The sequence below is a fragment of the Lacinutrix sp. Bg11-31 genome, assembly GCF_002831665.1.
In the GTDB taxonomy this organism is placed as follows: Bacteria; Bacteroidota; Bacteroidia; order Flavobacteriales; family Flavobacteriaceae; genus Lacinutrix.
In genome coordinates this window covers 3,517,958-3,633,300 of the sequence record NZ_CP025118.1, presented here as the reverse complement: position 1 = coordinate 3,633,300, position 115,343 = coordinate 3,517,958, and the positions used below count along the sequence as shown (strand labels likewise).

The following is a 115,343-nucleotide window of genomic DNA, read 5'->3' as shown; positions in this document are numbered from 1 at the left end:
TATGCTTACGCTAATCCTTCAATAGAGATTGATAGTGTTATTGAAAAATTTAAAATAAATCAGAAAAACTACTTCCTAGAAGACCAACTTAATATTGTTTATGCCAAAATTCGACAAATTATCGCGCAAGACCACCACGAAAGAAATAGCTTAGATTTTGAAAACCTACTTGAAAACACTTTTAAAGACTATAATATTAGTTTAAACGACTCTATGTCTTTTAAGTCCTTGTATCAATTAATTACAATAGTTAGTTTATCGGCTTTTGTAAGCAAAGATTACTATAAAATTGAACCGTTTTTGGTAAAAACATATCAGAAACTTAAGCAATACAAAAGCAAAGAGAAGCAGTTATATTACCATATTCAGGTATTGTACTTGGTAGCAAATACATTCTTCAGAAATAAAAAATTTACCGAATCTATAGAATATTTAGAGCTCATGCAAGCCCACATGTTAAAGCAGAACAAAAAACACAATTCTGCATTTAAACTTAAACACAATCTGTTATTAGCATTAAATCTTAATTACTCTAACCAACAAACGGAAGCCATTACATTACTAGAAACTTTACTCCTTAAAAAGCATAAAGACATCGAAACAGTACTAGATATAAGCTTAAGTCTGGCTATGTACTATATTCAAGCACAGGATTACAAAAAAGCGCATACACTATTTAAATCTTTCTACCATACAGATAATTATTACGAAACTAAAACTGGAAAAGAATGGGTTATTAAAAAGAATTTAGTTGAAATTATTCTACATATCGAATTAGAAAATATAGATTTAGTAGACTCACGATTACTAAGCTTTAAACGAAATTATTCCTCCTATTTAAAAAGCATAAACCAAAAACGCGTTATTATCTACCTACAGTTTATTGAAGCTTATTATAAAAACCCTGAAAGCATAAAAACAGAATCTTTTATTAATAAAATAGAACATGCCTTTGTTTGGGTAGAAGCTAAACGTGAAGACATTTTTGTAATGAGTTATTTTGCATGGCTAAAAAGTAAAATGGAAAATAGATCTTTATACACAGTAACATTAGAGTTGGTTACTAAAGCACAATCTGTTAATTAAAGCTTAAAAATCACTTAAGCATTAAACCATTTTATTTTTTTAATGTCTTAAGAATGAATAACAATTAAAACAATATAAAGATGAAAAAAATATTAATAGTAGCATTAGCCTTATTTGCTTTACAAGTAACAGCTCAAGACAAGAAAGAAGATAGAAAAGAGTTGCGAAAAGAAAAAATGGAGCAACATAAAAACATGGACCCAATAGAAATGGCGAAAATTAATACTAAAAAAATGACGCTTGCTTTAGATCTTTCTCAAGACCAACAAAACAAAGTTGAAAAACTAAACATTAAAAATGCAGAATTACGTAAAACTGGAATGGAAAAAAGAATGGCATTAAAAGATGCTGACAAAAAATTAACTCCAGACGATAAGCTAAAAAGGAAAAACGACAAACTAGATCATCAAATTGCGACAAAAAGAGAAATGAAAAAAATCTTAACTCCAGAGCAATATGAAAAGTATAACAAAATGTCTAAAAAAAGGATAATGAAAGGAAAACGTGGTAAGATGAAGCACAAAAAAGGTGAAAAAAGAGACCATAAAATGGAAAAGGAGTAATTTTACCTAAAACCTTTAAAAGTAAAAAAGTGCCGATTATCTATTCGGTACTTTTTTATTTGCAATCTTTAACAAAATAGCTTTACTTTGAGTTATTAACGTATAACAACTATAACAATGAAAAAAATATTTACATTTTGCTTTTTTGCATTTGCAATGTTAATTGGTACTCAATCTGCATTAGCTCAAGATAAAGTTAACACTAAAGAGAAAGCTTATCTTAAGGCAAAGGAAATGCGCTCTACATTAAAATTTAATGACAATACTTTAGAGCAAGTTTACAATGCATACCATGCATATGAAAAAAACTTAGCTGCTATAGAAGATTCTAAAGCGTCTGGAAACACAGAAGTTGTATCTAAATTAAACTACTCTTTACAAGCAGATTTAAAAACGGCTTTAGGTGAAGAATTATATAACAGGTATTTAAATATTACTAATAAAAAAACAGTTGAATAACTCAACTTCATAAAGCATAAAAAAGGCGATTACTACAAATAGTAATCGCCTTTTTTTTTCAGAAAACTTTATACTACTTAAAAACAGTATTACAAGCTTCTATTGTTTTATCTAAATCTTCATAAGTTAGCGCATCTGTAATAAACCAAGTTTCAAATGCACTTGGAGCAATATAAATACCCTGATTAAGCATGCCGTGAAAAAAGATTTTAAACATGTCGTTATTACCTTTTGCAGCAGTTTTAAAATCTATAACTTTAGTCTCATCAAAATGAACCGAAATCATAGAACCTACTCTATTAATAGTATGTGTAACATTGTTATTATTTAAAACTTTTGCTAAACCTTTATGAAGGTATTCGGTTTTTTCAGCTAAACGATTAAAAACATCTTTATCATTATTTAGCGTTGTAAGCATAGCTAATCCTGCAGCCATAGCTAGTGGATTCCCACTTAAAGTTCCCGCTTGATACACAGGACCTAAAGGTGCTAAGTGATTCATAATTTCATTTCTAGCGGCAAAGGCACCAACTGGCAAACCACCACCTATAACCTTACCAAAGCAAACAATATCTGCATCTACTCCATATAATTCCTGAACACCACCTTTTGCCAGGCGGAAACCCGTCATAACCTCATCGAAAACTAATAAAATATCATTAGCATCACAAAGTGATCTTAAACCTTGAAGAAAACCATCTAATGGTGGAATACAACCCATATTACCAGCAACTGGCTCTATAATTATACAAGCAATTTCATTTTTATTCGCATTAATTAGCGCTTCAACATTTGCTAAATCGTTAAAATTAGCAAGCAACGTATCTTTTGCTGTTCCTTCAGTAACTCCAGGACTATTTGGGCTACCAAAAGTCACTGCTCCACTTCCTGCTTGTATTAAAAACGAATCGCTATGTCCATGATAACAACCTGCAAATTTTATAATTTTATCTTTTCCAGTAAAACCTCTTGCTAATCTTACAGCACTCATACAAGCTTCTGTTCCAGAATTTACAAAACGAATTTTATCAATATTTGGTACCATTGACACTGCTAATTCTGCAATTTCAGTTTCAATTTCTGTTGGCATCCCAAAAGACGTTCCTTTTCTAGCTTTCTCGATTACAGCATTAACAACAGGCTCGAAAGCATGACCTAAAATCATTGGTCCCCAAGAATTAATGTAATCGATTAAGATGTTTCCATCTTCATCGTACAAATAAGCTCCTTTTGCTTCTTTAACAAATATTGGTGTTCCTCCAACTGCTTTAAATGCTCGAACTGGAGAATTTACTCCTCCAGGAATTACTTTTTCCGCTGCTGCGAAAAGAATGCTACTACGTTTATAAATCATTATAATTAATCTTTAGGAATGGGCTTAATAAATAACACTTGTCCTACAAACAAGTCGCTAGATTCTAAGCTATTTAATGCTTTTAATTCTGGTACTGAAATATTATACTTTCTTGATAAACCAAATAAAGTATCTCCCGAAACAACAGTATGTTTGTCGTTTACACTAGACTCAACACCTAAAACGTCGTTGTCAAAACGATATAATTGGTAACGCTCTATAAGGCTTATTAATTTTTGAGGATATTTTCTATCTGTTGCGTAACCTGCAGCTCTTAAACCTTTTGCCCAAGACTCATAATCGCCTTTTCCGAGTGCAAACAATCCTGCATAACGCTTACGTTCTTTTAAAAATAGCGAATGATCTCTAAATGAGTATTTTGAATTTTTATATTTTCTGAAACATTCTTGATCGGCATCATCATCATGATATATTTTCCCACCTGTCCATCCTTTATGGCATTTAATACCAAAGTGATTATTTGCCTCTGTAGACAAACGACCTTTTCCAGAACCAGACTCTAAAATACCTTGAGCTAAAGTAATACTTGCTGGCACACCATAATTACGCATTTCGTCTTGAGCTATATCACTATATATAGCAATATATTCGTCTGTAGGCGTTGCATAACTCTCTGATGTTTCAACAATAGTAACCTCTGGTTCTATTAAATCTTTAGACTTCTTTTTCGTTTTTGTTTTAACAACACGATGCGTTTTGTTTTTAGCCTTTTTGGTCGTTACTTTTTTACTTGAGCCACAACTAGAGACTAAAGCTAGTAAGCATAAAATTACAAATATTCTATTCATCAACTATTGTATTAATGGTGAATTTTTCTGTTTTAATCTGTTATTCATTCCTGCAATCCCTTGTAATCCTCCTGTGTGAATAACTAATATTTTTGAGCCTTTAGGAAAATAGTTATTACTAATCATATCCTTAATTCCAAATAACATCTTTCCTGTATAAATTGGATCTAACCTAATATTATTTAGAGCTTTAAACTCATTAATAAACGTTACCAATTCATTATTTATTTTGGCATAACCTCCAAAATGGTAATTGGTAATTAATTTCCAATTATCTTGTTTTGCAAATTTACTAATATCTTCTTGTAAAAAGTCTCCTTTTAAGGCCGAAAAACCCAAAACTTGTTGATTAGATTTAGAGCTATTTATTAAACCAGATAATGTCCCACCTGTTCCAACTGGTGCACAAATATAATCAAAACGAGAATCAGCTTCTGTTAAAATTTCCTCACAACCTTTTACTGCTAAAGTATTTGTACCACCTTCTGGAATATTATAAAAATCGCCAAATTCATTTCTTAAACGCTCAACAAAGTTTAAATCTTCTTTATTTCTAAAATCTGTTCTGCTAATAAACTTAAATTGCATACCACAGTCTTGAGCATATTTTAGTGTAGAATTGTCATTAATTTTAGATATTAATTCTTCACCTCTAATAATACCAATGGTTTTAAAATTATAAATTCTACCAACTTCTGCAACTGCTGCTATATGATTAGAAAACGCACCTCCAAAAGTTAAAAGCGTGTCCTTGCCTTCTTTTCTAGCTGCTTCTATATTATATTTTAATTTCCTGTATTTGTTTCCAGAAATAATAGAATGTATTGCGTCTTCTCGTTTTACAAAAAGCTCTACATTCAAATTACTTGATAAATCTACACGTAGATTAACACTATTTTCTAACTTAAAAATCATGAGCACGAATATACTTTAAAAAGCTCCAAAAACGACGTTGCTTTAAATAACTAAAATTTGTTTGATTTTGATAAGATTCTCGTTCAAAAGAAATATTCATATAAGCAGTGTACCAGTTCTTATATTGAATTAATCTAACAAGAAACTCAATACTATAAAAGATATAAAACGGGATTATTAACAGTTCAATCTGCTGTCTTAAATGTATCTTTTCATGGTTTATTAAAACCATATTTGTTTTCAAATATTTACGCTTCAGAAAAACAAAAGGAAAAATAGTTATACCAGTATAACCTTTAGGTACTATATATTTAGAAATTAAAATCACAAAATATTGGTTTCAAAAATCACTCCATTATCAATGTCTTGGGAATGACAGTTTATTGGGAACCTTGGTTTTACACCAAGGAAATTTTGTTCTAATTTACATTATATTTGTAATATACTTATGAAAAAACACATTCCAATAGAAGAAGGCGACTATTATTTAACGCCTGAAGGCTACAGATGCTTCACTGAACAATACCACCTAAAACGAGGTTATTGCTGCGAAAGTGGCTGCAGACATTGCCCTTACGGATTCGATAAAAATACTAATTCAATAAAAAAAAAGAATTAACCACAATGAATTCTACTTTTAAAACACAAATTCTAGAAGGTATTCCTGAGCATTTACCAGCTCCAAAACCTTACGAAAAAAACATAAATCACGCGCCTAAACGCAAAGCTATTCTTTCTAAAGAAGAAGAGAAATTAGCTTTACGAAATGCTTTAAGGTATTTCGACAAGAAAGACCATAAAGAACTAATTTTAGAGTTTAAAAACGAGTTAGACACTTACGGTAGGATATACATGTATCGCTTACGTCCAGATTACAAAATGTATGCGAGACCAATAAGTGAATATCCTGCAAAATCTAAACAAGCAGCTGCAATTATGTTAATGATTCAGAATAACTTAGATTATGCAGTCGCACAACATCCTCACGAATTGATTACTTATGGTGGAAATGGTGGCGTTTTTTCTAATTGGGCACAATATCGCTTAACAATGAAATATTTAGCCGAAATGAATGACGAGCAAACACTAACAATGTATTCTGGTCACCCTATGGGTTTATTTCCTTCGCATAAAGAAGCACCTCGTGTTGTTGTTACAAATGGAATGATGATTCCTAATTACTCTCAACCAGACGATTGGGAAAAATTTAATGCATTAGGCGTTACACAATATGGACAAATGACTGCAGGAAGTTATATGTACATTGGTCCGCAAGGAATTGTACATGGTACAACTATAACTGTTTTAAATGCATTTAGAAAAATAAATAAAGAACCAAAGGGAAATCTTTTTGTTACTTCTGGATTAGGCGGAATGTCTGGTGCACAACCAAAAGCAGGGAATATTGCTGGCTGTATAACGGTTTGTGCAGAAGTAAACCCGAAAATTACACAAGTACGTTTAGACCAAGGTTGGATAGATGAAAAAATCACCAATTTAGATGCATTGGTAACACGTGTAAATAAAGCTAAAGCTGAAAAACAAACCATTTCAATAGCCTACTTAGGAAACATTGTAGACGTTTGGGAGAAGTTTGACGAAGCGAATGTTCATATCGATTTAGGAAGCGACCAAACCTCGCTTCACAATCCTTGGGCTGGAGGTTATTATCCAACAGGAATATCTTTTGAAGATGCAAACGATATGATGGCTAATAATCCAGAGCAATTTAAAATTGAAGTTCAAAAAACACTCTGTCGTCATGCAGATGCTATTAATAAACATACAGCAAAAGGCACTTATTTCTTCGATTATGGAAATGCTTTTTTATTAGAAGCCTCTCGTGCTGGAGCAGATATTATGGCTAAAAACGGTATCGATTTTAGATATCCAAGCTATGTTCAAGACATAATGGGTCCAATGTGTTTCGATTATGGTTTTGGGCCATTCCGCTGGGTTTGTGCTTCAGGTAAACCAGAAGACTTAGCAAAGACAGATGCTATTGCTTGTGCCGTTTTAGAAGAAATAAAGAAGAACTCTCCAAAGGAGATTCAGCAACAAATGACTGATAACATCCAATGGATAAAAGGTGCACAAGAAAACAAATTAGTTGTTGGCTCTCAAGCTAGAATATTATACGCAGATGCTGAAGGTCGTGCAAAAATAGCAGAAGCCTTTAACCAAGCCATTGCTAAAGGAGAGATTGAAACGGTTATTTTAGGACGAGATCATCATGATGTTTCTGGAACAGATTCTCCGTACAGAGAGACTAGCAATATTTACGATGGCTCTCGCTTTACAGCAGATATGGCAATCCAGAATGTTATTGGAGACAGCTTTCGTGGAGCAACTTGGGTAAGCATCCATAATGGTGGTGGCGTTGGCTGGGGAGAAGTTATAAATGGTGGATTTGGTATGGTTCTTGATGGTAGTAAAGAAGCTTCAAAACGCTTAAAATCAATGTTATTCTGGGATGTTAATAATGGGATCTCTAGAAGAAGTTGGGCAAGAAACGAAGGTGCTGTTTTTGCAATAAAACGCGCTATGGAAATCGAACCTAACCTAAAAGTAACATTGCCAAATATTGTAGATGATGCTATAATTGACTCGTTATAACCTTTAACATCTTTTTACTATGAAAAAATTAATAAAAAAAACATTACCATTTCTAGCGTTACTTATTATTGCTAGTTCTTGTACTTCGGTTCGGGTAGCTTCCGATTACGATAAAAATGCCGACTTTAATTCGTATAAAACCTTTGCGTTTTTTAAAACAGGAATTGATAAAGCAGAAATTAGCGATTTAGACAAACGTAGAATTTTACGCGCTATAGAAACAGAACTTTTAGCTAAAGGTTTTACTAAGTCTGAAAACCCAGATTTACTAGTGAGTCTTTTTACAAAAGAAAGACAAGAAGTAAACGTATACAATAATGGCTATGGAGCTTATGGTTATGGTTGGGGATGGAGTCCATTCTATAACAACTTTAATAACAATGTAAGTACCTCAACTCAAGGAAGTTTATATATAGATTTAATAGACGCTAAGAAGAAAGAACTTGTTTGGCAAGGAAAAGGCTCTGGTTACTTAAACACATCTTCTAATGTAGACAAAAGAGAAGCTAGAATTAAAGAGTTTGTTGCAGAAATTATGACAAAATATCCTCCAGGATTAGAAAAATAAAAATACACTAAAAGCGACTCTTTAATGAGTCGCTTTTTTTATGGAAGATAAACTTTAGCATGACCATTATCTACTAACCATTTATTAAGATCTAATCCATCAATAAGAATAGTTGCCAAATAACGTCCATATTTGCCCTGTTTATCTTTATAAGAATGTATTTCTACTTCTTTATCTAAAATCATTTCACGCACGATATCTCTTACCTTCTTCCCTTCTATTTTTTCTGCGCCTCGCATTTCTGGAGTATCAATACCAAAAAGTCTTAATTTCATTTCTTGAGAATGAAGAAACCCTAAATCCACAACTGCAGTAACAGTATCTCCATCGTAAACGGCTATTATTTTTGCTTTGTAATTATACATTTTTTATTTATTTTATTAAATATAACAGTTAACTAACTCATAATCAACAAAAATTAATTAAATCATTTACCTTAAGAAGGTGATTAATTATTCCTTCATTGAAAGTTGTTTGCTTTGAATACGACAAAGTGAGTAGTTTTATAAAAATTAAAATCAACAATGTCTATATTAAAAACTGTTTCAGTTCTCCTTTTTGCATTTGTATTCTTTTCATGTAATAATAAAAATAATACCACAACTGATTCTTTAGAAGAAACCGTTAGCACTTCTGAAAACGATAAATTGACAAAATCTCAGATAATTTTAAATGAAACAATCGCTGCTCATGGTGGTGATTTATATAATTCAGCACATTATTCTTTCGTTTTTAGAGATAAAATTTATCAATTTAAAAACGACGGAAACAACTATGAATATAGAAAAAACTATAACAAAGATGAGTCTACAATAAATGATATTTTAACAAACGAGAATTTTAAGAGAATAATTAATGGAAAACCTGTAGAACTTTCTGAGAAAGAAATTACAAGTGGAACCGGCTCAATAAACTCTGTTATTTATTTTGCAACTCTTCCATATAAACTAAGTGACAAAGCTGTAAATTCTAAATATATTGAAAGCACCATCATTAAAGGCAAGAGTTACGATGCTATAGAAATTACATTTAATAAAGAAGGTGGTGGAGAAGACCATGATGACGAATTTTACTATTGGATAAATAAAGACACAAAAAAGATAGGTTATTTGGCTTACAGCTATAAAGTAAATAAAGGTGGTGTTCGTTTTAGAAGTGCTTACAATACTAGGGTTATAGATAGCATAACATTTCAAGATTATATAAATTATAAAGCTGAAGTTGAAACGCCTTTAAAAGATTTACCTGCTCTTTATGAAGCTGGTAAACTAATAGAGCTTTCTAAAATTGAAACTGAAAATATAATTAATTTAAACAAAAACTAAAATGAATAAATTACTATTTATTATCGCAGTTGTATTAATGGGAACGACTGTAAATGCACAAAAATTTGCAAAAATGGACAAAAGCCCAATGGATCGCGCTTATTATCCAGATGAAGCACCACACAGAACTTTTGAAAAAAATATTGCTAAACAAAAAGCTTTATTTCCGCAAATGAGAGTTACTTATTCTCGTCCTGCTAAAAAAGGGAGAGAAGTATTTGGAAAACTTTTGAAATTTGGAGAAGCTTGGAGAATTGGAGCAAACGAATCTACAGAAATTCTATTTTTAAATGATGTGCTTTTTGGCGGAAAAGAGATAAAAGCAGGACGTTATACTTTAATTATTATTCCTACTGAAAAAGAATGGACATTAAAGTTAAACACAGAATTAGATGGTTGGGGAAATTACGGTTACGATGCTAGTAAAGATATTGCTAGTGTTACTGTACCTGTAACAAAAAGCACTAAAGAGATTGAGAACTTATCGATTGCTTTATACGAAGCTTCAGAAAAAAAGGTGCATTTAAAAATAGGTTGGGATGCAACAGTTGCCGAATTTCCTATTACTTTAAAATAAACATATTAAAAACAAAAAAGCTTCACAAATGTGAAGCTTTTTACTTAGTTACAATGTCAAGCCCTAATATAGTCTACAACAACTACTCTACTAATATTTTATACTCCCAAGGTTCTAATGTTATTGCATCTCCATTAATTTCGAATGCAGTGTTTGACATATAATCTATATACTTTCCTTTTTGTGGCAAACTTGTTTTCAAAGCTTTATCAGACATGTTCGCAAAATATATAATAGCACTTCCATTTTTACTTCGTTTAAATGCTAAAACATTTTTATTAGCAACTTCTATTTCTTCGAAGGAAGCAGCATATTTCCCTCCATGTAAAGCAGAACTAGTGATTTTAAGCTTAGCTAGTTTCTCTAACAATTTCCATGTATTTCCTTTGGTATGCGGAAAACTATCTTTCTCAAAAAATAATAATTTGTGATCTAAGTCATACTCTTGACCAGAATAAATTAATGGCATTCCTGGTGTTAAATAACTTAAAACGGTCATGGTTTCACTAGCATCACCCATACGTTCTTTTATAGTTCCATTCCAAGAATTTTCATCATGGTTGGTTACAAAGTTCATAAGGATATTATTAGCTTCATAAGTTTCATTTCTATCTTTCATATACGTTATAAAAGCTGTTGCTTTTTCTTCGCCTTGAGCTATTTTATTCATAGCATGATGTCCATCCCAAGCATAACCCATATCAAATAATCCCTTTTTAAACAATTCTGGCTCCCAAGCTTCAGCAAGCATAAAGATGTCTTTTTTAGCACGTAATTCTGGAATGGCTTGTTCCCAAAAATTCGTTGGTACAGATCCTGCAACATCACATCTAAAACCATCAATACCTTCTTTTGTTAGCCAATAACTCATATCTACAATCATTGCTTTACGCATCTCCTGGTTGTTGTAATTTAAATCTGCAACATCTGTCCAATCGGTTCCTTCTGGATGCACCACTTCACCCTTATCGTTTTGCGTGTAATATTCTGGGTTGGTTTTTAACCACATATGATCCCAACCTGTGTGATTAGGAACCCAATCCAATATTACATAAATTCCATTATCATGAGCAGTAGTTACCAAGCTTCTAAAATCTTCGATAGTTCCAAATTCTGGGTTGATTTTAGTGAAATCGGACACTGCATAGTAGCTTCCTAAATATTTACCTTGTTCTGTTTCTGGAAAGTCGGTTGCAAACTTGCTGTTTTCTCCTCCTGTTGCTTTACGTTTTGTTTCTGAAATAGGAAAAACAGGCATTAACCAAATCACTTTTACACCTAATTGTTTTAACTGCGGAATGTCTTTTGTGAATTGTTCAAAAGTTCCTTCTGGTGAATATTGTCTGATGTTTGCTTCGTAAATAACCGCAGTTTCTAAGTCTGAGTCTGATATTGGTTGAAGTGTTGTTTTTTCTTCTAAAACTTGTTTTACGTCTTCTTGTTTTTTCTCTTCTTTACAAGCCAAAATGGTTATAAAAAAAACTAATGCTATTACTTTTTTCATGGTCGTTTTTATTATTGTTTTTCTATTAAAATAATATTTGTTTCTGCTTCTATTGTAATTGTTCCATTTTTAACTTCAAGCGTTTGTCCTGAGTAAAAATCCGTGACCTGTTCTCCTTCTTTAAAAACGGAAGACACGTTAATGTTATGTTTGCCTTTTGGCAAGTCTAAACCAATAATAACTTCGTCTTTAAAATCTGCTTTGGTATAACGTCTACTAAATACGTAAGGCGTGTCATTTATCATTTTATGTTTTCCTGCTCCAACTGCTGGATGGTTGCGTCTAAACTGACCTAGTTTTTGCCAATGGATTAATAAGTCTTGTTTGTATGGCATTTCGTTCCAATTCATGAAACTTCTTAATGTTGCATCTCCAACTGTACCTTCTATGGTTAAATCTCTTGCAGACTCGTCTCCATAATATATTTGAGTTGCTCCAGGAGATAGTAATAAACGTGTAGCAGTTTCGTATGTTTTTTCTCTGTTGGCATCAAATGGTTGTCCATCGTCATGAGAGGTTAAATAGTTTAAAACTCCGTAGTCTTTTAAGTTACTATTTAAAATACTATCGTAATTTTTAAACTGCTCCTCATACGTTTGTTGTGCAGCATTCCATTTAAATTCAAAATTGATTAGACTATTAAAAGCATCATCAAAATAGTTGACTTTTTTATCTCCAAAATCGAAAGCTGTTCCTGCCGAAATTCCGTAATTATAAACTTCTCCTACCAAGTAAAAGTTAGTATCGTCTAATACCTTCTTTGGGTTGTTCTGTTTAAATTCCGCGAAAGCGTTATCACAAATAGTTTTAAGTTCTTGCCAAACGTAAGCTTCGGTGTGCTTTACGGTATCTACTCTGTAACCATCAATCCCGAAATCCTTTACGTAATCACTTAACCATTTCATGATATAAAAACGAGGTGCACGAGGATAACCTGTGGTTTTAAAAAACGCATCTAACTCAGTAACTTCTTCGTTATAACGACCTTCAGCTTTCCATTTTTCAACTAATTGTGATGGTAACTCTACAGCATCATTGCTTTCTGTTTTAATGTCTGGAAGATTTTTAACCAACGTGCAGGTTACGGTATTATCGTAATTTTTATAATTACATTGTGGTCCAGTTCTTACCCAGTCGTTTGGCCAAACAGGATCTTTATCTGTTACTGGTCCTGTGTGATTAATAACTGCGTCTAACAAGATTCGGATGCCTATTTTATGTGCAGCATCAACTAATTTTTTTAAGTCATCTTTGGTTCCTAAATTGGCGTCAATATTGGTCCAATCTTTAGTCCAATAGCCATGAAACCCGTAAGTTACTCCAGTACCTTCGTCTGTACCACCATGAATTTGTTCAACAACTGGTGACATCCAAATGGCGTTTACACCTAAATTAGTAAAATAACCATCTTCAATTTTTTGAGTAACTCCTTTTAAGTCACCTCCTTCAAAACCACGTAAAACACCTATTTCTTTGGTTCTGTCGTAATTAACATCGTTGGTTATATCTCCATTATTAAAACGGTCTGTTAACAGAAAATAGACGTTTGCTGCTTCCCAAACAAAAGGTGTTTTGGCTTCTTCTTTTGGTTGAATTTTGGCTAAATCTGGATTTGCTTTCGAATTTGTTTTACAACTGAAAGCTGATAGTATTATTGCTATTAAAAGTATGCTCTTTTTCATGTTATACTTAATATTTAATTTGTGCTTCAACGTCTTTTAACGTATTCCAATTCACTTGAAAAGTCAATATTTTTGTTGTTGAATTATAATTGAAATCTATTTTTTTTCTGTTGAATTTTATACGTTTTGGATCCTTTGGGAAATTATGAATAATAACGTCTATGCTTTTTGTTGACGTTGCATAATTAGCACCTATTTCAGCTTCAAATTCTAACTCTAAACTTTTTGTATTCGTTTCAGATTCAAACTCCAGAATTTCATATTCACCCTTTTCAAAAGCATTTCTAGTAGTACCATCGTCATTATATAATGTACGTTCACTTTCGGTAACTGCTTCATCAAAATAATAATGTAAGTCAAACGTGTTTCCGTTATATTCTGCTGTGCTTTGCATTGGTTTTGCTATCGGAATAAATGCACCGCCACGAACATAGGTTGGAATGTTATTTTCTTCTGTTTTAACAGAAAGATTTTGTCCTCCAGTTACTTTTTTATTGGTATAAAAATTAAACCAATTACTGTTTTTCGGAAAATAAACTTCAGCTTCTTTTTGATTAGGGTTTACAATTGGAGTGATTAAAAAATCATGTCCCCAAAGGTATGTTGATGCGCTATTTAATAATTGATGATTATCGTCTTCATCAAAAAATAACGGTCGCATTAAAGGTGCTCCAGTTTGATTATTTTCAAACACTAAATTGTAATTATAAGGTAATAAATTATATCGCAACTCAATAGCTTGTTTTGCTAACGCTTTGGCTTTATAGCTTCTATACACAGGTTCTGCAGGTACATCTTCCTGCGCATGTGGTCTATAAACAGGTTGAAAAACGCCATATTGCAACCAACGCGCATACAACTCGTCGTCTAAATTATTACCTGCAAATCCACCTAAATCGCTATGCATATAGGCTAAACCTTGCATTCCCATTTGTAATGCAATTTCTGGTTGAGATTGTAATCCGCCCCATGTTCTATTAACATCTCCAGACCAAGGAATCATCCCGAAACGTTGCGAGCCTGAACTTCCTGCACGCATTAAAATGAATGGTCTTGTGTTTGGGAAATTTTTACTGTACATGTCTTGCACTAGTTCTGCCCAATGATGACCATAAATATTATGCACTTCGTCTGCTGTTCCTGTGGCGTGTTGTAATCCTTTAGGATGTACTTCTGGTTCTCCTAAATCTCCCCAAACACCAGATACACCCAAATCTGATAAGTCTTTATAAATATTTTGAAACCATTGTTTCCCCTTTGGATTATAAATATCTATCAATCCTGTGTTTCCAAAATAGAAATCGAAAGTAAATGGATTTCCAATAGAATCCTTAGCCAGAACATCTTCTTTTACTGCTTCTTCCCATCGCTTAGAGGTTGTTAAAATAAAAGGTTCTGTAACCAAAACCGTTTTCACGTTGTTGTCTTTTAATCCTTTTACCATTTGTTTTGGATTAGGAAAAGAATCGCGATCAAACGCTAGGTTCCCCATAGTCCCTTGGACGGTTTTTCCAAACCAAAAGATGTCAATAATTATGGCATCTAACGGAATCTTCTCGTCTCTAAACTTCTTAACCGTTGCTTCGACTTCTTGTTGCGAATGATAACCAAAGCGACTAGAAAAATTACCTAAAGCCCAACGTGGTGGCATAGGTTGTCTACCTGTCAATTTGGTATAGTTTTTAGTTAAGTCTAACCAAGATTCTCCAACCACAACCTGATAGGTTTTTCTGCCAGAAATAGTCTCGTACGTTAACGTATTGTCTTTTTTACTATCTAAATCTAAAAACCCTATTGGTGCATTGTCAAAATGAATTAAATACTTATTGGATGACACGACGATTGGCATCGTGTAATTCATTAATTCACTTCTATCTTCATAACCATAATGTGCTTTATTGTACAATTCTAAGCGATTACCTCTTCTGTTCATGCCTAACGCTCTTGCGCCTCCACCATATAAAACTTCTTTTGGAGTTAGGTTTAATTGGATGGTTTCGAATTCGTCAGTTTTCTGATAACCATTTTTTTCTGAGGTGACTTCTTTTCCGTTATACCAATATGAAATATGAAAAGGTGCTTTAGTGATTTGCACCGTTAAACCTTTAGATTGTAATGAGATTTGAGCATTGTTTTCATTATAACTTACATCTGAAAAAGCATCTTTTAAAACTACTGCATGTGATGGTTTTAATAATTCTGTTTCACCTGCTGGAACAAATGTAGTTTCAGTAATTTCTGGCGTATAAAACTGAATTTTATATGTTCCGTCGGAAACGTTTATTTGTAATTGATTGTCTTTAAAATTCGCCTTTATAAATTCTCGTTTTTCAATAGCATCTTCAAATAACCATGTGATAGCCTCTTCAAAGTTATTTCGCCATAAGGCTTCATTATGCTTACCTTTAGGAACAACTTTAGATTGTATGTTATCCTCTGCAAAACCATTGTCTTGTAAAACAGTAATCATGTCCTCCATGTCTATTACTGTTTGGCTAATCTCATTATATCCTGCGTTGTCGCCTTCTTTTCCTCCTGCTAAAAAGTACATTTTTGTATTTTGAAGATTAGCATGTTTTTTAGTAAACTCATTTACTTCTGGAGCAAACCAAAATGCAGGTGAATACACACCAACTTTACCAAAAACATTTGGATATTTTAACGCTGCATAATGCGAAATTAAGCCTCCCATGGAGCTTCCAAAAACGGCTGTATTATTCCTGTCTTTTTTAGTATTATAATTAGTATCAATGTATGGTTTTAATGTTTTTACAATAAAATCTACATACGCTTCTCCTTCCCCTCCACCATATTTGTTGTTTACCCAAGGAGAATATTCATCTAATCGTTTAGACTCACCATTATCTACACCAACAACAATAAGTTTTAAGTTGGCTTTAAATAATTTATCTAAAGTTTCGTCTACATTCCACTCGCCATAACCAGAAGTAGTTACGTCAAAAATATTTTGACCATCGTGCATATAAACTACAGGATAATCTTGCTTTGATGTGTTATAATCTGGTGGTAAATAAATAGAAACCCGACGTTTTCTATTAAGTTGTGGTATATTAAATGTTTCCGAAATAATAGAAACATTTTTTGAAGCTGTAGAGACTTCCTTAGTGTCAAACAAATGACTCCAACCTGCAATTTTTACATGTATTGTGTCGTTAGGTTTGTTAAACTTATAAATACGATTATCTATTGTCTCACCTGTATTGCTGCTCTCTGAAGCATCCCAATTACCTAAGCTAAACTTATATAAAATACGTTGTTCTATTTTAGGAAGTGTGATTTGAAACTGTTCATTTACTAATTGTAACTGGTAGTCTTTATGTCCTCCAGACCAACCTTCAAAATCACCTGAAATAAATATAGTTGCTTCTTTTGGTGTGTCTTTTGGAAGTTCATCAATAATTATTGTGACTTGTGCAACTGTTACTTGAAAAAGTAAAAATGATAATATGTATAATAAATTTTTCATGTTTAATCTTTAAAAGTGGATTCCGCATCAAGTGCGGAATGACAAACAATTATATTTTTGTGGTTAGCAACAAACTTCCTCTTTCGTTTAAGATAATTTCATCTTGCCACTTGAAAGTTTCACCAGAAATTATATTTTTTAATATTTTTCCTTGTAATCCTACTTCTTCAAAACGTTTTAAATCTATAGTGATTGGTTCTTCATTTTTATTAATGATTAAAACAACGGTTTCTCCTTCAATAATTCTGAATAGAAAATAGGTCCCCATAAAAGGTGCAAAATGAATGGTTTTCCCATCATGCATAGCAGCACTTGATTTTCTGTAATTCAACACTTTTTTAAGAAACAATTGCATGTCCTTTTGAGCGTCTGTTAAACCTTCTGATGTAAAAGCATTTGCTGAATCCCCTTGCCAACCTCCTGGAAAATCGGCACGAATTAAACCATGATCTCCTGGTTTAGCAAAGTCATTCATTAAAATTTCGGTACCATAATATATTTGCGGAATACGCGGTAAAGCTAAGACATAACTTAAAGCTGTTTTTGTGTTTGGTATGTCGCCTTTTAATTGTGTAAAAATGCGACTCATATCATGATTATCTGGAAAAATCATTATGTCTTTAGGTGATGCATAGGCAAAATCATTAGCTAAACCTTCGTAGATTTTGACTAATCCCGTATCCCATTTTTCTGCTTCGTTTAAAGCGTCTACAATATTTTTTTGCATGGCAAAATCCATGGTTGACCTTAAATTAGATTGGTAACCATCTTTATTTTTATGTCCATCTTGCCAATAGGCAATTAGCAATGGGTTTGTACTCCACTCTTCTCCAACAACACTAAAATTAGGATATTCGGTCATGATTGCTCCAGCCCAATTTGCCATAAAAGTTTTGTCTGAATAGGGATACGTATCTTGTCTAATTCCAGTTAAATTTAAAGTTTCAATCCACCAAATACTATTTTGAATAATATAGTTAGCCATATATAAATTTCGCTGATTTAAATCTGGCATTGCAGATACAAACCAACCTTCAGCCATTTCCTTTTTATCGCGTTTTGCAGCGTACAAATCTTGATTACTTGTACGTCTATGATTGGAGTTGTTTAAGGATTGTTTATTCTCAAAACGTTCTTGTTGGTTTACCCAATCTTTAAACGGTAAATCTTGCATCCACCAGTGCTCGCTTCCACAATGATTTGCTACTTGATCCATTATTAAACCAATGCTTTTTGCTTTGGATTTATCTGATAATTCTTTGTATTCCTCTAAGGTTCCGTAACGTGGATCGACTTGATAAAAATCGGTCATTGCATACCCATGATATGACGACTCTGGCATGTCGTTGGTTAATAAAGGACACGACCAAATTTGGGTAAAACCCATCTCTTGAATGTAATCTAAATGCTGAATAATCCCTTTTATATCTCCACCATGTCTACCATAATCGTCTTGTTTGTTTATGGTTTTTTCATTTAAACTAACATTAATATCATTTGATGCATCTCCATTAGCAAAGCGATCTGGAGTTATTAAATAAATAGCATCACTGCTATCAAAACCTTGAAAATAGGAAGGGTCTATTTCTCTATCTTTTAATTGATAGGTTTGCACCAATTGTTTTCCGTCTTTAAAATTAAAGTAGATATTAAATTGTCCTGCTTTAGTGTTGTCTGAAACATTTAAATCTAAAAACAAATAATTTGGACTATCAGCTTTATGTACTTCCTTTATAGAAACGCCTTGATAATTAATGCTTGGTGATGCTTCAGAAATATTAGGATGTTTGACTAATAATTGAAATTGTGTATTTTTAAAACCAACCCACCAATTAGGTGGCTCGACTCTTTCTATATCGTTTTTAACTTCGGTAATGCCCTCAGAAACTATCGTTTTTTCTGTTTCATTTTTACAAGAAAAACTAGCACTAATTAATATGATTAATGCTATGTGTATTAATTTTTTCATCTTAATTAGTGCATTTAGTTTAAATTTTCACTAAATTATTTGGTGAAACAGTCAAGGGATTACTATTTACTATTATTTTTAAATCTATGTTGCCTTCTAACTTGAAAGTCGTTTCAGATTGTGACACATTCACTTTTAAAATTTGATCTCTAAAATTCACTTTAAACGAGTAAGCATCCCATTCTTTTGGAATACGTGGTTCAAAATTTAGCATGTCATTTTTTATACGCATACCTCCAAAACCTTCAACAATACTCATCCAAGTTCCTGCCATACTGGTAATATGCAAACCTTCTTCTACCTCTTTATTATAATCGTCTAAATCTAAGCGAGATGTGCGTAAGTAAAAGGTGTAAGCTTGATCCATTTGATTCAATTTAGCAGCCTGAATACTATGTACACAAGGTGATAATGAACTTTCGTGAACTGTAAATGGTTCGTAAAAATCGAAATGACGTTTCAACTCTTCAGTTGAAAATTGATCTTCAAAAAAGTAGAAACCTTGTAAAGTATCTGCTTGTTTAATATATGGCGAACGTAAAATTCTATCCCAACTCCATTTTTGATTTATAGGTCTATCTACTTTTGGTAAGTCTGCAACTGTAATTAATTCTTTATCTAAAAAGCCATCTTGTTGTAAAAACACTTGATGCTTTTCAGAATATGGAAAGTACATATTATCAGCTACCTTTTTCCATGCATGCAACTCTTCGTGCGTGATTTTTGTTTTACCAGCAATACGCAAGTAGTCGTCGTTATAACCTTCTTTTACTTTATCTATATTTTCTAAAGCATAATCAATACACCATTTTGCTAAATAATTAGTGTAAAAATTATTGTTGATGTTATTTTCATATTCATTTGGACCGGTAACACCTAAAATAACATACTGGTTTTTATCTGTTGAAAACGTGGCGCGTTGTTGCCAAAATCTTGCTATTCCGATAAGGACTTCTAGTCCCATTTCTGGAATATAAGTATAATCTCCGGTGTAACGATAGTAATTAAAAACTGCAAATGCTATAGCTCCATTACGGTGGATTTCCTCGAAGGTAATTTCCCATTCGTTATGGCACTCTTCACCATTCATGGTTACCATTGGATATAATGCTGCTCCGTTTTTGAAACCTAACTTCTCCGCATTTTCAATCGCTTTTTCTAAATGATTATAACGATATTTTAATAAGTTACGTGCAACTTTTTGGTCTTTGGTAGCCATGTAAAACGGTATGCAATACGCTTCGGTGTCCCAATAGGTACTTCCTCCATATTTTTCGCCTGTAAATCCTTTTGGACCAATATTTAAACTAGAATCCTTTCCTAAATAGGTTTGATTTAGTTGAAAAATATTAAAACGAATCCCTTGTTGTGCTTTAACATCTCCATCGATAGTGATGTCTGACATTTTCCAAATCGCAGTCCAAGCTTGTTTTTGATCTTCTAACAATTGAGAAAACCCTTTGTCTGAAGCAGTGTGTAATGCTTTTTTTGCTGCTGAAACTAATTGCATTTTATCATGATTACGATCTACCGTATAACCTCCAAACTTAACAACACTTGCGGTTTCGCCTGTATTGACCGAAACTTTATAAGTAAATGCAATTGAATTTGATTGCTGAGCAACTTCAGGTTTCTGATCTTGTTTTTGGTTATTTACAAAAACTGAAGACTCCATAAATGTACAGGTATGAAAACCAGTTTTCATAGTTTTTGCTTCAATAAACGCTTGTTTATCTTCTGTAGACACCTTTAAAGTGTCCCAAAATTGGTCATCCCAATTGGTATCTTCATTGGTAATACCTGAATCTAAATACGGTTGAAACTTAATTGTAGCATCACCATTTAAAGGTATTACTTGGTAGTTAATTGCTCCTAATTCGTCTAAATCTAAACTTAAAAAACGTGTTGTTTTAACTTCTACTTGTAGTTTGTTTTGAAGCGTTGCAGTAAATGATCTAGACAACCAACCCTCTTTCATATTTAGCTCTCTTCTAAAATCACCGACTTTAGCACACGTATTTAAATCTAATTGTTCTCCATTAATTTCTACATTAATACCTATCCAACTTGGTGCGTTTAACACCTTAGCAAAATACTCTGGATAGCCATTTTTCCACCAACCTACTCTAGTTTTGTCTGGATAATAAACACCTGCAATGTAACTTCCTTGAAAGGTTGGGCCTGAATAGTGCTCTTCAAAATTAGCGCGCTGACCCATTGCACCATTTCCGATACTAAATAAACTTTCTGAAGATTTTACGCGATCGGCATCAAAACCTTCTTCAATTATAGACCAATTGTCTGGTTGTATATAATCTTGATTCATTTTTATATTTTTTTGATGAAAGACACTTCGACAGTACGTAGTGAAACTTTCTACTTTCTTATCTATTTATTAATTCTTCTATGAAGCTATTTTCTATTTCAGTAAAATCTGAAAAAATATAATCTGCTTCTTGTAATACGTTTTTCTCGCCAATACCAATAGAAATCATGTTTGCAGTATTTGCAGCTTGTACACCTGCTACTGAATCTTCAAATACAATACAATCTTCTGGCTTCATTTTTAAATGCTGTGCAGCTATTAAAAAGACTTCTGGGTCTGGTTTTGCTTTACTAACATCGTTACCATCTACTATCGCATCAAACTTTGAAAGTAAATTCACTTTTTCCAAAATTGGCCGTGCATTTTTACTAGCAGAACCTAATGAAATGGGTTGTTGCTTCTTGATTAAATAATCTAAAATTTTTGGTACATCAGGTAAAATTTCTTCATCATTCATTTTTGCAATGAAGCTTAAATACTCTTCATTTTTTTTACCCATTAATGATGCAAACTGTTCTTCTGAAATGGTTTTGTTTCCCCATTCTAATATTTTTTCTAATGATTTTACTCGGCTAACGCCTTTAAGTTGTTCGTTTTGCTCGTGCGTAAAATCAATATCTATACTTTTTGCAAGGTTTTGCCAAGCTAAAAAGTGATATTTGGCAGTGTCTACAATAACACCATCTAAATCGAATATGAATCCTTTTTTACTCATCTTTTAAATTTCTTCTGCTTGGTACGTAATTGCGTTTTTGTTGGTAATTAACAAGTTACAAAGCCCTGCAATTATTAAACTAATTCCTGCAACTGTCATGGCATTTATAGCTTCTTTACCTAATAATCCTGAGATAAAATTAATACCTCCAAGTGCTGCAATAATTTGTGGAATTACAATAAACATATTGAAGATTCCCATGAACATTCCCATCTTTTTGGGATCGACAGAACTTGATAACATAGCGTATGGCATGGATAAAATACTACCCCAAGCAAACCCGATTAATGCAAAGCACCATTTTAAGTTTTCGGGAGAGGTATAATTCATTAACACAAAACCTAAACCTCCTAATATAAGCGATGCCATGTGGACATACTTTCTGTTAATTTTTTTTCTAGAGGTATAAAAGACTAATAATAAGGCAAACGCCATAGATGACAAACCGTAAACTCCCATTGCAGATCCTATTGCATTTGAAGACTCTTGAAAAGCTGTATTAATAACATTAAAAGCTTCTGCTTGAGATGGAATATTCATATTATAAGCACTTTCAATTGGAGCAGGTGTTTTAAACACATGCTCTGTTAATGCAGGATTTGCCATACTCCACATGGTGAAAAATGCAAACCAAGAGAAAAACTGGATCAATCCCAGTTTCTTCATTGTTAATGGCATGTTTCCAATATTGCTTAGAATGTCTGGAATGAATTGATTTTTCTTCGCTTTTTCTTTTTTGAAAGCTTCCATATCCTCCGGAGGATATTCTGTAGTTGTAAAAACCGTGTAAAGGATACTTACTAAAAACACAAAAGCTCCTATAGCAAAAGATAATTTTACAGACATTGGTAAGACTCCTGAGTCTGCAGAATTACTTATCCCAAAATAGGATACTATTTCTGGCAAGCTACTGGCAATCCATGTACCAATTCCAATAATTAAAGCTTGCATTACAAACCCGTAAGAGCGTTGAGATTCTGGAAGTTTATCTGCAACTAAGGCACGAAATGGCTCCATTGAAATATTAATAGACGCATCTAAAATCCATAAAAGACCTGCTGCTATCCACAATATTGGTGAATAAGGCATGAAGAATAATGCCAATGAACTTAATACTGCTCCAATTAGAAAAAAGGGCTTTCGTCTCCCCCATTTTACACTCCAAGTGCGATCACTCATATAACCAATTATAGGCTGAACGAGTAAACCTGTCAAGGGTGCAGCAATCCAAAGCATAGGGATTTCATCAGGAGTAGCTCCTAATGTTTGAAATATTCTTGTCATTGAAGTGCCTTGCAAGGCGAAACCAAATTGAATCCCTAAGAAACCGAAACTCATGTTCCAAATTTCCCAAAATCCAAGCATACGCTTTTTCATAAATAGTAAGTTTAAATTATTACTATTTGATAAGCATTTAACTTATCAAAACTTTATTACCTGAGAAGTAAAAATATAAGTTTTGAATGCCGTAAAGATATAAAAGATTTTAAATAGGCAATGTTATTTTTTTATTTTGTTGAATTCCGTTCTATCAATTCGGTCTCTATAACTATAGTTTGGTAGTGTTCTTCGTCTTCTTCAATCTCTAAATTATTAATTAATAATTCAGCAGATTTCTCTCCCATTTCTTGAGCATGCTGACTAACAGTTGTTAGACTTGGAGTTGCATGTTTAGATAAAACACCGTCTGTAAAGCCTATTACCTGTAAATCTTCTGGGATATTTAGTCCACGTTTTCTAGCCGCTTTCATTGCTGTAATTGCATATAACTCGTTTACAGCAAAAACACCATCAATATTTATATTACTTTCAAATAATGTTACAATATCTTTCTCTAAAGTTTCTAGATCATCATCTGAAACAAATGCATCATCGACTTTTAAAATAAGGCTTCCTTTTGGTTTAATATTATTTTCTTCTAAAGCTTCCAAATAACCTTGAGTTCTTAATTTACCTACACTTACATAATCTTTTGTAGTAATTATTGCTATGTTTTTACAGCCTTTTTCCACTAACTTATTTACTGCTTTTTTAGAGCCATTTAAATCATCTACAATAACTTTATCACAATTAATTTCATTTACCACTCTGTCGAACATTACAATTGGCATTCCTTGATTTATAGTTTCTATAAAATGGTGGTAATCTTGTTGCAACAGCGTTTCTTTTGATATTGATAATATAAAACCATCTATACTTCCATTAGCTAACATTTCCATGTTTATAACCTCTTTAGAAAACGACTCATTAGATAAACCTACAATAACATTATACCCTCTTTTATTAGCAACTAATTCTATGCCTCTAATCACTTTGGAAAAAAAATGATGTACAATTTCTGGGATGATAATACCTATTGTTTTAGTTTTTCTGTTTTTTAAACTTAATGCAATATTATTAGGTCTATAATTAAACAATTTAGCAAATGCTTGTACCTTTTCTCTAGTATCTTCACTAATCTCTTTGCTATTTCTTAATGCTTTAGACACAGTAGATATAGATACATCTAATTCTTTTGCAATTTGTTTAAGGGTTACTTTTCGTTTCATTTCGTTAGTTATAGGGTTGTAATAATCTCAAAAATACAAGCTTTTGTTATTCATTTAATAAAATAGACTCATAATATCTCAAAAAGTGCAAAAATTTACAATTTAAATTAGATAATCCTCAGTATTTTAAAAAGTTGTCAACACGAAAACGTTTGCGTTACCTTTAAAAACAAGACTTCTACTAAACTTAACATTTTATTTACATAGATTTATCATCGAGAAGTAAAATATAGGTATGTATTAAAAACTAACTTAATAGTATTATATGAAAACAATTTTTAATAGTTTACTGTTCGCCATTTTGGTATTACCAACATTTTTGCTTGCGCAAAATTCGGTAAGTGGAATAGTTACAGAACAATCCTCATCATCACCTCTACCAGGAGTCAATGTGATTGTAAAAGGCACAAAACAAGGAGCCTCTACAGATTTTGATGGGAAATATCGAATTACTGCTAATAATGGAGACCTTTTAGAGTTCTCTTTTGTAGGTTACGTTACCCAAGAGGTAACATACTCTGATCAAACTAGCATTAATATTGCTTTAATTGAAGATACTGCCCAATTAGACGAGGTGGTTATTATAGGTTATGGTAGTGTTAAAAAAGAAGATTTAACTGGTACTACAGATTTATTAACTAGCGAAGACTTTAACAAAGGCCCAATTGTATCTGCACAAGCACTTATAAGTGGTAAAGTTGCAGGTGTAAATGTAACTTCTGGTAGTGGTGCTCCTGGAGATGGACAAAGTATAAATATACGTGGTGCAGGATCTTTATCTTTAACATCTCAACCCTTATTTGTAGTCGATGGAATTCCATTAGATAATGGAGGTGTTGGAGGATCTAGAAATCCGTTAAACTTTATTAATCCTAATGATATAGAAACGTTTGTAGTTTTAAAAGATGCTTCTTCTACTGCTATTTATGGTTCTAGAGGTGCAAATGGTGTAATTTTAATTACAACCAAAAAAGGAAAAAACAAAGACTTCAAATTTAGTATTAGTTCTCAAACTACTGTTTATAGCCCTGTTGATGAAATTGATGTTTTATCTTCAAACCAATTTAGAACGCTAATAAATGATATTGGCACACCTGCAGAAATAGCTTTATTAGGTAATGCTAATACTAATTGGCAAGACGAAATATACAGAACAGCATTTGGGCAAGACCATAACTTTAGTGCTTTAGGTAGTGTATATGGCGTGCCAATGAGAGCATCAATTGGTTATTCTGAACATGGAGGAATATTAAAGACTGATAATTTACAACGTACTACTGGTTCTTTAAGTTTAACACCTAGTTTATTAGACGACCATTTAAATATTGAATTAAATGCAAGAGCAATGTATACTGAAAATACTTTTGCAGACAGAGGTGCTATTGGTAGTGCTGTAAGTTTTGACCCTACACAATCAATATACGATCCTAGTTCTCAATACTCTGGTTATTTTGCTTGGTTAGACTCAGGAACTGGAAACCAAAACAACCTAGCTCCAAGTAACCCATTAGCTTTATTAGATTTAAAAGATGATACTGCTGAAGTTAGACGATTTGTAGGAAATGTAAAATTAGATTATAAAATTCATGGATTTGAAAACTTAACAGCTACAATTAACGTAGGTTTTGATACTTCAAATAGTCATGGAAGAACAATTACTTCAGAATTTATTCCAACTTCTGACCCAACATTTAATGGAGCAAGAGCTAGTTACATTCAAAATTCTGACAATAAAATTTTTGATGCTTACCTTACTTATAAAAAATCTTTTAAAGATGTCCATAATTTAACAGTTGCAGCAGGTCATGCTTATCAATCTTTTGAATACGACAACTTTAGTTATGATAGTGAAGCAGAAGAAGATGGTAATCAATTTGAATTTATTGATAAATCTAAAAACGTTTTATTATCTTATTTTAGTAGAGCTAACTACGATTACGATGGTAAATACTATTTAACAGCTTCTGTAAGAGCTGATGCTTCTTCAAAATTAAATCCAGACGACCGTTGGGGAATTTTTCCTTCTGTAGCTGCTGCATGGAGTATACATAAAGAAGATTTTATGCAAGAATCATTCTTTAACGAATTAAAATTACGTGTAGGTTATGGTGAAGTAGGAAACATTAATGGCTTAGGAGACTACCAATTTTTAACAAGATACCAAGGGAGTACAGATACAGCAAACTACCAATTTGGTAATAGCTTTTACCAAACTTATAGACCAGAACCTATTAACAAAGACTTACGTTGGGAAATTGGAAGAACTTTTAATATTGGTGTAGATTATGCGTTCCTAAACAGGCGTGTTTCAGGTTCTATAAATGCTTATAAAAAAGAAACAAACGATCTTATTGCTAGCTCATTAGTTGATCCTTTTACAAACTTTGGGAACAGAATTAATGCAAACATTGGTAACATGGAAAATAAAGGTTTAGAATTTAACTTAAACCTAATACCTTTTAAAACAGATAATTTTGAATGGTCTGTTAATTACAATATTGCTTTAAATGATAATGAAATTACTAAATTATCTGTAGATCAACCTCAAGGTGGTATTTCAACAGGTGTTGGTAACAACGTTCAAGTACACAGGGAAGGAGAATCTGCAAACAGTTTTTATGTTTATGAGCAAGTTTATAGCGCATCAGGAGCGCCATTAGAAGGTGTATTTGTAGATAGAAATGGAGATGATATTATAAATGAAGACGATAAGTACATTAATGAAGATCCATTTGGAGATATACTAATGGGATTTAATACTAATGTAAGCTATAAAAATTGGGATTTCTCTTTACAATCTAGAGCTAGCTTAGGTAACTATATGTATAACGACGTTGAAGCTAGTAGAGGCATTTTAGCAAATGCAACTAACAATAGTATTCTATCTAATATTCATTCAGATTATTATAATAGTGGCTTTACTGTAATTAGCGATAGAACAGCATTAAGTGATCACTTTGTGCAAGAAGCGTCTTTCTTTAAAATAGATAATATCACCATTGGTTATACTTTAGATAAAGTAAAAAACACAACGTTTAGATTCTACGGATCTTTACAAAACGTGTTAACAATAACAGATTACGAAGGCTTAGATCCAGAAATAAATTTAGGAATAGATAATAATTTTTATCCAAGACCTAGATCATTTGTCATGGGAGTAAACATTGATTTTTAATTAATAAAAGAAAAATGAAAAAAGAACTTAAACATTTAATGGTAATCATGGCATTGTCTATAGGACTAGTATCTTGTCATGACGATCTAGATCAATCACCAATTGATCCAGATAGTTTTACTGAAGAAGACGTTTTTACAAACGCAACTGAAGCACAAGGTGCTTTAGCAAAATTATATGCAAGTTTAGCATTAACAGGACAACAAGGACCTGCTGGACAAGCAGATATTGCCGATATTGATGAAGGTTTTTCGCAATATTCTAGAATGTTATTTAATTTAAATGAATTAACAACAGATCATGCTGTTGTAGGTTGGGGAGATGCAGGTTTACCAGATTTACACGGTCAATATTGGTCTGGAAGTAACGATTTTACCGAAGCGATGTATTTTAGATTAGCTCAAGAGGTATCTTTCTGCAATTCATTTATAGAAAACGCTAGTGCATTAGCAGATTCAGAAGTGCAATATTTTATTGCCGAAGCTCGTTTTTTAAGAGCATTTGCATACTATAATTTAATAGATTTATATGGTAATGTACCTCTAGTTACATCTGTATCTACAGACTTACCACAGCAAGCTTCAAGAATAGAGTTATTTAATTTTGTTGAGACAGAGTTATTAGAAATCCAAAACAGCTTAAAATCTAGTGGAGCTAATGAATATGGAAGAGTTGACGAAGTTGCAGCTTGGGCTCTATTATCAAAATTATATTTAAATGCTCAAGTTTGGACAGGAACAGCACGTTACACAGATTGTGTTACCTACTCAAACAATGTTATAAACTCTACATATTCTTTAAATACAAATGATGCTAATGGAAACGGAACTGCTTATGATGAATTATTTCTTGCAGATAATGACACCAATGGTGCTCAAAACGAATTTATTTTTGCGTTAAATTTCGACGGTCTTAGATCTCAAACTTATGGTGGTACTACATTTTTAGTACATGCTGCTATTGGTGGATCCATGGATGCAACAGAATTTGGTGTAAATGGTGGCTGGGGAGGTTTAAGAACCACTAAAAGCTTAGTAGAGAAATTTCCAGAATTAAGTCTTAACGATTTAAATATTGCTTTAGGCACACAATCAGATTGGGGAATTGTAGGAGATGGAACACCAAATGGATGGGGAGGACCAGATACAGAAATGTACGAAACAGGAACAAACCAATTTACATTATATACAACACTTACAGATGGCTTTCTAAAATTCAGATTTAATGAAGATTGGGGAAACAATTATGGTGATGACTTAACAGATGGCTCATTAGAAGCTGGTGGAGAAAATATTCCTGTTACTGCTGGAACGTATCAAATTATTTTAAATTTAGATGCACTTACCTACTCTATCATTCCTTTTACTCCTACTAGCGATCAACGTGCAATGTTTTATGCAGATGGTCAGAATTTAGAAATTGAAGATATTTCAGAATTTACTGAAGGGTACGCTGTTACTAAATTTAAAAACATAGACAGTAATGGTAACCAAGGTGTCGATACTGCTGGTGATTTTGTAGACACAGATCTTCCATTAATTCGTTTAGCTGAAATTTACTTAAACTATGCTGAAGCTACTGTTAGAGGTGGTGGCGGTGGTGATTTAAGTTTCGCAACCACTAAAATTAATGAATTAATTGAAAGAGGAACTGGTGGAACTAATGCAAACGTTTCTAGTGGAGATGTTACCTTAGATTTTATCCTTGATGAAAGATCAAAAGAATTGTATTGGGAAGGACAAAGACGTACCGATTTAATACGCTATAATTACTTTACAACAAATTCTTACTTATGGCCTTATAAAGGAAATGATCCTCAAGGAACTTCTGTAGCAGGTTATAGAAACTTATTTCCTTTACCTACAAGTATCATAACAGTTAACCCTAACCTTTCTCAAAATGAAGGGTATTAATAACTATTAAAATGAAAAATATAATATATAAATCAATTCTTTCTTTGTTTATTACAACACTATTTGTGAGTTGTGATGATACTGAAATAACAGAAATAAACAGTAATGGAGTTCCAGAAATAACGCTTTCAGAAAACACGGTAGTTTTAACCGAAGCTAATTCAGGTCTTGATGCACTTACAGTAACCTGGACAGATCCAGATTATGGTTTTAATGCTGCTCCTATTTCTTATAAAGTACTAATAGATACTATAGATGGCGATTTTTCATCTCCACAAAGCGCAACAGCAAACATACCTTTTCAAAAGGTTTTTACTGCTCAACAATTAAACGCACTTTTAATTACACTAGAGTTAGCCCCTAATGAAGAGGCTCAAGTAAAACTTAAAATTGAAGTTGTGTTAAGTAGCGTTAATAGTATTTATTCTGAAGCAGTAGATTTAACAGTAACACCTTATCCTGCACTATCTGATATAAGTACTACTTGGGGAATTGTAGGAGATGCTACTCCAAATGGTTGGGGTGGACTAGATGTTCCTTTTTACAAAACAGATATAGATAATGTTTTTGCTGCTTATGTACATTTAATCGATGGTGAAATTAAGTTTAGAGAAAACAACGATTGGACTGTTAATTATGGAGATACAGGAGTCGATGGTACTTTAGAAGGTGGCGGAGATAATATAGTTGTAACAGCAGGCACTTACTATATTACAATGAATTTAAACAATCTTACCTATACTCTTGAATCTTCTACTGAAGATATTTGGGGATTGGTTGGAGACGCAACTCCTAATGCTTGGGATGGTCCAGATTGGACATTATATCCAGCTGGTAATGATATTTATGTAACCTATGTAGACTTGATCAATGGTCAAATAAAGTTCAGACTAAACAATGATTGGGGAGTAAATTATGGAGACACTGGAGTCGATGGAACTTTAGAAGCAGGTGGAGATAACATAGATATTACTGTGGAAGGTAAATACAAAATTACTATGGATTTGTTTAATCAAACCTATACATTAGAGTTAATACCTTAAACAAATAATTCAACTAAATAAAAAAAGCCTATTTATAATTCACAACTAAATAGGCTTTTTTGTTTAATAAATTCGAAAACTTTTTTCACGCTAAAAAAATATAAAAATGAAGAAAATACTATCTTTAGTCTTATTTCTAAGTGTATTAAACACCTATGCTCAAATATCTTGGCAAGGAGGAACAACACCAGAAGAAACAGACGCTGCTACTTTATTATTCGATAAAACTGGAACTGGTCTAGATTCATATACTGGAACTATTTATGCGCATACAGGAGTTACTATAGATGACGGTACAGACTGGCAAAACGTTATTGGTAGTTGGGGAAATAATACTACACAACCAGCTTTAACTCTAGTATCTGGAAATATATATAAACTAGATTTAACATCAACAATTAGAAACTTTTATAACTATAGCAATACTGGCTCAATAACCGCAATTAATATTGTATTACGTAGTGCAAATGGCAGCCAACAAAGTACAGATTTACAAATAGCAGTAGGCTCGTTTCAAGTAACTATGATAAATCCTAATGCTAATAATAGTACAGTAGTGGTAGACTCTGGTAGCGGAACACAAATACTAGCTCAAAATACAAACGGAAATGCTACTTACCAATTAAATGCAAACGGAATACCTATTAACACGGCAACAACTAATTTCTATAGTTATTTCTTTTCTAATATTACTGAAAACCAAAATTGCGAATTAATAGTAACACAAGGAAGCACATCGGTTACAAAACATTTTAACATATTAGTAAACAATACACAAAGCCAAGCTTTACCTAGTGGTTTAGAAAATGGAATAAACTATACCAGTAATACAACAGCTACTCTTGTTTTAGAAGCGCCAAATAAAGATTTTGTTTATGTAGCAGGAAGTTTTAACAACTGGAATCCAGATGCTACGTATGCCATGAAAAAAGATACCTCATCAGATAAATTTTGGTTAGAACTTACAGGTTTAACACCTAATCAAATTGAAACGTATCAATATTGGGTTGTAGACCAGTCGCCTATAGCAAATTCGCCTACAATGGTTAAAACCGCAGATCCATTTTCAACATTAGTACTATCTCCTTTTGACGATCCTTATATTCCTGCAGCCACTTATCCAAACATGCCAACTTATCCTTCAGAGCAAGAACGTGAAGTAACAGTTTTACAAACAGGACAAACAGATTATCCATGGGTAGTTACAAATTTCAATAAGCAAAAAAAAGAAGATTTAGTAATCTACGAGGTTTTAATTAGAGATTTTGATGCCGATAGAAACTTTCAAGACATAATAGACAAAATAGATTATTTTAAAAACCTTAATATTAACGCTATTCAATTAATGCCAATAATGGAATTTGAAGGCAATGAGAGTTGGGGATATAACACCTCTTTCCATATGGCTTTAGATAAGTTTTATGGTACAGAGGCTAAACTAAAAGAGTTAGTAGATTTATGTCATCAAAATAATATTGCTGTTATTTTAGACGTTGCACTAAACCATGCTTTTGGAAGAAATCCAATGAACAGAATGTGGATGAGTGATACAGATGGTGATGGCTGGGGAGAACCAAGTACAGAAAACCCTTATTTCAATACAACTGCTATGCACAGTTATAGTGTTGGTTCAGATTTTAATCACCAATCGACACTCACACAATATTATGTTGAACGCGTAGTAAAACATTGGGTTGAAGAGTTTAAAATAGACGGATTACGTTGGGATTTAACAAAAGGATTTACTCAAAATGCAGAAGAAAGTGATACAAATACAAATGCTTATCAAGCAGATCGCGTTGCTATACTTAAACAATATGCAGATTACTCATGGAACTTAGACCCAACACATTATGTTATTTTTGAACATTTAGGCTTTGGTGGTAGTGCTACCGAAGAAACCGAATGGGCAAATTACAGACTCAATGAAGGCGTTTCAAAAGGAATTATGCTTTGGGGGAAATTAACAAACCCATATAACCAATTAACAATGGGCTATAATTCAGACAACAGTATTGAAGCAATGGGACATATAAACAGAGGCTATAATGCTCCTAGATTAGTTGGTTATGCCGAAAGTCATGATGAAGAACGCTTAATGTATAAAAACCTTCAGTTTGGTAATGCTACTAATTCTTCTCACAATGTAACAGATTTAAACACTGCTTTATCAAGAATGTCTGCATTAGGTGCTGTAAGTTTAACTATTCCTGGTCCTAAAATGATTTGGCATTTGGGAGAGTTAGGTATGGAAAACTCAATATTTACATGTAATAACGGCACTGTTAATGATCCTAGCGGAACAGATGGAGATTGTAAATTAGATACCAAACCACAACCGCAATGGGTCGATAATTGGGAAATAGATGCTAACAGAAATCAAATTTATAACGATTGGTCAAGATTAAATTACTTAAAAGTAAACGAAGCTGTTTTTGAAGGTAATTATACTATAAACCAAGCAGATAATAGTATCACTCCAAAAATATATATTTGGGATGACGCCCTACCTTCTACTCAACTTAAAAACGTAGTGATTTTAGCTAATTTTGATGTAAACGCACAAGATATAGTTCCTAACTTCCCTTACACTGGTACATGGCACGATTTAATGGATGTAACAGGGAACACAACTATTAACGTTACAAACACTACTAATACAATAAATATTCCTGCTGGAGGATTTAAAATATTTGGAAATCAAGAGTCAACACTTTCTATTAAGAATTTTGAAACTTTTTTAAACGCTACAGTGTATCCAAATCCTGCTTCAAAATTATTTCAGGTAAATACGCCATTGGATAAAGTATTGGTTTACGATACTACTGGAAAACTTGTTAAAACATTTGAAGGGAGTTTTGATTCGAAATATAAATTTGACATCTCAAATTTCTCTCAAGGACTATATCTATTAAGATTAAGCAACCTTAATCAAACAGTTTCTAAACGATTAATTATTAACTAAAATTCTACATTATGAAAAAAAATTATTTTCTATTATTAATAGTTTGTGCATTTGGGTTAAATGCTCAAACAACTGTTAATTATCTACAAAAAAAAGCAAATTACACTATAGTTTCAGATGGTGCCGACATGTTTGATGACGGTACGGAGAACATTGGCATGTGGGCTAATAATAACAATAAACAAGTTGTAGCTTTTAGAAATTTCACCGAAACTGGACTACCAGGAGGAATTCCATCAACAATGGCAATTGGAGATAGCTTTACAATTAAACTTAATGCAACTAGAGCATATGGACAAATAGGTATTGCGCTTTTATCAAGTCCTACTTCTACGGCTACTTGGGCTGATAGGCACAATAATTATGCTGTACAAGTAAATATGAATGGTAATGGAGGTACTTATCCTCCAATAGAAGTTGTTTCTAATGGAGGAGCTATAGATGCAACTTCAATTAATGGGTCTACAACTTATACAGATTTTAACTTTAAGTTCACATTACTAAGTTCAACTACTATGCAAGTCTCCCTTAATGATGGAGTTGAAACATATAGCATACAACTAAATAACCAAAACATTACAGGCTATTCTATATATCTTGCAGATGACTGGAATGGAACTACAAATTCAAATATTTATTGGAAACCAACCACAGCATATGTGTATTCGCAAACGTTAGGAATAAAAACTAACGATTTAATTAAAGGATTAGAAATATCTCCTAATCCTGTACAAACAACTTTTTCTGTAAATAAAGATGTTTCTAAGCTTTCAATTTATGATGTCTCAGGAAAGTTAATAAAAAGTTTTATAGGCGATTATAATAAAGGTAAAGCATTTAATATAGATAACATTTCAAAAGGATTGTATTTAGTTCAAATAGAAAACAAATTAGGTGCAACTTGGACCACTAAACTTATTAAGTTGTAAAATTATTTTCTAAAAACCTTTCTGAAATTTAAAAGCTCTTCTATTTGAAGAGCTTTTTGTTTTGAATTAGTATCTAGTCATAAAATAAAGTAGACCAAAGACTTATTATAAATAAGAAAGAAGTAAAGCTATAAAGGAATATGTAATACTTTAATTCTGAAGCAATTTTAATTCTAAACACAATAGAATTATAAAATTAAATAAATACTACTTATTTAAAATATTAAGAACCTTATTATAGATTAAAATAAAACATCAGTTAATTCTAGCTATGTTATAACTAACGCACAAAAAAAGCCTCACATTTCTGTGAAGCTTTGTTTAGTAGCGGGAACTGGACTCGAACCAGTGACCTTCGGGTTATGAGCCCGACGAGCTACCTACTGCTCTATCCCGCGATTTAAATCCTAAATAATTTTCTTAGCTTTTAACTTTTGGCTCATAATACCAACCAAATTATTTGGGACTGCAAATATACAATGCTTTTTACATATTCCAAGCATTATTTAACAAAAAATTACTGTTCTATATTTAAGGCTTCAAAACCAACTAGTTCCGAATCAAAAAACTTTGGAGAAAGTTGAATTGGGTTACAACAAACCTCACAATCCTCTACATAAGTTTGATCTTTAACACTACTATCAAGTAACATTGATACTGTTTCCCAGCAATAAGGGCATTGAAAAAAGTGCTCGAACATACTATTATATGGTTTTATGTAAAAATAAAAAAGAGCCAACTATTAAGCTGGCTCTTTTTTATAATATTTTAGATTCTATTTTAGTCTCTTTCTACTACATAAGTATTATTAAACGTTACGATAGCGTTTTTTACACTTGCTCTATCTTCTACTACTGTAGCATACTCTATATCCATATTATTATCACTAACCATTAACGTACTTAACTTGGTTAATTGACTAAATTGTAATGGTAAATTTCCTGTTAACTTATTTTCAGAAAGTATTAGTTCTTCTAAATTTTTTAAATCTGTTAACTCTAAAGGTATATGCCCTTCTAACTTGTTATCTATTAAACTTAATTTCTCAAGATTAGATAATAAACCCATTTCTGTTGGTATATTACCTGTTAGAAAATTACTTCCTAATTGTAATTCTTTTAAGTTATTTAAAGTAGCAAGCTCTGTTGGAATAGTTCCTGTAAAGCTATTACTGTATAATGCTAAAACTTCTAAGTTCTTTAGGTCTCCTAAAAACGAAGGAATAGTACCTTCAAACTTATTTAAAAACAATTCTAAAGATATTAGTCCTTTTAAATTAGATATTGAAGATGGTAGATTTCCAGATAGTTTATTAAAACCTAAATTAATTTTTCTTAAAGCTATTAAGTTTCCTATTTGCTGAGGAAGTGTTCCGTTTAAGTTATTGAATTGTAGATTAAGTTCAACAACTCTACTATTTTCTATTGTTACACCATACCATGTAGTAACATCTGCACTCAAATCCCATTTTTTAGTCCATTGCTCTCCATTTGTGGAAGTATGCAATGCAACTAATGCTTCTTTTTCTGTATTAGAAATTCCAGCAAAACTTAACAGTGTTATAAAAAGAAAAACTATAGTAAGTTGTAAATTTTTCATTGTGGTTTAGTTTATTGGGACTAATATGAAGTAAAGCTAAACTAAAACACCATTAATTACAAATTTTTTCGTTGAACGGTATATGTATTTCATCGAAAATATAAAAACATCGCTAAAAAACAACTAAACAATACTAAAACACATGCTCACAGTAAATTAAAAAGAAATATTAAGCAACTCTCCACTTAACTGCAACAAATTTAATTCGGCTAATTTTGCAGAAAACTTAGCTTGATTTTTACTCAACTCAGCATTAAGTAAATTAAGCTGTGCCTGTCTAAACTCTATAGAATTAACTTGTCCTATTTTATATTTCTCTTGCGTACGATTAAAATTATTTTGAGCAGTTACAATGCTGTTTTCTTGAAGGTTATAAATCTCTAATTTGTTTGTGAAATCGTCCCAAACATTATTAAACTCTCGTGTAATACTAATTAAAATATTATCCTTTTGTAGTTGTTGTGTTTCTAAATTAATTTTAGCATTTCTAACTCGAGTAATTGTACTACCACCATCAAAAATATTCCAAGATAAATTTAAACCGGCAGACAGTCCTGTATTTGTAGAAACTGCAACAAAACTTACTGCATTATTATTGTTTTTATTCCAACCATACGTACCAACTAAACCTAGTGTTGGTAGATAAGCAGATCTATTAGATTTAATTGACAACTGGCTAATAGCTATGTTTTTTTCGGTTTGTAATAAAGCTATATTTCTTGTTTTAGCTTTTTCAAATAAACTATCTTTTTTAAATTGTAATGTAAAATCAACTTCTATTTCTACAGTAAAATCATCTTGTAAAACATCTCCTAGAACAACATTTAAATCGCGTTTAGAATTCTTTAATTGTTGTTTCGAATTTATTAGATTTATACTATCGTTTACAATATCTACTTCAGCATTTAAAACACCTAGCTTAGTATTTTGCCCGTATTCGAACTGATACTCGGCTCTCACCAATCGATCCTTAGAAATCTTTAATGTTTCTTCTAAAGCTGAAACGTTTTCTAATGATTGAGAAACATTATAATATACCGAAAATAATTGAATTACCGTATTCTCTATGGTTTCGCGAGCTTGCAATTCTGACAATTGATATTGCTCTTTTAGACTTTTGTAATTATACTGTCTACCAAGACCATCGAAAATGGTGTAATTTAAACTTAGTGAAGCATTATATCTATCGCTTTCGGCTCCGTTTAAAACAGTATTTGGTCTCCCATCTGAAAACTCAGATTCGTTATTATCTAAATTATATGTTGCACCAGCACTACCTGTAAGCGTTGGCAAATAGCCTGAGTTTAGAATACTAGTATTATTCTCTGCTACTTCAACTGCATTATTTGCTATTTTAATATCGTAGTTGTTCTCTAAAGCCAACTTTACAGCTTCTTCTTGAGTAAGTACACTTTGTGCTTTTACTAAAGAAGTAAAAAATAAGATTACTAAAACTAAACTGTATTTAATGTTCATTCTCTTCATTTTGTTCTTTAATAGCGCGTTCTACTTCTTCTTTTGTAACTTCTTTTCCTGTATACAACCATTTCCCTTTTTGCTTAATACTATTACTAAAAGACAAGAATAATGGTAAAACTAATAATGTTAATATGGTTGCATAAGCGATACCAAAGGAAATAGAGATTGCCATTGGTTTTAAAAATTGTGCTTGTCTACTTTTTTCTAAAAGTAAAGGTGCTAAACCTGCTATTGTTGTTAAAGAAGTTAAAAATATAGCTCTAAATCGAGATTTCCCTGCATTTAAAAGCGCTTCATCAAACTTTAAACCTTCTTTTAAATTAGAATTAAATTTACCTATAAGTACCAAACCATCGTTAACCATAATACCAATTAAGGCAATGATTCCTAAAAGGGATAATATATTAACTGAGAAACCAAGCATCCAGTGTCCCCAAGCAACTGCTGTTAGACTAAATGGCACTAATAAAATTAACAAAATTGGTTGACTGTAACTTCTAAAAGTAAAGGCAATTACAATATAAATAAGAAATAAAATAGGCCATCCAGCTTTACCTAAAGAACTCATTAACTTATCTTTTTCTCTATTTTGACCTTCAAAAGATGCAGAAATGGTAGGGTATTTAGATTTCAACTCAACCATTGTTATATTTTTTAAATCGTCTAAAATATCTGCTGTACTAGTATTTGGATCTTTTAAATCTGCCGAAACTTTAATTTCACGCTGTCCTTCCAAGTGATTTATAGCAACATCTCCTCTTTCAATAGTATAAAAAGCGATATCCTTTAGCGTAACACGTTCTCCTGTTGGTGTAACTATTCGCATTTCGTCTAAATCGTTAATAGATCCTCTATTACTTCTATCGTAACGTACCCAAACTCTAATTTCATCTTGTCCTCTTTGAAAACGTTGTGCCTGTGTACCAAAGAAACCAGAACGTACTTGTGCCATTACAGTACTCAAGTTTAAGCCTAGTAAATAAGCGCTTTCTTTAAGTTCTATTCGTATTTCTTTAATTCCTGCTGGATCATTATCCTCAACATCTTTAAGTAAAACATTAGATTCTAAAACTTGCTTTAGCGCTATTTTAGCTGCTTTTAATTCTTCTATATTATTACCTAAAAGTGATACAGAAACAGGGCTTCCACCAAAGTTTCCTCCAGAACCATAAATTAAACGCTCTGTACCAACAACTGGTCCAACTAATTCTCTTAATCTATTGGTTACTAATGACGATTTAATAGCATCTGGTCGTTCTTCACCAGGTAACATATTAATTTGTAATCGTGCACTAGAACTACTATTTATTGTTAAAATAGTGTTTTCGAATAATTGCTTATCTGTTCCTTTTAAATATTTCTCTGTAAACTCTTTATTAACTATAAATGATTTTTCTTCAATCATAGAAATAATAGAATCTGTAATTTTCTCGTTGGTACCATTAGGCATATCCAACTCTATAGAAACTCTATCACTTGCTACAGATGGAAACATTGTAACGCCTATAATACCGCCTCCAATAGCTCCAAAAGTTAAAATTAATAAAGCCACAAAAACACCTAAAGAGAGTAATTTAAAATTTAAAACAAAGGTAATTGCAGGTATATATATTTTATCTCGTAAAAAGTTCATGAAGTTATCTCCAGCCTTATTAATGACTCTCATTTTAGAAAAGAATTGCTTCATTTTTGAAGGATTCTCTTCTACAACAGGCTTTCTTAAAGCTTTAGAATGTGCTAAATGCGCTGGAAGGATAATTAATGCTTCTACTAAAGAAACTACTAAAGTAAGTATAACAATTACTGATACTTCACCAAAAAACTCTCCAATTCTACTATCTAAAAACAGAAATAATGAAAATGCTAAAAGCGTCGTTATAATTGCAGAAACTACTGGAGGAATTACTTCCATTGTGCCATCAATCGCTGCATCTACAGGAGATTTTCCTTTTTCGTAATGCTGATAGATGTTTTCGGCAATAACAATACCATCATCTACTAATATTCCGATAACGATAATCATTCCGAAAAGTGATAAAACGTTTATTGTAACATCAAACTGTCCTGCAAAAATAAACATTCCTAAAAACGAAATAGGTAAACCAAAGGCCACCCAAAACGCTAAACGCATATTTAAGAATAAGGATAAAAATATTAATACCAATAACATTCCTACTATCGCATTCTCGGTTAAAAGATCTGTACGTTGGTTTAGTGTTTTAGATAAATCACGAACCACATCTAATTGTACATTATTATGCTTTTGGTTATAACCTTCTATATACTCTTTTACTTTATCTGCCGAAGTAATTAAATCTTCGGTATTAGTACTTGTTACAGAAACGTTTATTGATAACTTTTGATTGAAGTATGTCGCATTTGGTGTTTCTGAAAAGCGATCACGAATAATAGCAACATCTTTTAAACGTATCACTTTACCATCGGCTGAAGCACGAACGACTATATTAGAAAGTTCATCTCCATAATACGAACGGTTATTGGCTCTAATAAGATACTCTTCAGCGTCTGTTTTTATAGTTCCTCCAGTTGTTAAAATATTAGTTCTACTAACTGCTTGAGAAACCTCATTAAATGTAAGATTAAAAGCAAGTAAACTTGTTTCGTTTACGGCAATTTCAATTTCTTCTGCTGGGTAACCAGAAATTGCTATTTGCGAAATACCATCTATGGCTCTTAAATCGTTTTCTACATCTCTACCAATTTGCTTTAAAGTAGCAAGTGGAATGTTTTCTCCACTTAAAGCAAATGAGATCGTCTCTCTAACCGCTTCTTGTTTTGCAACTACCAAAGGCTCCATTCCTGATGGAAAAGAAGGCACACGATCTACAGCGTTTTTAACTTCAAGTAACATGAAGTCAATATTCTCGTCTTTTTCTATTTCTACAGTAATAGTTCCACTGTTTTCTCTAGATACAGACGTTACACGGTCTATTCCTTTTAACCCTTTTAAATTATCTTCTATTTGAAGTACAATACCTTCTTCTATTTCTTGAGGTGATGCTCCAGGATAAGTAACGCTTACGTTAATTATTTTAGAATCTACTAAAGGGAAAAATGATGATTTTAATGATGTTACACCAAGGTAACCAAAAATACAGAAAGCAATAATAAAGATATTAACTGCTACATGGTACTTAATAAAATAAGCTATAAGTTTTCTCATGTTTACTGTTGGTCTTTAGCTTCTGGTTTGTCTTCAAAAGGCTTAACTAGCATTCCAGCATAAGCTCCAGGAACTGGCTTTTTAAGTATAACGGTTCCATTAGGCACATTTTTTAAAACCACTTTTGTATCCGAAAAATAAACAGGTTTTACATCTATTACATCTAGCAAACTATCTTTAACCACATATACTTGTTGGCTTTCTAGTAATAGATTTCTATCTATTTCTATAGCATCAACTTCTTCTTTTGCATTTAAATTCGCTTCTAAATACATACCTTCTTTTAGGCTTGCGTTTTTAACTTCAATGTATGCGGTAATTGTTTGTGTAGTAGGATCTATACTTCCGTTTATACGAGATACTTTTCCTTTATAGCTTTCGGTTTTATCCAAATTATTTAAAGCAACTTCTTCTCCTACCTTAAGTAGGTTGGCAAAGGTTTTACTAATTGCAACTTCCATTTCATAAACTGAAGGATCTATATACTCTCCAAGTTTTTGTCCACTTCTAATTAAAGTACCTTCGGTTACCAAGGCTTCTGTTAATATTCCAGAAAAAGGAGCTGAGATATAATACTTAGCTAAACGTTGTTCTTGAGTTTTAACATTGTAGTAATTAGACACGATACTTCTACCAGTAATGAAGTAGTTTTCCTTATCGGAAGTCATTTCTGGTAATTTTGGTGTTGTTTTATTTAAATCGAAACTATTAAGATAGTTTTGCCATTTATCAAAGATATCTGGAAAATCTAAACGTAAATCCGGCATAATTGCAGCTATGGAATTGTACAAGTTACTTTTTGAAGATTGTACACTTGCGTAGTATTCTGCTGCGTCAATTTTAATTAACGTTTGTCCTGCTCTATATTCTTGACCAGGTTTAAATAATTTACTTCCAGTTTTAAAAATGCCTTGAACCTCTGCATAAAGCTCTACTCGACGCTTAGCTTCAAGCTTACCATTTGCTGCTATTACTATTGGAATTGTACTATTTTGTACAGTATCTATAAATACTGTTTTTACAACTTTTGCCTGTACTGGCTTTGGTTTATTTTTATCTGCTATTAATTTTTTAGCAAATAGAAAAGAGCCTATTATTAGCAATATGCCAACAATAGATAGTATAATTTTACGCATTGGTCTGGTTTTAAATAGTAAGACCGCAAAATTAGACTATAGTTTAATCTATAAACGTTAAAGAAAACCTAAAAAGCTTTAGTTGTATTTTTCAAGTTTTAAGGTAATATCCTCCCAATTCTCCATTAATTTTTCAAGCTGATCCTTTTTTGCTTGATAGTTTTCGAAAAAATTAGGCTTAGCAACTGTCTCATCGTAGTTAATCGCTAGTTCTAAATCTATCTCTTTAATTTCTTTTTCTAGTTGACCTATTTTAGATTCAGTATTACTCAACTTATTATTAAGTGATTTTTCTTTCTTCTGGTCTTCGTAGGATTGTTTATTCTTTTCTTTTGGTATTTCTTTTACAACCGTTCGCTTTTCTACTTCACGTAAGTTATCTACTTGACGTTTGTCTAGGTAATAATCTATGTCTCCTAAATACTTCTTTAGTTTCTCATCTTTAAATTCGTAAACTGTAGATGTTAAACCTTGAAGAAAATCTCTATCGTGAGAGACTAAAATTAGCGTTCCTTCAAAACGTTGAAGCGCTTCTTTTAAAACATTTTTAGACTTTATATCTAAGTGGTTAGTAGGCTCATCCATTATAAGCACGTTAAATGGCTGCAACATTAATTTAGCTAAAGCTAAACGGTTACGCTCACCACCAGAAAGCACTCTTACATACTTTTCTGCTTCCGATCCACGGAATAAAAATGATCCTAAAATATCACGAACCTTACTTCTATTGGTTTCGTTTGCAGCATCAATCATCGTATCTAAAACAGTTTTGCTACCATCTAAATATTCAGCTTGATTTTGTGCAAAGTATCCTATTTGTACATTATGTCCCAATTTAAGAGATCCATCATGTTGAATATCACCAACTAAAATTTTAGCTAAAGTAGATTTACCTTGACCGTTTTGCCCAACAAAAGCTGTTTTTGCATTACGCTCAATTAGTAAATCGATATTAGATAAGACTTGATTCTCTCCATAGTTTTTAGAAATGGCATTAGTTTCTACTACTATTTTACCAGGCACTATAGAAACAGGAAAATTTAAAGTCATGACACTATTATCATCTTCGTCTACCTCTATTCTATCTATTTTATCAAGCTTTTTAATAAGCGATTGCGCCATAGTTGCTTTAGATGCTTTTGCTCTAAACTTTTCTATAAGCTTTTCGGTCTGCTCAATCTGTTTCTGTTGATTTTTTTGAGATGCTAATTGTTGTGTTCTTAATTCTTCACGTAAAACTAAATATTTAGTGTATGGTTTTGGGTAATCGTAAATACGTCCTAAAGAAATTTCTATAGTTCTATTCGTTACATTATCTAAAAACATTTTATCGTGAGATACAATTGCTACTGCTCCTGCATAATTTCTTAAAAAGCCTTCTAACCAAATAATAGATTCTATATCTAAGTGGTTTGTTGGCTCATCGAGTAACAATACATCGTTATTTTGAAGTAATAATTTAGCTAATTCAATTCGCATTCTCCAACCTCCAGAAAATGTGTCTGTTAATTTTTCAAAATCTTCACGTTTAAAACCTAAACCTTGAAGAATTTTTTCGGTTTCACCTTGATAATTGTAACCTCCAAGAATCTCGTATTGGTGTTGTGCTTCGTTTAAATCAATCATTATTTGATTATAACCTTCGCTTTCGTAATCTGTTCTTTCAGCAAGCTGCGTGTTTATAATCTCCATTTGAGATTCTAATGCTTTAATCTCTACAAACGCTTGGTAAGATTCCTCTAAAACTGTTCTTCCTAAAACAAAATCGATGTCTTGTTTTAAAAACCCTATTTTCAGCTCTTTATCTCCTGCTATTTGACCAGAATCTGGCTCCATCTCTTTAGAAAGGATTTTAAGCATGGTTGACTTTCCTGCTCCATTTTTCCCTATAAGTCCAACTCGGTCTCCATTTCCTAATTTAAAAGTGATGTCTTCAAAAAGGTATTCTCCTTGAAATGAAATAGATAGATTATGAATATTTAGCATTGATTTGTGACTTATGTTACACAGAATTAAACAGTATAGTTTAACTTTGTATTATTATTTAACGACTGCAAAAGTACATAAATTATATGTTTAATAAAGGATCTAAAGTATACGGAATAATTAAAGGTGTTTGCCCAAAATGCCATGAAGAATCTATGTACACAAATAAAAACCCTTATGCTTTAACATCGCTTTTTAGTATGCATGAACGCTGTAGTAATTGTGATACAAAATATAAAATGGAGCCTTCTTTCTTTTATGGATCTATGTATGTTAGTTATGGTGTAGGTATTGCTTTTGCAGTTGCAGCTTTTGTTATTAGTTATTTGTTTTTTAAAAGCTCGCTTAATGTTGCTATTATTGCTATTGTAGCATCACAAGTTGTATTCTATCCTATTATTGTTAGGTTGTCTAGAAACATCTGGATAAATTTATTTATGAATTACGATAAATCTTTAGCAAAAAAACTAAAGAACTAACAATTCTCAAATCTAACTATATCAAGATCTTCGTTCAAAGGAGATTTTTTCTCTATGTGATTATATAGTTGTTCTGCTACAAAAGGCCCAATCATAACACCTCTGGTACCTAAACCATTTAACACATATATATTATTATACTTTGGATGTCTACCAACTAAAGGTCTTCTGTCTTTGACTGTTGGTCTTATTCCTGCTACTTGATCTACTACCTCAAAATCACATGTTATTATCGTTTTTAGCTTGTTTAAAAGGGCTTCTTTTGCTTCAGCTGTAATGTTGTTGGTTTTGTCTGTTCTTTCGTAAGTAGAGCCTATTCTGTATATATCATTGCCTAACGGAATAATAAAAACGCTTGACTTTAAAACGTAATCTAATTGCAATTGAGGCGCTTTAATACTTACTAATTCTCCTTTACTACCTTCTAATGGTAAAGTATTGAAAAATGGATTCTCTTTAACACCATAACCTTCGGCAAAAACTATTTGGTTTGCAGAAATATCTTTATATTCTATTAAATTATCTTGAAATTGAATTTGGCTATAACCGATAGATTCTTCAATTAATAGATTCTTTTTTTTTAAGTCTTTTTTATATTCTAAAATCAACAATTTAGTATCTATTCTTCCAGTTTCTAAAACTTCACCAAATCCAAACTCAGAATTTATAAATGTATTAGAGTTTTTATGAATATCTAAAGACATATAATCTGAAAGTCCTTCGCGATCCGACCTTGCAAACCAATTGTTTTGTTCCTCTAAAGACATGAAACGTTTTCTAACTGGAATTTTATAGTCTAACTTTATATTTAATCTTTTTTCAATTTTAGCATACATTGGTATCGCTAAAGCAAGTTGTTCTTGACTATGCCATACTGGAGTAAATCGTTTTAAAGTAACAGGATTATATAATCCACCTGCAACTGTTGAAGATTGCTGAGAGTTATTATCGAATACTACAAAGGTTTTGTTGTTTGCTAACAATTGCTCACAAAAGGCAATTCCTGCTAATCCGCAACCTACTATAATGTAATCTACTTTCATATAGCTAATATAAAAATTAAAGTGGATTCCTGCCTTCGCAGGAATGACAAAGAAATATTAGAGTAAAGAATTTCTTGTTAAATATTCTTCGCTCTGTTTTGAATGACAAATAAAAAAACGCTCACTTTTGCAAGTGAGCGTTTTAAAATATATTAAGATATTCTTATTAGTATGACCACATATCTAATTCGAAGTTTCTAATTTTTTCTTTAATTCTTTCTGATTCTAACAATTGCATTAATGCATTTTCAGCAACATAGTCTTCAACTTTACGGTCTCCGAATACATTTTCTTCTCTTGTAATAACCGAATTAAAACGACGTGCGTTTAAAATATGGTCGAAAGAAAATGGTACAGCACTGTTTTTAGCATTGAAAGATTTTGCTTCATGTAATACTTCTCTAGCATCTGGAAAGAACACCCAAAATAATGGGTTTGGTTCGCTATTAGCTGCATCATCAGAATCTAAAAAGTTTACATCTGGAGCTGCAGGTGCAATTCCTAATAAACGATATTTTAATTCACCTTGACGCTTATCGAAGTACCAAAGTCCTTTTATAAGGTAAGCACTTACGTGAAAAGAAGAAATTTCAGTTTTAGTAATATACTCAGGATCAACACGACCTTCAGCATTAAACTGATCATAACCGTAATCTAGAGTATCTATCTTAGTTGTTATGTCTTTCATTTCTTTTGCCGTACGCTTTGCAGAAAAATAAGAATCGTTATAAACGTTTTCAATTTTACCATCAGCGATTGCCTTAGTTAAAACATCGTAAAGAGAACGTCTGTTACTTCCAATATTATTAGTATCCACAGGATAGTATAATGGGAAATTAACACGTTCATCTAAAACTACTTTTTCCCAAGTCATTTTAGCGAACATAATATCTCTATCATCAACATAACCATATTCTAATGGTTTATCGTTGTCTAAAGCTTTTTGTTCTTCAGTTCTAACACCAATCTCAGATGGAGATTTAGCATTTAGAATGTTAGCTTGAGCAAATGCGCTAGAAGAGATAAGTACTCCACATACGACTGCTAATAAAGATTTATAGTTCATTTGGTTCTTCTTTTTTTTTATTAATTTAATTACAAAGTTAATTAGTTAGCTAACTCTATAACTATTGGAGATGCAGGCTTAATTGCTGGTCCACTAGATCTTGATTTAATATCGAAAATCGTAACATCGTCACCTCTTCTTGCTTTGTTAATTGCTGCTCTAGCTTGACCACTCATTTTACTACCACTTACAGTAATACTAGGCTGTCCAGGAACTTTTACTTTAAAGCCTGTTACAGATAATGGTAATTCGAAATCAAAATCAAGTAATTCTGCTTTAACAGTACCAGCAGCAATATTAGCTCTTGGTAATTTACCGTTAGACATACCTGCTAATTGACCTGTAGGCTTAGGAATATCTTTAATTCTAAAAGTAGCTTTATCACTAACTCTAGAATCATCGTCTAAAGTAGCACTTACAATGATAGTAACCTCTTTACCTGAAGTAGGTACCATTGTATATTTACCAGATTTACCAGCTTTAGTTAAACCACTAGCACTAGCAGATACTTTATTATCTGGAACTCCAGCAAAAGAAATAGTCATTGGGTTTTTAACACCTCTATACACTACATTCATTTTATCTGCTGATATGGTTGCCGAATTTGGTCTTGGTACTACTACGTAGTTAGCATTAACGATAGGGATTTCTAACTCCTGACCATTTTCTATAAAAGTAAACTTACCTTTAATATCATGTTCCCCAACATTTCCTACATTAAAATCTAATGTAGCAGCTCCAGTAGAATCAATAGATTTAGATAAGTCAATTTCTTTACCTTGAACCACTAATTTTGTTGGTGCAACATTGGCATACTTACCAATTACAACTCTACCTTGAAATTTTTCACCTGCAAAAAATGCAGATTTATCAGCCAATACAATTGCTTTGTAATTATTTAAAGTTGTTGCTTCTGAAACAATGTTTCCTAAGAATAAACTAAACATATCAGACTCTGTTACTTTAACATCATTCTGCATCGCTGTTAATTTAGTGTAAGAAGCAATTGCTGGAAAACCTTGATAGTTATACGCTAACCAATCGATTTTTTTCCCATCTTTATTCTCAACTTTTTCTGTACTAAATGTTTTTTCAAAAGCTTGGGCTCTTCCTCTATAACTTTCGTCTGTAGAAAGAATATCATTAACTGCTTTTTTATAAGCGTTAATGTTAGTCATAACTTCATCACCTTTCTTAGTTAAACGATCTCCAGTAAACCATAGTTCATCAAGAATATCTGTTTTATCCATTGCTTCAAATGGTAATTTACCTTTCTCATCCAATACATATTCGCCTTTTTTTACTAAATCTCTTTTAAGAGTTTCGATGTATTTGTAGAATTTATCTGAAATAATTTTAACCTGTTGAGCTCGCGCTGCAGGTACTTTAAATTCTTTTGGATTCTCATCAGCTTTCCCTTCTAGCTCAGCTAACAATTTGTCATTTCTTTCGATTGTTGCTTCATTAGAATCAGCGAACTTCGCCTCCATCAGCCCAAATGCTGATAGCACTTCCTTTGACATATTCATAGCCATCATTGCGATGAATACTAAATACATCAAGTTAATCATTTTCTGCCTTGCGGATGCTTTTCCTCCTGCCATGTCTAATTAGTTTTTTAAGTTATTAATATAGTTATACTAATTAGTTTTTGTTCATTGCAGTTAACATTCCACCATAGACTCCATTTAAAGAAGATAAGTTAGATGCTAAAGATTGCATTTGTTCTTTAAGCTTGTTTGCATTTTCTACAGACTCCTCGTTAATAGTCGCTTGACGACTAGCAGATTCCATTTGTACTTTATATAAACTGTTTAAAGATTCCATTTGTGCAGCAGCAAGAGACATTTCCTCTCCATATTTTTTTGTTGCAGACATTGCATCTACTGTTGGAGATATACCTTTAGCAGCACCTTCGAAATTTTTAATACTATTACCTAAGCTAGCCATTAATTCACCATCAATTTTAGCATCTTTTAATAAGTTGTCTAATTTTTTCGATAATAAACCTTCAGCATCTTTAGGCTCTTCTATTTTTCCTTTTTTTGTTGTAGTCATTCCTCCAGCTAATTCTGGATAAACTAAAGACCAGTCTGTATCTGCTGTTTGTCTTTCGAATGCAGAATATGTAAATACTAAAGCTTCCACAATCATTCCTAACGTTAATATTTCTGAACCATAAGGCCAGTGTTGAATTTTAAACAAGGCTCCAACAATTACAATTGCTGCTCCTAATCCATAAATCATATTAGTTACTGTGATTTTACCTTTTTGTGCCATAATTTCTAAGTTTTAGTTTTTAGTTTTTTATTAATTTTAGTAAGGTTTATTTATTAACGTCTTGAGTTAGCAGTAACTTCAGTTCCCATATAATCTTGAACTGTTCTAAAGCCAATATAACTTCTTGCAGAATCTGCATATTCGTAATCTCTTGAACTTACTTGTAAGAAGTATGCAACATCTTTCCAAGAACCACCTCTAACTACTTTACGTTGGTTACTAGCTTCGTTTACACTTGGATTAATTGTAGACATGTGTTCATAAGAACTTGGATCGTAAGATGCATTTACCCATTCAGAAACATTTCCTGCCATATTATATAAGTTAAAATCGTTAGGCTCGAAAGCATCTGCTTCTACCGTATATAATGCTTGATCTGCTGCGTAATCTCCACGTAATGGTTTAAAGTTTGCCATAAAACAACCTCTGTCGTTCTTAGCATATGGTCCTCCCCAAGGAAAGGTTGCTGCTTGCAAACCTCCTCTAGCTGCGTATTCCCATTCTGCTTCAGAAGGTAAACGATAAGAGTTTACGTAATGTCTTTTCTTTTCTTTTCTGTAAGAGTTGTGAACTAGTGTTCTCCACTGACAAAAAGCTTTTGCTTGTTTCCAAGACACACCAACTACAGGATAATCTCCATAAGCATCGTGCCAGAAATAATCGTTGTGCATAGGCTCATTATAAGAATAAGCGAAATCTCTAATCCAAGCTGTAGTATCTGGATAGATTTCTACTTCTTCTTTTATAATAACATCTTTACGACGTAAGTTTTTGTTTTTTGCTGCTTTTTCAATATCCATGTAAGAATATTGGAACTTAAATTTAGTGACATCCCAAGTACGCTGACCGTTGTAAGACTCTTCTATAGGTAAATACATAGTATCCATTACTTCTACGTAATATTCGTCTGGATATTCTGCAGTATCAAAAATCAAATCTACATCATGATTTAATTTTCTTCCTTCGTAACCTGTTTCACCAAGACCACTATAGTTGTCTAACATGTATTTCTCGTAAGGAGTCATCTCCTCCTCATTTGCGTCTTTAAATGCAAATTGACCAACACCTGGTTCTCCACTCTCACCAGTTTCTCCAACTTCATCAGCTAAAATCGCTAATTTAGTTCTAATTGTAGAGTCTCTAACCCATTCTACAAATTGGCGATACTCACTATTAGTGATTTCTGTTTCATCCATGTAGAAAGCTCTTACCGTAACGGTTTTTGCAGGTGCATCTTGAATTCCAGCTAAATCATCATCAGCTTTACCCATAATAAATGCTCCTCCAGGTACCAAAGTCATACCGTAAGGCTTCTCTGGATGCCATTTCTTTCCTTTAACACCAACTAATTGACCTTTGTCTTTAGAACCACAACCGGCTAAAAGTGTTAAAACTACTGTTAATAATACAAACTTCTTCATATTCATTATAAAACTCGAGGTTAATTATATACTCCTAAATTTTCAAGAGCGTAAACATATTTATATATTATTTAAAAAACAACTTTTTAAAGGAAAATAATTACATTTAAACGTGTTAAAATTACTTTTAAACGATTAACGAACTGTTAAAATTGAGCGATTTCCAATAATTATACACTATTCTTTTGATACGCTTTATACCATCTATCTGGTATTTTACCATTACATGCCTCTAAATAATCTTTGTGCGTGCAAGGTAATAACGTATGCTTTTTTAATTTATTATTAACATTTGCTAAAAAAGGTATTTCTATCCACCATCTTCCTGTTTTAGTGCTTTTATAGAATACTAATTCTTCAGCGTCCGCTAAAGTAGTGAATTTTTGATGATTATTATCATCTAAAAAGTCGTCATCTTTTATCCTACAGTTTACACCTTCAATAAAATACCACAACATTTGCGATATTAACATTGCTGTTACTTCATCGTCATAAGACGGTTTATACTCGAATATACCAAATGTTGAAACCTTATTACTTATTCCTGCATAACGTGCCATAGCGCATATCTCTTTTCCATCTAAACCATTTGGAGAAAGCCTTTGTTTTAAACTTACTTCTGAAGCTTTTACAACGCCAAGATCTATACTTACCACATTTGCATCTCGCATAACTGGCTCTGCAATAGTGATATCGTTAGATATTTCACCTAATCGATACGCTTCAAAATATAAACGCTCCATTAAATCTATTTCTTCTTGCGAATTAAAATAGGTTTGATAACCTAAGGTTGCATAATTAAATAAATTATAAGGCTCATCTAATATCACTTTACCTATAAAACTATTATTTTTAATTGGCTTAGCCGAATCACCTATGTCGAAACGCGAATCGACATTAACAATATTAACCATTGGCATTAAATTATCGTAAGCACGATAAATGGCATAGGTTAAATCTTGGCTTCCACCTAAAATAACTGGAATAATTTTTTTCTGAACTAGAATCGAAACAGTTGTCTTTAGGGCAAAATAAGTATCCTCCACAGACTCACCTCTATTAATATCTCCTAAATCCGCAATAATTGTGTTCCAACTCCCAGGAAATAATGCATAAAAAGATTTCCGAACTTCATTAAGCTGAAATTCTTCACCTATGTAATTAACATCGTTTCTATTTTCTAAAACACCGATAATAGCAACCGAAACGCCTTCTAAATCAGGAATTCCTTGTTGTGTTGAGTGAATCCTTAATTTTCTCCCTAAAGCCTGCATTGTTAATAACTCGTTATGAGCTAAAACCGCATCTGATACTGGAGACAAGAAATTAAAGTTCATATGTTATTTCTTTTTTGCTGTAGTTTTCTTCTTAGTCGCAGGTTTCTTTTTGACTGCTTTTTTCTTCTTCTTTGGTGCGTTTTTCTCAAGAATAGCTTTCACTTCTTCTAAAGTTAAAGCTGGGGCATCTGTTGTTTTAGGTAATTCAATTTTCACTTTACCTTGTAAAATATTGAACCTTCCCCAGCGTGCTTTTTCAACACGAATACCTTCATCTTCCCAATTATGGATAACCTTATCAATTTCTTTTTGAATCTTTACTTCTATTAACTCAACAATATCAGTATCAGATAAGTTATCCCAATCATACTTTTTGTTTACATTAATAAACATGTTATTCCATTTTATAAATGGTCCAAAACGTCCTTTCCCTTTTTGCACAGGTAAATCCTTATACATGTAAATAGGAGCATCTGCTTCTTGCTTCTCTTTAATTAATACAATAGCATCATTCAGCTCTACTGTTAAAGGATCTGTACCTTTTGGTAACGAAACATAAGCTTCACCAAATTTCACATAAGGTCCAAAACGACCATTATTAACAGCAACTTCTAAATCTTCGTAAGTCCCTAAGTTTTTAGGAAGCTGGAATAAATCCATAGCTTCTTCAAAAGTGATACTTCCTAATTGTTGATCTGGACTTAGACTTGCATAAGTTGGGCCTTCTTCGTCGTCCGACATTCCCATTTGCACCATTGGCCCAAACTTACCTAAACGCACACTTACGCGCTTTCCAGATTTAGGGTCTTCTCCTAAAATACGTTCTCCAGATTCTCTTTCTGCATTTTCCTGTACATCAACAACTCTTGGATGAAAGTCTTTATAAAAAGCCTTCATTACATCTTTCCAGTCTGCTTTACCATCTGCAATATCATCAAACTGATCTTCTACATTAGCTGTAAAACTGTAATCTAAAATACTTGAAAAATGATTTACCAAGAAGTTGGTTACAATAATACCAATATCTGTTGGTACTAATTTTCCTTTATCTGAACCTACTTTTTCTGTAAGTAAATTATCTTTTACATTTCCGCTTTCAAGAACCAATTGTGTGTAATTACGTTCGACACCTTCAATCGTCCCTTTCTCTACGTAGTTTCTATTTTGAATAGTAGAAATTGTTGGCGCATATGTAGAGGGTCTACCAATACCAAGTTCTTCTAATTTCTTTACAAGTGATGCTTCTGTAAATCTATAAGGTGCTCTTGTGTAACGTTCGGTAGCTGTAATATTATTGTTTAATAATGTTTCACCAATTTTCATTGCTGGCAACATCCCTTCTTGCTGCTCTAAATCCTCATCATCTGTACCTTCTAAATAGACTTTTAAAAATCCATCGAAAGTAATCACCTCTCCATTAGCAGTAAAGGTTTGCTTATGTGCTGCAGCATTTATTTTTACATTGGTACGCTCTAGTTTTGCTTCGCTCATTTGCGATGCAATAGCACGTTTCCAAATTAACTCGTATAATCTTGTTTGGTCGTAATCTAAACCTGCAGTGTGTACTGCAAAATTTGTTGGTCTAATGGCTTCGTGAGCTTCTTGCGCTCCTTTAGACTTTCCTTTATAATTACGTTCTTTTGCGTATTCTTTTCCGTAAGCATCAATAATTTCTTTTGCTGCGCCTTGCTTTGCTTCGTTAGATAAATTTACACTATCTGTTCTCATATAAGTAATTAAACCGGCTTCGTATAGACGTTGTGCCATAGTCATGGTTTTACTTACTGAAAAATATAATTTCCTTGATGCTTCTTGTTGTAATGTTGAAGTTGTAAATGGTGCAGAAGGTGATTTCTTTGCTGGTTTTTTCTCTAAGTCTGAAACCTTAAACGTAGTATTTGCATTTTGCTCTAAAAACTTTAAAGCTTCTGCTTTTGTTTTAATCGATTTTGGCAATTTTGCTTTAAACGATTGTCCTTCTTCGTTTGAAAACTCAGCATCAATTCTATAAGATGCTTCAGCCTTAAACTCATTAATTTCTTTTTCACGCTCTACAATCAATCTAACTGAAACCGATTGCACTCGTCCTGCAGATAAACCTCCTTTTACTTTTCTCCATAACACTGGAGACAACTCGTAACCTACAATTCTATCTAATACACGACGTGCTTGTTGTGCATCTACCAAATCGTAATCTATCTGTCTTGGGTTTTCTACTGCTTTTTGTATTGCAGACTTAGTAATCTCATGAAAAACAATACGTTTGGTTTTCTCTTTAACCAAACCTAAAGACTCAGCTAAGTGCCAAGCAATAGCTTCACCCTCTCGATCCTCATCACTAGCCAACCAAACCATTTCTGCTTTTTTCGCTAAATCTTTAAGCTTTTTTACAATTGCTTTTTTATCTGAGGATACTTCGTATTTTGGATCAAAATCACCTTCTACATCAACGCCCAATTCTTTAGAAGGCAAATCGGAAATGTGCCCATAACTCGATTCTACTTTAAAATCTTTTCCAAGAAATTTTTCGATTGTTTTTGCTTTCGCAGGTGACTCAACTATTACTAAATTCTTAGCCATTTTTCATTTTTTATGAGTGCAAAGGTATAGCAAAAAAAATATATGAACCTAATTAAAATACTATACCATTATATATACACCAAATAAAAAGCCTTGAAAAACAAGGCTTTTTACAATTTATTCAATACCTATTTTCTCGACAGAATCAGCAGTATCTTCCCCTATAACTTCTTTATATATAAAGTATAATGGATGATCTGCAAAAGCTGCTGTAACAATAATTCCTATTCCACATAATAACATTCCTACCATAGAAGCTAACAATGAAGATACCATAACTAACCCAAAAGTAATTAGCCATTTTTTATGCCCTAATTTAAAGCTCAATTTAATAATTTCTGAAACTGTTAATTCCGGATTAAATGCAAAAATTACAATAAAGAATGACATTGGAACCATAACATAAAACAAAGGTAAATAACATAATAGCATTGCTACTATTGAAATTGCCATACTCGCTAACATTAATAGAGAAATATTAGTTAAATAAGGCGTTTTAAAAAAGTAAAATAACGATTTAAAACTTACCGTTTCTCCTCTATCTATTGATGCTAAATCTTTAAAAAAGGCTGCACGCATAGCGACAGTTACTACACTAAGCAGCAAAATACCTATAATAAAAACTCCCATATATAAAATAGAAAAACCTCCTAAAAGCACAGACATATCATCAGGATTCATTTGCCCATTTTCAGAGTTTGCAACTATAGCCATTACAAATGGAATATAAAAAATTAATATAAAAGGAATAATAATTACAAATGCAACCAGTTGTAACGACAACCCATGCATCCAACTTTTCTTAAACAACTCTATAGACTTGTTAAAAATTGTTCCAAAATCTAAAACCTTATTTGCTTCTATTTTCTTTTCTATTTCAGAAAAATTCATCTGCTTTATTTTATTTAATTATTAATGCTTCAAATGTAAGTTTTTTAACTATAATTTATAACTGCCACTTTGTCACTTTTATTTAAATAATCTTATCTTTGCATACTAATTGATTTGATTTTATCAATATTTATGGAGAAAACTATAGACGAAGCTAAACAAGGAGAAGCTTTAATTTTAGAGCAAAAAGAGAACAATTCTAAGAAACTTTTTATTGAAAGTTACGGTTGTGCTATGAATTTTAGTGACAGCGAAATTGTGGCTTCTATATTAGACAAACAAGGTTACAACACAACAGATACGCTAGAAGATGCAGATTTAGTTCTGGTAAACACTTGCTCTATTCGAGATAAAGCAGAGCAAACCGTTAGAAAACGTTTACAAAAATATAATGCTGTAAAACGTATTAACCCAAAAATGAAAGTTGGTGTTTTAGGTTGCATGGCAGAACGTTTAAAAACTAAATTTTTAGAAGAAGAAAAAATTGTTGACCTTGTTGTTGGACCAGATGCTTATAAAGATTTACCTAATCTTTTAGCAGAAGTTGAAGATGGACACGATGCAATAAACGTTCTTTTGTCTAAAGACGAAACTTATGGAGACATTTCTCCTGTACGTTTAAACAGTAATGGTGTTACTGCTTTAGTTTCTATTACTCGTGGTTGCGATAATATGTGTACCTTTTGTGTTGTCCCATTTACTCGTGGCAGAGAACGTAGTCGCGATCCACAAAGTATTATTGAAGAGGTTAACGATCTATGGAGTAAAGGCTACAAGGAAATTACTTTGCTTGGCCAAAATGTAGACAGCTACCTTTGGTATGGAGGTGGTATGAAAAAAGATTTTGTAAAAGCTACGGAAATGCAAAAGGCAACTGCTGTAGATTTCTCTAAACTACTTCAAATATGTGCAGAAGCACAACCAACTATGCGTATTCGTTTTTCGACCTCTAATCCTCAAGACATGAGTTTAGATGTTATTAAAATGATGGCAAAATATGATAATATTTGTAATCACATTCATCTACCAGTACAAAGCGGAAGTAACCGTATTTTAAAGGAGATGAATCGTTTGCATACACGCGAAGAGTACTTTACTTTAATAGATAATATTCGTTCAATTATTCCTAATTGTGCAATTAGTCAAGATCTTATTGCTGGTTTCCCTACAGAAACAGAAGAAGATCACCAAGACACTTTAAGCTTATTAGAATATGTGAAATATAACTTTGGTTATATGTACACCTATTCTGAAAGACCTGGAACGCTTGCAGAACGCAAATTTGAAGATGATATTCCAGAAACCACAAAAAGCAGACGATTAAGCGAGATTATTGCGCTTCAATTAAAACATAGCGAGCTTAGAACACGACAATTTTTAGGACAAACTATAGAAATATTAGTAGAAAAAGAATCTAAAAAAGCTAAAGATCAATGGTCTGGAAGAAGCCAACATAGTATTGTTGCCGTATTTCCAAAAGAAAATTACAACATTGGAGATTTAGTAAACGTAAAAATAACAGATTGTACAAAAGCAACACTAATAGGTGAAGCTGTTGGACTCTCAATGAAATAATAAAAAAACTTTCTTACATACGCAGGAAAACATATGGAATCATCAATTCAAGCAACAAAACAACGTTTCGGAATTATTGGAAATAGTCCCACTTTAAATCGTGCTATAGAAAAAGCTATACAAGTATCTCCAACAGATATTTCTGTTTTGGTAACAGGAGAAAGTGGTGTTGGTAAAGAAAGTATTCCAAAAATAATACACCAACTTTCGCACAGAAAACACAACAAATACATTGCAGTAAACTGTGGCGCAATACCAGAAGGCACAATAGATAGTGAACTTTTTGGTCACGAAAAAGGCGCTTTCACAGGTGCAACTGCAGCCAGAAATGGTTATTTTGAAGTTGCAGATGGTGGCACTATTTTTTTAGACGAAGTTGGAGAATTACCACTTACCACACAAGTACGCTTATTACGTGTTCTCGAAAATGGTGAATTTATAAAAGTTGGCTCTAGTAAAGTGCAAAAAACCAATGTACGTATTGTTGCAGCAACAAACGTAAACATGTTTGAAGCCATTAAAAAAGAAAAATTTCGTGAAGATTTATACTACAGATTAAGTACTGTAGAAATCAACCTTCCACCTTTACGTGAGCGACAAGAAGATATCCATTTACTGTTTAGAAAATTTGCTAGTGATTTTGCATTGAAATATAAAATGCCAACCATAAAGCTATCGGATGATGCTATACTTAATTTAATAAAATACCGTTGGAGTGGAAACATTAGACAGTTACGAAATGTGGCTGAACAAGTTTCAGTTTTAGAACAAAATAGAGCAATTTCTGCCGATACTTTAAGAGGTTATCTACCAACAGGAAGTAACTTACCTGCTGTAATTAAGACCACAAAATCTGAAAGCGATTTTAGTAGCGAACGCGAAATCCTCTACAAAGTATTGTTTGATATGAAAGCAGATTTAAATGATTTAAAGAAGCTTACAATGGAGTTAATGAAAAAAGGAAATGCTAAAGATGTTCAAGAAGATAATCAAGGTTTAATTGAAAAAATCTATGGTGATAACGATGACGAAGAAACTCTAGAAGACTTGCAAGTATTGGCTATTCCGCAGAAAACTGAAACAACTAAATCTTATACAGCAGAAACTAACGACAAATATCATTTTGCTGAAGAAATAGAGGAGGAAGAAACGTTATCTCTTCACGATAAAGAACTAGAATTAATAAAAAAATCTTTAGAGAGACATAGTGGTAAACGTAAATTAGCCGCTGAAGAATTAGGTATTAGCGAGCGTACACTTTATCGAAAGATTAAACAATTTGATTTATAGTTTCTCGTTATTATCAAACTTAAAAGCATTAAAAACAACAAATAAAAGATACTCACTTTCGTGAGCACAAGATGAAATACATAAAACACATTCTAATACTAATAGTAACAGTTTCAGTTTTTAGCTGTGGCTTTTATTCTTTATCTGGAACAAATATTCAAGCTGATGTAAAATCTTTTCAGGTAAACTACTTCCAAAATACAGCTGCACAAGTTGAGCCAGGAATAGATAGAGATTTTACTATAGCGTTGCAAGACTTAATAGTAAACCAAACTAATTTAGAACTTGTAAACTCTAATGGAGATTTAGTTTATGAAGGTGAAATTACAGAATATCGTATTTCTCCAACTACAGCAACAGCAGACAATACAGCTGCACAAAACAGACTTACAGTAGGAGTACGTGTGCGTTTTTACAATAAAAAGGCGGAAGATGACGACTTCGAAAAAACATTCTCATTTTTCTACGATTATGCAGGAAGTTCTTTACTTAGTGGTAGTGTAAAAGATACTGCTTTAGAAGAGATTTTCGAACGTATAACTCAAGATATTTTTAACGCATCTTTAGCTAAGTGGTAAAATGAATCAGACCAATTTTTTAAATATTCTTAAAGCACCACAGCACATTGACAAGTCTCAAACCGATGACTTAAAAAATATTGTGGAAGCCTTTCCTTATTTTCAATCTGCGAGAGCACTCTATATTAAAGGTTTAAAAAATGCTGATAGTTTTAAATACAACAATGCTTTAAAAACTACTGCAGCTTATACTACAGATAGAAGTATTTTGTTTGATTTTATTACTTCTGAAACATTTACTCAAAACGAAGTATCACAGTTTATTAAACAAAACACCGCTAATTTACTAGATATAGAGGTTCATGCAGAAAATATTTCAATTCAAAAAAGTGTAGAAATAGACACTATTTTAAAACAGCAAATTGAAGACACTAAATACACTTTAGATCCTGATTTATTTCAGCCAAAAATAGACACAGAACAAGTTGCAAGTTTTAAAAATGAAGTTAAAACCAAAAAAGCTGACGAACTAATAAAAGCAGAAGACGTCTTAAACATTGGGAAACCGCTTCAGTTTGAAAAAGTTGAGACACATTCTTTTAACGAGTGGTTAACTTTAACCCGCTTTACTCCTATTGATCGTGAAGTAAAATCTAGCAAGAGTTCTTCCGAAGAAAAAAAATCTAAAAAATCTGTTAGATCATTAGCTAAAGCTAAAAAGTTTGATCTTATCGAAAAATTTATTGAAAAGAGCCCAAAGTTAGTCGCAAAAAAAACTGCAACATCAAATCACAATATCGCTAAAGCGCAAATGATTCAGCCTGAAGCCTTAATGACTGAGACTTTAGCGCGTATTTATCTTGAACAAAAGAACTATAAAAAAGCAATTCAATCTTATAAAATATTAAGTTTGAAATATCCAGAAAAAAGTGGTTTCTTTGCAGACCAAATTAAAGCAATAAACGAATTACAAGAACAAAATAACAAGGAATAATGGGACAGTTTACAATATTTTTAATACTAATTGTTATAGTTGCCTTTTTACTAATAGTAGTAATAATGGTACAAAACCCTAAAGGTGGAGGATTATCTTCTTCTTTTGGAGGAGGTGGAACACAGCAATTAGGAGGAGTGAAGAAAACAACAGACTTTTTAGATAAAAGTACTTGGACATTAGCTACTATTTTAGTGGCATTAATTTTAGTGTCTAGCTTATCTATTCCACGTGCTGGAGCAACAGGAGATTCTAAGGCCTTAGATGAAAATGCTATAACAGTACCTGTAACACCTGCACCTGCACCAGCTGTAGACAATACAACTCAAGAAACAGAAGATGACAACTAATATCACCAATATAATATTATAAAAAAATGCCAACTTAACAGTTGGCATTTTTTGTTTCTAATAGCTACAGCATATAATCTGTAAGTTTGTCAGTTACTTTGTAATGGCACATTTTTAGCTTATCTATAAAGTATAAAAATAACGAACCGCCTGTATTCTAAACAGGCTAAATAAAAATAACATGAGCAAAATAAACATTAAACCACTAGCAGATCGTGTACTAGTTGAAGCACTTCCTGCTGAAACGCAAACTGCTTCTGGACTATATATTCCAGATAGCGCACAAGAGAAACAACATAAAGGTACTGTTGTAGCTATTGGAAACGGAAAAAAAGACGAACCACTTACTGTTAAAGTTGGAGATACTGTACTTTACGGAAAGTATTCTGGTTCTGAAATTAAGTTAGAAGGTACAAACTATTTAATGATGCGTGAGGAAGATATAATGGCAATCATTTAATCTTTTATTCCTGCTAAAACAGGAATTCATTCAACAAAAAATAATTTCAATTAACATAGATTTCTGCTTTAGCAGGAATGACAAAATAGAATAACATGGCAAAAAGCATAAAATTTGATATAGAAGCTCGCGACGGATTAAAACGTGGTGTAGATGCATTAGCAAATGCAGTAAAAGTAACTTTAGGACCAAAAGGAAGAAACGTAATTATTAGCCGTTCTTTTGGAGCGCCTATTGTTACTAAAGATGGTGTTAGTGTTGCAAAAGAAATTGAGTTAGAAAACCCATTAGAAAATATGGGAGCTCAAATGGTAAAAGAAGTAGCTTCTAAAACTAACGATTTAGCTGGTGATGGTACTACAACTGCAACTGTTTTAGCGCAAGCAATTGTAAAAGAAGGTTTAAAAAATGTTGCCGCAGGTGCAAATCCTATGGATTTAAAACGTGGTATCGACAAAGCGGTAAAAGCTATTGTTGAAGATTTAGGAAAACAAGCTAAAGAGGTTAAAAACTCTTCTGAAATGATTAAGCAGGTAGCTTCAATCTCTGCAAATAACGATGAGCTTATTGGTGATTTAATTGCTAAAGCTTTTGGTAAAGTTGGAAAAGAAGGTGTTATTACTGTTGAAGAATCTAAAGGTACTGATACGTATGTAGAAGTAGTTGAAGGTATGCAGTTTGACAGAGGTTACTTATCTCCTTACTTTGTAACAGATAGCGAAAAAATGATTGCTGATTTAGAGAATCCTTACATATTATTATATGACAAAAAGGTTTCTACAATGAAGGATTTATTGCCAATTTTAGAACCAGTTGCACAAACAGGAAAGCCTTTATTAATTATTGCTGAAGATGTAGATGGTGAAGCATTAGCAACTTTAGTAGTTAATAAATTACGTGGTTCTTTAAAAATTGCTGCTGTAAAAGCACCAGGTTTTGGAGACAGACGTAAAGCAATGTTAGAGGATATTGCTATTTTAACTGGAGGAACTGTAATTTCTGAAGAAAGAGGATTTACTCTTGAAAACGCTTCAATTGAAATGCTTGGTACTGCAGAACGTATTACTATAGACAAAGACAACTCTACAGTTGTTAATGGATCTGGAGATAAAGATTTAATTAAAAATCGTGTTAACCAGATTAAATCTCAAATAGAATCTACAACTAGCGACTACGATAAAGAAAAACTACAAGAACGTCTTGCTAAATTAGCAGGTGGTGTTGCAGTACTTTATGTTGGTGCAGCTAGTGAAGTAGAAATGAAAGAAAAGAAAGATCGTGTTGACGATGCTTTAAATGCTACAAGAGCAGCTGTGGAAGAAGGTATTGTTGCAGGTGGTGGTGTTGCTTTAGTGAGAGCAAAAGCCGTTTTAGGTAAAATTACTACAGAAAACTTAGACGAAACTACAGGAATACAAATTGTTGCACGTGCTATTGAAGCGCCTTTAAGAACAATTGTAGAGAATGCAGGTGGAGAAGGTAGTGTTGTAGTAAACAAAGTATCTGAAGGTAAAAAAGACTTTGGTTACGATGCTAAATCTGAACAATATGTAGATATGCTTAAAGCTGGTATTATCGATCCCAAAAAAGTAACTAGAATTGCATTAGAAAACGCTGCTTCTGTTGCCGGAATGATATTAACTACCGAGTGTGCTTTAATTGATATTAAAGAAGATGCTCCTGCTGGCGGAATGCCAATGGGTGGAGGTATGCCAGGCATGATGTAATAGCGAATCGCTATAGATAATTTACCCACTCTTACTTAGAAAAAATTGATATGTGGATAGATAAATTAAAAAACGCTCTCAGAATCAAATCTGAGAGCGTTTTTTCTTGGTTTTGCCTAACGTCTCGGCTATGGTTAGTACGGGAATTAAAAGCAGTTAACTTTCGATAAAGCACTTAGCCAAAACTTTTTATTTCGTTTTATCTTTTCTTTTTTAAAAGCCAAATCAAAAGATTTGACGGACTTAGTTAAAAGTTCTAAACTTAAGATTAAGTTCCAAAACCCGTATTAATTATTGCCATTGTTAGCCGCAGTTTTTATTTATTCAATTTCCCACTTTGCGTGAAGTTTTGCATATTTCGCTTTTAACACATCATCTTCTTCTTCCCATTCTGCTCCAATAATTTTAAAAATTTTCTTTTATTCCATTCGGCATTTCATCTCCACCAGTTTTTTTCTCATAAACATCCCTTGGTGCATAACTCAATCTTTCCCAATCGTCATTATCCATTCGTGTTCAAGTTGAACAAGAGTCTCTATATTTTGCATCGCATTTTCAAATATTTCCTTTCCTTAATCAATTAGCCAACCTCAAAAGTCTGAAAAACAGTCATCAAAGCATCCTCCCATAATATAAGCAGCAGCCCACAAATCCCAAGTGTATGCTTGTCCTCGAAGTGTTCGAAATCTATTGTCAAATTCAAGAACCTCCAGTGCAGAATGTTTTGAAAGTTCCTTATTTAATTCAGTTTATTGCTTTTCATAATTACCAGAACTATTGGATTTAGATATTTTTATAATTCTCCAAAAAAATATTTTCGTCCATTAGTTTGTCCGAATCCTGAATTGCTTCTTTTTTCCCAAATAGTTTGTCAAATATTCTCATTTCTATTGTTTCTATATTAATAAGATATGTATGAAAATTTCTAATCGTATCATTTTTTTCTAATTGTGGCTAATGTGTAGCGCAGCGAAATATAAACTCTAACGGTCTTGTGTATGGTTAGTTGCGTGGTTAAGTAACTGATTTAGTAAACAAATACGAACAAGAGAAAATTCCGAAGGAATTTTCAAAATAATCACTTGCCATAGCAATTAATTATACAATAATTGCTATTTGTAATAAGCTATTAAAACAAACTTTTGCTATTTCTAAACTAGGATTAATATACAATGAAAGCTATAGAGGTACTTTAGTGAAAAAGTAATGAAATTTTACTTGTTTTTCAGCACAGTACTTTGTTTCCCACAGTATTTATCAAAATGGGACTGAGGTAGTTAATTCTAGTAGAGATATTATTTCACTGAACTCAGTTATATCTCTCCAAGCGAAGATTACTACATTAACCTTCGGGGAAACCATTGAAGTACGGTGGAAAGTTAATTCTGGTGAAGCAACCTTTGACAATAGAGGCTTATTGTTTGTTCGTTCTGAATATTAGCTATTGATTATATTTACATTAAATTTACATTATTCGTATATTTTATCGATAAAAAGCATAAAAATCAGGATTAACACCGTTTTTTAGTATAGCTTACCCCAAATACTTAAAACTTATCTTATGAAATTTATTTTAAAATGCTTTGTTGTACAATTATTCTTATTGCCTTTAGGCAGTATTTATGCTCAAGTCGGTATAGGAACAACCACACCTGATACCTCTTCTATTCTAGACGTTTCTTCCTCCAGTAAAGGGCTTTTAATGCCACGATTAACCACAACAGAAAGAGATAATATCACACTCCCTGCGACAGGATTAATTATTTTTAATACGACATTGGTTGACGGTCAATTAAATACTGGATCACCTTCCTCGCCTAATTGGATAGGTATCAAAAGATATGAAGGATCTATGATTGATTCTGCTATTTCTGGTGACATTATTAGTACCACATCCACTACTGCTATGTTGGTGCCAGGCATGACAAAGGCACTTGAAATTGGTACTTATTCAGTTTCATTCAATGGTCAGCATTTAACCAGTGCAGTCAATCAAGAATTTAATACTAGCGAAGGTATCATTGATATTGACTTAATATACCAAGACCTAATTACTTTAACTGCCACTAACACATCACACTCTCTTGTTTTTGGCAATGGAGAGCATTTGGCTCCAGGTGTCTACGATATAGTTGGATCTACATCAGTTGCTGGAACATTAACTCTTAATGGTGGTGGAGACCCAAATTCTGTGTTTATTATCAGGAGTACCGGTCCATTAACTACGGGAGTTGGCACCAGTGTAATTTTGACCAATGGAGCAAGCGCAAATAATGTATTCTGGGTGTCTGAACTTCCCATGTCTACAGGTGCAAATTCAATTTTCAAGGGGTCCTTGGTTTCTCGTGCTGGAGCGATTTCGTTAGGAGTTAGCACGAGCATGGAAGGAAGGGTGTTTACAAAGTCAGGAGCATTAAGTGTAGGGGCGAGTTGCATTCTTACAGAACCATCGGGTGTTTCTCCTATTGATTTAAGGAGACTTTCATCATTTGTTATGTTTACTACTAGTGGTGCGGTATCATCTGATGTAAGTTCTACGATATCTGGAGATATTGGTACTGGAATAGGAGCTCTAGCAATTGCAGGTGTACATTATGGAGAACTATACCCTGCCGGTACAACATCTACCTCCGAAACTACTACCACTTACAGTATTTATCAAAATGGAACTGAGTTAGTTAATTCTAGCAGAAAAATTACATCACTTAACTCAGTTGTATCTCTCCAAGCAAAGGTTACTGCTTTAACCGCTGGGGAAGTTATTGAAATACGTTGGAAAGTTAGTTCTGGTCAAGCAACCTTAGACAATAGAGACTTATTATTTATTCGTTCTGAATAATTAATTGTTACTATCTACCCATCATACTATATTGGTTATGAAAAGTATAGCTTATGAGAAATTTTTTTAGAATAACAGATATAGTTCAATAATCTATACCTGTTATTCTTAAAGAAATTTTCTATCATTCTCCAACTTAGTTTCCAGATTTCAACCTCAGATAATTCAGGCTCTTCATTTTTCTTACAAGAGATTATTAGAGTAAAACCAAAAATTAGAAGTATTAATGTTTGTCAATTCATATTTGTTTTTTCGCATGTCTAGTCCTAAAATACGGCTACAGATTTAATTTTATGCTGATAATTGATATACCATATTTGGTGTTTTAAAGTCTAAAGATAGGTGTGATTTTATTTCATTATACATTTTGATTGCATTTTTTGCTGCTCTTTTAACGTGGGCTACATTCATAAAGGTTTGATCCAAATAAAATTCGTCTTTTAAAATGCCGTTTATACGCTCTGCCATTGCGTTTTCGTAACAATGATTTTCTTCTGTCACACTAATACCTATCTTTTTTCTTTTTAGTATTTGCGTGTATACATTGCTACAATATTGTATCCCTCTGTCCGAATGACGAATAAGTTCTTTAATATTTTTTTTCTTGACATACTGCTTTATTTAGAGCTCTTACACTCCCTTAGAGTTCTAGACTGTTTAAGGTCATATCCAAAAATTTATCTTGAATACATATCAGTTATTAGAGTGAAATAACAAAACTAGACATTCCACAATACTATAGAATTTTCCTAATTGACTCTTGGTGTATTTACCAGTAACTAAGTTCGGATAAAATTTTTAATTTGAAAGGTTCGCTATAACGTCTAGTTACTCTGTCATTTTTATACATATACTTGTGGTTTAGTATATACATATTTCAGGACGTGACTTTAATGGCAATAAAAAAGCCTTATCGATTTCGATAAGGCTTTTATTTTTTTTATGAAACTCCTGATAATATCATGAGATCACGAAACAAGTTCTGGATTAGATAATTAACATCGCATCTCCATAACTATAGAACTTATACTTTTCTTTAACAGCTTCATCGTAAGCACGCTTAACAAAATCATGACCTGCAAAAGCAGAAGTCATCATCATTAATGTAGATTTTGGTGTATGAAAATTAGTAATCATAGCATTGGCTATACTAAAATCGTAAGGAGGAAAAATAAATTTATTTGTCCAACCATCAATCTCATTTAAAGTATGGTTTGAAGATACAGCACTCTCAACAGCACGCATTGCAGTTGTACCTACAGCACAAATACGTCTTCTATTTTTAAGCGCAGTATTAATTTTCTCTACTGTTTCTGGCCCAATAGTTACTTCTTCACTATCCATTTTATGCTTAGATAAATCTTCTACCTCTACAGAGTTAAAAGTACCTAAACCAACATGTAAAGTTACCTCAGCAAAATCGATACCTTTAATTTCTAAACGCTTTAATAAGTGCTTAGAAAAATGCATTCCTGCTGTTGGAGCTGCTACAGCACCTTCTTTTTTAGCGAAAATTGTTTGGTAACGCTCTTCGTCTTCAGGTTCTACATCTCTTTTAATATATTTAGGTAATGGTGTTTCACCTAATTCAGTTAATTTTTTACGGAATTCTGTGTAAGAACCATCGTAAAGAAAACGTAACGTTCTACCTCTAGATGTTGTATTATCTATTACCTCAGCAACAAGTGTTTCGTCATCACCAAAGTATAATTTATTTCCAATTCTAATTTTACGTGCTGGATCTACTAAAACATCCCAAAGGCGTTGTTCTTCGTTTAACTCACGTAATAAAAACACTTCAATTCTAGCACCAGTTTTTTCTTTGTTTCCAAATAAACGTGCAGGAAAAACCTTTGTATTATTAAGAATCATGACATCGTCTTCTTCAAAATAATCAATAAGATCTTTAAATTGTTTGTGCTCTATAGTTTGTTCTTTTCGATTTAAGACCATTAAACGAGACTCGTCTCTGTTTTCTGCTGGATATTCTGCCAATAACTCCTCAGGTAATTCGAAGTTAAAGTGTGATAATTTCATTTTCATGCTTATCGTATGTTTTAAGTATTAGAAAGTTGCAAAGATACAATCTCAAGATAGGCGTTGTCAAGTAAATGACTGTTTATTATTATTTATTTTATATTAAACTGAAAACCGAGTTGCTTTAAATCGTCCCAAAAGGTTGGATACGATTTTGAAACCACCATATAATCTTCAATTTCAAGAGGTGTTTTTAAAGCCAAAGGCGCAAAAGCCATTGCCATTCTATGGTCGTTATATGTCGCTACAACAACATTTTCTTTAATTCTGCTAGATTTTTTAAGATGAAGACTTTTGTTAGTAATCTCTACTTCTCCACCAAGTTTTTCAATTTCAGTTTTTAAAGCTTCCAATCTATCAGTTTCTTTAATTTTAAGCGTGTGTAATCCTGTTAAATTAGATTCTAAGCCTAAAGCAAATGCTGTAACAGAGATTGTTTGTGCAATATCTGGCGAATTTGCCAAGTCAAAATCTATTGCAGTTTTAAAATCTACGTTCGTTGTTTTTTCAATTAATACCGTATTTCCTTTAAAAATAGTGGTAACACCAAAGCTTTTATAAATTTCTGACAAAGCTGAATCTCCTTGCAAGCTATCTTTTTTGTAAGATGAAATTTCAATTAAAGTTCCAACTTCAGCTAAAGCAACAATACTATAAAAATAAGAAGCCGAAGACCAGTCTGACTCTACAATTAATGTTTTAGGCTCTACCTTTTCTTGTAATGGTTTTACAGTAATTACATTACCCTCAAATTTGGATTCAATATTTAGCTCATTTAACAAACTTAAAGTCATATTAATATAAGGCACAGATGTTATTTTCCCATTTAAGGTTAACTCTAATCCGTTTTCTAATTTTGAAGCTATAAGTAATAATGCCGAAATGTATTGACTACTTACATTAGCATCTAACGAGACTTTACTTTTAGTTAATTGTTTTCCTTTTATTAAAAGTGGCGGATAACCTTCGTTTTCTTTATATAAAATATCTGCTCCTAATTGATTTAAAGCATCCACCAATATTTTAATTGGTCGCTCTTTCATACGCTTAGAGCCAGTAACTATTGTTTCTCTATTATTTTGAGTCGCAAAATAAGCCGTTAAAAAACGCATTGCTGTTCCAGCATGATGGATATCTATTACTTGTTCTTTAGACGCTAAAGCCTTTGTCATTAATTGCGAATCGTCACTGTTAGACACATTCTCAATATTAATTTCTGGGTATAAGGCTTGTAATAACAACAATCTATTAGACTCACTTTTTGAACCTGTAATTTGTATTGCTGACTTCTTTTTAATTGAAGATTTTTGTAAAATTATATTCATATTTAAAAGAGTGGATTCCTGCATTACTTATTAATTCTTATTTTCTTTTATTGAAATCGTGAATCTTCGATTTCGCAGGAATAACATTACGGATTAAACAATTATTTAAAATTTCCGTCTTCGCGGAAATGAAAAAAAGAAAAACTATTTAAGCTTTTCGTTATTATGATGACGATCGTGGTCGCGTTTTGTTTTAATATCTAATTTTTTATCGAAAGCCTCTTGCAGGTCTATTCCTGTTTGGTTTGCTAAACACAAAACTACAAACATAACATCTGCTAGTTCCTCGCCTAAATCTTTATTTTTATCACTTTCTTTCTCGCTTTGTTCTCCATAGCGTCTGGCAATAATTCTGGCTACTTCTCCTACTTCTTCTGTAAGTTGTGCCATGTTAGTAAGCTCGTTAAAATAACGAACGCCATGGTTTTTTATCCAGTTATCTACTTCTAGTTGTGCATTTTTAATGTCCATTTTACTTTCCTGTCTTTCGACTACGCTCAAGATAAACTCCAGCGGTAATCTTTTAAATTAAATTTTTGTTGTCTTTCTTTTAAAATGTAAAAATAATAAAACTATCAAGCATGGAATACCTATATACTTTAATTCGCTTAAAATCACTTGCACTCCCCAACTTGAGAAGAACTTACTAATACCTATTGGTGACACTTTTATTACTTGCCAAGGAAAGAAAAAGCGCTCATTATTAAACGGTATAAAAAAACCGATTCCCTTTCCTCCTGTTGTTAAAGCATCTAAAACACCATGTGATAATGTTGATAGAAAAAGAACTACAAAAAATAATTTACGTTTTGTTTTTGTAAATATAAAAGCTAAGATAGCTGCCCAAATAATAGCAAAAACTATAGAATGCGTAAATCCACGATGCCCAAATGGATGCGTGTACGGTATTTTACCAAAAGTAACAACATCTAAATCGGGAAGTATTGCGGAGACAATAGCCAAAAACAGTAGTAATTTACACGTTTTAGAACTCGCAATTTTAGTTAATGTAAAACCAACTAAACCATGCCCAAATAATGATGCCATTTACATTTTTTTAAGTACTATTTGTTCTGTCTCCTTTTTAATTACTAAATCGAAAAACTTTTTAAAGTCTTGATAATATACTGGTAAAATAATTGACTTATTAATATCTAGATTTGTTATTATTTGTATTAAATCATTTTTATGACTAATTGCATATGTAAACTCAGCATCTTTTAAATTGTATTGAATTTTAGCACTTTCAGGAATAGATTCCACTTGATATCCTTGAGGTATTTTAATATTAATAACATGTTTTTCTGAAATTGGATATGCAAAATCCACAGGATATTCTCTAGTTTCTTGTTTAAATGGGTTTTCTTTTTGAGCAAAAAATAACATAGAAGAAAAATATAATTTATCTGCTATTTCTTCTATTCCGTTTTGCAAACTGTACTCGTAAGAAATTAAAATAGGTTTACTTAATTCGTCTTTAGACTTTACATCTATATTACTTACTTTAATATCTCCTTTTCCTTCTTCTATAGATAAAATATGATCTTCGTTATTTATAGCATTAAACTCTTCTCTATGTGCTAATGCTAAATGATTGGTTAACTGCTCTCTTGCTTTACCATTTATTGACAAATCTTCATTAATAGTAGCATTTAAAAAAATTATTTGTTTAGAGGCTTGGCTTGGTTGAAGATTTATCCATTTAGAACTATCATTTTCTCTTATTAATCGTCCTTGCCAATTTAATAAGTTTTTAGGTAATACATTTGCAGTCGAAAATTTGTTTGAAGCATCTAATAATACAACTTTATCCATTAATTCTACAGCTGCAATTACATAATTAAAACCTGTTTTGGTTGCCGTAATTGGCACACCATTACTTCTAGTACTCACTAGTACTGGATTTGCTTGAAGACCACTATATCTCAACATTGCAACAAGCATTAAATTAATATCTGCAACATTTCCAACACCTTCTTTATATGCTTTTGAGACACCTAGATCTGAGTAATACCCAATTAATCCATTAGATTTTACTTTAGATTTAACATAGTTATAGATTGCACTTATTTTTTCTTCTGGAGTTGTTAATCCAGAAAGAATAGCGTCTACATCTTTTTGAAAGTAATAATCCTTATTTAATTGCTTACCAAAATCTTCATTCTTGTAGATAGATTCTGTTACGTCTTCCCAAGTACGTGAAAAACTTTTTGTTGGCTGATTTGGATATTCTATAGAATGCAACTCCATTACTAATTTTGCCTGATAGTTAGAAAGATTATCTACAAGAACTTCATTTTTTAAGGCAGGAATATTAGTTAGGTTAGAACTAATAATGTCACTTTTGTAATCAATCTTAGATTTGTTAAAAGATGTTTCAGTATTACTACCTTGATTAATACCCACAGGACTTGTTCTACTAGTTTCATTAATAGAAAAACTAGATTGTCTAACAGTTTTATTTAATTTGGGGAGATAAGCCGCTTTTGGATTTAATAAAGCCTTATATTTAAAATACTCTGGTGTTGATACTTTAAAATCTAATTTATTAATAGGCAATAGTTCTTGAAAAGCAATATCGTCTATTCCTAATAGCTGCGATACTACTGTGTATCTATACTCTATAATACAGCCATCTCCAACATTAGGCATGGTGAATTTTGTTTTTTTCCAATAGCGATTTGTTTTTTCTTCAAAAATTCCATCTTTTTTTAGTTTAGATTCTACAATCTTACCATTATTTAAATTGTAGGTGTAGGCTTTAAAACTAATTAATTTATCTTTTGTATCATTCCCTTCATCGTAAAGCTTTATGGTTTTTGTTGCATAATCATAACCATCTTTATTATAAATTTTGATGCGTTCTTGAATTTCATTTTTTTGAACAAAACCTTTTTCTTGTACATAGTCGAAAGAAATATTCTGGCTCCTATATAAAACTGCAGCATCTGCATCTGGCTCTAATGCATGTTGTGTTTCTTCCAGTTCCGCTTTACTAACTTTGCCAAATTTAAAATCTTGAGAAAATCCTAACTGCGCTAATAACAATGCAATAATTAATACTGTTTTCTTCATTTTTTATTTTTTAATACTATTTTAGATTTATCATGCTTAACTATTTGCAATAAAAAATCCCTAAACTCTTTATAATCTTCTTTGTTATACTGTCCTTTTTTTAATTTTAGTTTTCTTTGAAACACTAACGTCTTTTTATCTTTTTCCGTGATTGAAAAATGATACTCACCAAACTTATTAGTTATTGTAACAGCATCTTGTAGCGCTTCTACTTGTAAGGTTTCTGGAATTGTTATCTCAAACGTATTTATAGTTACTTTACCTCTATTAATTTGAAAAGGTAAATTTCTTTTTTTATAACGTGGAGGAACATATTCTTCTACATTAAAAATATTTGGTTTTAACAATATTCTTTCTCCTGCTTTAGAGGCATATCTTGTTATTTTAACGTCTAATTTTTCAGTAAATACTATTTCATCTTTATTGTTATCAAAATTAATAGCATTAATTTCTAGGTTATTAATAGTATTAAAATATTCTTTGTAATATAATTTTTGATCTTTTTCTAATTCGTTTTCAATATAATAATGGTTATCATATCTCACTCCTTGTGAAATAATTTCCACTTGCGCTTTAATATTCCCTGTTGCCTCTAATTGTACTTTTGCTTTTGTTTCTTTAGTATTTTCTTGAGCTGTATAAATTTTAGTGTGTACAATTTCGCCTCCTTCTGGAGATATTACAAAAACATCTCTATCATCGGTAAAACCTCCATTATAATTAAATGGTGAAGTTTGACTTGTACATTCTAACCAAACATTTCCTTGTGGTGTTGGTATATTTAAAATAACATGATTGGTTTGTCCTAAAAAAGTAACAAAATCTTTATTTATGTCTACTTGATTTTTTGATGATGCATAGACTCTAGTATAATTAGATTTTACATCTACCACGTCTAATAAAGCTTTAGTGTAATTTGTTAACCCTTTACAGTCTCCATATTTTACCTCATCTACTTGCGCTGCTGCTATTGGCTGTATACCACCAATGCCTTCTTGTACACTTATGTACCTTGTATTGTCTTGTACATATTTATAGACTAGTTTCGCTTTTTCAATAGGATCCTCTATTCCTTCTACAAGTTTTATTATTGTTTCTTTAGTTTTAACAGGAAGTTCTGTTCTATTTTGTAGCATTTCGTCATGCATCCATTTTCCTAAATTTTTCCAATCATCTGTTTTCCCTGTATAACCTTCGTAATGAAAATTAACTGGTGTTATAAGCACTTGCGGTGTTATGTTTTTAAGTAATGGACTTATTGCTTCATATTTAAGAGCACTCAAATTACTTGCGGTATAACTTACAAATCCTTCTTTGCTTTTATTTACAATAGTGTAGCCTTCAAAGTTTTTTTCTAGTGTATTAATCCCTACAGACACATCATAAATAACATCAAACTGATTCTTTTCTGTACTTACAGAATAGCCTTCAAGAGGTTTCCAAGACGGAATATATGCTGTATTATTTGTAGAGAACTCATATTCAAAAACTACTGTATAAGGATAGTTTGTTGGAGTATATTGCATGTATTTAACTCTACTGTCCTCATACAACGAAAAATTACTGACTGCAGAAACATCTTTAAAATCCGATTTACGAATTTTCTTTACCTGGTTTCCAAAAGCATCATAAATAATTGCTTGTAGTTTATGGATAGAAATACCACTATCATAACCAACACTTGCATCTATTTTTTTGTTTCCTTCTTCATTAATTATAGTAACAATTCTTTTTTTACTATACCTATATTTTTTAATAGAGCTTATTTCTATTTGCGTATAATCTAAACGCACTATAGCATTTGCATTTGTTTTTAATGAAATAGGAATTGTATTAGAGTTTAATAAGCTTTCATCTTGAGCATTTAGAGATAAAACAGAAAAAAGAAATAAGTAACAAGTAATAAGTAGGTTTGGTTTAATATTCATTTAAATTAATTAATAGGCTTCAATGTATTACTTTTAAATCATGTAGGAAAATATTTTCAATTTTTTATACTTTATTTTTAGAATCTATAACAATTGTTACTGGTCCATCGTTTAAAAGCTCCACTTGCATATCTGCTCCAAAATCTCCTGTTTGAACTGGTTTATTAAGCACAGATTCTAATGTCGCATTGAATGCTTCGTATAACGGAATAGCAACTTCTGGTCGTGCTGCTTTTATATAACTTGGTCTGTTTCCTTTTTTTGTACTTGCTTGTAGTGTAAACTGGCTAACAACAATGGCTTCTCCATTGGTATCTATAAGAGATTTATTCATTACACCTTGTTCGTCTTCAAAAATGCGAAGGTTCGCAATCTTGTTTGTTAACCATGTAATGTCTTCCTGTGTGTCTTCAGTAACAATTCCTAGTAAAATTAAAAGCCCATGGTTTATTGAAGCTACTTTTTTGCTTTCTATAGTTACGCTTGCCTTACTAACTCTTTGAATTACTATTTTCATGCTCCTTTCCGCGAAAGCGAAACGTTTATTACATTTTCACTACTCTTTATCCCAAATATCTGTTCTGTAATGTTGATCGTCTCCTTCAATTATTTGAACATAACTTCTGTAACGAGAAGCAGCAATTTCATCTCTTTCTAAAGCTTCTTTAACTGCGCATTTAGGTTCTTCTATATGCATACAATTATTGAATTTACAATCTTGACTCAACTTAAAAAACTCAGGAAAATAACCACTTATTTCTTCCTTTTCCATATCTACAACTCCAAAACCTTTAATTCCAGGTGTATCTATAATTTTCGCATCGAAACTTAAATCAAACATCTCTGCAAAAGTTGTTGTGTGCTGTCCTTGAGAATGCTGTGTAGAAATAGACTTCGTTTTTAAATCTAAAGTTGGCTCAATAGTATTTACTAAAGTAGATTTACCAACTCCCGAATGACCAGTAAAGACACTAACTTTACCTTCCATCAACGCTTTAATTTTATCTATATTTTCTCCGGTTTTAGCCGAAACTCTAACACTTTCGTAACCTATATTTCCATAGATATGTTCTAAGTAACTAACCTCTAAAATAGTGTCTTCGGTGTAGGTATCTATTTTATTAAAAACCAATACTGTTTTAATAGAATAAGCTTCTGCTGTCACTAAAAAACGGTCTATAAAACTAGTAAATGTTGGTGGATTGTCTATAGTTATTAAAAGAAAAACCTGATCTATATTTGAAGCAATAATATGTGTTTGCTTAGATAGGTTTACAGATTTTCTAACAACGTAATTTTCGCGATCATGGATCTTGTTAATTACACCTGTTTCTTGATCACTTTTGGTATCTAGCTCAAAATCCACATAGTCACCAACCGCAATTGGGTTGGTACTCTTTATGCCTTGTAAACGAAATTTACCTTTTATTCTACACTCGTAAGTAGTACCAAGTTCGTTTTTAACTGTGTACCAACTTCCTGTAGATTTATATACTAGTCCTGTCATTCATTAAATTGAAGTACAAAATAACGCATTTTAAATTTAAAACCTTAACCTCTTATTGCTTTTTTAGTCGGTAATTGTTTTCCATCTGCAATTATGTTTATTAAAAAAATTCCTGAAGGATATTGAGACAAATCTATGGTCACTTTATTTAATACATTCTGAAATACTTTAGATTGAATTGCTTGTCCCGAAATTGAATTAACAACTACTTTAATTTTATTATATTTTTCTTTAAAATTTATTTGAAAAATCCCATTAGCTGAAGGATTTGGGAACAATTTTGTGTCAATTTCTTTTTGGTCTGAAACATTTTCTATTGGAATACCTTTTGCTCTGCATAAAAAACCGCATCCTATTATTGTTCTAGAACAAGTAGATTTTGAATAACAAATTGTTTTCTTCTGTTTTAATGCAATCAACTCAACTGCTTCTAAAACATAAATAATTGCAGACTCTTTATTAGTTTCTGTTTGGCTGTAAGAAATAACAGAACAGCTTAATGCCAAAAATAATAGTAAAATTCGTTTCATGTGTTTTGATTTTTAAAATTGAATCAAATCTATATTTAATTCAACTTCTATAAAATCGACAATGAGTGAACGCAGCTTTTGGGTGAGTGAAAATTAAAAAAAAGAGCTTCAAAAATTTGAAGCCCTTTTTTATGGTATAAATGTCGTCGAGAATATTTTTTTACTATGGTTAGATCGCATTTCGACACGCTAAACATAACAAATAGATATTATTCAAAATAAGCTCTATCCTTTTAAAACCTTTTCTTGATGATTAATAGATTCTTGGTGAACTGCTTTAAATAATTTTAAAATAAACTCTTCGCTCAATCCTTTTTCGTCGCCTTGAAGTACCATTTTACCTAAAATCTCGTTCCAACGTTTGCTTTGTAAAACGGCAACGTTTTTTTCTTTTTTAAGTTTACCAATACCATCTGCAACATTCATACGCTTACCTAATAAATCTATTAGCTGATTATCGACAACATCGATTTGAGCTCTTAAATTAGTAAGTTCTTTATTGTATTCTGCTTCTGGGTCGCTAATTTTTCTAATTTTTAAATCCTCCATCATTTTCACTAATACAGTAGGTGTTACTTGCTGTGCAGCATCACTCCAAGCATTATCTGGATCTGTATGTGTTTCTATCATTAATCCATCGAAATTAAGATCTAAAGCCGTTTGAGACACATCGAAAACCATATCGCGCTTTCCTGTAATATGCGATGGATCGTTAATTAATGGTAAATCTGGAAATCTGTTTTGAAACTCGATAGCTATTTGCCATTCTGGAATGTTTCTATATTTAGTTTTCTCGTAAGTTGAAAAACCTCTGTGTATTGCTCCTAAATTTTTAATACCAGCAGTATATAATCTTTCAATTCCACCTAACCATAAAGCTAAATCTGGATTTACTGGATTTTTAACTAAAACAATCTTATCTGTTCCTGCTAAAGCATCTGCTAATTCTTGCATGATAAATGGGCTTACTGTAGATCGTGCACCAATCCAAAGTAAATCTACATCATTCTCGATTGCTAACTTTACGTGTGCTGCATTTGCAACTTCTGTACAGGTTTTCATTCCTGTTTCTTCTTTTACTTTTTTAAGCCAATTTAAACCTAAAGCACCAACACCTTCAAACATTCCTGGACGTGTACGTGGTTTCCAAATACCTGCTCTAAAATAACTAACATCTGTGTTTTTAAGCTCGTGAGCTATTTTTAAAACTTGCTCTTCTGTCTCTGCACTACAAGGTCCAGCGATTACTAATGGATGATCCAACGCCATGTCTGTCAACCAGTTTCTCATTTCTTTTTTATTCTCCATAATCCTACTTTTTATTGTACTTATAAGGCTAACTACTAAAACGAGTTTAGTACAGTAACCTTACAAGAAATTGATGTTATTTTATTCCGTTTAATATTTGTTTAATATAATTTGTGTCTTTCATTTCGTTAAAAACACCTTCAAAATCATCGTTTTCCATCATGTTTTTAAACTGCGTTAAATTCGCGATGTAATCTTCTAAAGTCTCTACAACATTAGCTTTATTCTGTTTAAAAATTGGCGTCCACATTGCTGGAGAACTTTTTGCCAATCTTACTGTGCTTTCGAAACCAGAACCTGCCATATCGAAAATATCGCGTTCGTTCTTTTCTTTTTCTATTACTGTTTTACCCAACATAAATGCACTAATGTGCGATAAATGCGACATGTATGCAATATGTTTATCGTGTGCTTCTGGGTTCATGTAACGCATTCTCATTCCTATTTCCGAAAACAGACCTAATGCTTTTTCTTGAAGCTTAAAAGCTGTTTTTTCTACTTCGCAAATAATATTTGTTTTATGCTGAAACAAATCTAAAATAGCTGCTTTTGGTCCAGAAAACTCTGTTCCAGCTATAGGATGCATGGCTAAGAAATTTCTTCGTTTTGGATGGTTTTCTACAACTTTACAAATGTCTAATTTGGTAGAACCAACATCTACAACTAACCCAAAATCTGATACTTTATCTAAAACTTTTGGCAATAACGCTACAGCAGAATCTACTGGAATAGATAATATTACTAAGTCTGCTTTATCCAAATCTTCAAAAGTTGCTTTCGCATCTATAACATTTAACTCTATAGCTTCGTTTAAATGCTGCACGCTATTATCTATACCATAAATAGTTGCGCCTGGTCGTTTTTTCTTTATATCTAAAGCTAAACTTCCGCCTATTAAACCAACTCCTATTATGTAAATATTATTTATCATACTCTTGCAATTGCTTCTTCTAATTCTACGATTGTTGCGCATAACGAAAAACGCACATAACCTTCACCTTGACTTCCAAAAATGGTTCCTGGTGTTATAAAAATATTATGTTCTTTTAATAGCTTGTCTATAAATTCTTCTGATTTAAAAAATGGTGGCAATTTTGCCCAAACAAATAATCCTGTTGCATTCTCATCGAAAGAACAATTTAGTTTAGTCGCTAATTCCCATACGAGTTTACGACGTTTCTCGTAGATACTGTTTAAGCTTACAAACCACATTTTTGATGAGTTTAAAGCCTCTACAGCTCCTTTTTGTATACCATAAAACATACCAGAATCCATGTTGCTTTTTACTTTTAAAACTGCATTTAGCAACTCGTGATTACCTAGTAACATCCCTACTCTCCAGCCAGCCATGTTAAATGTTTTACTTAAAGAGTTTAATTCTAAACACACTTCTTTTGAGCCTTCGATACTTAAAAGACTAAGAGGTTCTTTATTTAAAATAAAACTATATGGATTATCATTCACCAATAAAATATCGTGCTTTTTAGCAAATGCAATTAAGGTTTTAAATATTTCTTTTGTTGCTTTTGCTCCTGTTGGCATATGTGGATAATTTAACCACATAATCTTCACTTTACTTAAATCTTGCTTTTCAAGCTCTTCTATATTTGGACACCAGTTATTGGCTTCGTCTAAATTGTAAAATATAGGCTCTGCTTGTAATAGTTTAGTAACCGAAGTATATGTTGGATAACCTGGATTTGGTATTAAAACCGCATCGCCTTCGTTTAAAAAAGCCATAGAGATATGCATAATACCTTCCTTGCTTCCCATTAATGGTAACACTTCTGTTGCTGCACTAACACTTACTTGAAAATGCGTTTTATAAAAACCAGCAATTGCTTCGCGCAACTCTGGCAACCCTTGATAGCTTTGGTATTTATGAGCTCTTGGGTCTTTAAAACTGTCTGAAATTGCAGAAATTACTTTTCCAGGTGGTTGTAAATCTGGGCTTCCAATACCTAAATTAATAATAGGCTTGCCTTGGGATATTAGAAAGTTAACTTCCTTTAATTTCTTAGAAAAGTAGTACTCTTCAACGCTATGTAATCTTTTTGCAACTTCCATTATTTTTTTGCGTTTTTATATTCGCCTAACACTTTTAAATGTGTTGCCATAATCTCTAGTATTGCTTTAGCTTTATCAAAATCCTTATAATCATCGAAAGTAACATCTACAAAAAAGGCATACAACCAAGGTGTTTCAATTTTTGGTAAGGATTGTATTTTGGTTAAGTTTAGTTTACAGTCACTCAAAACATTAAGAATTGCAGCTAAACTTCCGCGTTTGTGATCGAGCTCGAATTTAATAGACGCTTTATTAATTTCAGCTTTATTAATTTCAGAATTATTTTGCTTTACAATTGCAAAACGTGTTTCGTTGTGCTTAATGGTTTGGATGCTTTCTGCTAAAATATCTAATTCGAATATTGAAGCAGCCAATCTACTTGCTATTGCTGCAACACCTTTAAGTTTTTTGTCTTGAATTCGTTTTGCAACATCTGCAGTATCTTTATCTTCTACTAACTTTATATGTGGATAATTTTTAAAGAATGCTTTACATTGCAATAATGCCATTGGGTGCGAATACACTTCTTTAATATCCTCGATACTTTGGTTTGGCAATGCCATTAAATTATGCTGTATGTCTAAATAATGCTCACCAACTATATGAAGATTATAATTATCTATCAACGCATAATTTGGTATAATTGAGCCAGCAATAGAGTTCTCTAAAGCCATAATTGCTACTTCGGTTTTACCAGAAAGTAAGGCATCTACAGTTTCATCGAAAGACAAGCACTCGTTTACAGCTGTATGTTCACCAAAATAGTCTTGAGACACGATGTGGTGAAACGATCCTTTAATTCCTTGTATAGCTACTGTTTTAATCAAATTTTATTTCTTTTTTTAAATCCCAACTTAAGTTGAAATTATTATATAAAAAAAGTCCCGATAAATTATATCGAGACTTAGTTTTAAATATATGTTTGTTAGAATTACATATACGCAGTCTCGTTCTTTTTGCTAAAAAAGAAATAGAAGCGGCTAAAATATGTGTTCTGTATTGTTTTCATTATAATTTGCGAAAGCACTAAATTAATTATAATGCTAAAGTAAATAATTATTTCACAAATCAAAATACTAAAGCATGTATTTTAAGCTTTTAGCTAAAGATTTAAAGATTTCTAAACAAAGTCTTGTTTAAATTACAGAATGTTTATTTTTGAAGAAAGAATATAAGATGTCTATAAAGGTTGAAAATATAACGAAGGTTTATGGTGAGCAAAAAGCACTTAACAATGTGTCTTTTGAGATTAAAAAGCCAGAAATAGTTGGGTTTCTTGGTCCAAATGGAGCAGGCAAGTCTACAATGATGAAAATATTAACCACTTTTATTAGCCCAACCAAAGGTGAAGCAGCTGTAAATGGATACGATATTTTATCTCAAGCTAAACAAGTGCAACAAAGTGTTGGCTACTTACCAGAGCACAATCCATTATACTTAGAGCAATACGTTCGCGAATACTTAGCCTTTAATGCAGATGTTTATAAGGTTAGTAAATCTAGAATTGAAGACGTTATAGAACTTACAGGTTTAGCTCCTGAGGCTCATAAAAAAATGAGCCAGTTATCTAAAGGTTATAGACAACGTGTTGGTTTAGCAAATGCTTTATTACATAATCCAGATGTTTTAATACTCGATGAACCTACTACTGGTTTAGATCCTAATCAATTAGTAGAGATTAGGAATTTAATAAAATCTATTGGTAAGGAGAAAACTGTTTTTCTATCTACGCACATTATGCAAGAAGTGGAAGCCATGTGTGATCGTGTTATAATAATTAATAAAGGAGAAATTGTTGCCAATAAAAAATTAACCGAGCTTCGCGATGGACAAGAGCAAACCGTTATTGTTGAATTCGATTATAGAGTTGAAGATGCTTTTTTATTAAAGTTACCTAACGCAAAAAGCGTTAAAAATACACACGATTTTATTTACGAAATTATCTTTTCTACAAAAGAAGATATGCGTTCTCATGTTTTTGATTTTGCCCATGATAATGAGTTGAAGATTCTTCAACTAAATCAAAAAAATGCGAGCTTAGAGAGCATGTTTAGAGAACTGACGGCTTAAAACAGTAAGTTTACATTTTAAACTAAAGCAAATAAGTAACACTATAGATACTGAAATAAAAAAATTATCTTTACGAGATAACAGTAACTATAAAGTTACCATAACCCGACTTATTTCCCGGATATCAGGAATAAAAGTTATTATATAATGAGTTACCCAACATTTGAAGAAACATTGAGAAAACGAAAAATTATAGGAATACATCTATTGTCATTTATCATTTTGACAACAATACTGATTTTCTCATCTGAACCTTTATTGAATAGATTTGCTTCGGGAATACATAATGTTGGAATGTGGCTGAATTTAATAATTTATGGAACAATCGGAATTCTAATTTTGACAATTGTTTCGTGTCTGATTTTTATAAAACGTAGTAATTAAACTCTTGAAAAAAATCACAAAAAATAATCTCGAACAGAATTTGAAAGAAGCTACTTCTACTCTATTAGAAATGGCGAGAAATTCCTGTTGGAATAAAATTTCGGGCAATACGAGTTACATAATTTCGGAAATAATAAATGACGAGCGGAATTTTTTTGACAAACGAATTGAACGTAAAAAAGCAAACGAAAAGAAAAAATCCAAATCGCTTGAGCAAATAACAGCGGAATTAAAAGACATTTATGAAAATCTGTACGATATAAACTTGTACATATATAAAAGCGAAAAGGAAAGCTCAATAATTGAAATTCAATACTATCCAAAATCATCACTCGAATCGGAATTTTATGAAACCGTAAAAGACAATGACCCAATGTTGCATATGAAAATCGGAATTCCACCTTACGTGAATAATAAAACCGAAAAATATGACGTGAATTGGGAATTGGGTGGAATTATATACGAATGGAATTTATTTTGGAGTCGATTGAAATTCAAATGGAAATATAGAAACCGAATAAAAAACGTTGGGTAACACCGTATATAATTTATTGCTAGTTCTAGCCTACTTACGAAAGTCCTCGCGGACTTTCTTGGTCGGTAAATATTTACTAAATTAGGTGCTTGAAACACGCAACAAACCATATACAACAACGTTAGCACCAATTTTGACCCGTCCTGAAATAAGGCTACATAATTTTAAACATTATGTATAGAAATGACAAAGTAATTAGATGTTACAGCGAACCTTTTAAATTAAAAATTTTAGCCGAGCTTACTATCGGAAAACACACAAAGAGCGAGCTTTGTAAACTCTACTCTATTGCACCTACAACAGTAAATGTGTGGATCAAAAAATACAATCGTAAAGACTTAATGAACACCAGAGTAAAAGTGGAAACTAAAGACGAAATATCAAGAATTAAAGCACTTCAAAAAGAAATTGAACAGCTCAAGAAACTAATACTAAAAAAGGACCTTGATGCTATGGTAGAAGAATCTTATCTAGAAGTAGCTGCTGAAGATCTTGGTTATAAATCTATTGCTGAACTAAAAAAAAAGCTAAGTATAAAGCCTTAATCAAAGCTAAAGAGAAGTCTAAGGGATTTGCTTCTTTAACGACTATAACCCATTGTTTTGGGCTTAAACGTGATGCTTATTATAAGCATAAAAATAGAGCTGATAAGCGTTTAAAACTAGAACAACAGATTATTAATATAGTCAGAAAAAGACGCAAATCTCTTCCTAGAGAAGGCGTAAGAAAACTTGTAAAATCATTAAATGTAGATTTTAATAAAGCCAATATTAAAGTTGGTAGAGACACACTATTTAATATTCTCAGAAGACACCAAATGCTAACACTTAGAAGGAAAACCAGTGCTATAACCACTAACTCTTATCATCGTTTTTATAAATATAAGAACATTATAAAAGACCTAGAAGTTACAAGGTCCAACCAAGTTTGGGTGAGTGATATAACTTACATTAGAACCGTAAAAGGCTTTTGTTACTTGGCGTTAATAACTGATATGCATTCCAGGAAAATAGTTGGATATGATCTTAGTGACAGCCTAGAACTAAAAGGTTGTGTAAGAGCGCTTAATAAGGCAATCTATCAAGCTAAAGACATTAAACAACTTATTCATCATTCAGATAGAGGAATACAGTACTGTAGCAATGTATACACACAAATACTTAGAAGAAAAAAAATAGATATTAGTATGACTGAAGAAAATCATTGTTACGAAAATGCAATGGCAGAACGTGTAAATGGTATTTTAAAAGATGAATTTTATCTAGACCAAACCTTTGATAGCGTAGATCACGCAAAACGTGCTGCAAAAAATGCAATTAATTTATACAACGAAATAAGATTACACTTATCTTTAGATTATAAAACACCTAATATGGTATATAAATTATCAGCTTAATTCAATTTTAACCTGTAGCCATATTTCAGGACAAGACATTATGACAAACCACTAATCAATGATAAAATTCTTTCGGAAAATTCGCTACGACCTTATGGGAAAAAATAAAACTGGGAAATACTTTAAGTATGCAATAGGAGAAATTATACTTGTCGTAATTGGAATTCTGATTGCTTTATCAATAAATAATTGGAATGAAAAAGAAAAAAGTAGAGATAGCGAAAAACTACTCTTAACTAGTTTAAAAGAAGAATTTAATTTTAATCTAATTCAATTAAAACAAACCAAAAATCAAATAGATAATTCAACGGGTCAATTGGTGAAACTAATTAATCTATTTGGCACAAAGACTGATACATTAGGTATTGATTACTTAAATAAACTGATAAATGATGGCCTTTGGGGACCTATGTTGAAATCTAATCAAGATATCTTCAATAGTATATATGATAATGGAAAAATGGATTTGGTAAGCAATCCCGAACTAAGAAAAATGCTACTTGCTTGGGGAAGCCAACTAGAACATTTTGAACATACCCAGAAAAACATGTCGATTAATCTAAATCGCAACGTATTGCCGAAAATGGAAAAATTAATTTCTCTTCGTAATTCTGATAATTTTGGCATTGTTAAAGGTGTTGAAGGAGGCTCTAAAATAATGACTGACAATAGAGTTATACTGTCTAATCTAGAGGCTGAAAACGTATTTTTTGATCATGTGTGGGAATTGGAAAATGTTGCAAGTTTATATCCAAGTCTCTCGATTGCAATTGAAGAAATTATTATACAATTAGAAAAATAGAACCTATGAAAAAGTATTATTCATTAATATTATCACTTTTATTCATTACACTTTGCTCATGCAAACAAAATAACAAACATAATTATTCAAAGTACAGTTCTAAGACTATAGAATTAATTAGCATTGTAAACTCAAACCCTGAAATTAAATCGTTGCTTTTAGCCTCAATAGAACAGGCAAAAAAAATCAATCCAGATAAACAAACTAATCCTGCTCAAACATTAGAAGAGTACTATCAATTTGTCTCATGGACAGAAAATGTTATGCCTTGGCAATTCTTGGAAGTTGATTATGCAAATTCACTTTATGATAGAATCGATCAAAGTTTGTGCTACTTTTTCTTTATAAATGATCAACCTCTTGAAGCACTTGAAGAAAAAGATTATTTCAATAACTCACTTCAGTATCATGAACCATACAAGTCATGGTTAACAAGTTTCAATAAAACATATGGCGAGTTTATGGATTCGGAGTCTTCTTGGAATGCCGACTATTACCAAATTGCTCTTGCAGATGGAATTTTTGGTCTTCAAAATGATTGGTATGAAGATCCTTCCAATTGGAAAACTTTTAATCAATTCTTTGCAAGAAACCTTAAAACCCCTAAGCAAAGACCTATAGTTGAACCAGATAACAATAAGATAGTAGTATCAGCAGCAGATGCTCAACCTCAAGGAATTTGGGCTATTGATGACAATTCAATGATTGTTGAAAAAGAAGGAGTTGTTGTTAAATCTGGGACTTTATACGATGTGAAAAACCTAATCGGAAAGGAAAGTGAATATGCAAATTCATTTACTAGCGGAACATTTACGCATTCATTTTTAGATGTAGGTGATTATCATCGATATCATTTTCCGCTGAGTGGAATTGTGAAAGAAATACGAATTATTCCTGGCGAAAGTGTTTCAGGTGGTTATACCACGTGGGACCCTGAGAATAAAAGATACAAATTTGATGCATCATCAGTTGCTTGGCAAGCAATTGAGACACGCGGATGTGTGATTTTAGATACTGAAGAATTTGGTTTAGTTGCACTTCTACCAATAGGAATGTGGCCAGTATCTTCCGTTAATTTCGAAGATAATTTACACGTAGGAAGTACAGTCTCTAAAGGGGATATGTTAGGTTACTTTCTATTTGGAGGTTCTGATTTTATTATGATATTCCAAGAGAAAGCACAATTTATTTTGGATGCACCAAAGAAAGAAAAAAATGACGGTTATAAACATCAGTTAACCGGAGAACGATTAGGTTCTTTAGGCAATAACAACAAATAACGAAAGCACAACAACGTGTATAATTCATTGCTAGTGCAATGATTACTTGGAAATTCCTTTGGAATTTCCTCTGGTTCGTTTTCTTTTACTAATTTAGATCTAGCCAACGCAACTAATCATACACGTATTCCAAGATCAATTCCTAATAAATATTCTATTTTTTTTTAAGCTGCATGCTGTTGTAAAACAACATAAGGTGTTCCTCTTTTCACAACAGCAAAAGCTCTTGCAATTAGTTTGTTTCTAACATTATTTATGGCTAACATTTTATCTTTTCCTTCTGCTACTTTTCGCTTATAATATTGTCTTAATTCACTATCATGTTGTATTGCAGAAACGCTTGCCATACTTAATAAGCTTTTCATTTTTCTGTCTCCTAAATAATGACATTGTTTTCGCTTATAGATACTGGTTCCAGAACGATGCTCGAATGGCGCTGTTCCACAATAACTAGAAAAAGCACGCCAACTTGCAAAGCGTGTAAAGTTTCCTGTATGGTAAATTAATTGACTAGCAACTACTAAACCTACTCCTTTTAAACTCGATAATAATTCATAATTTTTTTGCATCGATTCATCTTGAGAAATAATCTCTTTTATCCTATCCTCTACTGATTTTACTTGCTTAGATAAATAGTCTATACTGCGTTTTAAGCTTATGCAACCAGAATCTGTGGTTGGACTAGATAAAAGTATTTTCATTTCTTTTAAAGTACCTTTAAGACCTGCATTATTTCTAACTAATTGATCCCGTAAAGCTAACAGTCTTCCAAGCTCTAAATGAGACATACTTTTTACTGTACTTGGTTCCAACTCTTCTCTATAAAGCCAAGCATAACGTGCTATTAAAGCCGCATCAAGCTTGTCTGTCTTTTCTTTTACAATTCCCGATGAACGTTTTATTTTTAAAGGACTTTCTTCTACATAAACTATAGATTGACTAGCGAAATAAAGCGCTAATTTTAATGAGTAATATCCTGTATTCTCAAAACAATAAAAAACGTCAATTTCATTGGTATACTTTGAAACCCATTTTAAAAGACTTTTATAACCTACTACATCGTTAATAAACTCCTTATGTACTTCTGCTTGATAACAAAAGGCATCTATTGTTTTTTTTGAAACATCGATTCCAACGACTTCTTTGTAATTTTTCATATTTTTACAATTAGAGTGAATAAATATGTTGCGTTAACTACTTCCTTTATCGGGAGATTTTGACTCCTGGTATTCCAAATGGTTCTTGGCAACTGTATAGAAAGAGAGGACTCGTACGTGTAAGGGAACGTTATTCTAAAACACGTTATAGTTCTCCTCTTTTTCTATCTAAAGATATTTATTACAAACTAAAGAAACACGTTGGCAGTAAGCTTTCAAAAAACGACATGAATAACGGAATAATACTCATTATTGCATTTTCTTTCCCATTATTACTTCTGATAGTGTACTATTTCTGGTTATCAAAACGAAAAAAAAGACACGCGGAATCATTAAAGTCTGATTGGGTTAAATTTGAAAAAGCAATATCTCAAAAACACATTAACGGAATTATAAAATACGGAACCGAACTTATATGGAACGAAAATTTGACGGATTCCCAACTAAAAAAAATGAAGGAATCAGTTGGAGAATTAGTTATAGAACACTCTGAATTGGAAAACTTAAGAATTTTAATCTATAACAAGTTTTTACATTGGAATAGAGATTACGTCGGAACTGCATAATTTAGCGTTTAAGCCTACTGCCAACAACGTATATAAAAAATTGCTATATTTAGCTAAATCAAAAGGTCGTTGCACGTTTGCTACATCTGATTTTCCTTCGGAAAATCCTCGCATGCAAACACGCAACTTTCCATATACAAAACCGTTGTAGCACATTTGAGAAACAATGAAACCTGAATTAAAATATATAGAATTGAAAAGCGGATTTGGTGATACTGGACCAGCGTGGATTGGAATGGCGGAATTTTCAAAATCTGGCAGAACTGTTTATTTTAATGGAAAGGCTCTTAAAAACTCAAATGCACAAGGAATCGCAGGAAATTACTACGACATAGAAAGTGGAGACGAATATTGGGTTTCTGGAATAAAGAAAAACGGAACTGACCGACATTGGGCTGGAGGCGGAAAAGTAATGATTGATCGAAATGTTGTTGACCTTTATTTAAGTCTGGTTGACTTCAATATGTTGGATAAAAACCGATTTGATTTAGTGGACATTTTGCCAACTGAGAAACAAAAGTTTGCGGAATTAGAAAATCAGAAATTAAATTAAAACATTGTGTTGAAGAAAAATACTAACATCGTTTTAGGCTTAATTCAAATGGTATTGTCTGTATATTGGATATATGAAATGATATCTCTTTATTACAAATATCATTATACAGATATTCTTTTTGCTTTTATGTATCCTAATTGGGTTCTGTTTTTAAATATTTTATTAAGTATTATAAACTTATACTTTGGAGTAAAATTAATGACCGGAAAAATATCTAACAAACGAAGTTATTTGACAATGGTAATTTTAATAATCATTGGAGGATTGATAAATATTTTGAGTGTAGCATAAATAAAAACGTGCTACAACAATGTTTGTCGCATATTGAGAAATAAGTGATGAATAAAAGAAATTTAAAAATCATAAAACTTTACATAATTAGCTTATTCTGCATTGTCTTTTATTTCATATTAGAGAATTCTAAAATCATATCTGAACTCGTTCAAATATCAGAAAAAGGTCGTTATGGTGGATTCCCGACATTTTTTCTAACAGGGTTATTCAAATACGGATTATTAGTAATCGGAATAAGTATAATTATGAGTTTTCTGCTAATCAGAGAAAGAACAAAAAACGCTTGAATAAATAAAAACGTGCTACAACAAAGTACTGTGGCTAAAAACAAGTGAAATCCCATTAATTTTTCACCAAAACACTTCTATAGCTTTCATCATATATTAATCCTGATTTAGCAATAGCAAAAACTTGTTTTAATAGCTTATTACAGATTGCAATTAATGCTAATTTTTTACGCTTTCCTTTTGCAACTATTCTATTATATAATTCGCGACAAGCTTTATTATGTTTACTTGCTAAAAAAACTACACATAAATAATACTTTACGTGACCTTTTGTTTCCCATCTTACTTCGTTGCCTAACATGAGCATATAACCAGTAAAAATAAACAAAATGCTCTTCTAGAATTTAGATTTTGAGTAAGACAGTCGAGTAAGCGCGTTAAGGATGGAAATGGCATCCTTTTTTTATTTTTCTTAAAAAAAGATATAATGGACAGCCTGACGTTTTTAAGCTTTTTTAGCTTAAAAAGGGAACGCCATATTAAACTAAATACTGAACACGTAAAAGGGATTTGTTACTCGAAAATTACGCGACCATCAAACTGTTCTTGAACATCTAAAACTGGTGGTGTTGTTACAGAGATAACATCTCCTGTACTTAATAGATTAGCAGTAAGTTTAAGTTGAGGGTTAACAATAATATTATTTGTGCCACGATGGTAAACATTTACGTTATCGGCAATAAGGTTTCTGCCTTCAAAACGTCCATCTCCAGAAGCATGATTAACGCGTAAGTTAGTAGTAGTTCCAGAAACATAAGTTGTAGTTGTATTATTAATTACTACAAAAAGATTACTAGCATTTACTTCTAGATTAAAAATACCGTTGTTATAAAAATCGCCAGAATCGTCTTCGCTTAACAAATCTAAATTTGGATAATTTAAAGTACCATTACTACGTACTGTAAATTGGCTACTGTTTCTAATTTCTGTTAGATTTGGAGCACTTATATATACTTTGGTTAAACCGTAATCTCGCGTAAGATTGCAACCATTATTGTCGTTTATAAGCAATCTACCACTTTCTACTATAACCGAAATTTTATCCATTAGGTTTTCTCCTGTTTCGACTTTTACGCTTTGACTTGGTGCATCTGTAACAATTAATTCTATATTTTTAAAGACTGTGATTTTGGTAAATGGTGCTACTGTAAATGCTTTTTCAATGCTATCTCCTGCATTTTTAAAACAGTCTGGTGCATTTTTACTATCGCAACTTGCAAAAAGTAATACTATAAATATGTATGCTATTTTTTTCATTTTATAATCTTATTCCAATTCCTATTTCTACAGCTTCGGCTTTTGCTCCATGAGACTTTAAGGTTAATGCGCCATAGATTTTTTCTCCAAAATAGCGTTTTAAACCTATTCTATTATACACGCGACCTTCGAAATCAAAAGGATAATAAACATAGTAACCCAATTGCGTTATAAATGAGGTTTTATTAATAAAAAGTTCGTGACCAACAAAGACTCCAACACGTTTATAATCTTCGTCTCCACTTACATTATCTTCTGGGAAAGCTACTGCTTTGTATTGAATGTGTTTCTTTAAAAAGTTAGAAAAAAATACATCTGTTCCTACTTGTATTGCACTTTTTCGGTTTAAGCGTTTATCGGCAAAAGCAGACACCACATAAAAAGCGTATTGTCCTGTATTAATAACATCGCTTTCGTTTACTCCTGTTCTAAAAGCAAAATTATATTTTATTTTTTCTTTAAAATATTTCTCTTCTGTAGATGGAATGTACTCTGTTGATTTTTCGTTATCAAAAATATAATTGGCTCCAATATTAAAAACAATACTGTTAATAGAACTGTTTGGTGCTTTTACATTTCCGTTAGAATAATGAATTAGTGTTAATCCTGTTTGTAAGCCAAAATTCTTGAAAATGTTTTCTTTTTTATAGTTTAGCATTAAGTAAGTTGAACTTAATAAATGTGATCCAAAAGCATTGTTTCTAAAGTTTTTAACTTTATCATAAGGTGTTGTGTTATACGCTAGACCTTGCCCAATACGAAACATTACATTTCTCTTAAAGAAGTAGAAATTATAATGTGCAAAGACTCCATAGTTTTCGCTTAAATACTGATTATTAAATTTTTGATATACAAAAGATGCTCCATAATCTGGATAGTTAAATCTGCTTTCCCAAGCTTTTTTTCCAAACGTTTTTTGGTTATAACTTAATATAACTCCAGATGGATGTCCAGTAATTAAATGTGAGATATCAGTATTATGTTCAGTAATATTCCCATAGAAATAATTAGCATCTATTGTAAATGAATTTTTGTCTGCTTGAGCAGAAATACTAATAGAAAAAAATAATATATAAGCGTATAATATATACCTCATCAAGTAAATTTGTTAGATGGCAAAAGTAAACTAAATATTATTTATTGAGTGTAATTTATAATTGCTTAGTCAAATAAGGCAGAAGATAAGTAACGATCTCCTCTATCGCAGATAATAGCAACCACAACACCTGCGTCTATAGTCTCTATTAATTTTAAGGCAGTAGCTACAGAGCCTCCACTACTCATGCCTGCAAAAACACCTTCTTCTCTAGCCAAACGTTTAGTCATAGCTGTTGCCTGTTCTTGGCTTACTTCTATTACTTGATCTACTTTTGAAGGATTAAAAATACTTGGCACATAGTCCGGCGACCATTTTCTAATACCAGGAATTCTTGATCCATCCATTGGTTGTGCACCAATAATTTGAATGTTTTTATTTTGTTCTTTTAAAAAAGTAGCCGTTCCCATTATGGTTCCTGTTGTGCCCATTGCTGAAACAAAATGAGTGACTTCACCATTTGTATCTCTCCAAATTTCTGGACCTGTAGTTTTATAATGTGCTCTCCAGTTATCGTCGTTCTCAAACTGATTTAATAAAAGGTATCCTTTTTCGTCTCTCATTTTAAAAGCGATATCTCTGGAACCTTCAATACCTCTTTCTGCACTTGTTAATATTACTTCTGCTCCGTAAGCACGCATTGTTTTTACGCGTTCTACTGTAGAATTTTCTGGCATAACTAGAGAGATGTTTATACCAAATAAACTTGCGACGTAAGCTAAAGCAATTCCTGTATTACCACTTGTGGCTTCAACTAAGTGACCTCCTTTTTCTATGTCACCTCGTTTTACAGCTTCGGCAATCATATTATAAGCTGGTCTATCTTTTACACTTCCACCAGGGTTATTGCCTTCTAATTTTAGATAAAGTTTTACGTTTGGTTTTGAAACTAAATTTGAAGCTTCTACTAAAGGCGTATTTCCTATTTGCTTTAAAATACTCATACTTTATCTATTTGTTATTTTTATATCAGACTTGTAAGTTACAATTGAGTTTTCGGGAATGGATTTTGTAATCCAAACGTTTGCGCCAATAATACTATTTTCGCCAATTTCTACAGTTCCTCCTAAAACAGTAGCATTCGCATAAATGGTTACATGATCTTTAATTGTAGGATGTCTTTTTGTATTTGCTAATGCTTTTTCTACTGTAATACCTCCTAAAGTTACGCCTTGATAAATAACAACATGATTATGTATTACAGCGGTTTCTCCAATAACAACTCCTGTGGCATGATCTATAAAAAAAGAATGTCCAATGGTTGCTCCAGGATGAATATCTGTACCTGTTACTCCATGTGCATATTCTGAAATCATTCTAGGTAAAACAGGAATATCTAGTTGCCATAAAATATGACTTATGCGATACATAGCAATAGCATAAAAACCAGGATATGCTAAATACACTTCTCTAACACTTTTAGCAGCTGGATCGTTATTATATGCTGCTTCCGCATCTAATTGTAACTTTGGTTTTAATGCTTTAATTCCGACAACAAATTGTTCCCATTTTGTATTACAAATACCACAATCTAAAGCTTTAGATACATAAAAAAAGGACTCCTTAATATTTTTAAGGAGCACTTCTTGTTTCTCTGAAGATTCTAATGCGCAATAGAATAATTCTTTTGCGAGTTCTTCAACTTTTTCTTTAAACCTAAATGGTATTTGCAATGTCTCTTGCATCTTATAATTATTTAAACTTCTGGAGCTAATTTTATTTCTAAATTATGTAAAGCATCTGTAATAGGAATTTGACAGCTTAATCTGCTGTTATCTTTCACATTAAAAGCTTCAGATAACATAGCATCTTCTTCATCTTCCATTGCATTAATTTCGTTATCCGAATTAACATAACATTGGCACGAAGCACACATTGCCATACCGCCACAAATACCAATGGTCCCTTCTGGAGTTAACTCGTAAGAACGAATAACTTCCATAACATTCATTGCCATATCTGTAGGTGCTAAAACACTATGTTTTATACCTTCGCAATCTATAATGTGTAAAGTAACATCTTCCATTATACTATAGCCTTTACAACTGCTTTTGGTGACTCTTTTCTTGTACCATCAAACCCATCTATACCACTTACTGTTGTGTATTTTAAAACAAATTTCTTGCCTGGATTTAATATTTTATATGCAGATTGACACATTAATGTTGCTTCATGAAATCCACAAAGAATTAATTTTAGTTTCCCTTCATATGTATTAACATCACCAATAGCAAAGATACCATCTATATTAGTTTGGTAATCTACGGTATTCACTTTTATTGCATTTTTTTCGATCTCTAATCCCCAATCTCCTATTGGACCTAGTTTTGGCGATAATCCAAATAATGGAATAAAATAATCTGCTTCTAATTGTATTACTTCATCTCCTTTAGATAATGTAACACCTTCGATATGGTTTCCGCCTTTTAAACCTATTACCTCTGCAGGTGTAATTAAGTTTATTTTATTTAAAAGCTTTAATTCTTGTACTTTCTCTACGGAATCTAAAGCGCCTCTAAATTCATTTCTTCGATGTACTAAAGTAACTTCTGAAGCGACATCTGCAAGAAATATAGACCAGTCTAAAGCAGAATCTCCACCTCCAGCAATCACTACTTTTTTATCTCTATAAACTTCTGGATCTTTAATAAAGTAATTAACACCTATATCTTCGTACTTTTCAATATCTTCTAACTTAGGTTTTCTAGGTTCAAAACTACCTAAACCTCCAGCAATTGCAACAATTGGAGCATGGTGTTTTGTACCTTTATTAGTGGTTACAATAAAACTACTATCGTCTTGTTTTTCTATAGTTTCGGCACGTTCTCCTAATGTAAATCCTGGCTGAAACTGCTTACCTTGCTCTAATAGGTTACCAGTTAAATCTCCAGCTAATATTTCAGGAAATCCAGGAATATCGTAAATAGGCTTTTTTGGATATAACTCAGAACATTGACCACCAGGTTGTGGTAATGCATCAATTAAATGGCACTTTAATTTTAGCAATCCTGCTTCAAACACAGTAAATAAACCTGTTGGTCCTGCTCCTATTATTAATATATCTGTTTTAATCATACTATTTTATTTTTTCTACTAAGCCTTTAGTAAATTCATTTAATGTTTCAACTTTTTGTTCAAAATCTCCTTTTATAGTTTTTCTATAAACATTAAGATTCTTTACCAAATCGTCTATATTTTCTGGTATTACGTCTTCAAAAAACTGACGTAAACGTTTTGCTGTAGTTGGTGATTTTCCATTTGTAGAAATAGCTACCTTTACATTGCCTTTAGTTACAATACCTCCCATATAAAAATCGCAATATGGTGGATTATCGGCAACATTTACCAATTTGCTTTGTGCTCTACAATCGTTATAAACTTGCACATTTACTTCTGGAATATCTGTGGTTGCAACAACCATATGTTTTCCTTCAAGATAACTGTCCTTATAAGTATCCTTAATTCTTGTTACGCATCCTGTATTTGCCATAGCAATAGTTGCCTCTCTAAACATTGGAGAAACCATGGTTACATGTGCATCAGGACTCGATTTTAATAAAAATGTTAGTTTTTCTTCGGCTACATTACCTCCACCTACAATAAGTACTTGCAGGTTTTTCATCTTTAAAAAAATGGGATATAAATTATTCCTTTCCATAAGTTTTAAGCTGAAACTGGTTGCGAAAATTGAGGCGCTAAATTAGATTTCTCGTACATTGACGTTAAATCTACACGCTGATTGACTACTTCTCCAATAATGATAATTGCTGGAGTAGATAATTGTTTTTCTTCTACAATAGCTTCAATAGAACTAATAGTACCAATACCAAATTTCTCGTTTTCTCGTGTACCATTTTGAATTACTGCAACTGCTGTATTTTGTTTTCCTTCCGAAGAAAAAATCTTTACAATTTCTTCCAGTTTTCCCATGCCCATTAAAACAACAACCGTAGCTGTAGATTTTGCTGCTAATGCAATATCACTAGAAATTTCATGCGATTTCGTTGCGCCTGTTATTACCCAAAAACTTTCGGCTGCATTACGCTTTGTTAAAGGAATACCTTGATAAGCTGGCACTGCTGCAGACGATGAAATACCTGGAACTACCGCAACTTCGATAGCATATTCCTTAGCATACTCCAACTCTTCTGCGCCACGACCAAAAATAAATGGATCTCCACCTTTTAATCTAACAACATGACCACATCGTAAAGCACGCTCAATAATTAACTGGTTTATTTGACTTTGCTGATAAGCATAACAACCTTTACGTTTACCAACAAAAATAAGCTCTGCTGTTTTAGAAGCGTAGCTTAGTAAAGCGTCGTTTACTAACGCATCATACAAAATAACATCGGCAGATTGTATTGCTTTTATAGCCTTTAATGTAATTAAATCTGGATCTCCTGGTCCTGCGCCAACTACTGTTAATTTTGGATTTATCATACGTGCATTATTTAATATTATTAATCGGTAACTACTGCTTTTTCTCTAAAACCTCTTACTTTTTCTAGAAACTGTTCTGCATTTTCAATGTAACGAGATGCAAATTCTTCAGTTGGAGGAAATACTTTTATTTGGTACACTAAGTCTGAAAACGAAACGCCTAAGTCTATTTTTTTAGTGTCGATAAACAACTCATCAAATTGACTAATAATACCTGCTTGTGTGTTTGCTTTTATGTCTTCGGAAATTAATATCGCTTTCGCGGAATTAACCATCGATCGATACGCCTCGTAGATTGCACCAGAATATACTTTGTTGCCAAAAGATTCTTTTGCTTCTTCAATTTTCTCATCACTTTCAAGAAAAAGCGTTGCAATTAAATCGATAACAACACCTGCACATTCTCCAACACCAATGGCTTTAACATAGGCTTCTTCTGTTCCCCAATCAATAAAATCTTCTTGCGTTAGGTTATCGACATTAGATAAATCTGTTAGTAGGCTGTAAAAGTATTTCTCACCTTTTTCTTTATAGTATTCTGAAAACACTAAATCACCTCCATTTGCCTCGTAGTCATTAAGAATACGACGTAATGCTTCTGGGCCTCTTCTACTTGGTACTTTTACAACTTTATCTGCAAAATAAGCTTTACCGTTTCCTAAATTACCACCTCCTAAGAGTACTTGTAACGCAGGTGCAACCAATTTATCTTTTGTACGAATAGACATACCTTGAAAACCAATATTTGCCATATTGTGTTGCCCGCAAGCATTCATACAACCACTAATTTTAATTACTAAATCTTCGTTAGATAAATACTGTGGGTATTCTGCTTTTATAACACGTTCCAATTCTTCGGCAATTCCTGTACTACTTGCAATACCTAAATTACAAGTATCTGTTCCTGGACATGCTGTAATATCTACTGCTTTATTATAACCTGCTTCTGCAAAGCCTAATTTTTCTAATTCTGTATAGAAAAAAGCTAACAAATCTTCTTTTACAAATGGTATTAAAATGTTTTGTCTTAGAGACAAACGGATTTCTCCTGCTGCATATTTCTCTACCAAATCTGCTAACAAACGTGCTTTATCCGTATAGAAATCTCCAAGCAATACTTTTATTCCAATAGCGAAATAACCGTCTTGTTTTTGTGGAATAACATTAGTTGTTTTCCATAAATTAAAAGCAACTTCGTCTTTTATTTCAACCTTTGGAGATTCTGTAGAAACTGGTGTTGAAGCCGTATAATTTTCTTCATCTATAGTAACTGTTTTAAATTCGATTGCGTTTTGCTCTTCTTCAACTAATGCCTTAAAAGCTTCTAAACCAATATCTTTTAATAAAAATTTTAATCTCGCTTTAGCACGACTTTTACGTTCGCCATAACGATCGAAAACTCTTAAAACACCTTCCATTAAAGGAATAATTTTATCTGAAGCTAAAAACGAATAAAATTCATCTGCATGCCTTGGTTGCGAACCTAATCCACCTCCAAGCATAATTTTAAAACCTTTTACACCATTTTCAATTTTAGCTATAAAACCTAAATCGTGCATGTATGATAAACCTGTATCTTCATCTGTTCCAGAAAAAGACACTTTAAACTTTCTACCCATTTCTTGACAAATTGGGTTACGTAAAAAGAATTTAAAAACAGCATCTGCGTATGGAGAGACATCAAAAGGTTCGTTAACATCTATTCCTGCCGTTTCACTTGCTGTTACGTTTCTTACTGCATTTCCACAGGCTTCTCTAATAGTAACATCATCGCGCTCTAACTCTGCCCATAATTCTGGTGTGCGGTTTAAATCGACATAATGAATTTGAATATCTTGACGTGTAGTAATGTGTAATCTGCTTCTTGAGTATTCGTCTGAAACCTCAGCAATACGACGCAGTTGATTACCCAATACTTTACCATAAGGTAATTTTATACGAATCATTTGTACGCCTTCTTGACGCTGACCGTAAACACCTCGTGCTAAACGTAAGCTTCTAAACTTTTCTTCGTCTATTTTTCCGTTGTTAAAAAGCGCAATCTTATTTGCTAATTCTACAATATCCTTTTCTACTATAGGGTTTTCTATTTCTGTTCTAAAGCTCTGCATTACTTATTATATAATTCCTATAGATTTAATAGGATAAATTAAAATACTTTTCTCAAATTGATAAATGATTGGTTTGCTAATACTTACTGGATAAAGCCTGCGCCTACTGTATTATTAGATTTTGAATCTATTATTATAAACGATCCATTAGTTCTATGTGCTTTAAAAGCATCGTAAAAAATAGGCTTGTTTAATTTAAAAGAGACTGTTGCAATATCGTTTATTGCTAAAGTTTCTACAGTATCGTCCACACCTGAATAATCAGGATTAATTTTATGGTGAATACGCTCTACTTTAGCCATAACTTTATTAACGCCATGTTGTACAACATATTTATTACCTGCTTTTAGGTTTTGAGAATCCATCCAAGAAATTGTAGCTGTAAACTGCTTGTCCATTGTTGGCAAATCGTTTGCTCTAACAATCATGTCTCCACGGCTTATGTTTACATCATCTTCTAAAGTGATTAATACTGACGAACGACGAGAAGCTGTTTGTACTTTTTTATCATAAAAATGAATCTCTTTTATTTTAGACTTTGTTTGCGAAGGCAAAATTACAACATCGTCTCCAACACTTAATTCACCGCCATAAACTTTACCTGCGTAACCTCTAAAATCGTGAAACTCGTCTGTTTTTGGACGAATAACATATTGCACTGGAAACCTTGGTGTTCCTGCATTAAAGATATCTTGGTTATCGAGACCTTCTAAATTTTCTAATAATGTTTCACCATTATACCATGGTGTTTTTTCAGATTTATTAACAACATTATCTCCTTTTAAAGCACTTACTGGGATAAATGTTATTTTCTGATCTTGGTAATCTCGCTTACTCATTAAAGCTTCAAAATCGGCTTTAATTTCGTTATATCTTTCTTCAGAAAAATCAACCAAATCCATCTTATTAATTGCAACAATTACTGTTTTAATACGCAGTAAATTATTGATAAAAAAGTGACGATTAGTTTGCTCTATCACACCTTTTCTCGCATCGATTAATACAATTGCTACTTGAGATGTTGATGCTCCAGTAACCATGTTTCGAGTATATTCTACATGCCCAGGAGTATCTGCAATAATGTAACTTTTATTTGCTGTAGAAAAGTAAATATGTGCTACATCTATTGTAATTCCTTGCTCACGTTCTGCAACTAAGCCATCTGTTGCTAAAGAAAAATCAAGATAATCGTAACCTAATTGCTTACTCTTGTTTTCTATGGCTTCTAATTTATCTGATGTTAATGACTTTGTATCGTAAAGTAATCTTCCAATTAAAGTACTCTTTCCGTCATCTACACTTCCTGCTGTTGCTATTTTTAAAACTTCCATTTTTATCTTAACCTTCCTAAAAGAAAGGAGTTCCTTTTTTAATTCTTAATTTAAAATTGCTTCATTACATTTCCGTCTACGCGGAAATAAAAAACGGATTAAAAATATCCTTGCTGCTTACGTTTCTCCATTGCTGCTTCCGAGCGTTTATCGTCAATTCTAGCGCCTCTTTCTGATATTGAAGAGTCTCTAATTTCTTGAACAACACTAACAATATCTGAAGCTTCAGATAATACTGCTGCTGTACAACTCATGTCTCCAACGGTTCTAAAACGTACAATTCTTTCTACAACTTCTTCCTCTTCATCTCTATAAACAACGGCATCGTCTGCAGACCAAATTAAACCATCTCTTAAAAAAGTAGCTCTTGTGTGTGCAAAATAAATAGATGGAATCTCTATTTCTTCTTTTTGAATAAAAGACCAAACGTCTAATTCTGTCCAGTTAGAAATTGGAAACACACGTACATTTTGTCCTAATTCTATATTACCATTTAACATATCGAATAATTCTGGTCGTTGGTTTCTTTCGTCCCATTGTCCGAAATCATCTCTTACAGAAAAGATACGTTCTTTAGCTCTTGCTTTTTCTTCGTCACGTCTTGCGCCACCAATACATGCATCGAATTTAAACTCCTCGATAGCATCTAAAAGCGTTGTAGTTTGTAGTTGATTTCTACTCGCATATCTTCCAGATTCTTCTTTAACCTTACCATCGTCTATAGAATCTTGAACGTTTCTAACAATAAGTTCTAAACCTAACTCTTTTACTAAACGGTCTCTAAATTCTATGGTTTCAGGAAAATTATGACCTGTATCGATATGCATTAATGGAAACGGAATCTTAGCAGGATAGAATGCTTTTTGTGCCAAGCGCACTAAAGTAATGGAGTCTTTTCCGCCCGAAAACAAAAGCACTGGCTTTTCGAATTGAGCAGCGACTTCTCGCATTATATATATGGCTTCGTTTTCTAACGGATTTATGTTTGATGTATCTTTCATTTCTATCTTTTTAAGCATGTAATCCACACTCTCTATTTTCTAATTGTTTAGTTGGATCGAAGTACTTAAGCTCATTAGGCAAGTTGTTTTCTACTAAAAAAGCGTCTAGTTCTTCGTCTGTCCAATTATAAAACGGACTCACTTTTATTACGCCATTTTTACCTTGAGACACTATACTTATACTGTCTCTAAAAGCTGTCTGACCTTTACGTAAATTAGTAAACCAAACGTCTGGCTTATGCTCTGTCATGGCGCGTTTAAAAGGTTCCAATTTTACTTGTTCTGTAAATTCGGCATGTTTTGGATCTTCAATACTTGGTATACCTAAAACCACATCGCGATGCGCTGTTGTTTGTTTTGGCACATATAATTTTACATTAAGATCTAATGCTTTTATTACCTCATCTGCATGCTTATATGTGTTTGGCGTATTATAACCTGTATCGCACCAAATAACTTTTAAGTCCTTTTTAACAGCACTTGTTATTTTTAAAATTGCAGCTTCGTATGGTCTAAAATTAGTAGTTACCACAGGAGATTTAGCGATACTAATAGCCCATTCCACAACTTCTTGAGGTGTTTTATCTTCTAATTCTTTGTTTATTTTATCTAAATCTAAGCTCATTATTTTCCCCATTTAATTTTTTCCCAAGCACGTTCATGAAAGAAGTATAATACCATTTTTGATACCAACTCTATTCCTCCTATTGAAAAAGCCAAAGCCATTGTTCCTGTTATTATGTAAGATATTGCAACAGTTGTTATTGTACCTACCGCTCTCCAGCTAATCGTTTTTACTAAACTTCTTTTAATATTCTCTGAGGGTGCTTGCTCTTCTGTTTCTATGCTTACCTCCGAATGTATTACATTTCCCATATTCATTTTATTATTAAAAACAACTACCCTATAGATTTAGTAGAGTAAAGTGCAAACTTATATTATTATTGAATAAAAATCAAGAATAATATTATAAAAATGAGTGGTTATTTTTGCGAATATGCTAATTACACAAATCGAAAAGCGTAGTATTTCTAAAAATCTCTAAAGTACTATCACGTACTTCTAGCATAATTTTATTTACAGCACATGTGTTTTCATCTGGGCAGTCATCACACTTTTCGTAAAAGTTCAAACTTACGCAAGGCACCATCGCTATTGGACCTTCTAGTACTCTCATAACAGTTGTCATAGGAATATCTTTAGGATCTTTAAGTAAATAATAACCTCCACCTTTTCCCTTTTTAGAACCTAAAATTCCAGTCTTTTTTAATGAAAGCAAAATGGATTCTAAAAATTTTTGAGATATATTTTCAGCTAAAGATATTGTACCAATTTGCACAGGACTACGTTCTTCCTGTTTTGCCAAATGCACTAATGCCTTAATTCCGTATTTTGTTTTTTTAGATAACACGAAACAAATGTAATTCTTTTTTATTATTAAAAAACAGCTTGAGCTATAGCTTTTATATTATCGCTTTTTCCCATAGAATAATAATGCAAAAATGGAATTCCTGCTTTCTCTAATTCTTTAGATTGTTGCACACACCACTCGATACCAACTTGGCGAACTTGCTTATTATCTTTACATTTTATAACCTCCTTAATTAACGCTTCAGGCAAATCTACATTAAAACGATGCGGAATTATATTAAGTTGTTTTCTAGTCGATATTGGTTTTAAACCTGGAATTATTGGCACTGTAATTCCTTCTTTTCGGCATTTATCTACAAACTGAAAATACTTATTATTATCAAAAAACATTTGCGTTACAATATACTCTGCGCCATTATTAATTTTCTTTTTTAGAAAATGAATATCGCTTTCAAGACTTGGCGCTTCCATATGTTTTTCGGGATAAGCACCAACACCAATGCAAAAATTAGTTGCCGAACAGTTTTGCAGCTCGTCATCTAAATACACCGCATTATTAAGTTCCGAAATTTGAGACACCAATTCACTCGCATAATGATGCCCTTCTTTTTCTGGTGTAAAATAAGTTTCAGTTTTTACAGCATCTCCTCTTAAAGCCACAACATTATCGATATCCAAAAAATCTAAATCGATTAAAAAATTTTCGGTATTCTCCTTACTAAAACCACCGCACAAAATATGAGGTATAGCATCTACATTATATTTATTTTGAAGCGCAGCACAAATACCAACAGTACCTGGACGTTTTTTAACTACTTGCTTTTTCAATAATCCGTCGCCTAAATCTTTGTAAACATATTCCTCTCGATGATAAGTTACATCTATAAAAGGCGGTTTAAATTCCATTAACGGATCTATATTATCGAAAATCGACTGTATGTTTTGTCCTTTTAAAGGCGGTAAAATTTCAAAAGAAAACTGTGTATTTCCGTTTGCCTTTTTTATGTGATCTGTTACTTTCATAATACGTTCTGCAAAAGCAGATATCTCATTAAATTATTATTTATTTCTATTTTGGCGTTACCTAAAGGTCGGGCTTTCAGCAGTCGCTCTCTGCGAGGAGCTTCAACAAATGCTTTAATCCCTAACGCACTAATCAGCCATTTTTCAGCTTTATAAAACGGAAGTACTCACCTAAAGAGATTCTTGTCTTCGCTAGGAATTTAATCTGTTAAATTAGGATGCAACCATTTTCTTGCTTTCTCTAATGTGATGCTTTTTCTTAGTGCAAAATCTTTAACCTGATCGTCTGTAATCTTACCTAAACCAAAATATTTTGCTTCTTCATTTGCAAAATAATATCCAGAAACCGCAGCTCCAGGCCACATGGCTAAACTTTCGGTAAGTGTTACACCTATTTGTTCTTCAACTTTTAATAAGTCCCAAATGGTTTCTTTTTCTAAATGGTCTGGACATGCTGGATATCCAGGTGCTGGACGAATACCTTTATAACTTTCTTTAATTAAATCTTCGTTTGTTAAGTCTTCATTTGCGCCATAAGCCCAATGTTTTATTCTTATTTGTTTGTGTAAATATTCGGCTAAGCCTTCAGCAAATCTATCAGCAATAGCTTGTACCATAATGGCACTATAATCGTCTTCTTTGTCTTTATATTTTTTTGCCAACTCATCTGCACCAAAAATAGCAGTACAAAAAGCACCCATATAATCGGTTATTCCAGTTTCTTTAGGCGCAATAAAATCTGACAATGCAAAACTTGGTTTTCCTGCTCGCTTTTTTAATTGCTGACGTAACGTTCTAAACACAGCAATTTCTTCTCCTTTTTTCTGAATAGAGATATCATCGTCGTTTATAGTATTCGCTTCAAACAAACCAAAAATGGCTTTCGGTTTTAGTAATTGCTTGTTTATAATTTCTTTTAAAATAATCTGCGCATCTTCAAATAAAATAGAGGCTTGTTCACCAACTACTTCATCGGTTAAAATATTTGGATATTTACCATGTAAATCCCAGCTTCTAAAAAACGGACTCCAATCTATAAATGGTAAAATTTCTTTTAAACTAACCTGTGTTAAGGTTTGCACACCTAATTCTTTGGGTTTTATAATATTGCTAGTTTCCCAGTCAATTTTAAACTTCTCTTCCCTTGCTTTTTGAATACTGATGTATGACTTCTCTTTACCTCGTTTTAAAAACTTGGTTCTAAATTCGTCATAATCTTTCTTAAGTTTAGCAACGTACAGATTACTAGTTTTCGGATTTAATAAATCACTAACCACAGTTACTGCTCTGGAGGCGTCATTAACGTGTACAACTGCATTTTTATATTGTGTATCAATCTTTACAGCAGTATGTGCTTTAGACGTTGTTGCACCACCAATTAATAACGGAACAACAAAATTTTGACGTTCCATTTCTTTAGCCAAATACACCATTTCGTCTAAGGATGGCGTTATTAAACCGCTTAATCCAATAACATCTACATTTTCTTCTATAGCAGCTGCTATAATTTTCTCTGGAGATACCATGACGCCTAGGTCCACAATCTCATAATTATTACAACCCAAAACAACACTCACAATATTTTTACCAATATCGTGCACATCTCCTTTTACAGTTGCCATTAAAACTTTACCTAAAGCTTTTTGTTTTTCGCCTTTTTCGGCTTCAATAAATGGATTTAGATAGGATACTGCTTTTTTCATGACACGAGCAGATTTTACCACTTGTGGCAAGAACATTTTTCCTGCTCCAAATAAATCTCCAACCACGTTCATACCAGCCATTAAGTTACCTTCAATAACTTCAATAGGTTTATCGGCTTGTTGTCTCGCTATTTCTACATCTTCAATAATAAAAGCATCAATACCTTTAACCAATGCATGCGTAATTCTATCTTGTAAAGGATTTTCTCTCCAAGATAAATCGGCTGCTTTCTCTTTTTTAGATCCTTTAACTGAATCTGCAAAATCAAGTAAACGTTCCGTAGCATCTTCACGTCTATCTAAAATAACATCTTCTACACGCTCTAATAAATCTTTTGGAATGTCATCGTAAATCTCTAACAAGGCTGGATTTACAATTCCCATGTTCATACCTGCTTGAATAGCATAGTATAAAAATACAGAGTGCATAGCTTCTCGCACACCATCATTTCCTCTAAAAGAAAAAGAGACATTACTTACACCACCACTAACACTTGCATTGGTTAAGTTTTGTCTTACCCAACGTGTTGCTTCGATAAAATCGATTGCATTTCTGCGGTGCTCATCCATTCCCGTTGCTACAGGAAATATATTTAGATCGAAAATAATGTCTTCCGATGGAAAACCCACTTTATTTACTAACACATCGTAAGACCGTTGTGCTATTTCTATTCTTCTGTCGTAATTATCTGCCTGCCCAACTTCATCAAAAGCCATGACAATAACAGCTGCGCCATAACGCTTAATTTGTTTGGCTTCCCAAATAAATTTTTCTTCACCTTCTTTTAACGAAATCGAATTAACAACACATTTACCTTGCACCACTTGTAATCCAGCCTCAATGATTTCCCATTTAGAACTGTCTATCATAATTGGCACACGACAAATATCTGGCTCAGCAGCAATTAAATTTAAAAAACGAACCATGGATTTTACACCATCAATTAAACCATCGTCCATATTAATGTCGATAATTTGCGCACCTCCATCAACCTGATGTCTTGCAACATCTAAAGCCTCGTCAAATTCTTCGTTTTTAATTAAACGTAAAAACTTACGAGAACCTGCTACATTTGTACGCTCTCCTACATTTATAAAATTGCTGTTTTCGTTTAAAACCAAAGGTTCTAAACCAGACAATTTCATATATTTCGTTTGTTTAACTTTCATTATTTATAATGTTCTACTGTTGGAAAAGGCTCATAAAAGTGATGTAATAATGTTTTCCATTGTTTATATTCTTCCGACTGCCTAAATCCGATTTCATGATCTTCAATTGTTTTCCAGTTCACTAATAATATGTACTTATCGTCTTCTTCAACACACTTTTTTAATTGATGCGAGATATAACCTTTCATTGAAGAAATAATATCTTGAGCAACCTCAAATGTTTGTTCAAACTCTTGAGATAATCCTTCTTTAATATTTAAAATAGCGACTTCTAAAATCATGATTAAGAATGTTGTCTTGGTTTATATTTTTCAGCTATAGCTGCAATCACTATAATGTGATCAGGACTTGTACCACAACAACCTCCAATAATATTTATTAAATCCTTTTTTAAATATTCTTCTATTTGTTCTCCCATTTCTTCGGGAGTCTCATCATACTCACCAAAAGCATTTGGTAATCCTGCATTTGGATGTGCAGAAATAGCAAAATCGGTTTTACTAGCAATCGCTTCTAGATGCGGTTGTAATAAATTAGCGCCTAAAGCACAATTAAAACCAACAGATAACAATGGAATATGTGATACCGAAATTAAAAAAGCCTCAGCTGTTTGTCCTGATAACGTACGCCCTGAAGCATCTGTAATCGTACCACTTAACATAATAGGAATATCAATACTCCTTTCATCTTTAACCTCTTCGATGGCAAATAAAGCCGCTTTAGCATTTAAGGTATCGAAAACGGTTTCTACTAAAAGTAAATCTGCACCACCATCTATTAACGCTTCTACTTGTTGTTTATAAGCAACACGTAAATCGTTAAAAGTAACCGCTCTATAACCAGGGTCGTTTACATCTGGAGACATGCTAGCCGTACGATTAGTAGGTCCAATTGAACCTGCCACAAAGCGTGGTTTATGCGGTTCTTTTGCAGTAAACTCATCGGCCACTTCTTTAGCTATTTTAGCCGATTGGTAATTTAGCTCGTACACCAAATCTTCCATTTGGTAATCTGCCATAGCAATAGTGGTCCCCGAAAATGTATTGGTTTCTATAATATCTGCACCAGCTTCAAAATATTTACCATGAATGGTTTTTATAGCTTCTGGCTGCGTGATAGATAACAAATCGTTATTTCCTTGTAATGGCGATGCATAATCTTTAAAACGTTCGCCTCTAAAATCCTCTTCAGAAAATTTATAAGCTTGCAACATGGTACCCATAGCACCATCTAATACTAAAATTCGTTTTTGTAATTCTTCTTTAATATTTGCCATCCTTAATACTATATTTCAACTACACCTAAGAAAACCTTAAGTGTTATTATTTGTTCTCGATACTATTTTATTCCTTCGTCATAAAATCACTCGAAATGACGTTAATTACTTACTCTTGTCTTTTACTTCAATTTTATAATGGATTCCTGCCTGCACAGGAATGACAAATCGATGTAAACCTTTTATTATTTTAGAGATAAGACTCTACACTCTCCCAAGGTCCTCCGTTAATAACATCAATACCGTTTGCTTCTAAAATTTCTTTTGCTCTTTCGCTTCTAGCACCACTTCTACAACATGTTATTATTGGTTTTTCAAGTGCTTTTAATTGGTCTATTTCATATTCCAACTCATCTAAAACAATATGTAGTGAATTCTCTACATGACCTTCATTATACTCGCCTTCTGTTCTTACATCTAATATTACAGCACCTTTATCTAGATACTCTTGAATGTTTTTAAATTCTGAATTATTACTCATAATCTGTGTTTTATATTTTATAGCGCTAACGCTTGATTTAAATCTTTTATAATATCTTCTGAATGCTCCAATCCTACCGAAACACGCACTAAACCACCAGTAATACCTGTTAGTAGTCTTTCCTCTTCAGTTAACTTTGCATGCGTTGTTGATGCTGGATGCGTGACAATACTTTTAGTATCTCCTAAATTTGCAGACAAGGACAATAATTTTATATTATTTAAAAACTGTCGTCCTGCTTCAATGCCTCCTTTAACTTCAAAAGCAACAATATTACCACCTGCTTTCATTTGTTTTTTAGCCAACTCATGTTGTGGATGCGATTTTAAAAAAGGATATTTAACGACATTTACTTTATCATGACCCTCTAAAAAGGTCGCTACTTTTAAAGCGTTTTCACAATGTCTATCCAATCTTACCGCTAGAGTCTCTAAACTTTTAGACAATACCCAAGCATTAAAAGGTGATAATGCTGGACCTGTGTTTCTTGAAAACAAGTAGACTTTTTTAATTAAATCGGCACGACCAACAGTAACACCTCCAAGTACACGACCTTGCCCATCTATTAATTTTGTTGCCGAATGGATTACCAAATCTGCTCCAAATTGTATCGGTTGCTGTAAATATGGTGTTGCAAAACAATTATCTATAATTAAAATAAGATTATGCTTTTTAGCAAGATTCCCTAAAGCTTCTAAATCCAAAATATCTACCGCAGGATTTGTTGGACTTTCTGCATAAATTACTTTTGTACTTGGCAGAATTAGACTTTCTATTTTATCAATAGCATCGATTTTAAAATAACTTGTTGAAATATTCCACTTTGGTAAAATATTTTTAAACATGGTTTGCGTAGAACCAAACACACTATTACATGAAATAATGTGATCTCCAGCATTTAATAAAGCGGCTAATGTTGAAAATATAGCAGACATACCCGAAGCAAAAGAATAACCACTTTCCGCACCTTCCATTTTACAGATTTTATCTATAAACTCTGACGTGTTAGGATTTGAATAGCGACTGTAAATATTACGGTCTTTCTCGTCTGCAAAAGAGGCACGCATATCTTCGGCATCTTCAAAGACATAACTTGATGTTAAATACAACGGACTAGAATGTTCTAAATATTGTGAACGTTCTATTTGTGTTCTTATGGCTTGGGTTTCGAAATTATTAGAATCCATTACTGTTATTATTCTTGATTGTTCTCGATACAATTTTATTTCAAAGTCATAAAATCACTCGAACTGACAATTATTATTTAATTATTCTTTTCTGTTAGTCTTAGTATATCTCCAAAAACACCTCTTGCAGTTACTGATGCTCCTGCTCCTGCGCCTTGAATAACAATGGGTTTTTCGCCATAACTTTCTGTATAAATTTCAAAAATAGAATCGGCACCTTGTAACGCTCCTAAAGGTGATTGACTAGGTACAGACTCTAGTTTCACATCTAATTGAGCACCGTTTTCTTGTGATAAATCACCGTGTAAATCACCAATATATCTTAATACATGACCTTCTTTTTGTGCTTCTTTTTTCGTCTGAAAAACAGCATTCATCTCATCTAAAGATTCTAAAAAATTAGCCGTTTCAATTTCTCTAAGTGGTTCTGGAATTAGGTTTTCGATAGTAACATCGCTAAGCTCATTATGTAAATCTAATTCTCTCGCCAAGATTAATAGTTTTCTTGCAACATCGTTTCCACTTAAATCCTCTCTTGGGTTTGGTTCCGTAAAGCCTTTATCTAAAGCTTGTTGTAATACTGTTGCAAACGAGGTGTCTTCCGAAGAAAATGTATTAAACAAATAACTTAGCGATCCAGAAAACACGCCGCGAATACGTACAATATTTTCGCCAGAAAGATGTAATAATTTAATAGTATCAATTAATGGTAAACCTGCACCAACATTAGTTTCATACAGATAACTTTTTTGGTGTTTTTCTAAAGTATTACGCAATTGGTTATAAAACTCTAGATCGATAGTATTTGCTATTTTATTAGAAGACACTAAATCGAAACCTTGCTCCACCAACTTAATATAATTGGATACAAAATCTAAACTTGACGTGTTATCTATAGCTATTAAATTCTCTAAATGATTATTTTTTGCAAATTGAAAAACATCTTTAATCCGATAGTGTTCACCATTAGTTTCTAGTGTGTTTTTCCAATTTTTATCGATGCCATTTTTACTGAAAAGCACTTTTTTAGAATTGGCTATCGCAAAAATATTAAGCTTAATGCCTTTTCTTTTTTCAATATCTTCAGCTGAAGCAATAATTTGATTAATCAATGCGCTACCGACTAAACCATGACCAAAAATGGCTAGATTTATCTTTTTAGAAATTCCGAAGATCTCTCCATGAATAACATTCAAGGCTTTATGAAGTTCCTTTTTTCTAACTACAATACTCACATTTTCGCCAGTAATGGTATTATTAAAAAGGATAGGGATAATTTGATTTTTTATTAACGCATTAAACGGTTTATGAAACGTGCTTAACTCTTGACCAATAATTGAAATGACAGAAACATCGTCTACAACACTAATTTTATTAATGTCTTGCGAGTAAAAATCGTTTTCAAACTCTTGTTCTAAAACAATAACTGCTCTACTTGCCTTTTCTGCATCAATAACCAAACCAATACCACGCTCTGAAGAGCCTTGAGAAATAATACTAACGCTTATATTCTCTTTACTTAAAGCTGTAAAAATTCTAGCATCAACTCCAACCTTGCCCAATAAGCCACGTCCTTCGATATTTACTAATGCCACATTATCTAACACTGATAATGAACGTATGCCTTTATCTTTATTTTGTGCTGTAATTATTGTGCCTTTATCTTCCGGATTGAATGTATTTAGAATACGAAGCGGAATATTTTTCTCTATTAAAGGAATAATAGTTTTTGCATGTAAAATGGTCGTTCCGAAATTAGCCAACTCATTAGCTTCCGTAAAAGATAATCGCTCTATTTTTCTAGCATCTTCTACTAAATCCGGATTCGCCGTATAAATACCATTAACATGTGTGTAATTCTGTAACTCTTCAGCATCTAAATAATTAGCTAACAATGCTGCCGTGTAATTACTTCCATTACGACCTAACGTTGTGGTTTTACCGTCTCTATTAGACGCTATAAAACCAGTAACAATATTAACTGTAGTGCTATTATTTTGTTTAAAATAAGTAACTACATTTTTTTTAGACAATGCATCAATTGGTTTTGCATTACCAAAGGTGTCATCTGTTTTTATTAATGTTCTAGCGTCTGCTACTTTTGCATTAATATTTTTTTTTAGTAATAATGCAGTAATAAATTTAGCTGAAATTAATTCGCCTTGTGCTAAAACTTCATCTTTAATTTTCTGGCTATAATCACCTAATAATTGTACACCTGCAAACAGACTATCTAATCTGGAAAATTCGGTTTCAAAATCTACTAAAACTGTTCCTTTTTGATCCTTTTTAAAGACCTCTAACTCTACAGCATAAGATTGGCCTTTTACTGCTTTCTCAAGAATAGCCTCCAATTGGTCTGTTGCTTTACCTCTTGCAGAAACAACAACAGCTATATTTTCTTCGGCTTTAACTTTATTTTCTATAATAGAAATAACACGATTTAAACCTTCGCCATTGGCTAGAGATTTGCCTCCAAATTTTAATATCTTCATTTTCTTTTCTTTTAACTCGGGCTTAAAAATGCCTTTAATTATATTTTCGAGTTGCTCGAACTCTATTAAGAATGCATCGTGACCATGAATGGAATTAATCTCATTATAAGTCACATTTGGATGTGTTAATGCTAATTGTTTTTGCGTTTCTCGGTTTTCTTCAGCAGTAAAAAATAAATCAGAATCTACTGCAACAATTGTAATTTTAGATTGAATACCATCTAACACCTTATTATTTGATTCTCTTCCTTTAGTCACATCGATACTACGTAGTAATTGATTCATTAATTTATAAGCCGATAACTGAAAACGTTCCTGTAACTTATTACCATGATGAAGCAACCAACTTTCGACATTAAATAAATCTAATGTTTCGTTTTTAGAACGTTGAAACCTTGATTTAAAAGACTCTGGAGTACGATAACACAACATAGCATGCATGCGAGCATCGTGTACTGGATTTTTAGAATTAACCAAAAACTGTTCTTGAATTTGACAATTAGCCATTAACCAATCGGTAGCTTTCCAATCGGTAGCCACAGGAATAAAATGTGTTGCCAAATTGGGTTTTAAAACGGCCATTTCCCAAGCAATACCACCACCAAGAGAACCTCCAATTACAGCATAAACCGAGTTGATGGTTAGTTTTTCTAATCCAATAAGAAACAGCTTCGCGATATCTCTTGCTATAAAGTCTTTATAGTTTTCAATTAAAAAACCATCATAACCATTTCCAGGAATATTAAATGCTAAAACAGTATACTCTTTAGTGTCAATAACTTTTCCATCTCCAACCAAATCTGACCACCAACCATCTGTACCTGTAACATTGCTATTACCTGTTAATGCATGATTTATCAATACAATTGGAGCGGTATGTAATGCTTTACCAAAAAGCTGATAAGACAACTTTATGGTCGTTGCCTTATCGCTTTGAGTAACATAATCGATACTATCTATGTATTGTAAATCTTTCATTAATTAAGATTGTATTCTTTTTGTACTGAGATTTTTACTGATGTATTATTAGATAAATTATCTCTAACTGGACAACGCGCTTCAACAATCTCTAACCATTTAACTAATGTTTCTATACTTGCAGTAGTTTCTGGCGCTAATTTTAATTCGATATTTTTAAAACCTGCTCGCTCATTATTTGATATCCCTAGAAACTTATCTGGGTTAATGTCTCCTGATACTTCTATATTTAATTTATCTATTTTAAATCCAAGCTCTTTTGCTACTAAATGACCAACAACGTTAACACAGCCCGCAAATCCTGCAAGAATATATTCCACTGGGTTAGCGCCTTCGTCTGTACCATTTAAAGCTTCAGGCTCATCTATTACTAATTTAAACTGCCTTGCTTTACCTACAAATTGTGTCGCAGATGTGCTTACTCCTGCTACTGAAAATTTTAAATCACTCATCTTTTTTTGAATTTGAATTAAGATAACGTCTTAAGCTAAAACTGTTTTTTTAACGACTATAAAAGCTTCTTTTAAATCGGCTTTTAAATCTTCTATATTTTCAATTCCTACAGACAGTCTAATCAAGTCTTTAGTCACTCCTGTTAGTTTTTGCGCTTCATCACTTAATTGTTGATGCGTTGTACTTGCAGGATGAATAATCAAAGATTTTGTATCACCAATATTGGCTAATAGCGAGAATAATTTTGTGGTATCTGCTATTTTTTTAGCCGATTCAAAACCGCCATCAACTCCAAAAGTAACCACACCACTTTGTCCTTTTGGCAAGTACTTTTTAGCTAAACTATTATATTTACTAGTCTGTAATCCTGGATAATTTACCCAAGTTACTTCTGGTTGTTCTTGTAACCATTTAGCTAGCTCTAAAGCATTTTGAGAGTGCTTTAAAATTCTTAATTCCAATGTTTCCAATCCTTGAATAATTTGAAAAGCGTTAAACGGACTTAATGCTCCACCGTAATCTCTTAAACCTTCTATTCTAACTTTAACAATAAATGCAGCCGCACCAATAGCTTCGCTATAAACTAAACCATGGTAACCAGCAGATGGTTCTGTAAACTCCGGGAATTTCCCATTAGTCCAATCAAATGTTCCAGCATCTATAATTATACCACCAAGCGATGTTCCATTACCATTAATATATTTGGTTAAAGAATGAATTACAATGTTTGCTCCATGCGCAATTGGGTTTAATAAATATGGTGTTGCCACTGTATTATCTACAATTAATGGCACTTTTACAGCTTTTGCTTCTTTAGAAATAGCCTCTAAGTCTAAAACATCTAATTTTGGATTCCCTAAAGACTCTACAAAAATAGCTCTTGTATTTTCTTGTGCTGCTTTGCCAAAATTTTCTGAATCTGAAGGATCTACAAATGTTGTAGTAATACCATGTCTTGGTAGCGTTACACTTAATAAATTATACGTTCCGCCATACAAACTACTGGATGCCACAATATGGTCGCCTGCTTTTAACAAGGTTAATAATGTTGTAGAAATTGCTGCTGTACCTGACGCAGTTGCAACTGCCGCAATACCGCCTTCTAGTGCTGCGATACGCTGTTCTAAAATATCGTTTGTTGGGTTGTTTAAACGTGTGTAAATAAAGCCTGGAACAGAGAGATTAAATCGTCCTGCTGCGTCATCTGAATCATCAAAAACATAAGATGATGTTTGATAAATAGGAACCGCTCTAGTTCCTCCTGTTTTACTTGTGTCGTGTCCTGCGTGTAATGCTTGTGTTGCAAATTTTTGTGTACTCATTTTTCTAAGTTTTTCGAGTTAAATAAATTAATTCAAAAGTCAAATAAGCCTCATTATGAGGCATACATATTAGAAAAATGTTAAAAAGAAATACTAATTACAGATGAGTAATTAGATTTTAGTTATCTATCCAACTTCGATAAATGAATCGAAAATTAAGTAGAATTTAGCACCTTCTTAGTAAGTCTAAGGGTTGCTAAGGCTTCAGCGAGTCTATCTCTCCACCTTTCTTGATAACATTTCAGTAAGTGTTTGAACTTTGTGAGTACAAATATTGTGAAAAAAAATCTAATTAAACAAGTTAAAAAGAATATTTTTCTGAATAATTAATTTTAAAACAATAAAACAGAAAATAAATCTTTAAAGTTAATTTTAAACAAAAAATATTTCACCAAAAACAGTCTATTACTATTTTATAAAACTAATATTATTTTAAAATAAATATTGTCTTATAATTATTCCGTTTTCTAGGCTAAAGATTTAATCCTTAAAGATAAAGTTTTCATAAAATTGTAAAAAGGAATTTCTATCCATATAATTTTTTATACTTTTGTCGAAATTAATTACGAGGACGGATTTGACTGATTGCAACCTCTATAAAAAATGCTAAAGGCAGTGTAAACTTCCTTCGACGCTTTCGTCAAATCCTGTATATATAAAATTTAAAAAAAGTTATGGCGTATTTATTTACATCAGAAAGTGTATCTGAAGGACATCCAGATAAAGTTGCAGATCAAATTAGTGATGCATTAATAGACAATTTTTTAGCATTCGATAGCGAATCTAAGGTAGCTTGCGAAACGCTTGTTACTACAGGACAAGTAGTACTTGCAGGAGAAGTAAAATCTAATACTTATTTAGATGTGCAAAAGATTGCAAGAGATACTATAAACAAAATTGGTTATACTAAGAGCGAATATATGTTCGATGGTAATTCTTGTGGCGTTTTTAGTGCTATTCACGAACAGAGTGACGATATTAATCGTGGCGTTGATCGTGCAACAAAAGAAGAGCAAGGTGCAGGAGACCAAGGAATGATGTTTGGTTATGCAACTAGCGAGACAGAAAACTACATGCCTTTGGCTTTAGATTTATCTCACAAAATATTAATTGAATTGGCTGAGTTACGTCGTGAGAATAAAGACATTACTTACATAAGACCAGATTCTAAAAGTCAAGTAACTATAGAATACAGCGATGATAACACACCGCAACGTATAGAAGCTATAGTAGTTTCTACACAACATGATGATTTTGATAGTAATGACGATGTTATGCTAGCTAAAATTAGAAAAGATATTGTTGAGATATTAATACCAAGAGTAGTAGCAAAACTACCAGAAGCTATCCAAGCGTTATTTAATGATGATATTAAATATCACATTAACCCTACAGGAAAGTTTGTAATTGGTGGACCACATGGAGACACAGGATTAACTGGACGTAAAATTATTGTAGATACTTATGGTGGAAAAGGTGCTCACGGTGGAGGTGCTTTTTCTGGAAAAGACCCAAGTAAAGTAGATAGAAGTGCTGCTTATGCAACAAGACATATTGCAAAAAACTTAGTTGCTGCAGGTGTTGCTGAAGAAATTTTAGTACAAGTTTCTTACGCTATTGGTGTTGTTGAACCTATGGGAATATTTGTAGACACTTATGGTACTTGCCCATTTAATATGACAGATGGTGAAATAGCAAATAAAATTTCGAAAGTATTTGACATGAGACCAGCTGCAATTGAATCTCGTTTAAAATTACGTAATCCTATATATAGCGAAACTGCTGCTTATGGGCATATGGGAAGAAAAAACGAAACGGTTACTAAAACATTTTCTCAGCCTAATGGCAAAGACATTACTTTAGATGTTGAATTATTTACTTGGGAAAAGTTAGATTATATTGATAAAGTAAAAGCTGAATTTGGTATTTAAACTTCAGCTACATAATACGAAAAAGCCTTCTTAAACGAGAAGGCTTTTTTTTGCTCTTAAAGCTAATTTGATTAAACGAGTAACACTTCGAAAAAATTAATTTTACTTATTTTATATAACAAAAAAAGTCTGCACTTATGTACAGACTTTTCTAATTTGTGTGGGGAGAATAGGATTCGAACCTATGAAGACGTAGTCAGCAGATTTACAGTCTGCCCTCGTTGGCCGCTTGAGTATCTCCCCAAAACCGATGGCAAATATATTATAGTTTTACAAGCTTACAAACTTTTTCTATTAAAAAAAGCGAGTTAAAAACTAACTCGCTTTATTTTAACAGATTAAAGACTTACAAACTGTAAATAATTCTAAAAGTTAAAAACCTTGGCTGTATAAAGTATTCTGTTGCACTTACAGAAAAAGCGCCTGCATTTGTATTGTTTTGAGATTTTGTATCTAGCAAGTTTGTTGCTTTAACTTCATATTCAAATTTACTATCTTCATCTTTTCTATATGCTAAAGAAGCATTCCAGAATTCGTAAGTATTAAGAGAGGTTTCTTCATTTCTAAAATCGTTATACGTATAATCTGTTTTAAAAGTAAAACTTTTAAGCATTAAGGCATCGAAGCTTACAGATGGAGAGTGTGTAAAGAACTTAGATCGTGTTGCTCCTTGGTCGTTATCATTAATTGTGTAACCGTAACTAAAATCAAAATTTGGAGCGTCTCGAAAATTAGAGCTTAAACCCGCACTATATGTTTGAGAATAGCTCTCGTTAGTAGATACGTTATCGTTAATTAATTGATTGTATTTAGAATAATTAAAGTTACCTCTAACAGAAGCTTTTAATTTTCCAAACGAACGTTGAAACCTCCCAAATGCAGTCACACTTTCGTCTGCAAAATC

General features: G+C 32.4%; 96 protein-coding genes, 2 tRNA genes, 2 pseudogenes and 1 riboswitch (2 of these 101 running past the window's edge). Of the genes and pseudogenes, 31 read left to right on the top strand and 69 right to left on the bottom strand.

Features of this window, described 5'->3' with window-relative positions; translation table 11 throughout:
• The 3 genes from CW733_RS16215 to CW733_RS16205 form a co-directional block, all read left to right on the top strand.
• Positions 1-1,086, top strand: the 3' portion of a protein-coding gene (locus CW733_RS16215; RefSeq protein ID WP_100998539.1) for a hypothetical protein. Its footprint begins 426 nt before the window's first position; 1,086 of the gene's 1,512 nt are visible here — the last part of the coding sequence; the start codon falls outside the window, past its left edge; its stop codon occupies positions 1,084-1,086.
• A gap of 80 nt (positions 1,087-1,166) precedes the next feature.
• Positions 1,167-1,649 carry a hypothetical protein gene (locus CW733_RS16210; RefSeq protein WP_100998537.1) on the top strand — a complete coding sequence of 161 codons (483 nt, stop codon included), beginning with the start codon at positions 1,167-1,169 and terminating at the stop codon, positions 1,647-1,649.
• A gap of 117 nt (positions 1,650-1,766) precedes the next feature.
• On the top strand, positions 1,767-2,108 hold the full coding sequence (locus CW733_RS16205; protein ID WP_100998535.1) for a hypothetical protein: 342 nt from the start codon (positions 1,767-1,769) through the stop codon (positions 2,106-2,108).
• Between the two features lie 73 nt (positions 2,109-2,181).
• On the opposite strand, the gene hemL is transcribed toward CW733_RS16205, so the two are convergent.
• From hemL to CW733_RS16190, 3 genes are read right to left on the bottom strand one after another with little or no spacing between them, the layout of a single operon-like run.
• The gene (hemL, locus tag CW733_RS16200; protein ID WP_100998533.1) at positions 2,182-3,462 is read right to left on the bottom strand and encodes a glutamate-1-semialdehyde 2,1-aminomutase; all 1,281 of its coding nucleotides are present in this window, start codon (positions 3,460-3,462) and stop codon (positions 2,182-2,184) included.
• A 5-nt stretch (positions 3,463-3,467) separates the two neighbouring features.
• On the bottom strand, positions 3,468-4,271 hold the full coding sequence (locus CW733_RS16195) for a glucosaminidase domain-containing protein (RefSeq protein WP_100998531.1): 804 nt from the start codon (positions 4,269-4,271) through the stop codon (positions 3,468-3,470).
• A 3-nt stretch (positions 4,272-4,274) separates the two neighbouring features.
• Positions 4,275-5,186 carry a 1-aminocyclopropane-1-carboxylate deaminase/D-cysteine desulfhydrase gene (locus CW733_RS16190; protein ID WP_100998529.1) on the bottom strand — a complete coding sequence of 304 codons (912 nt, stop codon included), beginning with the start codon at positions 5,184-5,186 and terminating at the stop codon, positions 4,275-4,277.
• A gap of 448 nt (positions 5,187-5,634) precedes the next feature.
• Between CW733_RS16190 and CW733_RS16555 the strand changes: the two genes are divergently transcribed.
• From CW733_RS16555 to CW733_RS16175, 3 genes are read left to right on the top strand one after another with little or no spacing between them, the layout of a single operon-like run.
• Positions 5,635-5,805 (top strand): DUF5522 domain-containing protein, encoded by a 171-nt coding sequence (locus CW733_RS16555; protein ID WP_198520087.1) that lies wholly within the window; start codon positions 5,635-5,637, stop codon positions 5,803-5,805.
• Between the two features lie 5 nt (positions 5,806-5,810).
• The gene (locus tag CW733_RS16180) at positions 5,811-7,802 is read left to right on the top strand and encodes a urocanate hydratase (RefSeq protein ID WP_100998525.1); all 1,992 of its coding nucleotides are present in this window, start codon (positions 5,811-5,813) and stop codon (positions 7,800-7,802) included.
• Positions 7,803-7,821: 19 nt separating this feature from the next.
• Positions 7,822-8,370: a DUF4136 domain-containing protein gene (locus tag CW733_RS16175; RefSeq protein ID WP_100998523.1), complete on the top strand. Its 549-nt coding sequence runs from the start codon at positions 7,822-7,824 to the stop codon at positions 8,368-8,370.
• Between the two features lie 38 nt (positions 8,371-8,408).
• Here CW733_RS16175 and CW733_RS16170 read toward each other — a convergent pair whose 3' ends face one another.
• On the bottom strand, positions 8,409-8,735 hold the full coding sequence (locus CW733_RS16170) for a thermonuclease family protein (RefSeq protein ID WP_100998521.1): 327 nt from the start codon (positions 8,733-8,735) through the stop codon (positions 8,409-8,411).
• A 159-nt stretch (positions 8,736-8,894) separates the two neighbouring features.
• Between CW733_RS16170 and CW733_RS16165 the strand changes: the two genes are divergently transcribed.
• Both CW733_RS16165 and CW733_RS16160 read left to right on the top strand, forming a co-directional pair.
• Positions 8,895-9,695, top strand: a complete 801-nt coding sequence (locus tag CW733_RS16165) for a DUF6503 family protein (RefSeq protein ID WP_100998519.1) — start codon at positions 8,895-8,897, stop codon at positions 9,693-9,695.
• Position 9,696: 1 nt separating this feature from the next.
• Positions 9,697-10,272: a DUF2911 domain-containing protein gene (locus CW733_RS16160; RefSeq protein WP_100998517.1), complete on the top strand. Its 576-nt coding sequence runs from the start codon at positions 9,697-9,699 to the stop codon at positions 10,270-10,272.
• Positions 10,273-10,354: 82 nt separating this feature from the next.
• On the opposite strand, the gene CW733_RS16155 is transcribed toward CW733_RS16160, so the two are convergent.
• The 8 genes from CW733_RS16155 to CW733_RS16120 form a co-directional block, all read right to left on the bottom strand.
• On the bottom strand, positions 10,355-11,776 hold the full coding sequence (locus tag CW733_RS16155; RefSeq protein ID WP_100998515.1) for an alpha-amylase family glycosyl hydrolase: 1,422 nt from the start codon (positions 11,774-11,776) through the stop codon (positions 10,355-10,357).
• Positions 11,777-11,787: 11 nt separating this feature from the next.
• Complete coding sequence (locus CW733_RS16150) at positions 11,788-13,458, bottom strand: alpha-amylase family glycosyl hydrolase (RefSeq protein WP_100998908.1); 1,671 nt, start codon at positions 13,456-13,458, stop codon at positions 11,788-11,790.
• Between the two features lie 7 nt (positions 13,459-13,465).
• The gene (locus CW733_RS16145; protein WP_100998513.1) at positions 13,466-16,945 is read right to left on the bottom strand and encodes a TIM-barrel domain-containing protein; all 3,480 of its coding nucleotides are present in this window, start codon (positions 16,943-16,945) and stop codon (positions 13,466-13,468) included.
• A gap of 49 nt (positions 16,946-16,994) precedes the next feature.
• Positions 16,995-18,914, bottom strand: coding sequence for a glycoside hydrolase family 13 protein (locus tag CW733_RS16140; RefSeq protein ID WP_100998512.1), 1,920 nt, complete (start codon positions 18,912-18,914; stop codon positions 16,995-16,997).
• A gap of 19 nt (positions 18,915-18,933) precedes the next feature.
• Positions 18,934-21,240 (bottom strand): glycoside hydrolase family 65 protein, encoded by a 2,307-nt coding sequence (locus CW733_RS16135; protein WP_100998510.1) that lies wholly within the window; start codon positions 21,238-21,240, stop codon positions 18,934-18,936.
• Between the two features lie 58 nt (positions 21,241-21,298).
• Positions 21,299-21,955, bottom strand: a complete 657-nt coding sequence (gene pgmB / locus CW733_RS16130; protein ID WP_100998508.1) for a beta-phosphoglucomutase — start codon at positions 21,953-21,955, stop codon at positions 21,299-21,301.
• A 3-nt stretch (positions 21,956-21,958) separates the two neighbouring features.
• Positions 21,959-23,332, bottom strand: coding sequence for an MFS transporter (locus tag CW733_RS16125; protein WP_100998506.1), 1,374 nt, complete (start codon positions 23,330-23,332; stop codon positions 21,959-21,961).
• Positions 23,333-23,463: 131 nt separating this feature from the next.
• Positions 23,464-24,504: a LacI family DNA-binding transcriptional regulator gene (locus tag CW733_RS16120; RefSeq protein ID WP_100998504.1), complete on the bottom strand. Its 1,041-nt coding sequence runs from the start codon at positions 24,502-24,504 to the stop codon at positions 23,464-23,466.
• A gap of 265 nt (positions 24,505-24,769) precedes the next feature.
• On the opposite strand from CW733_RS16120, the gene CW733_RS16115 reads away from it, so the two are divergent.
• The 5 genes from CW733_RS16115 to CW733_RS16095 all read left to right on the top strand — a co-directional run bounded on the left by CW733_RS16115 (position 24,770) and on the right by CW733_RS16095 (position 34,529).
• Positions 24,770-27,679 carry a TonB-dependent receptor gene (locus CW733_RS16115; protein WP_100998502.1) on the top strand — a complete coding sequence of 970 codons (2,910 nt, stop codon included), beginning with the start codon at positions 24,770-24,772 and terminating at the stop codon, positions 27,677-27,679.
• A gap of 14 nt (positions 27,680-27,693) precedes the next feature.
• On the top strand, positions 27,694-29,592 hold the full coding sequence (locus CW733_RS16110) for a RagB/SusD family nutrient uptake outer membrane protein (protein ID WP_100998500.1): 1,899 nt from the start codon (positions 27,694-27,696) through the stop codon (positions 29,590-29,592).
• Between the two features lie 11 nt (positions 29,593-29,603).
• Positions 29,604-30,635: a SusE domain-containing protein gene (locus CW733_RS16105; RefSeq protein ID WP_232730375.1), complete on the top strand. Its 1,032-nt coding sequence runs from the start codon at positions 29,604-29,606 to the stop codon at positions 30,633-30,635.
• A gap of 106 nt (positions 30,636-30,741) precedes the next feature.
• Positions 30,742-33,600, top strand: a complete 2,859-nt coding sequence (locus tag CW733_RS16100) for an alpha-amylase family glycosyl hydrolase (RefSeq protein WP_100998498.1) — start codon at positions 30,742-30,744, stop codon at positions 33,598-33,600.
• Positions 33,601-33,611: 11 nt separating this feature from the next.
• Positions 33,612-34,529 carry a T9SS type A sorting domain-containing protein gene (locus CW733_RS16095; RefSeq protein WP_100998497.1) on the top strand — a complete coding sequence of 306 codons (918 nt, stop codon included), beginning with the start codon at positions 33,612-33,614 and terminating at the stop codon, positions 34,527-34,529.
• 325 nt (positions 34,530-34,854) lie between these two features.
• Here CW733_RS16095 and CW733_RS16090 read toward each other — a convergent pair.
• From CW733_RS16090 to CW733_RS16060, 7 genes are all read right to left on the bottom strand, one after another.
• Positions 34,855-34,927 (bottom strand) — tRNA-Met (locus tag CW733_RS16090).
• Positions 34,928-35,046: 119 nt separating this feature from the next.
• Positions 35,047-35,229 (bottom strand): CPXCG motif-containing cysteine-rich protein, encoded by a 183-nt coding sequence (locus CW733_RS16085; protein WP_100998495.1) that lies wholly within the window; start codon positions 35,227-35,229, stop codon positions 35,047-35,049.
• An 80-nt stretch (positions 35,230-35,309) separates the two neighbouring features.
• A complete protein-coding gene (locus tag CW733_RS16080; protein WP_100998494.1) occupies positions 35,310-36,128 on the bottom strand; it encodes a Two component regulator three Y domain protein in 819 nt (272 codons plus the stop codon).
• Positions 36,129-36,284: 156 nt separating this feature from the next.
• Positions 36,285-37,604 (bottom strand): TolC family protein, encoded by a 1,320-nt coding sequence (locus CW733_RS16075; protein ID WP_100998492.1) that lies wholly within the window; start codon positions 37,602-37,604, stop codon positions 36,285-36,287.
• A complete protein-coding gene (locus tag CW733_RS16070; protein ID WP_100998491.1) occupies positions 37,594-40,791 on the bottom strand; it encodes an efflux RND transporter permease subunit in 3,198 nt (1,065 codons plus the stop codon). The genes CW733_RS16075 and CW733_RS16070 overlap by 11 nt, the downstream gene beginning before the upstream one ends.
• Positions 40,792-40,793: 2 nt before the next feature.
• Positions 40,794-41,927 (bottom strand): efflux RND transporter periplasmic adaptor subunit, encoded by a 1,134-nt coding sequence (locus CW733_RS16065; RefSeq protein ID WP_100998490.1) that lies wholly within the window; start codon positions 41,925-41,927, stop codon positions 40,794-40,796.
• 78 nt (positions 41,928-42,005) lie between these two features.
• Positions 42,006-43,913: an ABC-F family ATP-binding cassette domain-containing protein gene (locus tag CW733_RS16060; RefSeq protein WP_100998488.1), complete on the bottom strand. Its 1,908-nt coding sequence runs from the start codon at positions 43,911-43,913 to the stop codon at positions 42,006-42,008.
• A gap of 86 nt (positions 43,914-43,999) precedes the next feature.
• Here CW733_RS16060 and CW733_RS16055 point away from each other — a divergent pair, with 86 nt between their 5' ends.
• Entirely contained in the window at positions 44,000-44,392 is a 393-nt protein-coding gene (locus CW733_RS16055) for a DUF983 domain-containing protein (protein WP_100998486.1), read from the top strand.
• Here CW733_RS16055 and CW733_RS16050 read toward each other — a convergent pair.
• The 8 genes from CW733_RS16050 to CW733_RS16015 all read right to left on the bottom strand — a co-directional run bounded on the left by CW733_RS16050 (position 44,389) and on the right by CW733_RS16015 (position 54,950).
• On the bottom strand, positions 44,389-45,435 hold the full coding sequence (locus tag CW733_RS16050; RefSeq protein WP_100998484.1) for an FAD-binding oxidoreductase: 1,047 nt from the start codon (positions 45,433-45,435) through the stop codon (positions 44,389-44,391). The genes CW733_RS16055 and CW733_RS16050 overlap by 4 nt on opposite strands.
• A 166-nt stretch (positions 45,436-45,601) precedes the next feature.
• Complete coding sequence (gldN, locus tag CW733_RS16045; protein WP_100998483.1) at positions 45,602-46,501, bottom strand: gliding motility protein GldN; 900 nt, start codon at positions 46,499-46,501, stop codon at positions 45,602-45,604.
• A gap of 41 nt (positions 46,502-46,542) precedes the next feature.
• The gene (gene gldM, locus CW733_RS16040) at positions 46,543-48,105 is read right to left on the bottom strand and encodes a gliding motility protein GldM (protein WP_100998482.1); all 1,563 of its coding nucleotides are present in this window, start codon (positions 48,103-48,105) and stop codon (positions 46,543-46,545) included.
• Positions 48,106-48,145: 40 nt separating this feature from the next.
• Entirely contained in the window at positions 48,146-48,781 is a 636-nt protein-coding gene (gldL, locus tag CW733_RS16035; protein ID WP_100998480.1) for a gliding motility protein GldL, read from the bottom strand.
• A gap of 53 nt (positions 48,782-48,834) precedes the next feature.
• Positions 48,835-50,208, bottom strand: coding sequence for a gliding motility lipoprotein GldK (gldK, locus tag CW733_RS16030; RefSeq protein WP_100998479.1), 1,374 nt, complete (start codon positions 50,206-50,208; stop codon positions 48,835-48,837).
• A gap of 164 nt (positions 50,209-50,372) precedes the next feature.
• Positions 50,373-51,539, bottom strand: a complete 1,167-nt coding sequence (locus CW733_RS16025) for a formimidoylglutamase (protein ID WP_100998477.1) — start codon at positions 51,537-51,539, stop codon at positions 50,373-50,375.
• A 3-nt stretch (positions 51,540-51,542) separates the two neighbouring features.
• Positions 51,543-54,059, bottom strand: a complete 2,517-nt coding sequence (gene topA / locus CW733_RS16020; RefSeq protein ID WP_100998476.1) for a type I DNA topoisomerase — start codon at positions 54,057-54,059, stop codon at positions 51,543-51,545.
• Between the two features lie 117 nt (positions 54,060-54,176).
• The gene (locus CW733_RS16015; RefSeq protein WP_100998474.1) at positions 54,177-54,950 is read right to left on the bottom strand and encodes a hypothetical protein; all 774 of its coding nucleotides are present in this window, start codon (positions 54,948-54,950) and stop codon (positions 54,177-54,179) included.
• A gap of 132 nt (positions 54,951-55,082) precedes the next feature.
• Between CW733_RS16015 and miaB the strand changes: the two genes are divergently transcribed.
• The 7 genes from miaB to groL all read left to right on the top strand — a co-directional run bounded on the left by miaB (position 55,083) and on the right by groL (position 61,864).
• On the top strand, positions 55,083-56,525 hold the full coding sequence (miaB, locus tag CW733_RS16010; protein WP_100998472.1) for a tRNA (N6-isopentenyl adenosine(37)-C2)-methylthiotransferase MiaB: 1,443 nt from the start codon (positions 55,083-55,085) through the stop codon (positions 56,523-56,525).
• A gap of 33 nt (positions 56,526-56,558) precedes the next feature.
• A complete protein-coding gene (locus CW733_RS16005) occupies positions 56,559-57,815 on the top strand; it encodes a sigma-54-dependent Fis family transcriptional regulator (RefSeq protein WP_100998471.1) in 1,257 nt (418 codons plus the stop codon).
• A 71-nt stretch (positions 57,816-57,886) separates the two neighbouring features.
• Positions 57,887-58,393 carry an LptE family protein gene (locus CW733_RS16000; RefSeq protein WP_100998470.1) on the top strand — a complete coding sequence of 169 codons (507 nt, stop codon included), beginning with the start codon at positions 57,887-57,889 and terminating at the stop codon, positions 58,391-58,393.
• Between the two features lies 1 nt (position 58,394).
• On the top strand, positions 58,395-59,327 hold the full coding sequence (locus CW733_RS15995; RefSeq protein ID WP_100998468.1) for a hypothetical protein: 933 nt from the start codon (positions 58,395-58,397) through the stop codon (positions 59,325-59,327).
• Entirely contained in the window at positions 59,327-59,677 is a 351-nt protein-coding gene (gene secG, locus CW733_RS15990; protein ID WP_100998467.1) for a preprotein translocase subunit SecG, read from the top strand. Before CW733_RS15995 ends, secG begins: the two co-directional genes overlap by 1 nt.
• 181 nt (positions 59,678-59,858) lie before the next feature.
• Entirely contained in the window at positions 59,859-60,137 is a 279-nt protein-coding gene (locus tag CW733_RS15985) for a co-chaperone GroES (protein WP_100998466.1), read from the top strand.
• Positions 60,138-60,232: 95 nt separating this feature from the next.
• Positions 60,233-61,864 carry a chaperonin GroEL gene (gene groL, locus CW733_RS15980; RefSeq protein WP_100998464.1) on the top strand — a complete coding sequence of 544 codons (1,632 nt, stop codon included), beginning with the start codon at positions 60,233-60,235 and terminating at the stop codon, positions 61,862-61,864.
• Between the two features lie 590 nt (positions 61,865-62,454).
• Here groL and CW733_RS16790 read toward each other — a convergent pair.
• Positions 62,455-62,595 (bottom strand): annotated as a pseudogene (locus CW733_RS16790) (DUF4240 domain-containing protein); the annotation flags it as partial.
• Positions 62,596-63,425: 830 nt separating this feature from the next.
• On the opposite strand from CW733_RS16790, the gene CW733_RS15970 reads away from it, so the two are divergent.
• Complete coding sequence (locus tag CW733_RS15970; RefSeq protein WP_100998462.1) at positions 63,426-64,703, top strand: ice-binding family protein; 1,278 nt, start codon at positions 63,426-63,428, stop codon at positions 64,701-64,703.
• 291 nt (positions 64,704-64,994) lie between these two features.
• Here CW733_RS15970 and CW733_RS16480 read toward each other — a convergent pair whose 3' ends face one another.
• The 14 genes from CW733_RS16480 to CW733_RS15895 form a co-directional block, all read right to left on the bottom strand.
• Entirely contained in the window at positions 64,995-65,210 is a 216-nt protein-coding gene (locus tag CW733_RS16480) for an integrase core domain-containing protein (protein ID WP_255411499.1), read from the bottom strand.
• 480 nt (positions 65,211-65,690) lie between these two features.
• A complete protein-coding gene (queA, locus tag CW733_RS15955; protein WP_100998903.1) occupies positions 65,691-66,740 on the bottom strand; it encodes a tRNA preQ1(34) S-adenosylmethionine ribosyltransferase-isomerase QueA in 1,050 nt (349 codons plus the stop codon).
• A gap of 92 nt (positions 66,741-66,832) precedes the next feature.
• Positions 66,833-68,065 carry a 3-phosphoshikimate 1-carboxyvinyltransferase gene (locus CW733_RS15950; protein ID WP_100998458.1) on the bottom strand — a complete coding sequence of 411 codons (1,233 nt, stop codon included), beginning with the start codon at positions 68,063-68,065 and terminating at the stop codon, positions 66,833-66,835.
• A gap of 144 nt (positions 68,066-68,209) precedes the next feature.
• A complete protein-coding gene (locus CW733_RS15945; RefSeq protein WP_100998456.1) occupies positions 68,210-68,536 on the bottom strand; it encodes a nucleotide pyrophosphohydrolase in 327 nt (108 codons plus the stop codon).
• A gap of 57 nt (positions 68,537-68,593) precedes the next feature.
• Positions 68,594-69,112 carry a metal-dependent hydrolase gene (locus CW733_RS15940; protein WP_100998454.1) on the bottom strand — a complete coding sequence of 173 codons (519 nt, stop codon included), beginning with the start codon at positions 69,110-69,112 and terminating at the stop codon, positions 68,594-68,596.
• Positions 69,113-71,140 carry a transglutaminase domain-containing protein gene (locus tag CW733_RS15935; RefSeq protein ID WP_100998452.1) on the bottom strand — a complete coding sequence of 676 codons (2,028 nt, stop codon included), beginning with the start codon at positions 71,138-71,140 and terminating at the stop codon, positions 69,113-69,115.
• Positions 71,137-73,068, bottom strand: coding sequence for a DUF3857 domain-containing protein (locus CW733_RS15930; RefSeq protein ID WP_100998450.1), 1,932 nt, complete (start codon positions 73,066-73,068; stop codon positions 71,137-71,139). Before CW733_RS15930 ends, CW733_RS15935 begins: the two co-directional genes overlap by 4 nt.
• A gap of 64 nt (positions 73,069-73,132) precedes the next feature.
• Complete coding sequence (gene dtd, locus CW733_RS15925; RefSeq protein ID WP_100998448.1) at positions 73,133-73,585, bottom strand: D-aminoacyl-tRNA deacylase; 453 nt, start codon at positions 73,583-73,585, stop codon at positions 73,133-73,135.
• Positions 73,586-73,624: 39 nt separating this feature from the next.
• Entirely contained in the window at positions 73,625-74,575 is a 951-nt protein-coding gene (gene rsgA / locus CW733_RS15920) for a ribosome small subunit-dependent GTPase A (protein WP_100998446.1), read from the bottom strand.
• A gap of 44 nt (positions 74,576-74,619) precedes the next feature.
• The gene (locus CW733_RS15915; RefSeq protein WP_100998444.1) at positions 74,620-75,105 is read right to left on the bottom strand and encodes a T9SS type A sorting domain-containing protein; all 486 of its coding nucleotides are present in this window, start codon (positions 75,103-75,105) and stop codon (positions 74,620-74,622) included.
• A 225-nt stretch (positions 75,106-75,330) separates the two neighbouring features.
• Positions 75,331-76,413: a bifunctional 3-deoxy-7-phosphoheptulonate synthase/chorismate mutase type II gene (locus tag CW733_RS15910; RefSeq protein ID WP_100998442.1), complete on the bottom strand. Its 1,083-nt coding sequence runs from the start codon at positions 76,411-76,413 to the stop codon at positions 75,331-75,333.
• Between the two features lie 76 nt (positions 76,414-76,489).
• A complete protein-coding gene (locus CW733_RS15905) occupies positions 76,490-77,341 on the bottom strand; it encodes a prephenate dehydrogenase (protein ID WP_100998901.1) in 852 nt (283 codons plus the stop codon).
• Positions 77,341-78,483: a pyridoxal phosphate-dependent aminotransferase gene (locus CW733_RS15900; RefSeq protein WP_198520137.1), complete on the bottom strand. Its 1,143-nt coding sequence runs from the start codon at positions 78,481-78,483 to the stop codon at positions 77,341-77,343. The genes CW733_RS15905 and CW733_RS15900 overlap by 1 nt, the downstream gene beginning before the upstream one ends.
• Positions 78,480-79,307 carry a prephenate dehydratase gene (locus CW733_RS15895; RefSeq protein ID WP_100998438.1) on the bottom strand — a complete coding sequence of 276 codons (828 nt, stop codon included), beginning with the start codon at positions 79,305-79,307 and terminating at the stop codon, positions 78,480-78,482. The genes CW733_RS15900 and CW733_RS15895 overlap by 4 nt, the downstream gene beginning before the upstream one ends.
• 349 nt (positions 79,308-79,656) lie before the next feature.
• On the opposite strand from CW733_RS15895, the gene gldA reads away from it, so the two are divergent.
• From gldA to CW733_RS15865, 6 genes are all read left to right on the top strand, one after another.
• Positions 79,657-80,550, top strand: coding sequence for a gliding motility-associated ABC transporter ATP-binding subunit GldA (gldA, locus tag CW733_RS15890; RefSeq protein WP_100998436.1), 894 nt, complete (start codon positions 79,657-79,659; stop codon positions 80,548-80,550).
• A gap of 388 nt (positions 80,551-80,938) precedes the next feature.
• On the top strand, positions 80,939-81,469 hold the full coding sequence (locus CW733_RS15885; protein ID WP_100998435.1) for a hypothetical protein: 531 nt from the start codon (positions 80,939-80,941) through the stop codon (positions 81,467-81,469).
• A 173-nt stretch (positions 81,470-81,642) separates the two neighbouring features.
• The gene (locus CW733_RS15880) at positions 81,643-82,014 is read left to right on the top strand and encodes a transposase (RefSeq protein ID WP_100998433.1); all 372 of its coding nucleotides are present in this window, start codon (positions 81,643-81,645) and stop codon (positions 82,012-82,014) included.
• Entirely contained in the window at positions 82,014-82,865 is an 852-nt protein-coding gene (locus CW733_RS15875; protein ID WP_157811603.1) for an IS3 family transposase, read from the top strand. Before CW733_RS15880 ends, CW733_RS15875 begins: the two co-directional genes overlap by 1 nt.
• A 94-nt stretch (positions 82,866-82,959) precedes the next feature.
• Positions 82,960-83,667 (top strand): DUF6090 family protein, encoded by a 708-nt coding sequence (locus tag CW733_RS15870; RefSeq protein WP_198520086.1) that lies wholly within the window; start codon positions 82,960-82,962, stop codon positions 83,665-83,667.
• Positions 83,668-83,672: 5 nt separating this feature from the next.
• Entirely contained in the window at positions 83,673-84,947 is a 1,275-nt protein-coding gene (locus CW733_RS15865; RefSeq protein WP_100998427.1) for a phosphatidylserine decarboxylase, read from the top strand.
• Between the two features lie 164 nt (positions 84,948-85,111).
• Here CW733_RS15865 and CW733_RS15860 read toward each other — a convergent pair whose 3' ends face one another.
• Positions 85,112-86,104, bottom strand: coding sequence for an IS110 family transposase (locus tag CW733_RS15860; protein WP_100994760.1), 993 nt, complete (start codon positions 86,102-86,104; stop codon positions 85,112-85,114).
• A gap of 227 nt (positions 86,105-86,331) precedes the next feature.
• Between CW733_RS15860 and CW733_RS15855 the strand changes: the two genes are divergently transcribed.
• Both CW733_RS15855 and CW733_RS15845 read left to right on the top strand, forming a co-directional pair.
• A complete protein-coding gene (locus CW733_RS15855; RefSeq protein ID WP_157811597.1) occupies positions 86,332-86,670 on the top strand; it encodes a hypothetical protein in 339 nt (112 codons plus the stop codon).
• 166 nt (positions 86,671-86,836) lie between these two features.
• Complete coding sequence (locus CW733_RS15845; RefSeq protein ID WP_100998421.1) at positions 86,837-87,223, top strand: hypothetical protein; 387 nt, start codon at positions 86,837-86,839, stop codon at positions 87,221-87,223.
• Positions 87,224-87,862: 639 nt separating this feature from the next.
• On the opposite strand, the pseudogene CW733_RS15835 reads toward CW733_RS15845, so the two are convergent.
• The 24 genes and pseudogenes from CW733_RS15835 to CW733_RS15720 all read right to left on the bottom strand — a co-directional run.
• Positions 87,863-88,094: pseudogene (locus tag CW733_RS15835) on the bottom strand (IS110 family transposase); the annotation flags it as partial.
• 226 nt (positions 88,095-88,320) lie between these two features.
• Positions 88,321-89,064 (bottom strand): head GIN domain-containing protein, encoded by a 744-nt coding sequence (locus tag CW733_RS15830; protein WP_100998417.1) that lies wholly within the window; start codon positions 89,062-89,064, stop codon positions 88,321-88,323.
• Between the two features lies 1 nt (position 89,065).
• Entirely contained in the window at positions 89,066-90,160 is a 1,095-nt protein-coding gene (locus CW733_RS15825) for an acyloxyacyl hydrolase (RefSeq protein ID WP_100998415.1), read from the bottom strand.
• Between the two features lie 65 nt (positions 90,161-90,225).
• Entirely contained in the window at positions 90,226-91,104 is an 879-nt protein-coding gene (gene cysM, locus CW733_RS15820) for a cysteine synthase CysM (RefSeq protein WP_100998413.1), read from the bottom strand.
• A 3-nt stretch (positions 91,105-91,107) separates the two neighbouring features.
• Positions 91,108-91,845, bottom strand: a complete 738-nt coding sequence (gene epsC / locus CW733_RS15815) for a serine O-acetyltransferase EpsC (protein WP_100998411.1) — start codon at positions 91,843-91,845, stop codon at positions 91,108-91,110.
• 11 nt (positions 91,846-91,856) lie between these two features.
• Positions 91,857-92,186: a 2Fe-2S iron-sulfur cluster-binding protein gene (locus CW733_RS15810; protein ID WP_100998408.1), complete on the bottom strand. Its 330-nt coding sequence runs from the start codon at positions 92,184-92,186 to the stop codon at positions 91,857-91,859.
• Positions 92,186-93,235, bottom strand: a complete 1,050-nt coding sequence (locus CW733_RS15805) for an NAD(P)/FAD-dependent oxidoreductase (protein ID WP_100998406.1) — start codon at positions 93,233-93,235, stop codon at positions 92,186-92,188. Before CW733_RS15805 ends, CW733_RS15810 begins: the two co-directional genes overlap by 1 nt.
• A gap of 1 nt (position 93,236) precedes the next feature.
• Positions 93,237-93,818 carry a bifunctional precorrin-2 dehydrogenase/sirohydrochlorin ferrochelatase gene (locus tag CW733_RS15800; protein WP_100998404.1) on the bottom strand — a complete coding sequence of 194 codons (582 nt, stop codon included), beginning with the start codon at positions 93,816-93,818 and terminating at the stop codon, positions 93,237-93,239.
• 5 nt (positions 93,819-93,823) lie between these two features.
• Positions 93,824-94,606 carry a uroporphyrinogen-III C-methyltransferase gene (gene cobA / locus CW733_RS15795; protein WP_198520085.1) on the bottom strand — a complete coding sequence of 261 codons (783 nt, stop codon included), beginning with the start codon at positions 94,604-94,606 and terminating at the stop codon, positions 93,824-93,826.
• Positions 94,607-94,626: 20 nt separating this feature from the next.
• Positions 94,627-96,717: a HEPN domain-containing protein gene (locus tag CW733_RS15790; protein ID WP_100998400.1), complete on the bottom strand. Its 2,091-nt coding sequence runs from the start codon at positions 96,715-96,717 to the stop codon at positions 94,627-94,629.
• Positions 96,718-96,800: 83 nt separating this feature from the next.
• The gene (locus tag CW733_RS15785; protein WP_100998399.1) at positions 96,801-98,048 is read right to left on the bottom strand and encodes a sulfate adenylyltransferase subunit 1; all 1,248 of its coding nucleotides are present in this window, start codon (positions 98,046-98,048) and stop codon (positions 96,801-96,803) included.
• Positions 98,049-98,146: 98 nt separating this feature from the next.
• Positions 98,147-99,049, bottom strand: coding sequence for a sulfate adenylyltransferase subunit CysD (cysD, locus tag CW733_RS15780; protein WP_100998899.1), 903 nt, complete (start codon positions 99,047-99,049; stop codon positions 98,147-98,149).
• 10 nt (positions 99,050-99,059) lie between these two features.
• On the bottom strand, positions 99,060-99,674 hold the full coding sequence (locus CW733_RS15775) for a phosphoadenosine phosphosulfate reductase family protein (RefSeq protein ID WP_100998897.1): 615 nt from the start codon (positions 99,672-99,674) through the stop codon (positions 99,060-99,062).
• A complete protein-coding gene (locus tag CW733_RS15770) occupies positions 99,674-99,925 on the bottom strand; it encodes a DUF2061 domain-containing protein (RefSeq protein ID WP_232730374.1) in 252 nt (83 codons plus the stop codon). The genes CW733_RS15775 and CW733_RS15770 overlap by 1 nt, the downstream gene beginning before the upstream one ends.
• 124 nt (positions 99,926-100,049) lie before the next feature.
• Positions 100,050-100,460: an Rrf2 family transcriptional regulator gene (locus tag CW733_RS15765; RefSeq protein ID WP_100998395.1), complete on the bottom strand. Its 411-nt coding sequence runs from the start codon at positions 100,458-100,460 to the stop codon at positions 100,050-100,052.
• Between the two features lie 26 nt (positions 100,461-100,486).
• Positions 100,487-101,443 (bottom strand): methylenetetrahydrofolate reductase [NAD(P)H], encoded by a 957-nt coding sequence (gene metF, locus CW733_RS15760; protein WP_100998393.1) that lies wholly within the window; start codon positions 101,441-101,443, stop codon positions 100,487-100,489.
• 200 nt (positions 101,444-101,643) lie between these two features.
• Entirely contained in the window at positions 101,644-104,316 is a 2,673-nt protein-coding gene (gene metH, locus CW733_RS15755) for a methionine synthase (protein ID WP_100998391.1), read from the bottom strand.
• Entirely contained in the window at positions 104,316-104,597 is a 282-nt protein-coding gene (locus CW733_RS15750) for an antibiotic biosynthesis monooxygenase (protein WP_100998389.1), read from the bottom strand. The genes metH and CW733_RS15750 overlap by 1 nt, the downstream gene beginning before the upstream one ends.
• Before the next feature lie 2 nt (positions 104,598-104,599).
• Positions 104,600-105,592 (bottom strand): homocysteine S-methyltransferase family protein, encoded by a 993-nt coding sequence (locus tag CW733_RS15745; protein ID WP_100998387.1) that lies wholly within the window; start codon positions 105,590-105,592, stop codon positions 104,600-104,602.
• Between the two features lie 190 nt (positions 105,593-105,782).
• A complete protein-coding gene (locus tag CW733_RS15740) occupies positions 105,783-106,073 on the bottom strand; it encodes a rhodanese-like domain-containing protein (protein ID WP_100998385.1) in 291 nt (96 codons plus the stop codon).
• Between the two features lie 17 nt (positions 106,074-106,090).
• A complete protein-coding gene (locus CW733_RS15735; RefSeq protein ID WP_100998383.1) occupies positions 106,091-107,260 on the bottom strand; it encodes a PLP-dependent aspartate aminotransferase family protein in 1,170 nt (389 codons plus the stop codon).
• Positions 107,261-107,337: 77 nt separating this feature from the next.
• A complete protein-coding gene (thrA, locus tag CW733_RS15730; RefSeq protein ID WP_100998381.1) occupies positions 107,338-110,733 on the bottom strand; it encodes a bifunctional aspartate kinase/homoserine dehydrogenase I in 3,396 nt (1,131 codons plus the stop codon).
• Positions 110,733-111,185, bottom strand: coding sequence for an OsmC family protein (locus CW733_RS15725; RefSeq protein ID WP_100998378.1), 453 nt, complete (start codon positions 111,183-111,185; stop codon positions 110,733-110,735). The genes thrA and CW733_RS15725 overlap by 1 nt, the downstream gene beginning before the upstream one ends.
• Before the next feature lie 30 nt (positions 111,186-111,215).
• Positions 111,216-112,508, bottom strand: coding sequence for an O-acetylhomoserine aminocarboxypropyltransferase/cysteine synthase family protein (locus CW733_RS15720; RefSeq protein ID WP_100998376.1), 1,293 nt, complete (start codon positions 112,506-112,508; stop codon positions 111,216-111,218).
• A gap of 119 nt (positions 112,509-112,627) precedes the next feature.
• Positions 112,628-112,748, bottom strand: a riboswitch (SAM riboswitch).
• Between the two features lie 434 nt (positions 112,749-113,182).
• Between CW733_RS15720 and metK the strand changes: the two genes are divergently transcribed.
• On the top strand, positions 113,183-114,439 hold the full coding sequence (gene metK / locus CW733_RS15715) for a methionine adenosyltransferase (protein ID WP_100998374.1): 1,257 nt from the start codon (positions 113,183-113,185) through the stop codon (positions 114,437-114,439).
• 161 nt (positions 114,440-114,600) lie between these two features.
• Here metK and CW733_RS15710 read toward each other — a convergent pair.
• Both CW733_RS15710 and CW733_RS15705 read right to left on the bottom strand, forming a co-directional pair.
• Positions 114,601-114,682: transfer RNA gene (locus CW733_RS15710), tRNA-Tyr, on the bottom strand.
• Positions 114,683-114,785: 103 nt separating this feature from the next.
• Positions 114,786-115,343: the 3' portion of a carboxypeptidase regulatory-like domain-containing protein gene (locus CW733_RS15705; RefSeq protein ID WP_100998895.1), read on the bottom strand. It continues 2,154 nt past the right edge of the window; the window shows 558 of its 2,712 coding nt (coding positions 2,155-2,712); its start codon lies off the right edge, out of view — the gene reads right to left on this strand; the stop codon is at positions 114,786-114,788.

Coding starts and splice junctions, on each gene's coding strand:
- CW733_RS16210 (WP_100998537.1), top strand. CDS start 1,167: ATGAAAAAAATATTAATAGTAGCATTAGCCTTATTTGCTTTACAAGTA.
- CW733_RS16205 (WP_100998535.1), top strand. CDS start 1,767: ATGAAAAAAATATTTACATTTTGCTTTTTTGCATTTGCAATGTTAATT.
- hemL (WP_100998533.1), bottom strand. CDS start 3,462: ATGATTTATAAACGTAGTAGCATTCTTTTCGCAGCAGCGGAAAAAGTA.
- CW733_RS16195 (WP_100998531.1), bottom strand. CDS start 4,271: ATGAATAGAATATTTGTAATTTTATGCTTACTAGCTTTAGTCTCTAGT.
- CW733_RS16190 (WP_100998529.1), bottom strand. CDS start 5,186: ATGATTTTTAAGTTAGAAAATAGTGTTAATCTACGTGTAGATTTATCA.
- CW733_RS16555 (WP_198520087.1), top strand. CDS start 5,635: ATGAAAAAACACATTCCAATAGAAGAAGGCGACTATTATTTAACGCCT.
- CW733_RS16180 (WP_100998525.1), top strand. CDS start 5,811: ATGAATTCTACTTTTAAAACACAAATTCTAGAAGGTATTCCTGAGCAT.
- CW733_RS16175 (WP_100998523.1), top strand. CDS start 7,822: ATGAAAAAATTAATAAAAAAAACATTACCATTTCTAGCGTTACTTATT.
- CW733_RS16170 (WP_100998521.1), bottom strand. CDS start 8,735: ATGTATAATTACAAAGCAAAAATAATAGCCGTTTACGATGGAGATACT.
- CW733_RS16165 (WP_100998519.1), top strand. CDS start 8,895: ATGTCTATATTAAAAACTGTTTCAGTTCTCCTTTTTGCATTTGTATTC.
- CW733_RS16160 (WP_100998517.1), top strand. CDS start 9,697: ATGAATAAATTACTATTTATTATCGCAGTTGTATTAATGGGAACGACT.
- CW733_RS16155 (WP_100998515.1), bottom strand. CDS start 11,776: ATGAAAAAAGTAATAGCATTAGTTTTTTTTATAACCATTTTGGCTTGT.
- CW733_RS16150 (WP_100998908.1), bottom strand. CDS start 13,458: ATGAAAAAGAGCATACTTTTAATAGCAATAATACTATCAGCTTTCAGT.
- CW733_RS16145 (WP_100998513.1), bottom strand. CDS start 16,945: ATGAAAAATTTATTATACATATTATCATTTTTACTTTTTCAAGTAACA.
- CW733_RS16140 (WP_100998512.1), bottom strand. CDS start 18,914: ATGAAAAAATTAATACACATAGCATTAATCATATTAATTAGTGCTAGT.
- CW733_RS16135 (WP_100998510.1), bottom strand. CDS start 21,240: ATGAATCAAGATTATATACAACCAGACAATTGGTCTATAATTGAAGAA.
- pgmB (WP_100998508.1), bottom strand. CDS start 21,955: ATGAGTAAAAAAGGATTCATATTCGATTTAGATGGTGTTATTGTAGAC.
- CW733_RS16125 (WP_100998506.1), bottom strand. CDS start 23,332: ATGAAAAAGCGTATGCTTGGATTTTGGGAAATTTGGAACATGAGTTTC.
- CW733_RS16120 (WP_100998504.1), bottom strand. CDS start 24,504: ATGAAACGAAAAGTAACCCTTAAACAAATTGCAAAAGAATTAGATGTA.
- CW733_RS16115 (WP_100998502.1), top strand. CDS start 24,770: ATGAAAACAATTTTTAATAGTTTACTGTTCGCCATTTTGGTATTACCA.
- CW733_RS16110 (WP_100998500.1), top strand. CDS start 27,694: ATGAAAAAAGAACTTAAACATTTAATGGTAATCATGGCATTGTCTATA.
- CW733_RS16105 (WP_232730375.1), top strand. CDS start 29,604: ATGAAAAATATAATATATAAATCAATTCTTTCTTTGTTTATTACAACA.
- CW733_RS16100 (WP_100998498.1), top strand. CDS start 30,742: ATGAAGAAAATACTATCTTTAGTCTTATTTCTAAGTGTATTAAACACC.
- CW733_RS16095 (WP_100998497.1), top strand. CDS start 33,612: ATGAAAAAAAATTATTTTCTATTATTAATAGTTTGTGCATTTGGGTTA.
- CW733_RS16085 (WP_100998495.1), bottom strand. CDS start 35,229: ATGTTCGAGCACTTTTTTCAATGCCCTTATTGCTGGGAAACAGTATCA.
- CW733_RS16080 (WP_100998494.1), bottom strand. CDS start 36,128: ATGAAAAATTTACAACTTACTATAGTTTTTCTTTTTATAACACTGTTA.
- CW733_RS16075 (WP_100998492.1), bottom strand. CDS start 37,604: ATGAACATTAAATACAGTTTAGTTTTAGTAATCTTATTTTTTACTTCT.
- CW733_RS16070 (WP_100998491.1), bottom strand. CDS start 40,791: ATGAGAAAACTTATAGCTTATTTTATTAAGTACCATGTAGCAGTTAAT.
- CW733_RS16065 (WP_100998490.1), bottom strand. CDS start 41,927: ATGCGTAAAATTATACTATCTATTGTTGGCATATTGCTAATAATAGGC.
- CW733_RS16060 (WP_100998488.1), bottom strand. CDS start 43,913: ATGCTAAATATTCATAATCTATCTATTTCATTTCAAGGAGAATACCTT.
- CW733_RS16055 (WP_100998486.1), top strand. CDS start 44,000: ATGTTTAATAAAGGATCTAAAGTATACGGAATAATTAAAGGTGTTTGC.
- CW733_RS16050 (WP_100998484.1), bottom strand. CDS start 45,435: ATGAAAGTAGATTACATTATAGTAGGTTGCGGATTAGCAGGAATTGCC.
- gldN (WP_100998483.1), bottom strand. CDS start 46,501: ATGAACTATAAATCTTTATTAGCAGTCGTATGTGGAGTACTTATCTCT.
- gldM (WP_100998482.1), bottom strand. CDS start 48,105: ATGGCAGGAGGAAAAGCATCCGCAAGGCAGAAAATGATTAACTTGATG.
- gldL (WP_100998480.1), bottom strand. CDS start 48,781: ATGGCACAAAAAGGTAAAATCACAGTAACTAATATGATTTATGGATTA.
- gldK (WP_100998479.1), bottom strand. CDS start 50,208: ATGAATATGAAGAAGTTTGTATTATTAACAGTAGTTTTAACACTTTTA.
- CW733_RS16025 (WP_100998477.1), bottom strand. CDS start 51,539: ATGAACTTTAATTTCTTGTCTCCAGTATCAGATGCGGTTTTAGCTCAT.
- topA (WP_100998476.1), bottom strand. CDS start 54,059: ATGGCTAAGAATTTAGTAATAGTTGAGTCACCTGCGAAAGCAAAAACA.
- CW733_RS16015 (WP_100998474.1), bottom strand. CDS start 54,950: ATGAATTTTTCTGAAATAGAAAAGAAAATAGAAGCAAATAAGGTTTTA.
- miaB (WP_100998472.1), top strand. CDS start 55,083: ATGGAGAAAACTATAGACGAAGCTAAACAAGGAGAAGCTTTAATTTTA.
- CW733_RS16005 (WP_100998471.1), top strand. CDS start 56,559: ATGGAATCATCAATTCAAGCAACAAAACAACGTTTCGGAATTATTGGA.
- CW733_RS16000 (WP_100998470.1), top strand. CDS start 57,887: ATGAAATACATAAAACACATTCTAATACTAATAGTAACAGTTTCAGTT.
- CW733_RS15995 (WP_100998468.1), top strand. CDS start 58,395: ATGAATCAGACCAATTTTTTAAATATTCTTAAAGCACCACAGCACATT.
- secG (WP_100998467.1), top strand. CDS start 59,327: ATGGGACAGTTTACAATATTTTTAATACTAATTGTTATAGTTGCCTTT.
- CW733_RS15985 (WP_100998466.1), top strand. CDS start 59,859: ATGAGCAAAATAAACATTAAACCACTAGCAGATCGTGTACTAGTTGAA.
- groL (WP_100998464.1), top strand. CDS start 60,233: ATGGCAAAAAGCATAAAATTTGATATAGAAGCTCGCGACGGATTAAAA.
- CW733_RS15970 (WP_100998462.1), top strand. CDS start 63,426: ATGAAATTTATTTTAAAATGCTTTGTTGTACAATTATTCTTATTGCCT.
- queA (WP_100998903.1), bottom strand. CDS start 66,740: ATGAAATTATCACACTTTAACTTCGAATTACCTGAGGAGTTATTGGCA.
- CW733_RS15950 (WP_100998458.1), bottom strand. CDS start 68,065: ATGAATATAATTTTACAAAAATCTTCAATTAAAAAGAAGTCAGCAATA.
- CW733_RS15945 (WP_100998456.1), bottom strand. CDS start 68,536: ATGGACATTAAAAATGCACAACTAGAAGTAGATAACTGGATAAAAAAC.
- CW733_RS15940 (WP_100998454.1), bottom strand. CDS start 69,112: ATGGCATCATTATTTGGGCATGGTTTAGTTGGTTTTACATTAACTAAA.
- CW733_RS15935 (WP_100998452.1), bottom strand. CDS start 71,140: ATGAAGAAAACAGTATTAATTATTGCATTGTTATTAGCGCAGTTAGGA.
- CW733_RS15930 (WP_100998450.1), bottom strand. CDS start 73,068: ATGAATATTAAACCAAACCTACTTATTACTTGTTACTTATTTCTTTTT.
- dtd (WP_100998448.1), bottom strand. CDS start 73,585: ATGAAAATAGTAATTCAAAGAGTTAGTAAGGCAAGCGTAACTATAGAA.
- rsgA (WP_100998446.1), bottom strand. CDS start 74,575: ATGACAGGACTAGTATATAAATCTACAGGAAGTTGGTACACAGTTAAA.
- CW733_RS15915 (WP_100998444.1), bottom strand. CDS start 75,105: ATGAAACGAATTTTACTATTATTTTTGGCATTAAGCTGTTCTGTTATT.
- CW733_RS15910 (WP_100998442.1), bottom strand. CDS start 76,413: ATGGAGAATAAAAAAGAAATGAGAAACTGGTTGACAGACATGGCGTTG.
- gldA (WP_100998436.1), top strand. CDS start 79,657: ATGTCTATAAAGGTTGAAAATATAACGAAGGTTTATGGTGAGCAAAAA.
- CW733_RS15880 (WP_100998433.1), top strand. CDS start 81,643: ATGTATAGAAATGACAAAGTAATTAGATGTTACAGCGAACCTTTTAAA.
- CW733_RS15870 (WP_198520086.1), top strand. CDS start 82,960: ATGGGAAAAAATAAAACTGGGAAATACTTTAAGTATGCAATAGGAGAA.
- CW733_RS15865 (WP_100998427.1), top strand. CDS start 83,673: ATGAAAAAGTATTATTCATTAATATTATCACTTTTATTCATTACACTT.
- CW733_RS15860 (WP_100994760.1), bottom strand. CDS start 86,104: ATGAAAAATTACAAAGAAGTCGTTGGAATCGATGTTTCAAAAAAAACA.
- CW733_RS15855 (WP_157811597.1), top strand. CDS start 86,332: ATGAATAACGGAATAATACTCATTATTGCATTTTCTTTCCCATTATTA.
- CW733_RS15845 (WP_100998421.1), top strand. CDS start 86,837: ATGAAACCTGAATTAAAATATATAGAATTGAAAAGCGGATTTGGTGAT.
- CW733_RS15830 (WP_100998417.1), bottom strand. CDS start 89,064: ATGAAAAAAATAGCATACATATTTATAGTATTACTTTTTGCAAGTTGC.
- CW733_RS15825 (WP_100998415.1), bottom strand. CDS start 90,160: ATGAGGTATATATTATACGCTTATATATTATTTTTTTCTATTAGTATT.
- cysM (WP_100998413.1), bottom strand. CDS start 91,104: ATGAGTATTTTAAAGCAAATAGGAAATACGCCTTTAGTAGAAGCTTCA.
- epsC (WP_100998411.1), bottom strand. CDS start 91,845: ATGCAAGAGACATTGCAAATACCATTTAGGTTTAAAGAAAAAGTTGAA.
- CW733_RS15810 (WP_100998408.1), bottom strand. CDS start 92,186: ATGGAAGATGTTACTTTACACATTATAGATTGCGAAGGTATAAAACAT.
- CW733_RS15805 (WP_100998406.1), bottom strand. CDS start 93,235: ATGATTAAAACAGATATATTAATAATAGGAGCAGGACCAACAGGTTTA.
- CW733_RS15800 (WP_100998404.1), bottom strand. CDS start 93,818: ATGGAAAGGAATAATTTATATCCCATTTTTTTAAAGATGAAAAACCTG.
- cobA (WP_198520085.1), bottom strand. CDS start 94,606: ATGATAAATCCAAAATTAACAGTAGTTGGCGCAGGACCAGGAGATCCA.
- CW733_RS15790 (WP_100998400.1), bottom strand. CDS start 96,717: ATGCAGAGCTTTAGAACAGAAATAGAAAACCCTATAGTAGAAAAGGAT.
- CW733_RS15785 (WP_100998399.1), bottom strand. CDS start 98,048: ATGGAAGTTTTAAAAATAGCAACAGCAGGAAGTGTAGATGACGGAAAG.
- cysD (WP_100998899.1), bottom strand. CDS start 99,049: ATGAAAGATACATCAAACATAAATCCGTTAGAAAACGAAGCCATATAT.
- CW733_RS15775 (WP_100998897.1), bottom strand. CDS start 99,674: ATGAGCTTAGATTTAGATAAAATAAACAAAGAATTAGAAGATAAAACA.
- CW733_RS15770 (WP_232730374.1), bottom strand. CDS start 99,925: ATGGGAAATGTAATACATTCGGAGGTAAGCATAGAAACAGAAGAGCAA.
- metF (WP_100998393.1), bottom strand. CDS start 101,443: ATGAAAGTAACAGATCACATAAAAAAGGCAAACGGAAATACACAGTTT.
- metH (WP_100998391.1), bottom strand. CDS start 104,316: ATGAAAGTTAAACAAACGAAATATATGAAATTGTCTGGTTTAGAACCT.
- CW733_RS15750 (WP_100998389.1), bottom strand. CDS start 104,597: ATGATTTTAGAAGTCGCTATTTTAAATATTAAAGAAGGATTATCTCAA.
- CW733_RS15745 (WP_100998387.1), bottom strand. CDS start 105,592: ATGGCAAATATTAAAGAAGAATTACAAAAACGAATTTTAGTATTAGAT.
- CW733_RS15740 (WP_100998385.1), bottom strand. CDS start 106,073: ATGAGTAATAATTCAGAATTTAAAAACATTCAAGAGTATCTAGATAAA.
- CW733_RS15735 (WP_100998383.1), bottom strand. CDS start 107,260: ATGGATTCTAATAATTTCGAAACCCAAGCCATAAGAACACAAATAGAA.
- thrA (WP_100998381.1), bottom strand. CDS start 110,733: ATGAAAGATTTACAATACATAGATAGTATCGATTATGTTACTCAAAGC.
- CW733_RS15725 (WP_100998378.1), bottom strand. CDS start 111,185: ATGAGTGATTTAAAATTTTCAGTAGCAGGAGTAAGCACATCTGCGACA.
- CW733_RS15720 (WP_100998376.1), bottom strand. CDS start 112,508: ATGAGTACACAAAAATTTGCAACACAAGCATTACACGCAGGACACGAC.
- metK (WP_100998374.1), top strand. CDS start 113,183: ATGGCGTATTTATTTACATCAGAAAGTGTATCTGAAGGACATCCAGAT.